At 66.2% G+C, this 115343-nt stretch carries 102 protein-coding genes (2 of these 102 cut by a window edge); 62 read left to right on the forward strand and 40 right to left on the reverse strand.

The window, feature by feature from the left end:
• The 7 genes from fdhD to R9J51_RS01720 form a co-directional block, all read right to left on the reverse strand.
• Positions 1–26, reverse strand: the start of a protein-coding gene (fdhD, locus tag R9J51_RS01690; protein ID WP_432787774.1) for a formate dehydrogenase accessory sulfurtransferase FdhD. 778 nt of this gene lie to the left of the window's left edge; only the first 26 of its 804 coding nucleotides appear in the window; it begins with the start codon at positions 24–26; its stop codon lies beyond the left edge, outside the window.
• A complete protein-coding gene (locus tag R9J51_RS01695; RefSeq protein WP_168556257.1) occupies positions 7–285 on the reverse strand; it encodes a formate dehydrogenase subunit delta in 279 nt (92 codons plus the stop codon). Before R9J51_RS01695 ends, fdhD begins: the two co-directional genes overlap by 20 nt.
• A complete protein-coding gene (gene fdhF / locus R9J51_RS01700) occupies positions 282–3134 on the reverse strand; it encodes a formate dehydrogenase subunit alpha (protein ID WP_179505695.1) in 2853 nt (950 codons plus the stop codon). Before fdhF ends, R9J51_RS01695 begins: the two co-directional genes overlap by 4 nt.
• Entirely contained in the window at positions 3124–3657 is a 534-nt protein-coding gene (mobA, locus tag R9J51_RS01705) for a molybdenum cofactor guanylyltransferase (RefSeq protein ID WP_179505696.1), read from the reverse strand. The genes fdhF and mobA overlap by 11 nt, the downstream gene beginning before the upstream one ends.
• A gap of 124 nt (positions 3658–3781) precedes the next feature.
• Positions 3782–5323 (reverse strand): NADH-ubiquinone oxidoreductase-F iron-sulfur binding region domain-containing protein, encoded by a 1542-nt coding sequence (locus R9J51_RS01710; protein ID WP_179506610.1) that lies wholly within the window; start codon positions 5321–5323, stop codon positions 3782–3784.
• A gap of 11 nt (positions 5324–5334) precedes the next feature.
• On the reverse strand, positions 5335–5757 hold the full coding sequence (locus R9J51_RS01715) for an NAD(P)H-dependent oxidoreductase subunit E (RefSeq protein WP_179505697.1): 423 nt from the start codon (positions 5755–5757) through the stop codon (positions 5335–5337).
• A 70-nt stretch (positions 5758–5827) separates the two neighbouring features.
• Positions 5828–6724, reverse strand: coding sequence for a LysR family transcriptional regulator (locus R9J51_RS01720; protein ID WP_179505698.1), 897 nt, complete (start codon positions 6722–6724; stop codon positions 5828–5830).
• Between the two features lie 236 nt (positions 6725–6960).
• Here R9J51_RS01720 and R9J51_RS01725 point away from each other — a divergent pair, with 236 nt between their 5' ends.
• From R9J51_RS01725 to R9J51_RS01810, 18 genes are all read left to right on the forward strand, one after another.
• Positions 6961–7695 (forward strand): KpsF/GutQ family sugar-phosphate isomerase, encoded by a 735-nt coding sequence (locus R9J51_RS01725; protein WP_432787775.1) that lies wholly within the window; start codon positions 6961–6963, stop codon positions 7693–7695.
• Positions 7671–7985 carry a CBS domain-containing protein gene (locus R9J51_RS01730; protein ID WP_432787776.1) on the forward strand — a complete coding sequence of 105 codons (315 nt, stop codon included), beginning with the start codon at positions 7671–7673 and terminating at the stop codon, positions 7983–7985. Before R9J51_RS01725 ends, R9J51_RS01730 begins: the two co-directional genes overlap by 25 nt.
• A gap of 73 nt (positions 7986–8058) precedes the next feature.
• Complete coding sequence (locus R9J51_RS01735; RefSeq protein ID WP_432787777.1) at positions 8059–8955, forward strand: 3-deoxy-8-phosphooctulonate synthase; 897 nt, start codon at positions 8059–8061, stop codon at positions 8953–8955.
• Positions 8956–8960: 5 nt separating this feature from the next.
• Positions 8961–9752, forward strand: a complete 792-nt coding sequence (locus R9J51_RS01740) for an ABC transporter permease (protein WP_168556250.1) — start codon at positions 8961–8963, stop codon at positions 9750–9752.
• On the forward strand, positions 9749–10414 hold the full coding sequence (locus tag R9J51_RS01745) for an ABC transporter ATP-binding protein (protein ID WP_168556249.1): 666 nt from the start codon (positions 9749–9751) through the stop codon (positions 10412–10414). The genes R9J51_RS01740 and R9J51_RS01745 overlap by 4 nt, the downstream gene beginning before the upstream one ends.
• The gene (locus tag R9J51_RS01750; RefSeq protein WP_179505699.1) at positions 10411–11733 is read left to right on the forward strand and encodes a chain-length determining protein; all 1323 of its coding nucleotides are present in this window, start codon (positions 10411–10413) and stop codon (positions 11731–11733) included. Before R9J51_RS01745 ends, R9J51_RS01750 begins: the two co-directional genes overlap by 4 nt.
• A gap of 24 nt (positions 11734–11757) precedes the next feature.
• Positions 11758–13584, forward strand: a complete 1827-nt coding sequence (locus R9J51_RS01755) for a polysaccharide biosynthesis/export family protein (RefSeq protein WP_218843525.1) — start codon at positions 11758–11760, stop codon at positions 13582–13584.
• Between the two features lie 273 nt (positions 13585–13857).
• Positions 13858–16152, forward strand: a complete 2295-nt coding sequence (locus R9J51_RS01760; protein ID WP_169476748.1) for a molybdopterin-dependent oxidoreductase — start codon at positions 13858–13860, stop codon at positions 16150–16152.
• 123 nt (positions 16153–16275) lie between these two features.
• On the forward strand, positions 16276–16503 hold the full coding sequence (locus R9J51_RS01765; RefSeq protein WP_432787778.1) for a hypothetical protein: 228 nt from the start codon (positions 16276–16278) through the stop codon (positions 16501–16503).
• Complete coding sequence (locus tag R9J51_RS01770; RefSeq protein ID WP_432787779.1) at positions 16500–17678, forward strand: DUF2252 family protein; 1179 nt, start codon at positions 16500–16502, stop codon at positions 17676–17678. Before R9J51_RS01765 ends, R9J51_RS01770 begins: the two co-directional genes overlap by 4 nt.
• A gap of 529 nt (positions 17679–18207) precedes the next feature.
• Complete coding sequence (gene wecC, locus R9J51_RS01775) at positions 18208–19491, forward strand: UDP-N-acetyl-D-mannosamine dehydrogenase (RefSeq protein WP_349237513.1); 1284 nt, start codon at positions 18208–18210, stop codon at positions 19489–19491.
• A 286-nt stretch (positions 19492–19777) separates the two neighbouring features.
• Entirely contained in the window at positions 19778–26488 is a 6711-nt protein-coding gene (locus tag R9J51_RS01780) for a glycosyltransferase (protein WP_179505700.1), read from the forward strand.
• A gap of 5 nt (positions 26489–26493) precedes the next feature.
• Complete coding sequence (locus tag R9J51_RS01785; protein WP_179505701.1) at positions 26494–27579, forward strand: hypothetical protein; 1086 nt, start codon at positions 26494–26496, stop codon at positions 27577–27579.
• Complete coding sequence (locus tag R9J51_RS01790) at positions 27579–28610, forward strand: GSCFA domain-containing protein (protein ID WP_179505702.1); 1032 nt, start codon at positions 27579–27581, stop codon at positions 28608–28610. Before R9J51_RS01785 ends, R9J51_RS01790 begins: the two co-directional genes overlap by 1 nt.
• A 20-nt stretch (positions 28611–28630) precedes the next feature.
• Positions 28631–29488, forward strand: a complete 858-nt coding sequence (locus tag R9J51_RS01795; protein ID WP_179505703.1) for a tetratricopeptide repeat protein — start codon at positions 28631–28633, stop codon at positions 29486–29488.
• Positions 29488–30474: a hypothetical protein gene (locus R9J51_RS01800; protein ID WP_179505704.1), complete on the forward strand. Its 987-nt coding sequence runs from the start codon at positions 29488–29490 to the stop codon at positions 30472–30474. Before R9J51_RS01795 ends, R9J51_RS01800 begins: the two co-directional genes overlap by 1 nt.
• A 14-nt stretch (positions 30475–30488) precedes the next feature.
• Positions 30489–31499, forward strand: coding sequence for a glycosyltransferase family protein (locus tag R9J51_RS01805; protein ID WP_179505705.1), 1011 nt, complete (start codon positions 30489–30491; stop codon positions 31497–31499).
• A gap of 253 nt (positions 31500–31752) precedes the next feature.
• Positions 31753–33081 (forward strand): capsular biosynthesis protein, encoded by a 1329-nt coding sequence (locus R9J51_RS01810; protein WP_179505706.1) that lies wholly within the window; start codon positions 31753–31755, stop codon positions 33079–33081.
• Here R9J51_RS01810 and R9J51_RS01815 read toward each other — a convergent pair.
• A complete protein-coding gene (locus R9J51_RS01815) occupies positions 33035–34330 on the reverse strand; it encodes a nucleotide sugar dehydrogenase (protein ID WP_248290596.1) in 1296 nt (431 codons plus the stop codon). The genes R9J51_RS01810 and R9J51_RS01815 overlap by 47 nt on opposite strands.
• 248 nt (positions 34331–34578) lie before the next feature.
• Here R9J51_RS01815 and bioB point away from each other — a divergent pair, with 248 nt between their 5' ends.
• Genes bioB through R9J51_RS01835 form a run of 4 tightly spaced genes read left to right on the forward strand, consistent with a single transcriptional unit; the run spans position 34579 to position 38656 of the window.
• Positions 34579–35640 carry a biotin synthase BioB gene (bioB, locus tag R9J51_RS01820; protein ID WP_168556237.1) on the forward strand — a complete coding sequence of 354 codons (1062 nt, stop codon included), beginning with the start codon at positions 34579–34581 and terminating at the stop codon, positions 35638–35640.
• Positions 35641–35644: 4 nt separating this feature from the next.
• Entirely contained in the window at positions 35645–36784 is a 1140-nt protein-coding gene (locus R9J51_RS01825; RefSeq protein WP_179505707.1) for an 8-amino-7-oxononanoate synthase, read from the forward strand.
• A 1-nt stretch (position 36785) separates the two neighbouring features.
• Positions 36786–37406: a dethiobiotin synthase gene (gene bioD / locus R9J51_RS01830; protein WP_179505708.1), complete on the forward strand. Its 621-nt coding sequence runs from the start codon at positions 36786–36788 to the stop codon at positions 37404–37406.
• Positions 37403–38656, forward strand: coding sequence for an adenosylmethionine--8-amino-7-oxononanoate transaminase (locus R9J51_RS01835; RefSeq protein ID WP_179505709.1), 1254 nt, complete (start codon positions 37403–37405; stop codon positions 38654–38656). Before bioD ends, R9J51_RS01835 begins: the two co-directional genes overlap by 4 nt.
• 10 nt (positions 38657–38666) lie before the next feature.
• On the opposite strand, the gene R9J51_RS01840 is transcribed toward R9J51_RS01835, so the two are convergent.
• Positions 38667–38912, reverse strand: coding sequence for a hypothetical protein (locus R9J51_RS01840; RefSeq protein ID WP_210425654.1), 246 nt, complete (start codon positions 38910–38912; stop codon positions 38667–38669).
• An 86-nt stretch (positions 38913–38998) separates the two neighbouring features.
• On the reverse strand, positions 38999–39151 hold the full coding sequence (locus R9J51_RS01845; RefSeq protein ID WP_218847438.1) for a hypothetical protein: 153 nt from the start codon (positions 39149–39151) through the stop codon (positions 38999–39001).
• A 694-nt stretch (positions 39152–39845) separates the two neighbouring features.
• Between R9J51_RS01845 and R9J51_RS01850 the strand changes: the two genes are divergently transcribed.
• The gene (locus tag R9J51_RS01850) at positions 39846–41627 is read left to right on the forward strand and encodes a hypothetical protein (protein WP_179505710.1); all 1782 of its coding nucleotides are present in this window, start codon (positions 39846–39848) and stop codon (positions 41625–41627) included.
• Here R9J51_RS01850 and R9J51_RS01855 read toward each other — a convergent pair whose 3' ends face one another.
• The gene (locus R9J51_RS01855; protein ID WP_179505711.1) at positions 41628–42395 is read right to left on the reverse strand and encodes a peptidylprolyl isomerase; all 768 of its coding nucleotides are present in this window, start codon (positions 42393–42395) and stop codon (positions 41628–41630) included.
• Between the two features lie 186 nt (positions 42396–42581).
• Between R9J51_RS01855 and R9J51_RS01860 the strand changes: the two genes are divergently transcribed.
• A complete protein-coding gene (locus R9J51_RS01860) occupies positions 42582–44321 on the forward strand; it encodes a methyl-accepting chemotaxis protein (protein ID WP_432787780.1) in 1740 nt (579 codons plus the stop codon).
• On the opposite strand, the gene R9J51_RS01865 is transcribed toward R9J51_RS01860, so the two are convergent.
• Positions 44315–44920, reverse strand: a complete 606-nt coding sequence (locus R9J51_RS01865; RefSeq protein WP_168556230.1) for a PAS domain-containing protein — start codon at positions 44918–44920, stop codon at positions 44315–44317. The genes R9J51_RS01860 and R9J51_RS01865 overlap by 7 nt on opposite strands.
• 153 nt (positions 44921–45073) lie before the next feature.
• Here R9J51_RS01865 and folE point away from each other — a divergent pair, with 153 nt between their 5' ends.
• A complete protein-coding gene (gene folE / locus R9J51_RS01870; RefSeq protein WP_179505712.1) occupies positions 45074–45772 on the forward strand; it encodes a GTP cyclohydrolase I FolE in 699 nt (232 codons plus the stop codon).
• Between the two features lie 20 nt (positions 45773–45792).
• Positions 45793–46767, forward strand: coding sequence for an FAD-dependent oxidoreductase (locus tag R9J51_RS01875; protein ID WP_179505713.1), 975 nt, complete (start codon positions 45793–45795; stop codon positions 46765–46767).
• A gap of 63 nt (positions 46768–46830) precedes the next feature.
• Here R9J51_RS01875 and R9J51_RS01880 read toward each other — a convergent pair whose 3' ends face one another.
• The 3 genes from R9J51_RS01880 to R9J51_RS01890 form a co-directional block, all read right to left on the reverse strand.
• A complete protein-coding gene (locus tag R9J51_RS01880; RefSeq protein WP_179505714.1) occupies positions 46831–50232 on the reverse strand; it encodes a S41 family peptidase in 3402 nt (1133 codons plus the stop codon).
• 388 nt (positions 50233–50620) lie between these two features.
• Positions 50621–50923: a cytochrome C gene (locus R9J51_RS01885; protein ID WP_432787781.1), complete on the reverse strand. Its 303-nt coding sequence runs from the start codon at positions 50921–50923 to the stop codon at positions 50621–50623.
• A complete protein-coding gene (locus R9J51_RS01890) occupies positions 50920–52077 on the reverse strand; it encodes a molybdopterin-dependent oxidoreductase (protein ID WP_432787975.1) in 1158 nt (385 codons plus the stop codon). The genes R9J51_RS01885 and R9J51_RS01890 overlap by 4 nt, the downstream gene beginning before the upstream one ends.
• A gap of 332 nt (positions 52078–52409) precedes the next feature.
• Between R9J51_RS01890 and R9J51_RS01895 the strand changes: the two genes are divergently transcribed.
• From R9J51_RS01895 to R9J51_RS01910, 4 genes are all read left to right on the forward strand, one after another.
• Complete coding sequence (locus R9J51_RS01895) at positions 52410–52667, forward strand: hypothetical protein (RefSeq protein ID WP_432787782.1); 258 nt, start codon at positions 52410–52412, stop codon at positions 52665–52667.
• A gap of 33 nt (positions 52668–52700) precedes the next feature.
• Positions 52701–53819, forward strand: coding sequence for an LLM class flavin-dependent oxidoreductase (locus tag R9J51_RS01900; protein WP_179505716.1), 1119 nt, complete (start codon positions 52701–52703; stop codon positions 53817–53819).
• Between the two features lie 154 nt (positions 53820–53973).
• On the forward strand, positions 53974–54660 hold the full coding sequence (locus tag R9J51_RS01905) for a DOPA 4,5-dioxygenase family protein (protein ID WP_179505717.1): 687 nt from the start codon (positions 53974–53976) through the stop codon (positions 54658–54660).
• 78 nt (positions 54661–54738) lie between these two features.
• The gene (locus R9J51_RS01910; protein WP_179505718.1) at positions 54739–55425 is read left to right on the forward strand and encodes a hypothetical protein; all 687 of its coding nucleotides are present in this window, start codon (positions 54739–54741) and stop codon (positions 55423–55425) included.
• Between the two features lie 15 nt (positions 55426–55440).
• Here the strand turns inward: R9J51_RS01910 and R9J51_RS01915 are convergent, their stop codons facing one another.
• The 9 genes from R9J51_RS01915 to R9J51_RS01955 all read right to left on the reverse strand — a co-directional run bounded on the left by R9J51_RS01915 (position 55441) and on the right by R9J51_RS01955 (position 66117).
• Positions 55441–56733: an MFS transporter gene (locus R9J51_RS01915; RefSeq protein WP_168556223.1), complete on the reverse strand. Its 1293-nt coding sequence runs from the start codon at positions 56731–56733 to the stop codon at positions 55441–55443.
• Positions 56730–57176 carry a MarR family winged helix-turn-helix transcriptional regulator gene (locus tag R9J51_RS01920; RefSeq protein ID WP_169476768.1) on the reverse strand — a complete coding sequence of 149 codons (447 nt, stop codon included), beginning with the start codon at positions 57174–57176 and terminating at the stop codon, positions 56730–56732. Before R9J51_RS01920 ends, R9J51_RS01915 begins: the two co-directional genes overlap by 4 nt.
• A 122-nt stretch (positions 57177–57298) precedes the next feature.
• Positions 57299–58918, reverse strand: coding sequence for an FAD-binding oxidoreductase (locus R9J51_RS01925; RefSeq protein ID WP_179505719.1), 1620 nt, complete (start codon positions 58916–58918; stop codon positions 57299–57301).
• On the reverse strand, positions 58915–59214 hold the full coding sequence (locus R9J51_RS01930) for a c-type cytochrome (protein ID WP_179505720.1): 300 nt from the start codon (positions 59212–59214) through the stop codon (positions 58915–58917). Before R9J51_RS01930 ends, R9J51_RS01925 begins: the two co-directional genes overlap by 4 nt.
• A 171-nt stretch (positions 59215–59385) precedes the next feature.
• Entirely contained in the window at positions 59386–60048 is a 663-nt protein-coding gene (locus R9J51_RS01935; RefSeq protein WP_179505721.1) for a TetR/AcrR family transcriptional regulator, read from the reverse strand.
• Between the two features lie 96 nt (positions 60049–60144).
• A complete protein-coding gene (locus R9J51_RS01940) occupies positions 60145–61506 on the reverse strand; it encodes an MATE family efflux transporter (RefSeq protein WP_432787783.1) in 1362 nt (453 codons plus the stop codon).
• Between the two features lie 185 nt (positions 61507–61691).
• A complete protein-coding gene (locus tag R9J51_RS01945; protein WP_169476773.1) occupies positions 61692–62999 on the reverse strand; it encodes an ABC transporter ATP-binding protein in 1308 nt (435 codons plus the stop codon).
• A gap of 25 nt (positions 63000–63024) precedes the next feature.
• The gene (locus R9J51_RS01950) at positions 63025–64755 is read right to left on the reverse strand and encodes an ABC transporter permease (protein WP_432787784.1); all 1731 of its coding nucleotides are present in this window, start codon (positions 64753–64755) and stop codon (positions 63025–63027) included.
• 15 nt (positions 64756–64770) lie between these two features.
• On the reverse strand, positions 64771–66117 hold the full coding sequence (locus R9J51_RS01955) for a carbohydrate porin (RefSeq protein WP_179506618.1): 1347 nt from the start codon (positions 66115–66117) through the stop codon (positions 64771–64773).
• 398 nt (positions 66118–66515) lie between these two features.
• Between R9J51_RS01955 and R9J51_RS01960 the strand changes: the two genes are divergently transcribed.
• From R9J51_RS01960 to R9J51_RS01975, 4 genes are all read left to right on the forward strand, one after another.
• Complete coding sequence (locus tag R9J51_RS01960; RefSeq protein ID WP_169476776.1) at positions 66516–66794, forward strand: metal-sensing transcriptional repressor; 279 nt, start codon at positions 66516–66518, stop codon at positions 66792–66794.
• A gap of 81 nt (positions 66795–66875) precedes the next feature.
• Positions 66876–67826 (forward strand): CDP-alcohol phosphatidyltransferase family protein, encoded by a 951-nt coding sequence (locus R9J51_RS01965; RefSeq protein WP_168556213.1) that lies wholly within the window; start codon positions 66876–66878, stop codon positions 67824–67826.
• Positions 67827–68123: 297 nt separating this feature from the next.
• Positions 68124–69224, forward strand: a complete 1101-nt coding sequence (locus R9J51_RS01970; RefSeq protein ID WP_168556212.1) for an inositol-3-phosphate synthase — start codon at positions 68124–68126, stop codon at positions 69222–69224.
• 2 nt (positions 69225–69226) lie between these two features.
• The gene (locus R9J51_RS01975) at positions 69227–70030 is read left to right on the forward strand and encodes an NTP transferase domain-containing protein (RefSeq protein WP_179505723.1); all 804 of its coding nucleotides are present in this window, start codon (positions 69227–69229) and stop codon (positions 70028–70030) included.
• A gap of 27 nt (positions 70031–70057) precedes the next feature.
• Here R9J51_RS01975 and R9J51_RS01980 read toward each other — a convergent pair whose 3' ends face one another.
• The 4 genes from R9J51_RS01980 to R9J51_RS01995 all read right to left on the reverse strand — a co-directional run bounded on the left by R9J51_RS01980 (position 70058) and on the right by R9J51_RS01995 (position 76234).
• Complete coding sequence (locus R9J51_RS01980) at positions 70058–71716, reverse strand: APC family permease (protein ID WP_432787785.1); 1659 nt, start codon at positions 71714–71716, stop codon at positions 70058–70060.
• Positions 71713–73383, reverse strand: coding sequence for a choline dehydrogenase (gene betA / locus R9J51_RS01985; protein ID WP_179505725.1), 1671 nt, complete (start codon positions 73381–73383; stop codon positions 71713–71715). Before betA ends, R9J51_RS01980 begins: the two co-directional genes overlap by 4 nt.
• Positions 73370–74785 carry a betaine-aldehyde dehydrogenase gene (gene betB, locus R9J51_RS01990; protein ID WP_169476781.1) on the reverse strand — a complete coding sequence of 472 codons (1416 nt, stop codon included), beginning with the start codon at positions 74783–74785 and terminating at the stop codon, positions 73370–73372. Before betB ends, betA begins: the two co-directional genes overlap by 14 nt.
• 174 nt (positions 74786–74959) lie before the next feature.
• Positions 74960–76234 carry an HD-GYP domain-containing protein gene (locus R9J51_RS01995; RefSeq protein ID WP_169476782.1) on the reverse strand — a complete coding sequence of 425 codons (1275 nt, stop codon included), beginning with the start codon at positions 76232–76234 and terminating at the stop codon, positions 74960–74962.
• 124 nt (positions 76235–76358) lie between these two features.
• Between R9J51_RS01995 and R9J51_RS02000 the strand changes: the two genes are divergently transcribed.
• Complete coding sequence (locus R9J51_RS02000) at positions 76359–76748, forward strand: nuclear transport factor 2 family protein (protein WP_179505726.1); 390 nt, start codon at positions 76359–76361, stop codon at positions 76746–76748.
• Here R9J51_RS02000 and R9J51_RS02005 read toward each other — a convergent pair.
• Positions 76735–76983, reverse strand: coding sequence for a hypothetical protein (locus R9J51_RS02005; protein ID WP_179505727.1), 249 nt, complete (start codon positions 76981–76983; stop codon positions 76735–76737). The genes R9J51_RS02000 and R9J51_RS02005 overlap by 14 nt on opposite strands.
• Positions 76984–77346: 363 nt before the next feature.
• Between R9J51_RS02005 and R9J51_RS02010 the strand changes: the two genes are divergently transcribed.
• The 22 genes from R9J51_RS02010 (at position 77347) to R9J51_RS02115 (ending at position 94643) form a co-directional block, all read left to right on the forward strand.
• Positions 77347–77766 (forward strand): hypothetical protein, encoded by a 420-nt coding sequence (locus R9J51_RS02010; protein WP_179505728.1) that lies wholly within the window; start codon positions 77347–77349, stop codon positions 77764–77766.
• The gene (locus R9J51_RS02015; protein ID WP_179505729.1) at positions 77766–78215 is read left to right on the forward strand and encodes a hypothetical protein; all 450 of its coding nucleotides are present in this window, start codon (positions 77766–77768) and stop codon (positions 78213–78215) included. Before R9J51_RS02010 ends, R9J51_RS02015 begins: the two co-directional genes overlap by 1 nt.
• Positions 78216–78227: 12 nt before the next feature.
• Positions 78228–79724 (forward strand): terminase, encoded by a 1497-nt coding sequence (locus R9J51_RS02020; protein ID WP_432787787.1) that lies wholly within the window; start codon positions 78228–78230, stop codon positions 79722–79724.
• A gap of 204 nt (positions 79725–79928) precedes the next feature.
• The gene (locus R9J51_RS02025) at positions 79929–80468 is read left to right on the forward strand and encodes a TIGR02594 family protein (RefSeq protein ID WP_179506619.1); all 540 of its coding nucleotides are present in this window, start codon (positions 79929–79931) and stop codon (positions 80466–80468) included.
• Between the two features lie 153 nt (positions 80469–80621).
• Positions 80622–80837: a hypothetical protein gene (locus tag R9J51_RS02030; protein WP_168556199.1), complete on the forward strand. Its 216-nt coding sequence runs from the start codon at positions 80622–80624 to the stop codon at positions 80835–80837.
• Positions 80830–82503 carry a portal protein gene (locus R9J51_RS02035; protein ID WP_432787788.1) on the forward strand — a complete coding sequence of 558 codons (1674 nt, stop codon included), beginning with the start codon at positions 80830–80832 and terminating at the stop codon, positions 82501–82503. Before R9J51_RS02030 ends, R9J51_RS02035 begins: the two co-directional genes overlap by 8 nt.
• 282 nt (positions 82504–82785) lie before the next feature.
• Positions 82786–83439, forward strand: coding sequence for a hypothetical protein (locus tag R9J51_RS02040; protein ID WP_168556198.1), 654 nt, complete (start codon positions 82786–82788; stop codon positions 83437–83439).
• 12 nt (positions 83440–83451) lie between these two features.
• Positions 83452–84468 (forward strand): major capsid protein, encoded by a 1017-nt coding sequence (locus R9J51_RS02045; protein WP_168556197.1) that lies wholly within the window; start codon positions 83452–83454, stop codon positions 84466–84468.
• Between the two features lie 79 nt (positions 84469–84547).
• Positions 84548–84991, forward strand: coding sequence for a Bbp16 family capsid cement protein (locus tag R9J51_RS02050; protein WP_169476790.1), 444 nt, complete (start codon positions 84548–84550; stop codon positions 84989–84991).
• 88 nt (positions 84992–85079) lie between these two features.
• Complete coding sequence (locus R9J51_RS02055) at positions 85080–85985, forward strand: hypothetical protein (RefSeq protein WP_179505731.1); 906 nt, start codon at positions 85080–85082, stop codon at positions 85983–85985.
• 13 nt (positions 85986–85998) lie between these two features.
• Positions 85999–86166 carry a hypothetical protein gene (locus R9J51_RS02060; RefSeq protein WP_168556194.1) on the forward strand — a complete coding sequence of 56 codons (168 nt, stop codon included), beginning with the start codon at positions 85999–86001 and terminating at the stop codon, positions 86164–86166.
• 64 nt (positions 86167–86230) lie between these two features.
• Positions 86231–86881, forward strand: coding sequence for a hypothetical protein (locus R9J51_RS02065; protein WP_179505732.1), 651 nt, complete (start codon positions 86231–86233; stop codon positions 86879–86881).
• On the forward strand, positions 86878–87528 hold the full coding sequence (locus R9J51_RS02070; RefSeq protein WP_179505733.1) for a hypothetical protein: 651 nt from the start codon (positions 86878–86880) through the stop codon (positions 87526–87528). Before R9J51_RS02065 ends, R9J51_RS02070 begins: the two co-directional genes overlap by 4 nt.
• Positions 87528–89336 carry a hypothetical protein gene (locus R9J51_RS02075; RefSeq protein WP_179505734.1) on the forward strand — a complete coding sequence of 603 codons (1809 nt, stop codon included), beginning with the start codon at positions 87528–87530 and terminating at the stop codon, positions 89334–89336. Before R9J51_RS02070 ends, R9J51_RS02075 begins: the two co-directional genes overlap by 1 nt.
• Positions 89333–89836, forward strand: coding sequence for a hypothetical protein (locus tag R9J51_RS02080; RefSeq protein ID WP_169476795.1), 504 nt, complete (start codon positions 89333–89335; stop codon positions 89834–89836). Before R9J51_RS02075 ends, R9J51_RS02080 begins: the two co-directional genes overlap by 4 nt.
• Complete coding sequence (locus R9J51_RS02085) at positions 89836–90333, forward strand: hypothetical protein (protein WP_179505735.1); 498 nt, start codon at positions 89836–89838, stop codon at positions 90331–90333. The genes R9J51_RS02080 and R9J51_RS02085 overlap by 1 nt, the downstream gene beginning before the upstream one ends.
• 93 nt (positions 90334–90426) lie before the next feature.
• Positions 90427–92550: a hypothetical protein gene (locus R9J51_RS02090; protein ID WP_179505736.1), complete on the forward strand. Its 2124-nt coding sequence runs from the start codon at positions 90427–90429 to the stop codon at positions 92548–92550.
• A gap of 16 nt (positions 92551–92566) precedes the next feature.
• On the forward strand, positions 92567–93010 hold the full coding sequence (locus tag R9J51_RS02095) for a transglutaminase-like cysteine peptidase (protein ID WP_169476797.1): 444 nt from the start codon (positions 92567–92569) through the stop codon (positions 93008–93010).
• Complete coding sequence (locus R9J51_RS02100; protein WP_168556186.1) at positions 93007–93240, forward strand: hypothetical protein; 234 nt, start codon at positions 93007–93009, stop codon at positions 93238–93240. Before R9J51_RS02095 ends, R9J51_RS02100 begins: the two co-directional genes overlap by 4 nt.
• A gap of 16 nt (positions 93241–93256) precedes the next feature.
• Positions 93257–93871: a glycoside hydrolase family 19 protein gene (locus R9J51_RS02105; RefSeq protein ID WP_218843527.1), complete on the forward strand. Its 615-nt coding sequence runs from the start codon at positions 93257–93259 to the stop codon at positions 93869–93871.
• Complete coding sequence (locus R9J51_RS02110) at positions 93868–94128, forward strand: Pam3-gp28 family putative phage holin (RefSeq protein ID WP_179505737.1); 261 nt, start codon at positions 93868–93870, stop codon at positions 94126–94128. Before R9J51_RS02105 ends, R9J51_RS02110 begins: the two co-directional genes overlap by 4 nt.
• The gene (locus tag R9J51_RS02115; protein ID WP_179505738.1) at positions 94125–94643 is read left to right on the forward strand and encodes a hypothetical protein; all 519 of its coding nucleotides are present in this window, start codon (positions 94125–94127) and stop codon (positions 94641–94643) included. Before R9J51_RS02110 ends, R9J51_RS02115 begins: the two co-directional genes overlap by 4 nt.
• Positions 94644–94645: 2 nt before the next feature.
• On the opposite strand, the gene R9J51_RS02120 is transcribed toward R9J51_RS02115, so the two are convergent.
• A complete protein-coding gene (locus R9J51_RS02120; RefSeq protein WP_179505739.1) occupies positions 94646–95074 on the reverse strand; it encodes a VOC family protein in 429 nt (142 codons plus the stop codon).
• A gap of 53 nt (positions 95075–95127) precedes the next feature.
• On the reverse strand, positions 95128–95883 hold the full coding sequence (locus R9J51_RS02125) for an SDR family oxidoreductase (protein ID WP_179505740.1): 756 nt from the start codon (positions 95881–95883) through the stop codon (positions 95128–95130).
• 146 nt (positions 95884–96029) lie between these two features.
• Between R9J51_RS02125 and mtgA the strand changes: the two genes are divergently transcribed.
• Positions 96030–96743, forward strand: a complete 714-nt coding sequence (mtgA, locus tag R9J51_RS02130; RefSeq protein ID WP_168556181.1) for a monofunctional biosynthetic peptidoglycan transglycosylase — start codon at positions 96030–96032, stop codon at positions 96741–96743.
• Between the two features lie 359 nt (positions 96744–97102).
• On the opposite strand, the gene R9J51_RS02135 is transcribed toward mtgA, so the two are convergent.
• Both R9J51_RS02135 and R9J51_RS02140 read right to left on the reverse strand, forming a co-directional pair.
• On the reverse strand, positions 97103–99715 hold the full coding sequence (locus tag R9J51_RS02135) for a TonB-dependent receptor (protein ID WP_168556180.1): 2613 nt from the start codon (positions 99713–99715) through the stop codon (positions 97103–97105).
• A 423-nt stretch (positions 99716–100138) separates the two neighbouring features.
• A complete protein-coding gene (locus tag R9J51_RS02140; protein ID WP_179505741.1) occupies positions 100139–100954 on the reverse strand; it encodes a metallophosphoesterase family protein in 816 nt (271 codons plus the stop codon).
• 252 nt (positions 100955–101206) lie between these two features.
• Between R9J51_RS02140 and R9J51_RS02145 the strand changes: the two genes are divergently transcribed.
• A complete protein-coding gene (locus R9J51_RS02145; protein WP_168556178.1) occupies positions 101207–102001 on the forward strand; it encodes a TorF family putative porin in 795 nt (264 codons plus the stop codon).
• A gap of 117 nt (positions 102002–102118) precedes the next feature.
• Here the strand turns inward: R9J51_RS02145 and R9J51_RS02150 are convergent, their stop codons facing one another.
• From R9J51_RS02150 to R9J51_RS02160, 3 genes are read right to left on the reverse strand one after another with little or no spacing between them, the layout of a single operon-like run.
• On the reverse strand, positions 102119–103690 hold the full coding sequence (locus R9J51_RS02150; protein ID WP_169476803.1) for an efflux transporter outer membrane subunit: 1572 nt from the start codon (positions 103688–103690) through the stop codon (positions 102119–102121).
• On the reverse strand, positions 103687–106866 hold the full coding sequence (locus R9J51_RS02155) for a CusA/CzcA family heavy metal efflux RND transporter (protein ID WP_179505742.1): 3180 nt from the start codon (positions 106864–106866) through the stop codon (positions 103687–103689). Before R9J51_RS02155 ends, R9J51_RS02150 begins: the two co-directional genes overlap by 4 nt.
• Positions 106866–108107 (reverse strand): efflux RND transporter periplasmic adaptor subunit, encoded by a 1242-nt coding sequence (locus R9J51_RS02160; protein WP_179505743.1) that lies wholly within the window; start codon positions 108105–108107, stop codon positions 106866–106868. The genes R9J51_RS02155 and R9J51_RS02160 overlap by 1 nt, the downstream gene beginning before the upstream one ends.
• 357 nt (positions 108108–108464) lie before the next feature.
• Between R9J51_RS02160 and R9J51_RS02165 the strand changes: the two genes are divergently transcribed.
• Entirely contained in the window at positions 108465–109775 is a 1311-nt protein-coding gene (locus tag R9J51_RS02165) for a dicarboxylate/amino acid:cation symporter (protein ID WP_169476805.1), read from the forward strand.
• Between the two features lie 3 nt (positions 109776–109778).
• Here the strand turns inward: R9J51_RS02165 and R9J51_RS02170 are convergent, their stop codons facing one another.
• The 3 genes from R9J51_RS02170 to dapB are packed head-to-tail and all read right to left on the reverse strand — an operon-like array spanning position 109779 to position 111675.
• Positions 109779–110204: a hypothetical protein gene (locus R9J51_RS02170; RefSeq protein WP_179505744.1), complete on the reverse strand. Its 426-nt coding sequence runs from the start codon at positions 110202–110204 to the stop codon at positions 109779–109781.
• A gap of 41 nt (positions 110205–110245) precedes the next feature.
• Positions 110246–110935, reverse strand: coding sequence for an endonuclease III (gene nth, locus R9J51_RS02175; protein ID WP_179505745.1), 690 nt, complete (start codon positions 110933–110935; stop codon positions 110246–110248).
• Between the two features lie 5 nt (positions 110936–110940).
• Entirely contained in the window at positions 110941–111675 is a 735-nt protein-coding gene (gene dapB, locus R9J51_RS02180) for a 4-hydroxy-tetrahydrodipicolinate reductase (protein ID WP_168556171.1), read from the reverse strand.
• A 231-nt stretch (positions 111676–111906) separates the two neighbouring features.
• On the opposite strand from dapB, the gene R9J51_RS02185 reads away from it, so the two are divergent.
• Positions 111907–113727 carry a HAMP domain-containing methyl-accepting chemotaxis protein gene (locus R9J51_RS02185; protein ID WP_179505746.1) on the forward strand — a complete coding sequence of 607 codons (1821 nt, stop codon included), beginning with the start codon at positions 111907–111909 and terminating at the stop codon, positions 113725–113727.
• Here the strand turns inward: R9J51_RS02185 and R9J51_RS02190 are convergent, their stop codons facing one another.
• On the reverse strand, positions 113728–114621 hold the full coding sequence (locus tag R9J51_RS02190) for a LysR family transcriptional regulator (RefSeq protein ID WP_179505747.1): 894 nt from the start codon (positions 114619–114621) through the stop codon (positions 113728–113730).
• Positions 114622–114727: 106 nt separating this feature from the next.
• Between R9J51_RS02190 and R9J51_RS02195 the strand changes: the two genes are divergently transcribed.
• On the forward strand, positions 114728–115343 hold the 5' portion of the coding sequence (locus R9J51_RS02195) for an NAD(P)-dependent alcohol dehydrogenase (protein WP_168556167.1). Its footprint extends 434 nt past the window's final position; only the first 616 of its 1050 coding nucleotides appear in the window; it begins with the start codon at positions 114728–114730; its stop codon lies off the right edge, out of view.

Here is a 115343-nt window from a genome sequence, read left to right on the forward strand (position 1 = left end):
GGCAGACTATCCGGCATCGGCGCCATGGTGCGCGGGATCGGTCGCCTTGGTCTGCGGCGGCGGGGCATGGCCGGCGGCCAGTTCGGCCAGGGCCGCGCGCGCCACGGGATCGATCCCATCTTCGCCCTGCATGGCAAGATGGGCAAAGACCTGCCGCAGCATCGCCGGGCTCCAGAACGCGCGGATATGATCGGCCACGGCGGCGACCGGGTGCGGCTCGTGCTTCAGATTCCGCGCGATCTGGTTGGCCATGTAGACCAGCTTGGCTTCGGTCTGCCCGCTCATTCGGCCGGCTCCATCGCGCTGCCGGCAATGCGGCGCGCCTGGCGGGTCTGCTCGGCATAGTCCTGCTGCCATTCGCTCGGCCCGTTCGACGGGGTGATCTGCACCGCCGTCACCTTGTATTCCGGGCAATTGGTGGCCCAGTCGGAATAGTCGGTGGTTACCACATTCGCCTGCGTCGCCGGGTGGTGGAACGTGGTGTAGACCACGCCCGGCGCCACGCGATCCGTCACCGTGGCGCGCAGCGTGGTCTCGCCCGAGCGGCTGGCCAGGCGCACCCAGTCCCCGCTCTTGATCCCGCGATTTTCCGCGTCGGTGGGATGGATTTCCAGCAGGTCTTCAGGGTGCCACACGCTGTTTTCGGTGCGCCGGGTCTGCGCACCCACATTGTATTGCGACAGGATGCGCCCGGTGGTCAGCAGCAGCGGGAAGCGCGGGCCGGTGCGCTCGTCGGTGGGGACATAGTCCGTCACCACGAACTTGCCCTTGCCGCGCACGAAGCCTTCGATGTGCATGATCGGCGAGCCATCGGGCGCGGCGTCATTGACCGGCCATTGCAACGATCCCTCGGCATCGAGCCGGGCATAGTTGACCCCGGCAAAGCTGGGGGTGAGGCGGGCGATTTCGTCCATGATCTGGCTGGGGTGTGTGTAGTTCCAATCCAGGCCCAGCGCCCGGGCCAGTTCCTGGGTCACTTCCCAATCCTGATAGCCATTCAAGGGCTCCATCACCTTGCGCACCGGCTGGATGCGGCGTTCGGCATTGGTGAACGTGCCGTCCTTTTCCAGGAACGAGGAGCCGGGCAGGAAGACGTGGGCATAGTTGGCGGTTTCGTTGAGGAACAAGTCATGCACGATGACGCAGTCCATCGCCGCGAGGCCCGCCGCGACATGCCTGGTATCCGGGTCTGACTGGAGGATGTCTTCGCCCTGGATGTAGAGGCCCTTGAACAGGCCGTCGGTGGCCGCATCGAGCATGTTGGGAATGCGCAGGCCCGGTTCGGGATCGATCCTGACGCCCCATTCCGCCTCGAACAGCGCGCGCGTGGCGGCGTCCGACACATGGCGATAACCCGAAAGCTCGTGCGGGAAGCTGCCCATGTCGCAGGCGCCCTGCACATTGTTCTGCCCACGCAGGGGGTTCACCCCCACCCCGCGCCGGCCAATGTTGCCCGTCGCCATGGCGAGATTGGCGATCGCCATCACGGTGGACGAGCCCTGGCTGTGCTCGGTCACGCCCAGGCCATAATAGATCGCACCATTGCCGCCCGTGGCGAATAGCCGAGCGGCACCGCGGATGAGATCGGCCGGCACGCCGGTGACGGGTTCGAGGAATTCGGGGCTGTTGCGTTCTTGCCCCACGAATTCGGCCCAGTGCTGGAACTCGTCCCAATCGCAGCGTTCGCGCACGAAAGCCTCGTCCACCAGCCCTTCGGTAACGATCACGTGGGCCAGCGCGGACAGCACCGCCACATTGGTGCCGGGGCGCAGCGGCAGGTGATAGTCTGCCTCGATATGCGGGCTGCGCACCAGATCGGTGCGGCGCGGATCGATCACGATCAGCTTGGCCCCCTGGCGCAGGCGGCGCTTCATCCGGCTGGCGAACACGGGATGGCCATCGGTGGGATTGGCGCCGATCACCAGGATCACGTCGCTGTCTTCCACCGAATCGAAATCCTGCGTGCCGGCAGAGGTGCCGAACGTGGTCTTGAGGCCATAGCCGGTGGGCGAGTGGCAAACGCGGGCGCACGTATCGACATTGTTGGTGCCGAAACCGGCGCGCACCAACTTCTGCACGAGGAAGCCTTCCTCGTTGGTGCAGCGGCTGGAAACGATGCCGCCCAAGGCGTTGTTGCCATGCTGGGCCGCGATCGCCTTGAACCGGCTGGCGGCAAAGCCGAGTGCTTCCTCCCAGCTCGTTTCGCGCCAGGGCTGGTCGATGGATTCGCGCACCATCGGCTTCAAGACGCGGTCCTGATGCTGGGCATAGCCCCAGGCAAAGCGGCCCTTGACGCAGGAATGGCCGCGATTGGCCTTGCCGTCTTTCCACGGCACCATGCGCACGACTTGTTCCCCGCGCATTTCCGCGCGGAACGTGCAGCCCACGCCGCAATAGGCGCAAGTGGTGACCACGGCCCGCTCGGGCTTGCCGATCTCGGTAACGGCCTTTTCCATCAAGGCAGAGGTGGGGCAGGCCTGGACGCAGGCGCCGCACGACACGCATTCGGAAGAGAGGAAATCGTCGGACTTCACGCCCGCCGAAATCTGCGAGCCGAAGCCGCGCCCTTCCACCGTCAGGGCCAGGGTGCCCTGCACTTCATCGCAGGCGCGCACGCAGCGCGAGCAGACGATGCACTTGGTGGCGTCGAAATCGAAATAGGGATTGCTGGCGTCGGTCGGCGCTTCCAGATGGTTGGCGCCTTCATAGCCGAAGCGCACATCGCGCAGGCCGACGGCGGCCGCCTGGTCCTGAAGCTCGCAATCGTTGTTGGCGCTGCAGGTAAGGCAATCGAGCGGGTGGTCGGAGATGTAGAGCTCCATCACGCCGCGCCGCAGCTTGGCGAGCTTTTCGGTCTGGGTGTGGACCTTCATGCCCTCCGTTACCGGCGTGGTGCACGAGGCAGGCGTGCCGCGCATGCCGTCGATTTCCACAAGGCACAGGCGGCACGAACCGAACTGCTTCAGATTGTCGGTGGCGCAGAGCTTGGGAATGGAGCCACCCGAAACCGCCGCCGCGCGCATCACGGTGGTGCCGGCCGGCACGGTGACGGCGCGGCCATCGATTTCCAGCGTCACCTGGGTATCGGAACGGACCTCCGGGGTGCCGAAATCGGCCTGGCGTTCATAGCCCATGGGCATGCTCCTGCGCGGCGGCAAGATCCGCCGGGGTGTTGATATTGTGAGGAATGCTGTCGAGCGCAACGGCGCGCGCGCCAAGCGTTTGGGCAAAGGCGCGCAAGCTGTGCTTGCCGGTGCCGGCGAGCAAGGCATCGAGCGCGGGGGCGGCGCTGGCCGGCCACAAGCCGATCACCGGCTGGCTGGCGCAATAGGCCGGCGCGGGGGAAAGCTGGATGGCGAGATCATCATCATAGCCGAAGCTGTCGACGGCCGTGGTCAGAACTTCATCAAAACCATGCCGTGCGGCGTAATGAAGCGCGGCAGCAATCCCGCCCAATGGTCCCATGCCGCCGCGGGGCCAATCGGCCAGGCATGGCGCGGGCGCTTCACTGCGCCCAACCACGACCACGGCATCGCACTGGCGCTTGAGCGTTTCCACCGCACGCAGCAGCAAGCTTTGCCCGGCCAGTTGGGCCAAGGCTTTGTCACTGCCAAAGCGGGTGGACTGGCCACCGGCAAGAACGGCGCCCAGGATCATGGTTGCACCGAGACGCTGGCGCCAATGCCCTTCGACAGGCTCAGGGCGAACGGACGTGGGGTTTGCGAACCCTTGAAACCCGTTCGGGCTGAGCTTGTCGAAGCCCATTGGCTCAAGAACGCACTCACTCGGCCGCCTCCACCGCATCAGGCACGGCGCCGAAATCCTCGGGAAAGCGGCGCAGGGCAGAGAGGACGGGATAAGGCGTGAAGCCGCCCAGCGCGCAGAGCGAGCCGAACTTCATTGTCTCGCACAAGTCTTCGAGCAGGGCGATCTCGTCAGACAGCGTGCGCGCACCCTTTCGCGCGTTGTGGATCTGCGGCAGCGCTTCCACCGCGTCCGCCGCGCGGCCCTGGCGGGCACGGATGCGGTCGATCACTTCCACCCCGCGCGTGGAGCCAAGGCGGCAGGGTGTACATTTGCCGCAGGATTCGGCGGCGCAGAACTGCATGGCAAAGCGGGCCTGCGCGCTCATGTCCACGCTGTCGTCGAACACGGTAAGGCCAGCGTGGCCGATCAGGCCATCGGCGGCGGCAAAGCTTTCATAGTCGAACGGCAGATGGAAATCGGCGGGCGGGTGATAGGCGCCCAATGGCCCGCCCACCTGCACCGCGCGCACCGGGCGGCCCGATGCGGTGCCGCCGCCGACAACCTCGACCAGTTCGCCCAGCGTGATGCCGAAGCCCACTTCGTAAAGCCCGCCATACTTCACGTTGCCCGCGATCTGGATCGGCATGGTGCCCTTGGACCGGCCGAAGCCGACATCGGCATAGGCGGCGCCGCCGTTTGCCAGGATCCACGGTACGGCGGCGAGCGTCAGCACATTGTTGACCACGGTGGGCTTGCCGAACAGGCCTTCCAATGCCGGCAGCGGCGGCTTGGCGCGCACTTCGCCACGCTTGCCCTCAAGGCTGTTGAGCAGCGAGGTTTCCTCGCCACAGACATAGGCGCCGGCACCCACGCGCACCTCGACTTCGAATGGGGCGATATAGGGCCGCGCGGCTTGCGCGGCGGCCTGCATCTTGGCGATGGCATGGGGATATTCGCTGCGGATATAGACATAGCCCTTGGCCGCGCCCACGGCATGGGCAGCAATCGCCATGCCTTCGATCAGCATGAAGGGATCGCCTTCCATCACCATGCGGTCGGCAAAGGTGCCGCTGTCGCCCTCGTCGGCGTTGCAGACGATATACTTGGGCGCGGCAGCAGCCTTGGCCACTGTGGTCCACTTGATCGCGGCGGGAAAACCCGCGCCACCCCGGCCGCGCAGCCCCGATGTCATGACTTCGGCGATGGTCGCTTCGGGCCCGATCTGGCGCGCTTTGGCCAGGCCGCTCCAGCCGCCGTGGGCTTCGTAATCCTCAAGGCTCAGGGGCCGGGTCTTGCCAGCGCGGGCAAAGGTGAAGCGCTGCTGGCTGGCGATGAACGGATGATCGGCAATCGGGCCGATGCCCTTGTCACTGCTGCCGGCCAGCACGGCCGCCGCGTCGGCGGGTTCCAGCGGGCCGAAGCCCTGCCCGTCGATCTCGGCCAGCGGTTCGAGCCAGTGCATGCCCCAGCTGGACACGCGTTCCACCGTGCACCCCGCCGCTTCGAAAGCGGCGGCCACGGCATCGGCACCGCAGGCCAGGGCCAGCGCGTCGTCAGAAATGCGCACGACCGTGATGCCCACATTCGTCATACCAGGCCTCCCACCAGAGCGCCCAGCTTTTCAGGCGTCAACCGCGCGTGGAGCGTATCGCCCACCATGGCGTTCGGCCCCACGCTGCACAGCCCCAGGCAATAGACCGTTTCCACCTTCACCGGACCATCGGCCGGCAGCCGTGCGGCGAGCGCTTCCACGCCGCGTGCCTGGCAGCTTTCGGCGCGGCACAGCTTGACCACCGGGCGCGGTTCGGGCCGGGTGCGGAAATCGTGGTAGAAGCTGACCACGCCATGCACTTCGGCGCGGCTGAGGTTGAGCGCATGGGCAATCGCCCGCTCTGTATCCTCGCTCACATGGCCAAAGACGGCCTGCACATCGTGCAGGATCGGCAGCAGGGCGCCTTCGCGCCCGGCGTGGGCGGCAAGGATCCGGTCCAGTTCGGCAGGTTCGGTCATGGCCCGAAATGTCGCGCAGGAGGCCGGCAGCGTCAAATCGAATTGCGCGAAGTGTGATAGAGAATGTCTATCAAACCGACAGCGCCCTTGCCACGTCGAGCGCGGCGAGAGCCAGCGGTCCCATCGGCTGGCGATCGAGCACCACCAAGCCCAGGCGGCGTGCCGTTTCGGCGCCGGCCATGGGGCAGAGCGTGGCCCAGTCCAGCCCGGTCAGCAACGCGGCATAGCCATCGGGAATAATCGTGGCAAAACGCCCGGACTGCACAAGCGAGAGCAGCGCGACATAGCTGTCTGCCACCGCGCGCGGGGTCACGCTCAAGCCGCGCGCGGCAAACTGCGCGTCCAGGATACGGCGGTATTGCATGCCCTGGTGCAAGAGGCACAGCGGCTGCGCCGCAGCCTGCGCCCAATCCATGCTCGCCGGTGTCCCTTCACCTATTTCCTCCCCCGCATCCCGCCGCGTGACGAACAGATAGCGTTCCTCTGCCAGCGGCACCGCCACGACATGGGCGGGCGGTTCGTGATCCAGGTATGTCAGCCCGGCATCGCACGAAAGCGCTTGAAGATCCTGCTCGATTGCGCGGCTGGTGGCCTGGTGCACGGCCAGTTGCAGCCCCGGATGACGGCGCAGCAGCGCATCGCCAAAGCGGCCCACCAGCGGCAGCGCGGCGGGAATTGCGGCAAGGCGAAACGGCCCGGCCAGCGGCGCCGCGGTGGCGGCCACGGCCTGCGCCATGCTGCCCATCGCGCCCAGGATCTGTTCGGCCCAGGGCAGCATCGCCTGGCCCTGCGCCGTCAGGCCGATGAAGCGGCGATCGCGCTCCACCAGCCGCTTGCCCACCTCCTGTTCCAGCGCCGCCAAGCCAGCCGAAAGCGTGGGTTGCGACACCCCGCATTCCGCCGCCGCGCGGGCGAAATGGCCATGGCGGGCCAGCATCACGAAATAGCGCAAGTGGCGCAGTTGCATCGCCCCGCCCAACCCCCTCGAAAATTGAGAGGCCGTTTCTATCACAAACGGCGCCGCAATGCATGGCCCGTGCCGTCACGAACGGCCAAGGCGGCGGGACTATCGCTTCATTTCCGTGGGAACAGCAGGCCTGAAGCGGCCGAGGTGGGACTACTAAGGGCCAACCCCGATGGGCGGCGGCACGGATCGCGCTGGCGGGGGCAATTGGGGCATGCGCAAGCGGCAAGGGATTTTCGATGAAGCCAACGGGCCAGATCGCAGCACACCAGATCACGGCGCAGGCAGCGCCGGGCATGATGCCGGCCATGGAACTGCTGGCGCGGGGGCGGCACGTGATCCAGGCAGAAGCCGACGCGCTCGATCGCCTGGCGCTGACGCTCGACGCGCGCTTTGCCGATGCGGTGAACCTGTTGCTGGCAACGCAATCGCGAGTGGTGGTCAGCGGCATGGGCAAATCAGGCCATGTCGGGCGCAAGCTGGCCGCGACCCTGGCCGCCACCGGCACGCCCGCGTTCTTCGTCCATCCGGCCGAAGCCGCCCATGGCGACCTGGGCATGATGACCGCGCACGACGCGCTGCTGGTGCTGTCCAATTCGGGCAACACGCCCGATCTGCGGCAGATCCTGGCCCATGCCGCGCAGTTGGGCTGCCCGGTGATCGGCATTTGCGGCCAGCCGGATTCGATCCTGATGCGCGCGGCGACGGTTGGCCTGGTCCTGCCCCCGGCGCGCGAGGCGTGCCCGGCCAACATCGCGCCGACCACATCCTCCACGCTGATGCTCGCCCTGGGTGATGCGCTGGCGATTGCCACCATGGCCGCGCGCGGCGTGACCCATGCCCAGTTGCGCCAGTTGCACCCCGGCGGCTCGATCGGGCTGGGCCTGGTGACCGTGGGCGAGATCATGCACCGGGCGAAGCGCTACCGCTGGTGCCACGGGCCATGCCGATGCGCGAGGTCCTGCTGGAAATGACCGAAAAGAGCCTGGGCATTGCCGGCGTGGTCGATCGCACCGGGCGCTTGCTGGGCGCGATCACCGACGGTGACCTGCGCCGCCATGTCCATGGCCTGCTCACTGCCCGCGCCGAAGACGTGATGACACCCGCGCCGCGCACCGTGCGCACATCGGCCCGCGCGGGTGAAGCGCTGGCCCTGATGTCGCAAGCCCAGGTTTCAGCGCTGTTCGTGGTGGAAGACCATGGATCGGACCTGCCGGTGGGCGTGCTGCATCTCCACGATCTGGGCCGGCTGGGGCTGAACTGATGGACCGACGCTGCACCACCCGGACCGGTTTTGCCGCCTGCCCTAATCGTACCCCGATGACGAAAGAACACGCGTGAACCTGCTGGGCCACTCCATCGACGTCGACGATACCGGCCGTCCGTTCCTGATCGCCGGGCCTGGCACAATCGCAAGCGAGCCGCGGTGCGTGGACGCGGCGCAGGCCTTGCGCCAGCTGGCCGATCGCACCGGCACGCTGGTGATCTTCCAGGCCGACCTGGGCCCAACTCACCTTGGCGCGCATTCGGGCCATCACGGGCTGGGGCAGGATGAAGCACTGCGCGTGCTGGAAAAGGTGCGCAGCGAAACCGGGCTGCCGGTGCTGGCCCGCGTGCACGATGGCGCGCAAGTGGCCGCCGCAGCCCAAGTGGCAGACATGCTGCAAACGCCTGGCGTCCTCGCCGGCCAGGCAGACCTGATCATGGCGGCCGCCGCCTCGGGCCGGCCGGTGAACCTGGAAAAGGGACCGTCCATGTCTCTAGCCGGCGTGGCCCGCATGGTGGGCATGGCACGCACCGCTGCCCAGGCCGCGGGCCATCGCCAAGATGCCTTCACGGTGTGCGAAGGTGGCACGCTGTTTGGCCCCGACAATCTCGTGGTGGACATGCGCAACCTGATCCAGTTGCGTGACATCGGTTGCCCGGTGGTGTTCGATGCCACGCATGCCCTGCACGATCCGGTCAGCCAGGGCGGGTCATCGGGCGCGCAGCGCGAATTCGTGGCGCCGCTGGCACGCGCGGCGGTGGCGGTGGGTGTCGCAGGGCTGATGTTGGAAATCGACGCACAACCCGATCACGCGCGATCACGCGGGCGCCATGGGGTGTCGCTTGCGCAGGTGCCCGATCTTGCCGAAGCCTTGCTGCGCCTGGCCGATTGCGCTGCATTGGCCGCTGCACCGGCACCAGCGCCGTTGTTTGCCTGGCACCGGCGCAGGCCGGTGGCAGTGGCCTGAGCGCCATGGCCGGTTCCCCTCCCCGTTCCTCGTTGGCGGTCACCTGGTCGGTCTGGCGCGCGTTGATCCTGCGCGAGGCGCTGACCCGGCTGTTCGCCACCCGCATTTCCTGGGCCTGGGTCTTGTTCGAGCCGGTGTTCCATGTTGCCTACCTGCTCGTGCTCTATTCCGCCGTGCAAGTGCGCAGCGTCGGCAACCTCGATACGCCGGTGTGGATCATGGTTGGGATCCAGGCCTTCTTCCTGTTTCGCAAGACGGCCGACCACGTAGCCGGCGCGCCGGCCGACAATTCCGCCCTGTTTGCCTATCGCCAGGTCAAGCCGGTGGACACGCTGGTTGCGCGCGGGCTGCTCGAAGGGGCGAGCTGGCTGGTGATCACGCTGTTGCTGATCGCGTTCCTGGCGATGTGGGGCCACCCGTTCATGCCGCAATTCCCCTTGGCCATGGCCGGCGCCAGCGCGGCAATGTGGCTGCTGGGCGTGGGGTTCGGCATGGTGGTTTCGGCCTGCACCACGATGATGCGCGAAACGCGCCAGGTGCTGCAGATCGTGCTGCGTCCGCTCTACATGATTTCGGGCGTGATGTTTCCCATCGGCTCGCTGCCGGCCGATTGGCGCGCGCTGCTCATGCTCAATCCCCTCGCCCACGGGGTGGAACTGGTGCGCATGGGGCTTTCCGACAATTACCAGGCAGTGCCCGAAACCGATGCCGGCTATCTCTTCGCCTGGGTGCTGGGGCTCTTGCTGCTTGGCCTGGCGCTGCAACTGCGGCTGGCACACAAGGTGGGTGCGCGATGATCGTGGGGCGCGGCCTGAGCAAGCGCTACATGACAGCGCACGGTGCCGGGCCGTGGGTGCTTGATGACGTGAACTTCGTCATTCCGCCGCGGGTCAGCGTGGGCATCCTGGGGGCCAACGGAGCGGGCAAATCCACCCTGCTGCGCATCCTGGCAGGGGTGGACAAACCCACGCGCGGCGCGGTGGAGCGGCATTGCCGTGTATCCTGGCCACTCGGCTTTGGCGGTGGGCTGCAAGGCACGCTCACCGGGCGGCAGAATGCCCGTTTCGTCTGCCGCATCCATGGGCACGAGGATGACATCCCCGAACGCCTGGCGCGCATTGCCGAATTTGCCGCGCTGGGCGACCGCTTTGACGAGCCGATCCGCACCTATTCCACCGGCATGGCTGCGCGCCTGCGCTTTGCCATCTCGCTGGCGTTCGATTTCGACGTGTACATTTCCGATGAAGCCACATCGGCCGGTGACGCCAGCTTTCGCGCCCGCGCTGCCGAGGAATTCCGCCGCCGCGCCAACCAGGCCAGCGTGATCATGGTCAGTCACGATCCCGGCACGCTCAAGCGGTTCTGCACCGCCGGGATGCTGTTGCACGAAGGCAAGCTGACCTGGTTCGACCGGCTGGGCGAGGCGATCACGGCCTACAAGGAAACCCTGCCCGCATGAGCACCGAGCTTGCCTTTCCGCCGCCCCCGGCGAAACCGGAAACCGATCCTGCCCCGCCGGTTGCCCGCACGCGGCCAGCGCCCGACAGCGAGCCCGAACAGGCATTCCAACCCGGCGTCCCCCCCCCATCGAGCGATGAAGCCGCGCCGGCCGTGCCGCTGGCCGGCCCACGCCGGCCCGCAAGCGGCACGCTGGCGCCCCCTTCGCTAGCCCGCCGGCGCTGGCGCGCGGCAAAGGTGCGCAACCTGGTGTTGGGCCTGGCGGGCGCGGCAAGCCTTGGCTCCACGGCCTATTGGTGCCTGATCGCGTCGGATCTCTATGTCTCGGAAACCGACGTGGTGGTGCAACGGGCCGACATGGGCGCCATCGATCCCGGTGGCTTGGGCGGGCTGCTTTCCGGCCTTTCCGGCGCTGGCAATCGCAATGACCAGATGCTGCTGCGCAACCACCTGCTGTCGCAGGACATGCTCGCCCGGCTGGATGCCAGCCTGCATTTGCGCGCCCACTATGCCGATCGCCGGCACGATTGGCTGTCGCGTCTTTCGGCGCCCGACGTGCCGCTCGCCCGCTTTCGCGACTATATGAAGGCGCGGGTGAAAGTGGATTACGACGACAACCAGGGCGTGCTGCATGTGGAAGCCAGCGCCTATGCCCCCGGCGTGGCGCAGGCGATCGTGGCGGCCATGCTGCGCGAAGGCGCTGCGTTCATGAACGCCAACGACCATCGCCTCGCCCAGACGCAGGTGGATTTCCTGGCCGGCGAGGCGGCGCAGATGGGCCGGCGCAACGAGGCCGCGCGCAAGGCCGTGCTCGATTTCCAGAGCAAGGCCGGGATGGTTTCGCCCGATGGCACGCTGGAGGCCGTGGCCGGCACGATCACACAGCTGGAATCGCGCAAGAGCGCGCTGCAGACCCAGCTCGGAACGCTGGAAGCCTATCTCGTGCCGGCCCATCCCGATGTGGTGGCCGTGCGCCAGCAGATTGCCGCGATCGACGCCGAACTCGCCCGCGAACGGGGCCGCGCCACATCGTCGGATTCGCAGGCGCTCAACCGCCGCGCCGATGCCTTTCGCCAATTGCAGCAAGAGGCGCAGTTCAGCCAGTCGCTGTACCAGACCACCTTGGCCGCGCTGGAAAAGGGGCGGATCACCGCGATGCAGGCGATGAAGCAGATTTCCGTGGTCCAGGCGCCCACCCTGCCCGAATACCCCGCCCGCCCACGCCGGCTCTACAATTCCCTCGCGTTCACCCTGGCCGCTTTCGTCGTGGCAGCGATCCTGCTGCTGCTGGTGTCGGTGGTGCGCGACCATGTCGACTGACTTGCAACCCTAAGGAGCGCCACCATGCGCCGTGATTGCCATTCCATGCCCAGCCGCGGCCGGCTGGCGCTGGGCCTTTCGCTTGCCTTGCCCCTGCTGGCTTCGCCCGTGCAGGGCTCAGCCCAGGGACTGCCGCCCGGCCTGGTCAGCCAGGTCTTGCAGAATGCCGACCCCACCACCCTGGCCACGATCGCCAATGCCATGGGCAATGCCGGCATCGGCAATGGCGGCAGTCTGCCCAGCGTGCCATTGGCCGTGCCCAGCGCCAGCCCGACGCCGCCGCCGGCGGCTCTGGTCGATGCTGGGGCACCGCCCGTTACCCCCGGCGCGGCACCGGCGGCCAGTTATGCCGCCAATTCGGCCAGCCCGGTGTTTGGCGCGCAGCTGTTCACCGGTGCCTTTGCCCGCACGGGCGCAGCCCATTTCAACCCCGATTACGTGGTCACGGCGGGAGACCGGGTGGTGCTGCGGCTGTGGGGAGCGTTCCAGTTTGCCCAGGTGCAGACGGTGGACCCGCAAGGCAACGTGTTCCTGCCCAATATCGGCCCGATCCACCTGGCCGGCGTGCGCAACCAGGATCTGCAACGGGTGGTCACGGGCGCGGCGGCCGCGACGTTTCGCAGCAACGTCTATGTCTATGCCTCGCTGGCCGAAGCGCAGCCGGTGCGCGTGTTCGTGGGCGGCTTCGTGCGGCGGCCGGGGCTTTATGACGGCACCAGCATGGATGGCCTGCTGCATTACCTGGACGCAGCCGGCGGCATCGATCCCGATCGCGGCACTTTCATCGATGTGGAGGTCAAGCGCGGCGAGCAGGTGCGCGCCCACGTGAATCTCTACCAGTTCCTGTTTCGCGGGGTCATGCCGCCGGTGCCGCTGGGCGATGGCGACGTGATCTTCGTCGGGCCGCGTCAGCAGACGGTGAGTGTGCTGGGCCTGGCCAACAATGCCAACGTCTTTGAATTTCCGCGCAATGCCCACCCCACCACCGCCGATGTCATGTTGCTCGCCGGGCCGCAGCCATCGGCCACGCACATGCGTATCACGCGCAACACCGGGCCGGTGAAGAACGTGGATTATCGCCCGCTGGCCGATGCCGGCGCCCTGCCAGTTGGCAATGGCGACACGATCGAATTCACCGCCGACAAGAAAGCGGGCACGATCACCGTGCGGATAGAGGGCGAGCATGAAAGCCCGCAGGAATATGTGCTGCCCTATGGCGCGCACCTGGGCGATCTCTTGCAGCAGATCCGCTTTTCGCAGCGATCGGATGCGGGCAGCATCCAACTGTTCCGGCAGAGCGTGAAGGACCGGCAGAAGACCATGCTGGACGCCAGCCTGCACAGCCTGGAACAGGCCGCACTGACGGCGCGATCGGGCACCAACGATGAAAGCCAGTTGCGCCGCAACGAGGCCGACCTGATCCTGCAATGGATCGACCGCGCGCGAAAGGTGCAGCCGCTGGGCCAGGTGGTGATCGGCCAGGGCCCGGCGCGCGACGACCTGCTGCTGGAAAACGGCGACCTGCTGCACGTGCCCACGCGCGATGGCCTCGTGCTGGTTAGCGGCGAAGTGCTGTTCCCCAATGCCGTCGCCTGGCAACAGGGCCTGGACGCCAATGGCTATGTCAGCCGTGCAGGTGGCTATACCCAGAAAAGCGCCGCCCGCCGTATCGTGGTGGCCCACGCCGACGGCAGTTTCGAGGAAGTTGCCGCACAAAGCCACGCCGTGCGCAGCGGCGATGACCTGCTCGTGCTGCCCCGCATCGACACAAAATCGCGCCAGATCCTCAAAGACATGACGCAGATCCTCTACCAGATCGCAGTGAGCGCCAAGGTTGTGCTGGGGCTTTGACCAACGGGGTTTGGCGCGTTCTGCCTACAGGCAGCAATCGCACCCCGTTGCAGCGCAACGGTCCTTGCCGGGAACTGTGAGCAGAACCATTCGACCTATTTGCAATCATCATGCGTCAGGCAGCATCCCGAACGCTAGGCATGCGTCTCTTTGAAGAGTGACCCTGCCCATGTCCCTGATTGCTGAGCGTCATGAGACGGCCGACCGGTATTGCCGCGCCGGGGTGGTTGACCGCACGCTGCACGTGCTTCCCCCCTTCGGCGCCAGCTTGTCATGACCCGCTATTCTGCTGCCCATTGGGGCGTCTATGAGATCAACGCCGGGGCGGGCGATGATGCGCCGCACCTTTCGCCGCTGCGCGCCGACCCCGATCCCAATCCCATCGGGCTCGACCAGTTGGACGACAGCATGACCCGGCTGCGCATCGCCCGCCCGGCCGTTCGAAAAGGTTGGCTGGAGGGACGAAAGCGCGCGGGACGCGGCGAAGAACCGTTTGTCGAGCTCTCCTGGGACGAAGCGCTGGACATGACCGCCGCCGAAATAGCGCGGGTGCGGCATAACCATGGCAACGAGGCGATCTTCGGCGGCTCCTACGGATGGGCCAGTGCCGGCCGCTTTCACCACGCGCAAAGCCAACTCCATCGCTTCTACAATGCGCTGGGCGGCTATGTGCGGAGCGTAGACAGCTATAGCCTGGGCGCGGGGCGGGTGCTGATGCCGCATATCGCCACCAGCATGGACGAAAGCAACGCCTCCCATACGAGCTGGGACGTGCTGGAGGCGCATTGCAGCCTGTTCGTCAGCTTCGGCGGTGTCCCGCTCAAGAACACGCGCGTCTCTTCCAGCGGTGCTGGCCGTCATCGTGCGCGCGCTGGCCTCAAGCGCCTGCGAGAAGCCGGCGCACGGATCATCAACATTGGTCCGGTGGGCGATAATCTGGGCGACGGTGATGCAGGGGAATGGATTGCCATCCGCCCCAACACCGACACGGCCATGATGCTGGCACTGGCGTGGGTGGTGCTGCACGATCCGCTGTTCGACCGCAGCTTCCTGGACAGTCACACGGTCGGCTTCGACATCTTCCGCGCCTATCTGCTGGGACAGGCGGACGCCACGCCCAAAACACCGCAATGGGCAGCGGCGATCACGGGCGTCCCCGCGGCTCGCATCGCTGCCCTCGGCCATGACCTGCTGCGCCATCGCACCATGCTCAATTGCGCCTGGGCGTTGCAGCGCGCCGCGCACGGCGAACAGCCATTCTGGGCATTGGTGGCGTTGGCCGCAATGGTCGGCCAGATCGGTCTGCCCGGGGGCGGCTATGGCCTTGGCTATGGCGCGATGAATGTCATGGGCAGCGCCCACCCGCGCCTGCCCGGCCCGGTCTTTCCGCAGGGGCGCAACAGCGTTGTAACGTTCATCCCTTGCGCCCGCATTGCCGACATGCTGCTGCATCCGGGGGAGCGCTTCACCTATAATGGCGGGTTGCACAGCTATCCCGATATCCGCTTGGTGCATTGGGCCGGTGGCAATCCCTTCCACCATCACCAGGATCTGAACCGGCTTCGGCAGGGATGGGCGCGTCCGGATACGATCATCGTGCAGGAACAGCATTGGACTCCGGTCGCGCGGCAGGCCGACATCGTCCTGCCTGCAACCATCTCGCTGGAACGCGACGATATCGGCTTTGCCACGCGCGAAGGGCTTTTCGTGGCCATGCGCCAGGCCACGCCGCCGCAGGGGGAAGCGCGCGATGATCACGAAATCTTCGCCGCTCTCAGCCGTCGTCTTGGCGTGGAACAAGCCTTTACCGAGGGGCTAGACACGACCGGCTGGCTTCGCCGCATCTATGGCGAATGCGCGGAAAAGATCGCAGCCAACGGGATCGACCTGCCCGACTTCGATCAATTCTGGGAAGACGGGCTGATCGATCTGTCAGTCCATGACGCCCCCCATGTGATGCACGCCGATTTCCGCGACGATCCGCGCGCGCATCCACTGCCGACGCCATCGGGCAAGATCGAAATCTTTTCGGAGCGGATCGCCGCTTTTGACCTTCCCGACTGCCCCGGCCACCCCGTGTGGCTCGAGCCGTTCGAGTGGCTTGGCCATGAAAAGGCCGAAACGTATCCGTTGCACCTGCTGTCCGATCAGCCCGAGCGGCGATTGCACAGCCAGCTTGACGCAAGTCCTTATAGCAGAGCGGGAAAGGTTGCCGGGCGCGAGCCGGTCTACCTCAACCGTGCCGACGCGGCCGCGCGCGGCATCATCGATGGCGATCTGGTCGAATTGTTCAATGATCGGGGCCGCTGCCTTGCCGGCGCGATCCTGAGCGACGCGATCATGCCGGGCGTCGCGCGGCTGGCGACCGGCGCCTGGTTCGATCCCGGCACGGACCTTGAACGGCATGGCAATCCCAACGTGCTGACGCTCGACCGGGGCGCCTCGGGCTTGTCCCAGGGGTGCGTTGCGCAAACCTGCCTGGTCCAGGCGCGGCTGTTCGCAGGAGAACCGCCGCCCGTGACGGTGTTCGATCCGCCGCCGATCGCGCAACGCGATGGCAACCTCTAGAACCGGGAACTTTCGGCGCCAGATCAGAAAGTTGTCCAAACAACCTTGTTGCGCGCCGCGCATGACAAATTCTTCATGGAACTCCACCGCCCTTCCCACGCTGTGTCGCGACGAAGGAGATAGATGATGCGCAAAGGTCTTGTTCTGATTGCCGCCTTGGCCACCGCCACCCTTTCCGTCCAGCCGGCCATGGCCAAGGGCTGCATCCGGGGTGCCGTGGCAGGTGGCGTGGCCGGACATTTCGTGGGCAAGGGCCATGCCCTGGCCGGTGCGGCGGCGGGCTGCGTGGTGGCGCACCATCACTATGCCAAGAAAGCGCGGGCCCAGGCACAGGCAGGCCATCCCGGTTGAAGATCACCCCCGATCGCCGTGACGCCGCGCTGGAGGCACGGCGCGCGTTGAAGATGGCGCGGTCGGTCCATGCCTATGTGCGGGGCAACACGGCGCAGTTCTACCAATGGCTGCAAGCCTCACCCGCCATGGCGCATGTCCCGGCTGGGCCGGACGTGTGGATTTGTGGCGACTGCCACTTGGGCAACCTAGGCCCGCTGGCTGATCGGCACCACGATTTTGCCATCCAGATTCGCGATCTGGACCAGACGGTGATCGGCAACCCGGCGCTCGATCTCATTCGCCTGGGACTGTCGCTCGAAACCGCCGCACGCAGTTCCGACCTGCCGGGCGTTGTCACCGCGCACATGCTGGCGGCGATGATCGATGGCTATGCCCGTGCGCTGTCCCCCGAAACCGAAGACGACCCGACCGAGCCCAAGGTGGTGCGCGCCGTGCGCCGCCGCGCTGCGGGCCGCCGGTGGCGGCATCTGGCCAACGAGCGGATCGATGGCCCCGCCCCCACGCTGCCGCTGGGCCAGCGGTTCTGGCGCCTGGCCGATCACGAGCGTGATGCGGTGGATGCGCTTTTTGCCGATCCGCACGTTCGAACGCGGGCCCTGGCGCTCGCCGGCTATGGCGAGGAAGGACACCTGCGCGTGCTGGATGCGGCCTATTGGCGCAAGGGGTGCAGTTCGCTGGGCCGCTTGCGCCATGCCGTGGTATTGGGCGTGCGCGCCGACAAGCATGGCCCCGAATACCTCGCCTTGGTCGATATCAAGGAAGCCATTCCTTCAGTGGCGCCAGCAGCGCCGGGGGCGACCATGCCATCCGATCCCGCGCAGCGCGTGGTCGCTGGCGCCCGCGCGCTGGCGCCCAACCTGGGCGAGCGGATGATCCCCGCCCACCTGCTGGGCAAGTCTGTGGTGCTGCGCGAACTGGCACCGCAAGACCTCAAGATCGAGGTGGCACAATTCTCGCGCCGGCAGGCGGTCGCAGCAGCATCTTACCTCGCCTACATCGTCGGCATGGGCCATGCCCGGCAGATGAGCGATGCCACGCGCCACGCCTGGCGCGACATGCTGCTGCCGGACCTAGCACAGGCCGATGCGCCATCCTGGCTGTGGCAAACCGTGGTCGACCTGGCGGCGCGGCACGAGGCCGGCTACCTTGAGCATTGCCGCAACCTGATGTGACCGGCCCGCCGGCTGCCTGCCTTCCGACCAGATAGTCCATCCTGCGCCGTGACGGCAGATTCGCCACACGTCGCGCTTTCTCGACCGGGCAAGGCGAGGATGCGCTTTTGGCGTGTTCCGGCAAGGATTGCGCGGCCCAAGGCCGCTTGAAATGCCGGCGCGCTCGCCGGTCTGCTCCGAAACGAAAGTAAATACTGAGTATTTGTGCGGATAGTGCATTTCGCGGCGGCGCGATTCATTGCTTCCGGAGGTTTCTCGGCTCGCACCGGGGGCGGAAGTGAGGAATTGTTGTTTCACCGGCAGCAAGACGCAGCCGAAAAAATGCAAACGGTCGCCCGCGCGGCGGTGGCTCCGGTCTGCCATCCACTGGCCGAACCACCGCCCGCCATGGCGCCCGATGCACACGGATTTCAGACCTGTCGCCACGCAAAGGCCCGCCAATATTAAGGCTTTTGCCACGGGATATCACGTATGAAAGGGGGCATGCGCCATGGCCACTGCGGCGCCTTTGAGGGATGAAACCGAAAAGATGATGACCCCTGCCCACCGCTTCAAGCGGGTTTCCGTGATCGGCCTTGGCTATATCGGCCTGCCCACTGCCGCCGTCTTTGCCTCACGCGGGATCGATGTGATCGGCGTGGACGTAAACGAAATCGCGGTGCAGACGATCAACAAGGGCCGCATCCACATCGTGGAGCCCGACCTGGACATGGTGGTGCATGCCGCCGCACGGGAAGGGCGCCTGCGCGCGACATTGAAGCCCGAGCCGGCCGACGCATTCCTGATCGCCGTGCCCACCCCGTTCCGCGATGGCCACGAACCCGATCTTTCCTACATCGAGGCAGCAGCGCGCGCGATTGCGCCGGTGCTGGCCAAGGGGAACCTCGTGGTGCTGGAAAGCACCTCGCCCGTGGGCACGACTGAACAAATCGCGGCCTGGCTGGCCGAAGCGCGCCCGGACCTGAGCTTTCCGCAGGAAGCGGGCGAAGCGGCGGACGTTGCCGTCGCCTATTGCCCCGAACGCGTGCTGCCCGGCCATGTGCTGCGCGAGCTGGTGGAGAACGATCGGGTGATCGGCGGCCTCACCCCGCGCTGCTCGGCCGAAGCCGTGGCGCTCTACAGCACGTTCGTGAAAGGCGAATGCGTGGTCACGTCCGCTCGAACGGCCGAGATGTGCAAGCTGACCGAAAACGCGTTTCGCGACGTGAACATCGCCTTTGCCAACGAGCTGTCGATGATCTGCGACAAGCTGGACATCAGCGTGTGGGAACTGATCCGGCTGGCCAATCGCCATCCGCGCGTCAATATCCTGCAGCCGGGGCCGGGCGTGGGCGGGCACTGCATCGCCGTTGACCCGTGGTTCATCGTCAACCGCAGCCCGGACGAATCGCGCCTGATCCACACCGCGCGCCAGGTGAACGACAGCAAGCCGCACTGGGTGGTGGAAAAGGTCTTGGCTGCGGCGCGCGCGGTGGCCGCACGCAAGGGCTGCGCCCCCGAACAGGTGCGCGTGGCCACGTTCGGCCTGGCGTTCAAGCCCGACATCGATGACCTGCGCGAAAGCCCTGCGGTGGAAATCGTCAAGGACCTGTCCACCCATTTCTCGCGGCCGCTGCTGGTCGTGGAACCCAATATTGCCGTGCTGCCGCCTGCACTGGCGGCCTGCGGCGTTGAACTGATCGATGGCTTTGCCGCTCTCGATCAAGCCGATGTCTGGACCCTGCTGGTCGATCACCGCCCATTCAAGACCGTTTCGCCCAAGCGGCGCGACGGGGTGGAGATCGTGGACGCACGCGGGATCTGGACGGACTGAGCGCCCGATCCGCAACCCCGCCTTGCGCGCGGCTGACGAACTGACCTTCGTCACGCGCCAGGCGGCGGGGGCCAGCCGCCAGGGGGCGGACGGCAGCGGATAACGCAGCGGCGGTGGCCAGGGGCTACCAGACCAAGCCGCCAGCGTTTCGGATCGGGCTCTCTTCCACAACTGTGCAAGCCCCGGTCGATCGGGGCGCCGTGGGGAGCCGATGATCGAAACGCCAACCCGAGACGCGTCTGTACCCGGCCCTGCGGCAAATGCCGTGCTGGCGCCCGCCGCTCCAATGGAAACGGCAGGCGCAGCACAGCATGCGCAAGTGGCCCAGAGTGGCCATGTCTCGGCAGACGGCCTCCAGGCTGGCGCGGCTGGGGCATTCCTGCTGACCGGCTGCGCCGCGCGGGGCGATGCCACCCTGCTGGCAGCCGATCTGGCCGCCATTAAGGCCGAAAGCGCAGCCTGGCGCGCGGCCGCCGAACATGCCCGCCTTGCCACCATGCGCCAGGCCGAACGCCACGAACGCACCGTGGCGGCCTATGAAACCCGCCTGTGCCAATTGCAGGGATCGCCGGCCTATCGCCTGGGCGAGACGCTGCTCCACGGCTTGCGCAAACCGGGCCGCTGGTTGGCGCTACCTGGTGGACTGCTGCCGCTGCGCCGGCCCGCAAGCAAGCGCGATGCAGACTTGCCGCTGGCCGGCGTTCCCCTGGCAGAAGCCGCCACCGATCCGCCGGTCGGCCCGCCTGATGTCGTGCCCGATCGGGACGAAGCACCAACCGCAGCGCCGCTCGCCCCCCTGCCGCCGATGACCCCTGCCACTCTGGCTCGGGCAGAAGAGCGCGCCCGCAAGAAAGCGCAGCAGCAGGAACAGCGCGCCCGCGCCGCACGGGCCGATGCCCATGCCGCCCGCGCTCGCGCGATGCGCCATAGCGATCCGGTGGCTGCGGCCCAGGCCGCGCAAGCCGCGCACGACGCCGATCCGCAGCCGTGGCGGGCGAAGTGGCTGGCGTTTCGCCTGCACGATGCGGGGGAACTGACGCGGCCGGCAGCGCTGCTCCAGGGCCTGCCACAGGATGTGGGGCTGAGCGCATCGGAAAGCAGCCGCGCGCAGCAGATCCTGGCGCTCGCCGCCATGGCGCAAGCCCTGCCCGAACTGCCGCCGGTGGCGGCGCCGGCCTATGACCCGCGCCCGCAAAGCCTGCTCTATTGCGCCGCGAGCGCCCTGCCCTGGCACACCAGCGGCTATACCACCCGCACCCAGGCGCTGTTGCAGGCGCTGGCCGCGCAAGGCGTGGACCTGGTCGCCCTTACCCGCGCCGGATATCCGTGGGACCGCGCCGATAGCGCCGGCACGCCCGAGGCGCTGGCCACCCGCCATGATGGCCTCGATTGGCAGCACTTGCGCCAGCCCAGCCAGTCGCTGCCGCTCGACATCTATATCGAGCGCGCCAGCATCGGCATCGCCCGCCTGGCCAAGGCCCGCCGTGTCGCCGCGATCCAGGCGGCCTCCAACCATGTCAATGCCCTGCCTGCCCTGCTTGCCGCACGCCGCCTGGGCATTCCCTTCCACTACGAGCTGCGCGGCCTGTGGGAAATGAGCCGCGCGGCCAATGTGCCCGGCTTTGCCGGCACCGAGCGCCATGCCCTGGGCCTGGAACTGGAAGCCTTCGTGGCCCGTGCGGCGACTCGCGTCTTTGCCATCTCGCAGCCCCTGGCCGATCATGTGATCGCGCAGTGGCGCCTCGATCCCGCGCGCGTGGCGCTGCTGCCCAACGGCATCGATAGCGCCGGCTTTGCAAGCATTTCGGCCGATCCACTGCCGCGCACCACGATCGGCTATGCCGGGGCGCTGGTCAGCTATGAAGGGCTCGACCTGCTGATCGAGGCCTTGGCCCTGCTCAAGGTACAAGGCCTGGATATCGACCTGTTGGTGATGGGCGATGGGCCCTTGCGGGCGAGCCTGAAGGAACAGGCCCAGCGGCTGGGCCTGGCCCAGGCCGTCACCTTTACCGGCCGCCTCGATCCGGCGCAGGCCCGCGCGCGCATGGCCGCCTGCCACATTGCCTGCCTGCCGCGCCGGCGCAGCGACGTGACCGAACTGGTGCCACCGATCAAGCTGGTCGAGGCCATGGCCCTGGGCCTGCCCGCCGTGGTGCCGGACCTGCCCGTGTTCCGCGCCGAGGCGCAGCACGGCGAGACCGCCCTGTTCTTCACCCCCGACCACGCCGCAGACCTCGCCCGCGCCATCGCCACGCTCGCCACCGATCCCGCCCTCGCCCAGCGACTGGGCCAGGCCGCGCGCGCCCACGCCGCCGCAAATCGCGATTGGAACACCATCGCCAACGCCGTCGTGCACACATTGCCACAAGCAGAGCCAGAGCCGGAGCCCGAACCCACGCCCGAACCGGCCGTCTTGGCCGCTGCCGAAGAAGCGCAGCGCCGGGCACAAGCGCTGCAACGCGCCGAGGCGCTGACCCGCCAGGCCCGCGCGCTCCATGCCAGCGACCTGCCCACCGCGATTGCCCTGGTGGAAGAGGCGCAGGCCCTCGACCCGCAACCCTGGCGGGCCAAATGGCTGGCATTCCGCTGGCATGAAGCGGGCGATACGGTGCGCGCGGCGCAACTGCTGCAAGCCCTTCCGGCCAATCTGGCGCTGAGCCGTTCGGAACGGAGCCGCATCGACCAGATCCTCGCCCCACGCACCATAGCGCCAGCGCCAACTCCCGAACCGGCTCCCGACCCGGCCGCCTTGGCTGCCGCCGAACAAGCGCAGCGCCGGGCGCAGGCACTGCAACGCGCCGAGGCGCTGACCCGCCAAGCCCGCGCGCTCTATGCCAGCGACCTGCCCGCCGCGATTGCGCTGGCGGAAGAGGCGCAGGCCCTCGACCCGCAACCCTGGCGGGCCAAATGGCTGGCATTCCGCTGGCATGAAGCGGGCGATACGGTGCGCGCGGCGCAACTGCTGCAAGCCCTCCCGGCCAATCTGGCGCTGAGCCGTTCGGAACGGAGCCGCATCGACCAGATACTCGCCTCACCTACCGTGGCGCCAGCGCCGACAGCCGAACCGGCTCCCGACCCGGCCGCCTTGGCTGCCGCCGAACAAGCGCAGCGCCGGGCACAAGCGCAGCGACGCGCCGAGGCACTGACCCGCGAGGCCCGCGCCGTCTATGCGAGTGACCTGCCCACCGCGATTGCGCTGGCGGAAGAAGCGCAGGCCCTCGACCCGCAACCTTGGCGGGCCAAATGGCTGGCGTTCCGCTGGCACGAAGCAGGTGATACGGCGCGGGCCACTCAGCTGTTGCAAGCCCTGCCCACCGATCTGGCGCTGAGCCGTTCGGAACGGAGCCGGATTCGCCAGATTCTCACCCCCCGTGCTTCCAAGCCGATGCCTGACCCGGCCGAGGCAGAAGAAGCGCGGCGCCGGGCGCAGGCACTGGACCGTGCCGACGCGCTGACCCGGCAGGCGCGCACGCTGTACACCAGCGACCTGCCCGCCGCGATTGCCCTGGCGGAAGAGGCGCAGACACTCGATCCACAACCTTGGCGCGCCAAGTGGCTGGCGTTCCGCTGGCATGAAGCAGGCGATCCGGCCCGCGCCGTGCACCTGTTGCAATCCCTGCCGGCCGATCTGGCGATGAGCCGATCGGAACGCGGCCGCATCGAACGGATTCTCAATCCACCCGCGCCCGAACCGGCACCCGATCCCGAAGCGCTGGCCGCCGCCGAAGAAGCGCACCGCCGCAGCGAGGCCCAAGCCCTGGCCCGCAGGCTTACCGAACAAGCGCGCACGGTGCAGGACACAGACCCTCATGAAGCCGCACGGCTTGGGCTGGCCGCGCACGACGCCGATCCGCAGCCGTGGCGGGCGAAGTGGCTGGCGTTTCGCCTGCACGATGCGGGGGAACTGACGCGGCCGGCAGCGCTGCTCCAGGGCCTGCCACAGGATGTGGGGCTGAGCGCATCGGAAAGCAGCCGCGCGCAGCAGATCCTGGCGCTCGCCGCCATGGCGCAAGCCCTGCCCGAACTGCCGCCGGTGGCGGCGCCGGCCTATGACCCGCGCCCGCAAAGCCTGCTCTATTGCGCCGCGAGCGCCCTGCCCTGGCACACCAGCGGCTATACCACCCGCACCCAGGCGCTGTTGCAGGCGCTGGCCGCGCAAGGCGTGGACCTGGTCGCCCTTACCCGCGCCGGATATCCGTGGGACCGCGCCGATAGCGCCGGCACGCCCGAGGCGCTGGCCACCCGCCATGATGGCCTCGATTGGCAGCACTTGCGCCAGCCCAGCCAGTCGCTGCCGCTCGACATCTATATCGAGCGCGCCAGCATCGGCATCGCCCGCCTGGCCAAGGCCCGCCGTGTCGCCGCGATCCAGGCGGCCTCCAACCATGTCAATGCCCTGCCTGCCCTGCTTGCCGCACGCCGCCTGGGCATTCCCTTCCACTACGAGCTGCGCGGCCTGTGGGAAATGAGCCGCGCGGCCAATGTGCCCGGCTTTGCCGGCACCGAGCGCCATGCCCTGGGCCTGGAACTGGAAGCCTTCGTGGCCCGTGCGGCGACTCGCGTCTTTGCCATCTCGCAGCCCCTGGCCGATCATGTGATCGCGCAGTGGCGCCTCGATCCCGCGCGCGTGGCGCTGCTGCCCAACGGCATCGATAGCGCCGGCTTTGCAAGCATTTCGGCCGATCCACTGCCGCGCACCACGATCGGCTATGCCGGGGCGCTGGTCAGCTATGAAGGGCTCGACCTGCTGATCGAGGCCTTGGCCCTGCTCAAGGTACAAGGCCTGGATATCGACCTGTTGGTGATGGGCGATGGGCCCTTGCGGGCGAGCCTGAAGGAACAGGCCCAGCGGCTGGGCCTGGCCCAGGCCGTCACCTTTACCGGCCGCCTCGATCCGGCGCAGGCCCGCGCGCGCATGGCCGCCTGCCACATCGCCTGCCTGCCGCGCCGGCGCAGCGACGTGACCGAACTGGTGCCACCGATCAAGCTGGTCGAGGCCATGGCCCTGGGCCTGCCCGCCGTGGTGCCGGACCTGCCCGTGTTCCGCGCCGAGGCGCAGCACGGCGAGACCGCCCTGTTCTTCACCCCCGACCACGCCGCAGACCTCGCCCGCGCCATCGCCACGCTCGCCACCGATCCCGCCCTCGCCCAGCAACTGGGCCAGGCCGCGCGCTCCCACGCCGCCGCAAATCGCGATTGGAACACTATCGCCAACGCCGTCGTGCAAACCTTGCCCAGCCGCGATATCGACGCGCAGGATGGAGGGGGCGACCTTGCCGAACCGAGCGGTGACGGGTGGATCGTGCCGGATGCGGAAAGCCTGATCGCCGCTTTGACACACGCAAATCCGGCACCGGCGCGTGCCGCCATGGCCACCGCGCCCTTTACCGATGCCGCTCAGGCCGCGCGCGAATGGCTACGGCTGGGCAAGGCCGCAGGCGAAGCGGGCGCCGGAACTGCTGAGTTGTGCGCCGCGGAGGAAGCCGTCGGGCTGGACCGCGGGCTTGCCACTTTGGCAGGCGCCTATGCCGCTGCCCAGCGTGCCGGGGCGTTTGACCATTGCGCGCAATGGATGCTGGAAATGCGCCATCATCCCGATGCGCGGGCCGACCGCGCAGCCCAGGCCCGTATCGAGCGGTTGGCCCAGGGCATGGCCGGACAGCTTGACCTGTTGCACCTGATCACCCCGCGCCGTACCCGCGCGCTGGCCCCGGTGCCGGGCCGGGTGTGCTATATGCTGCATAACAGCCTGCCCTATGCCACCGGAGGCTATGCCACGCGCACCCATGGCCTGGCCTGCGGCATGGCCGCCGCGGGGTGCGAGGTTCTGGCAATGACCCGGCCGGGCTTTCCCTACGATGCCGTGGCGGGCCTGGCCGATGGCGATGTGCCGGAGGCCGAGGTGATCGACGGGATCACTTATCTGCGCACGCCCAACCCCGCGCGCATCGACATGCGCTATGTCCATTACATTCCCGCTGCGGCGCGCGCGCTGGAGGAACGCTATCGCGCGCTGCGCCCGGCGCTGGTCATGGCCGCGTCGAACCACCTGGTGGCGCTGCCCGCGCTGATCGCGGCGCGGCGGCTGGGCATTCCGTTTGCCTATGAGGTGCGGGGCTTTTGGGAAGTGACCAAGATGTCTCGCGAGGAAAGCTATCGCGCGACGCCGGCCTACCAAGTGCAGGAAAGGCTTGAAGCGGCCATCGCCCAGGCGGCCGACCAAGTCTTTACCCTGACCGGCCCGATGGCGGAAGAACTGGTGGCGCGCGGGGTGGAGCCGGGCAAGATCGCGTTGCTGCCCAATTCCTGCGACCCGGCCCGCTTCACCCCCCGTCCGCGCGATATTGCCCGCGCGCATGCGCTGGGGATTCCCGCCGACGTGCAGGTGATTGGCTATGTCGGCACTTTCGTGGATTACGAAGGGCTGGACGACCTGGCCGCCGCCTGCGCGCTGCTCAAGGCGCAGGGCCATGCGTTCCGCCTGCTGCTGGTGGGCAGCGAAAACACCAGCGGCAGCGAGCGCGGACCGATTGCCGAGGCAATTGCCGATATTGCCGCGCGAGGTGGCTTTGCCGAGTGGCTGATCATGCCCGGGCGGGTGCCGCATGACGAGGTGGAAAGCTGGTATTCGCTGATCGACGTGTGCCCCTTTCCGCGCAAGCCCTGGCCGGTGTGCGAGATGGTTTCGCCGATGAAGCCGCTGGAAGCGCTGGCCATGGAAAAGGCGGTGGTGGTGTCCGATGTGCGCGCCCTTGCCGAAATGATCGCGCATGAGGACACCGGCCTTGCCTTTGCCAAGGGTGACGTGGCGAGCTTGGCCCAGGCGTTGGCGCGCTTGATCGGTGATCCGGCGTTGCGCGCGGCGCTGGGGCGGCGCGGCCGGCGCTGGGTGGAGGCAGAGCGAACCTGGCTGGGCGTGGGTGAGCAGGCCGTTGCCCTGATGCAGCACGATCTGGCGCAGGCCCCCGGCAACACTCTGGCAGAGGCAGCGGAATGACCAACATGACCGCATTCGTACGCAGCCTGCGGCGCAAGTTGGGCCAGGCGACGCCGGGCGACAATCGGTTCAATGTGCGCACTGGCGGCTTGCTGAGCACGGGCCGGCCGGACTGCCTGCCCCTGCATTTCCGCGTGCGTCATGTGCCAGGCGCCACGCGCATGCTGGTCACGCTGCATGGCGCCGCCGATGCCGCGCGGCGCGGAAGGCCGGTGTTCAACGGCTTCAATCCCGATCTGGCCGATTGCATCCAGGTGGCGGTCAGCGACCCTTCGCTGCAATTGCCCGGCGATTTCGGAATCGCCTGGTTTGCCGGGCACCAGGATTTCGACACCCCGGCCCTGCTGCGCCGCGCCTTTGCCGAAATGGCCAAGGCCTGGGGCGTGGAACGCACGATCTTTTTCGGCACGTCTGGCGGTGGGTTTGCCGCGCTGGCGCAATCGCATGCCATGCCCGGATCGATCGCCGTGGTCGGCAATCCGCAGACCCGCATCGCCCGCTATCATGCTCCCTCGGTCACGGCCTATCGTGAAGGGTGCTGGCCGGCATTGGCCGACAATGCCGCGCTGGAACGCGTAACCCTGGCCGATTGCACGGCACTTTATGGTGCGGGTTTTGCCAACACGGTGATCTATGCCCAATCGATGGGCGACCGCCATCACTGGCGCGCGCACATGCTACCGTTCGCAGCGGCTGTGGCTGGCCGGGGCAATGCCGATCGGGTGCTGTTCCACACCGATTTTCATGGGGTTCACGGCCACGCCCTGCCGCGCGAAGCCTATGCCACCTGGCTGCGCGCAGCGGTGATCAGCCCGACCACGATGCCGGCCGACCTGCTGGATACCTGGCACGCCTTGCGCCAGGCGGGTGTGCCCCGAAGCGCCCCCGCCCGCCGCCGCGGCAAGGCGAAGGCCCCCGGCGACACGGCGCTCCTCAACCCGCCCCAGACGCTCTCGGCAAGTGCCCGCCTGGAAGCCTGGCTGGCGCGCCACCCTGCCGCCGCAGCACCGGCAGCCCAGCCCCCACACGAACCCGAAGATGAGCCGCCCGCACCGGTCAACCCGGCCGATGCCAGCAAGGAAGCCGCCTGATGCACAATCCCTATCGCGGACGCGATGCCCGCGCCTTTTGGAAAAGCGCCGTGGCCGAGCACCACCTGGCCGATATGACCGATGTGTGGGACCCGATCGCCTTGAACCCGGAGGATTGCATCGCCACGGCGGGCAGTTGCTTTGCCCAGCATATCGGCCATGCCCTGGCCATGCGTGGCGCGCATTTCCTGGATTGTGAACCGCCGCCACCGGTCTTTGCCGATGCAGCCGAAGCGCGGCGGTTCGGCTATGGCGTGTTTTCGTGCCGTTATGGCAATGTCTATACCGCCCGGCAGATGCTGCAACTGGCCCAGGAAGCGCTGGGCCTGCGCCGCCCGGCCGAAGTGGTGTGGGAACGCGAGGGACGCTTTTACGATGCGCTGCGCCCGGCGGTGGATCCGGCCGGCCATGCCACACCGGAAACCGTGCATCTGGCCAGGCGGCTGCACCTGGGCGCGGTGCGCACCATGCTGGAAACCATGGACGTGCTGGTGTTTACCCTGGGGCTGACCGAATGCTGGGAAAGCCTGGTGGATGGCACGGCCTATCCCACGGCGCCGGGCACCATCGCGGGCAGTTTCGACCCCGCCGCCCACGCGTTTCGCAACATGCGGCATGGCGAGGTGGTGGCCGACATGACCGCGTTCTGGGCGCTGGTGAAAGAGATCAATCCCGGTGCGCGCATGCTGCTGACCGTTTCCCCGGTTCCGTTGATGGCCACGGCCAGCGGCGGCCATGTCCTGCCCGCCACGGTCTATTCCAAATCCGTGCTGCGCGCGGCGGCGGGAGACCTGGCCGCCGACCTGCCCGACACCACGTATTTCCCCAGCTACGAGATCATCGCGGGCCATCCCAGCCGGGGCCTGTTCTTCAACCCCGATCTGCGCACGGTGAACCCGATGGGGGTGGACCTGGTCATGCGCCATTTCTTTTCCGGGCCGCTGGCCAATGTCTTTGCCCCGCCCGGCCACACCGCCGAGCGAGCGCCCGAAGCAATCTGCGAAGAAGGCCGCATCACCGAAACGCTCTGAACCACAAGGACGATAGCCCTGTGCCCGTGCCCCAACGCCTGCCATTGGAAACGTTTGTCGTGCTGTGCGGGATGCCCCGCTGCGGGACGCGCCAGTTTGCCGATTTCCTCAATGCCCATCCGCGCCTGTGCCTGCAGGGGGAAATCCGCAGCGCCCTGGTGGGCACGATCCGCGCCACGCTGGAGGCGGGCGATCGTGCCTATGCCAGTGGCTATGCCGCCAGCTATTACCGGCAAAAGCGTGCGCAGGGGGCGATCGATCTGTTCGCGCTGCTGTCCAAGGCCAAGCGGCTGACCAAGCCGGGCGCCGACATCCACGGGTTCAAATGCCCACAGATGGAGCGCCAGAGCGCGGCGATCGCAGCCATCGCGCGCCCTGCCTTCCGTCGCCTGGCCTGGTTGCACTGCGTCCGCAATCCGGCCGATTGCTGGCTCTCGCTCAAGGCGATGCCGTGGTTTTCCGATGGCATGGACCAATTCGTGGAACGCTATTGCAACAGCCTGGACCAAGCGCGCGCCATTGCCGATGCGCGATCTCCTCATGACTTGGCGCCAGATGGCCTGGAAACGGCGATCAGCCCGCTCGATCTCGACGCGTTCATCGCGGCCGCCAACAAGCCGGCTTGGCTGGGCCGGCATCTGTTCGCGCCGCTGGGCGTGGTGGCAAGCGAAGAAGAACTGGCGCGGTTCGTGGCCACGGTCGACAATCGCAACGCCACCGAGCGTGCCACCGGCGGCGCGCGGGCCAAGCTGCTGTGCAGCGAGGATCACGCCGCCATGGCACGCCACGCCACGCGCCTGGATATGGCCATTGCGGGCTATAACGCCAGGTTTGGCACGACACTCGCGCTGCGCCTGCCACTGGCGGAGGCAGCCTGATGCGCCGGCTCTTGGCCGCCATGGCGCTGGTACTGCTGCCGATGGCGGCGCAAGCGGCCACGCTCTATCTGGCCCCGACCGGCAACGACCAGGCCGATGGCCGCACTGCCCAGACACCGCTGTCCACGCTGGCCGCCGCCGTGGCACGCGCGCAGCAAGCGCCAGCGGGAGAGGAAACACGTGTGATCGTGCTGCCCGGAGTCTATCGCGGGCAAAGCGTGGACATCGACGGGCGCCGGCTGCAAGGCCGCCTGACGATTGCCGGGACGGCCAGCGACCCGGCAGCCTTTCCCGCCTTCCTGGGCGATGGCACCAGCACCTGGCTGCACTATCGCGGGGCTGAAGGACGCGATAGCGGCCTCACCGTGCAGGCCTTGCGCGTGGCCCGCTATGCCACCGCGATCAGCCTCAACGGCAACCGCAACGATCCGGCCGCGTTCAACCGCGGCACGGTGCTGGAAAACCTGGTCCTGGCGCAGATCGGCAGCGATGCGGGCACAGCCAAGCCATCGACCGCCGCAATCCGCCTGGTCAACGCCAAGGATACCGTGGTGCGCGGGGTGTTTTTCCACACCATCCGCAACACGCCGCGCGACACTTGCGGCGGGCTCCACGCGATCTATCTGGCCAGCCATTCCACCGGTGCCCGGGTCGAGGGCAACACGTTCCAGGATTTCTGCGGCAGCGCGATCAAACTGCGCGATGATTCGGGGGGCGCCACGATCCGCGCCAACCATTTCCGCGATGCCGACGGCGCGCCGGGAATCGAGGAATGGTTCTGCGACATGGACCGCACCAGCGAATGCACCAAGGCTGGCGGCGAATGTCCATCGACCGGCATCACCGTGACCGGCAACGATTTTGGCAATCTGCCGGCAGACCGCCGCGTGCTGGTGCGCGGATCGCGCGTGCCCCGCCCGTGGTGCCCACCCGGCAGCGCCGGCGCGCCCCGTTTTCTGCTCGACCGTGGCCAGACCCTGCCTTGAAGGAGTGCCCCGCCATGCCGAACGCTTCGCTCAAGATCGCGCTGGTGGCCGACGAGTTGACCCGCGCCTGCCTGGTGCCCGAATGCCGCATCTTGGACGTGCCCGCGCTGGCCACCGCGCAGGGTTTCCATCGGTTGCTTGCTGCCAACCGGCCCGATCTGCTGCTGGTTGAAAGCGCCTGGGCGGGATGGGAGCAGACCTGGCGATACCGCGTGGCCAGCTATCCAGGCTCTTGGCTGCGTTCGATCCGGCGGCTGCGCGTGCTGGTGCACACCGCGCGCGACATGGGCATTCCCACGGTGTTCTGGAACAAGGAAGACGGCGTCCACTTTCAGCGTTTCATCGCCAGTGCCAGGCTGTTTGACCACGTGTTCACAGTCGACGCCAATTGCCTGGCCCGTTATCGCACATTGATGGGCGCGGATGCTTCGGTCCACGTCATGCCGTTTCCGGTGCAGCCGGCCTATCATCGCTTCACCGGGTTTGCCTTTGCCCGCAACCAGGCGAACTTCGTGGGCAGCTATTCCACCCACGTGCATCCCGCCCGCCGTGCATGGCAGGACATGGCCTTTTCCGCCGCGCTGGACACCGGGCTGGGCCTGACCGTGTATGATCGCAATTCGGAACGGCCATCGCGCATCTATCGCTATCCGGCACGGTGCGGGCTGGAAGTGCACCCGGCGGTGGCGCACATCGAAACGGCGCGAATCTACAAGGAAAACCTGGTCTCGCTCAACGTCAACACGGTGACGGATTCGGCCACGATGTTTTCCCGCCGCCTGGTGGAAATCCTCGCCTGCGGGGGCATTGCCGTCACTTCAGCGGCGCGATCGGTAGACACGCTGTTTGCCGAATTTTGCCACGTGGTGCGCGATGCCGCCCATGCGCGCGACCTGTTTGCCCGCCTGCGCCACGGGCCCAGCGCGCAAGACTTGGAGCGCGCGCGCGCCGGCGCCGCCCATGTGGCCGCGCATCACACTTGGGATAGCCGGCTGGCGCAACTGGCGGCAGTGGCCGGCGTCTGAAAGACCGACCCTTGCCCATCTCCACGGGATGCCGTTGGGTCCATATCGAAGCGGTCCTTGCGCTTCATCGGGCGCCAGCCTGATTGCGTGACGCTCTCGCCCAGGCCGCATGCACCATCACAGGACGCACCTGCGCCGAAAAACCAACCGCTTACTGCCTGCGAAACGGTTGTTTCCGCACTGGTTGGTGCCCGTGATGGCCGCCATCCTGCCTGGCCTGAACCACAAGGCATGATGGATCGGGAGTGCAAAGGTGAACGACCATGACCGCGACGGCTGGGCGCAGTTTGCCGGCAAGCGGATCTTGCTGTTGCAAGGGCCAGTGGGACCGTTCTTTGCCCACCTAGCGCGGGACCTGCGCGCCGCCGGGGCCCAGGTGTGGAAAGTCAATTTCCACGCCGGGGACCAGGTGTTCTTTCCCGGGGGAATCGCCTGGCGCGGGCAAATGGCCGATTGGCCGGCCTGGCTGGAGCAGCAACTGGACCAATGGCAGATCGATTGCGTGCTGCTGTTCGGCGATTGCCGCCCGGTGCACCAAGGCGCGCGTGCGGCCTGCGCCCGGCTGGGGGTGGCGGTGGGGGTGTTCGAGGAAGGCTATCTGCGTCCGCACCATGTGACATTCGAATGGGGTGGGGTGAACGCCGACAGCGCCTTGCCACGCGATGCGACGGGTATTCTGGCCGCACCGGCATCGCCAGCGTCCCCGTCCCTGGTTCCGGTGCCGGCCACGTTCTGGCGCATGGCTTGGTGGGCGGTGCTCTATTTCGCGGTGGGTGCGCTGCTCGCCTGGCGGTTTCCGCACTATGTCCACCATCGGCCACTGGCCCTGGTACAGGCCCTGCCCTGGTTGCGTTCGGCCTGGCGCAAGCCGCTTTGCGCCTTGGCCCAGCGCGGCATGCTGGCGCGCCTGACCGGCCCGGCGAGCGGCCGCTGGTTCATGGTGCCGTTGCAGGTGCACAACGATTCGCAAGTGCTGCATCATGCCGCCACCGGCGGCGTGGCCGGGTTCATCGCCAGCACGATCGCCTCGTTTGCCCGCCATGCCCCGCCCGATTGCCTGCTGGTGATCAAGCATCACCCGATGGACCGGGGATACCGTGATTATCGCGCCATGGTGGCCGATGAAGCCGCACGCCATGGCTGCGCCGGGCGGGTGCTGTGCCTGCACGATCAGCCCACGCTGTTACTGTTGCAGCATTGCCGTGGCGTGATCACGATCAACAGCACCGTGGGGTTGAGCGCGCTGGCCCAGGGCCGCGCCACCAAGGCCGTGGGCACGGCATTCTACGACATACCGGGATTGACCTATCAAGGGCCGCTGCACCGCTTTTGGCACGAAGCGCCGCTGGCCGTGCCCGATCCGGCGTTGTGGCGCCGTTTCCACGCGCTGATCCTGGCGCGCGCCCAGATCAACGGCAGCTTTTACCGCCGCGTGGTGCAGGGCACGGCCACGGGCCTTGCACAAGCTCTGCCGCCGCCGCCCGGATGGGCGGCGGCGGCGGGATGGCGGCCCATGGCAAGACCGCCGGTGCCGCTCACAGGCTCCAGTATTGCACCCCCTCGGGAAGCGCTTGTGGCTTGAGCGCCGATTTCACATCGACCAGCACACCACCCGGGCGCAGCATGGCGGCAATGGCATCCCCGCCCAGTGCGGCATATTCACGATGCGAGACGGCATAGATGACCGCATCAAGCCCGGTGAAATCGTCCAGCGAAGACAACGTGATGCCGAATTCATGCGCTGCGGCGGCCGGTTCGGCCAGGGGATCGTGAACCAGGGGCGCGATGCCGAAGTCCTTCAATTCACGCCAGATGTCTTCCACCTTGGAATTGCGGATATCGGGGACGTTTTCCTTGAACGTCAGCCCCAGGATGCCCACCCGCGCGGTCTTGAGGGCGCAACCGGCACCGGCCAGCATCTTGACCGTGCGCTGGGCAATATACGCCCCCATGCCGTCGTTGATGCGCCGCCCGGCGAGGATCACCTGCGGGTGATAGCCCAGCTGCTCGGCCTTGGCGGTGAGGTAATAGGGATCGACGCCGATGCAGTGGCCACCGACCAGGCCAGGATAGAAGCGCAGGAAATTCCACTTGGTGCCCGCGGCCGCCAGCACTTCGCTGGTGCGAATGCCAACGAGGTCGCAGATCTTGGAAATCTCGTTCATCAAGGCGATGTTGATGTCGCGCTGGGTGTTCTCGATCACCTTGGCGGCTTCGGCTACCTTGATCGAGCTGGCCTTGTGGATGCCGGCCTCCACCACCGCGCCATAGAGATCGGCCAGGAGGTCCAGCGTTTCCTGATCTTCACCGGCCACGACCTTGACGATCTTTTCGAACGGGTGATCCTTGTCGCCTGGATTGATGCGTTCGGGGCTGTAGCCCAGCTTGAAATCCTGCCCGGCTTTCAGGCCCGAAACCGCCTCGATCGTGGGCGCGCAGACTTCCTCGGTGGCGCCGGGATAGACGGTCGATTCGAACACGATCACCGTGCCTTTGCGGATCACCTTGCCCAGCGTTTCGCAGGCCATGCGCACGGGCGTGAAATCAGGGCGGCGGCTTTCGTCCACGGGCGTGGGCACCGTGACGATGATTACCGGGCAATCGGCCAGCGCGGCGGCATCGTCGGTCACGACCAGCGAAGACGCGGCCAGATCCTGCGCCGAAACCTCCCCTGTATAATCGTGATGCGCGCGCAGCGTGGCAATGCGGTGCGCGCTGACGTCAAAGCCGACCACGGCAAACTTGCGGGCAAAGGCAATGGCCAGCGGCAAGCCAACATAACCAAGCCCGACCACACCGATCTTTTGCGAAAACACCCCGTTGCCCTGCACGCCTGTTCCATTCCTGCTTACGCCAACAATCTTTGGCCATAATCCCATGGCGTTACCAATCCGCAAATGGATTGGATTTTGGCGCTGTCGAGGCCAAGCGGAATGCGCCGTTGCCGCACCTGTCCAAGCCGACAGGTTTGGTGCAGCCTTTCAAGGCGTGCAACGGTGGGCCTTCCCCTGTCTGCGCAGTTTGACTAAGGGCACGATTAAACCGTTTCCCTCCCGCTCATTCCGAACGGAGTCGCCCGATGTCCGACCTTGCCACGCTCGAAGCCCCCGCCACCAACCCGGCGGTGCGCACCGACTGGAGCCGCGAGGAAATCGCCGCGCTGTTCGACCTGCCGTTTACCGAACTGGTGTTCCGCGCCGCGGCCGTGCACCGCGATCACCATCGCGCGGGCGAAGTGCAACTGTGCACGCTGCTGTCGATCAAGACCGGCGGCTGCCCCGAAGATTGCGGCTATTGCTCGCAAAGCGTGAAGGCCGACAGCGGCGTTGCCGCCAGCAAGCTGATGGATGTGCAGGCCGTGCTGCAATCGGCGGCCCAGGCGCGCGATGCCGGGTCCAAGCGGTTCTGCATGGGCGCGGCCTGGCGCAACCCCAAGGACCGCGACATGGGCGCCATCGTGCAGATGGTGAAAGGCGTGCGCGAAATGGGCATGGAAACCTGCATGACGCTGGGCATGCTCACCCCCGATCAGGCTGCTCAACTGGCCGAAGCCGGCCTGGATTACTACAATCACAACATTGATACCTCGCCCGAACGCTATAACGAGGTGATCACCACCCGCACGTTCCAGGACCGGCTCGATACCTTGAGCGTGGTGCGCGAAGCAGGGATCAACGTCTGTTCGGGCGGCATCGTGGGCATGGGTGAAACCCGCGCCGATCGCGTCGGCTTCGTCCACGCGCTGGCCACGCTGGAACAGCACCCGGAAAGCGTGCCGGTCAACGCGCTGGTGCCGGTGAAGGGCACCGTGCTGGGCGACATGCTGGCCGATACGCCGCTGGCCAAGATCGATGACATCGAATTCGTGCGCACCGTGGCCGTGGCGCGGATCACCATGCCGCTCTCGATGGTGCGCCTTTCGGCCGGTCGCGAAAGCATGAGCGAGGCGACCCAGGCACTATGCTTCCTGGCGGGCGCCAACTCGATCTTCACCGGCGACAAGCTGCTGACCGCGCCCAACGCGGGCGATGACAGCGACGCAGCAATGTTCGCGCGCCTGGGCCTCAAGCCCATGGAAGGCGAAGAGCCGCTACGCGCGATGAAGGCGGTGGGTGGTTGCTCGGGCGGCTGCGCGGCCTGATCCCATGGACAGCGTGATCGCCACGGATCTGTGGCAGGCCCAGTCCGCCGATCTGGCGGCACTGGAAAGCCGCGCCCGCCTGCGCCGCCTTGCCCCGCGCCAGGGCGTGGATTTTGCCAGCAACGATTACCTGGGCCTGGCGCAATCACCGCGCCTGCGCGCCGCCGTGGCCGATGCCCTGGCGCGCGGAGTGGCGGTGGGTTCGGGCGGATCGCGCCTGCTGCGCGGCAACGATCCCGAGCACGAGGCGCTGGAGGCCCAAGCCGCCGCGTTCTTTGGCTGCGAAAGCACGCTGTGGTTCAGCGCGGGCTATGCCGGCAACGTGGCGCTGATCGCCACCCTGCCGCAGCGCGATGACCTGGTGATCTGTGACGAATTGATCCACGCCTCGGTCCATGAAGGGCTGCGGCTGACGCGCGCGCAAACCGCCATGGCCGCGCACAACCAAGCCCATGCCTTTGAAACCCTGGCACGGGAATGGCGCGCGGACGGCCACAAGGGGCGCCTGTGGCTGTGCGTCGAAAGCCTCTATTCGATGGATGGCGATCGCGCGCCGCTGGATGACCTGGCCGCCGTGGCAGAACGGTACGGCGCGATCCTGATCATCGACGAAGCCCATGCCACCGGCGTATTTGGCCCGGATGGCCGGGGCCTGGCCGCGCATCTCGATGGCCGGGAAGACGTGATCGTGCTGCGCACCTGTGGCAAGGCGCTGGGCTGCGAAGGCGCGCTGGTATGCGGGCCGCGCGTGGTGCGCGATTTCCTGGTCAACCGGGGCCGCCCGTTCATCTTTTCCACCGCGCCCAGCCCACTGATGGCAAGCGCTGTGCGCGAGGCCTTGCGCATCTGCGCCGAGGAACCGGAGCGGCGCGCGGCGCTGGCCACGTTGATCGGCCATGCCGCACGGGTGCTTGGTCCCTTGGGCGCCAGCGTGAGCGGCAGCCAGGTCATGCCGCTGATCTTAAAGGACGATGTGCGCACCATGGCCGTGGCGACACGGTTGCAACAGGCGGGGTTCGACATTCGCGGCATCCGCCCGCCCACCGTGCCGGACGGCACCAGCCGGTTGCGCATTTCATTGACGCTCAACGCCAGCCCCGCCGATGTGGACGCGCTGGCTGCCACGCTTGAGGAGGTGCTTTGACATGCCCCGCTATGTCGTGACCGGAACCGATACCGGCATCGGCAAGACCGTGTTCAGCGCCGCGCTGGCCAGTGCGCTGGGCGCCCATTACTGGAAGCCGGTGCAATCGGGCCTGGATGACGGCGCCGACCGCGATACCGTGGCCACCCTGGCGCAATTGCCGCCGAAGCGCGTGCTGCCCGAAGCCTATCGCCTGACTCAGCCACTTTCCCCCCATCGCGCGGCAGAGCTGGACGGCTTGCAGATCGATCCGGCCCGGCTGGCCCCGCCCGAGCTGGACAACCTGGTGGTCGAGGGCGCCGGCGGCGCGCTGGTGCCGATCACGCGCGGCACGCTCTATGCCGATCTGTTCGCCTGGTGGAACCTGCCGGTCATCATCGTTGCGCGCACGGGCCTGGGCACAATCAACCACAGCCTGCTGACCGTGGAAGCATTGCGTGCGCGCGGGGTCCCGATCCATGGCATCGCCTTTGTCGGCGCGGCCAACGAAGACAACGAGCAGACGATTGCCGCCATGGGCAAAGTCCGCCGGCTGGGCCGGCTGGACCGGCTTGATCCGCTGACACCGCAAACCCTGGCCACAGCCTTTGCCACAGGCTTTGCGCTGGAGGATTTCGCGTGAGCCAATCGCCCGTCTGGCATCCGTTCTGGCAGCATGGCCTGGGCCTGCCGATCCCCACGGTGGCGCGCGGCGAAGGCGCGACGCTGATCCTGGAAGATGGCAGCCGCGTGATCGATGCGATCTCGTCTTGGTGGGTGACCACGCACGGGCACAACAACCCGCGCATCATGGCCGCGATCCGCGCGCAGACCGAAAAGCTCGACCAGGTGATCTTTGCCGGGTGGACGCACCAACCCGCCGAAGACGCCGCGCGCGGCCTGGTGGCCATGTTGCCCGAGCCGCTGACCCGCGTGTTCTTTTCCGACAGCGGCAGCACTTGCGTGGAAGTCGCACTGAAAATGGCGCTGGGTTTCTGGGCCAACACGGGCGAGGCGCGCGACCGCATCCTGGTGATGGAGCATTCCTATCACGGCGATACCATCGGCACGATGTCGGTGGGAGAGCGCGGGGTCTATAACGCGGCCTATGCCCCGCTGCTGTTCGACGTGGGCACGGTGCCGTTTCCGCATGCCGATGGCGCCAACACCATTGCCGCGCTGGAAGCCGCCTGCCGCGAAAAGCCCGCCGCCCTGATCGTGGAGCCGCTGGTGCTGGGCGCCGGGGGCATGCTGTTCTACCCGCCCGCGGTGCTGGCGGCGATGGCCGAGGTCTGCCGCCGCCATGGCGTGCTGTTCATCGCCGACGAAGTGATGACCGGGTTTGGCCGCACCGGCACGCTGCTGGCCTGTGACCAGGCCGGCGTGGTGCCCGATATCCTGTGCCTGGCCAAAGGCCTGACCGGCGGATCGATGCCGCTGGCGGTGACGGTGGCGCAGGAGCCGATCTTTGCCGCGCACTGGTCTACCGACCGAGCCAGGTTGTTCTACCACTCGTCGAGCTACACGGCGAATCCGATCGCCTGCGCGGCGGCGGTGGAAAACCTGGCGATCTGGCGCGAGGAGCCGGTACAGGCGCGGATCGACACGCTGGCGCAGAACCAGCAGGCCTTGCTGGACCGGCTGGCCAGCCTGCCGGGCGCCAATAACCCGCGCCGCTGCGGCACGATCATCGCGGTGGACTTTGCCACGCCCGATGGCGGCTATCTCTCTGCCCTGGCGCCGCACCTGATGAGCTTTGCCCGCGACAACGGCGTACTGCTGCGCCCGCTGGGCAACACCGTCTATGTGCTGCCGCCCTATTGCATCACGCCAGAGGATCTGGCGCGCGTGGGCGATGTGGTGGAAGCAGGGCTGGCAGCCCTGCCCCGCTGACCACACAAGCTCAGTAAGCGCTGCGCGTCGAAGCCCCCATGAAGGGGAAGCGAACCACGCGGCCGGTCAGCATCGCGGACTTGAACAGGATGCGCGCCTTGTCGGCCTCTTCGATCGTCAAGAAAACCACGTGGGTGCCGCCCGACTTGAGCGGTTCGATCGAACTGATGCGCAGCGACTTGGCTTCGCATTGCTTGATCGCAGCCGTCTCTTCGACCGAAATGTTGAGCGCGCGGGTGGTGACAATTGCCGTCATGGGGAAATCTCCTGGCCGGAAGACCCGGTTCGCAAGGCCTGCGAAACGGGCAACGTGGGCAAATGCGCCCGATTGCGTTTGGGCGATCAGGCCGCCGCGGGCGCGTCCGGCTGGGCAAACCATTCGGGATAGGCCGCAACGCCCAGCTTCTGGCGCAGCCGGGCAATGCGCGTTTCGTAATGGCGTACGAGATCGTAACGGCTGCCCGCACGGCGATCACGCGGCGCTTGGGCATCCATCACCGCAACCTGATGCTGAAAAAGAAGATGATTGAGGTCCACGGTCGTTCTCCTGCCAGATGCGGGAGCGCGATGGTCTCTCAGGCGCCTGATGCATCCAGGATATTTGCATCCATGACAGGGGGCGATGCGCAGCTTATGGCAAATCACGCCAATAATTGCAAGTGAAATTTAAAAATCGAATTTCAAGTACATTTCGATTTTCAATTGGCTTATATTTATGATCTATTCTAATTATGCCGAATTTAATTTTACAATATTAAAATAGACAGGATAAATTCTAGATTTCAGTGCAACATCACCTTTAAGCTTATTTTCTTGGCAAGCAGACTCGCGCCGCAAGGTTCCAAACTGCATTCCGCCGTCATGCCCCCCCGCAGAACCGGCACGGTCTGCCACCGCCTGTCTTGCGCGCGAGACTGCCCCTGGACACCGCCGCCCGTTCAGCATCGTGGGAAAGCAAGTTGGACTCTCAACAGAAATCGAGAACGGGCCGATTAGATGGCACCGTTTCAGTGCGATCCCACCATATCCCACGTATTTTCCCTTACTGGTCAATACGGTTACAGCAACGAAGACTGCCACGGCGTCAACCGCGTCTGGAGCGGGCATGTTAAAGGAAAACGGCAAGATTGTGCAGACCGGGCGGCGAATCCCTGCCGCCCTTTGCTGGCAACTTGCAGGACGGCCGCACATGGCGCTTTTTAAGAACACCCGTTTTCGCCAGTCACTGCTGGTCACGGCTGCCATCGTGGCCGCGCCGGCACTGGCGACAACGGTCATCCTCACTGCGGGGAAAGCACCAGCGTCCCAATCCAGCCAGCCGGTTGCGGCGGTCACGCTTGCCGCCAGCACGGGCACCGCAACCACGGCGGTGGTGGCCGCTTCGGCAGCCGCCACCGCCGCCTCGACCGGCGGCAGCCCGCTGTTATTGGGCGCGCAGACGCATTTCAGCCAGGGTTGGGCCACTGGAGTGGGCGATCTGGCCGCGCAGGCGCAAGCGCCGCTCTTGCGCGATTCACTGCCCTGGACGGCGGGCGAGGTGACCAAGGGGCAATATGCGCTGGGCAGCGCAGCGGCGCAGAACCTGATGGCTGCGTGCCAGGCGGGGCGGCGGCTGATCCTGACGGAAATTCCGGTCAACCCGCTTTACGACAATGGCTTGTGGGTTTCGTCCGAACAGGGGCGCACGGCCTATGCCGCCTATCTTGGCGCTCTGAAGGACAAGTTCGGATCGTGCCTTGCTGCGATCGAGCTGGGCAATGAGATCAACGGCAGCCGGGCGATGGTCTTCGCCAGCGGGATCGACAGTGTGGCGGCCTATGTGCGCATTGCCGCCACCGCGCGCGCGCGGCTGGGCGGCAATCCCGCGCTGCTGGGCGGATCGACCAACATGATCGGCACCGGCTTCCTGCGCCCGCTCTTTGCCGCCGGGCTGCTCTCACAGGTCGACGGCCTGGCCGTGCACCCCTATCGCAACCGGGGCGAAGGGTTGGACGTGGAAATGGCGCAGCTCTGGGCGGCCATGGATGCCTCGGGCCGGCGCGTGCCGGTCTGGGCCACGGAATTCGGACTCGCCACAGCAGACCAGGTGCTGGCGGCCGGCGAACTGGTCAAGCAGGCCACGCTGCTGGCGGCAAACGGCGTGGGCCAGGCCAGCTGGTATGCGCTGATCGACCAGACCGGCTTTCCCACCATGGGGCTTTTTGCCGGCACCGCGATCAAGGACCAGGGTCGCGCGTTCCGCTTCCTGCAAGCAAGCGTGCTGCCCAAGGGGCGCCCGGTGCGGCTCGACCTGGGCGATCCGCTGCTGTTTGCCTATCGCTTTGGCAGCGATACCACGGTGGTGTGGGGAAGCCCGCGCGGGCTGGTACTGGGCAATGGCACGCGTGCCTATGGCCCCACCGGCGCCGCGCTCGCCGCGCCCTTGATCGGGGACCAGCCGATCGTGCTGGTGGGCAAGGGCTATACCATCGGATCTTCGGCCGTGGTGGCCGATACGCTGCTTGGCTGGGGCACGCCGGCCTGGCGCTATTTCGTGCGGGGCAAGACCGGCGCCGATACCGCGCTCGATTGGCAGGACGATACCTGGACCGGCTATTTCGGCAACAAGTTCAGCAAGCCCTTGCGCATCAACGCGACAAGCGCAGCGCCTGCGGGCGATGCCAGCGCACCGCTGCGCGCGGTGTGGCGCTATACGGCACCGGCGGCCCAGGCGGTGGATGTGCGCGGCTGCTTTGCCAAGGCGGCCAACGGCGACGGGGTGGACCTGTCCGTGCTGCGCAATGGCAAGGTCTTGTGGCAAGGCACGGTCACCACCGCGCTCCAACCCGGCCCGGTGGCGGTGGACCTCGCCGCAGGTGACAAGCTCGACCTGGTGGCCGGGCCGAACCAGACCTTTGGCGGCGACGCGTTCTTCTATCGCGTGGTGCTGTTCCGCCGGGGCCAGAGCACGGCGGTACCCTGCCCCAACTGATCAAGGCGTGGCTGGGACGGGGGCAGACGCGGGAACGGTAGCGGGTTGCGGTGCCTGGTTGGGCACCCGGCGCGCGGTGATCACTTTCACCGGCTGGGCCAGCATCTGCCCGCGCATGGCCCCTTCGCCCAGCGTGGGGGAAATCGGCATGTCCCAGATCTTGCGCACCACATCCATGCCCGAAACCACGTGCCCGAACGCGGCATAGCCCAATTGGGTATCAGTAACGGCTTTGGCGGGATCGGCACTGGCCGGATCGGCATCAAGACTGGGAATATCCGACAACAGGATCGAAAAATCCGACGTCGCCGTGCCCGGTGCCAGCCGCGCCAGGGAAAGCGTGCCGGCCTTGTGCAGAATGCCGGTCTGGCTGGTGGGTTCGTGCGCCACCGGCTTGAACAGCTTGGCGCCGTCGCGGATGCCGCCCTGCAAGAGCCCGTTGGGCTGCTGCCCCCATTCAAGGTGCATGGCGCGGTAGAACATCATCCCATCATAGCGCTTGCTGTCCACGTAGTGCAGGAAATTGCCCACGCTGACCGGCGCATGCTTCCCGTCCAGTTCCACCACGATGGTGCCCTGGTCGGTCACCAGCGCAACGGTCGCGACATCGGGCACCGGAGCCGGCGCCGCTTCGACCGGCGCCTTGGCAGGTGCGGCACGCAACGCGGGCTTGCGCACAGGGGCCGCACCGGCGGCGGCGAACATCAGGTGGGAAGCGGCCAGGGCCAAGGCCAGGCGAGGGATATGGAAAGCGAATCGCGTGATCATCGGGCAATCCTGCCCGAAGTTGACACGGCCGGACATCCCAAAGGCGCATCCCACGGTCAGGCTGCACACCATGGATCATGGTTAACGCCGGCCTAGCAATCAACCACGGGGGTATGGTTACCAATGCCTGAACGTGCGCAGCCTAGGTTTCCCGGCATATCCGCCCCATCGCCGGAGGCTGCCGCCATGCTTCGTTTGCGTATTTCCGCCAAGTTGATCTCTGCCTTTGCCGTGATGCTGATAACGATCGCGGCCGTCACCGTGGTGGGGGTCGATCGCATCGGCGCTGTCAACGGTGTCACCACCGAACTGCGCCAACGCTGGCTGCCGGCCACGCAATCGCTGGGCGAGTTGCACAGCCAGCTTGCGCAATACCGCGTCCTGCAGGCCGAACTGGTCGACACGCCGGACCCAAGCACGGCCAAGCGGGCGCGCGATATGCAAGCGGCGGTGGACAAGACCCTGGCTGATTATCGCGCGGCCACCACCGCGCCCGAGCAGCAGGCACTGCTTGCCACGTTCGAGGCCGGGTGGCGCGACATGACGGCAGACACCGATCGCCTGATCGCCGCGTCCGAAAGCGATCCCGCCGCGGCGCGGGCTGCCTTGGGCGGGCCATCGCGCGAACACTACGCCATGCTTGAAGACCTGATGCAGCGCCTCAGCGATGGCCAGGCCAAAGGCATGGCAACGATTTCCGAACAGGGTGCGGCCATCCATACCACTGCCCAAAGCTGGATGGTGGGCACGGCGGTGGCGGCACTGGCCGCGTCGGCAATCCTGTTGACGGTGCTGATCGCCGCCAGGGCAAGCCCGGCCCGGCGCATCCGCCCAGCAGCGGACCGCCCCACCCCCGGCCAGATCGCCCGCGACAGACAGCGCGCGCAGGCGGATCAGGCGCATGGCGAGGCCGAAAACGGCGCCCGCGCGGTGGAAAAACTCGCCAGTGACGGCAATCCAGCACCAGGCGACGCCGGCGATGTGGTGGGCCGCATCGTGGCAGGATGCCGCACGATCCAGCAGGGCATCGACGACGTTGCGGCCGCCTCGTCCGATCTGTCCCTGCAGTCCGACCAGCAGCGAAATGCCCTGGCAGACACCGCGCGGACGCTCACCGAATTCACCGGCACCGTCAGGATCACCGCCGAAAATGCCCGCCAGACCAGCGGCCGGCTGCGCGTGGCGCGCGACACTGCCGGCAAGGTGGAAACCATCGCCCACGATGCCGTGGCGGCGATGCGCTCGATCGAGAGCAGCTCGCGCCAGATGGCCGAGATCATTGCCGTGATCGACGGCATCGCATTCCAGACCAACCTGCTGGCACTGAACGCCGGGGTAGAAGCCGCCCGTGCCGGGGAGGCCGGCAAGGGCTTTGCCGTGGTGGCTGGCGAGGTGCGCGGCCTGGCGCAGCGCAGCGCGAACGCGGCCAAGGACATCAAGAGCTTGATCAATGCCAGTTCTCAACAGATCACCGATGGGGTGGCGCTGGTGGAAAGCAGCGGCGACGCGCTGCGCCAGATCGTGGGCGAAGTGAACGCGGTGTCGGGCCTGGTCGAAGAGATTGCCGACGCGGCCCAGCGCCAGGCCGACGGCATCGGCGCCATTTCACGCATGGTATCGGGCATGGATGCGGGCCCACGGCGCAAACCGGCCATGGCGGCTCACGATACCGCCGGCGCCCGCGTTCTACCGAGCGAAGCCGACAGCCTGATGGAGCAATTGGCTCGGTTCCGGCTGCACGGCGGCAATGCCTCTCCGGTGCAGGCACCGCGCGTGGCGCCGGCTGCCGAATCCGGCGATTTTGCCTGGACGCCGGTTGCAGGGCCGGCCAGGCCCGCCCTGGGCCTGGCTCCAGAAGCCCGGCGCGCGGCGCCGGCGCAAGGGTTTGCCCTTAAAGGCACCCCCCTGTTTGCGCGCGATCAGTAGCCTGCTTCCACCGCCATGCGGATGGCGTCGGCGCTGGTGCGCACGCCCAGGGTGCGGATCACCGAGGAGCGGTGCATCTTTACCGTGCGTTCCGACAGGCCCAGCTCATAGGCGATCTGTTTGTTGAGCTTGCCTGCGGCCATGTGCACCAGGATTTCGCGCTGCCGGGGCGAAAGCAGCGCCACCGCATCGCGCGCCGCCTGCGATCGCGCAGTGGCCACGTTGTGCCCTGCTTCCAGATCCGCCGCCTTGCTAACATCCACTTGGGAACCAAGGAAATATTCAAGCTCGCCTTGCGCATCGAAGATGGGGGCGACCATCACCGCGTTGCGGAATGGGGTGCCATCTTTCTTGTAGTTGATGATCTCCACCAGCACCGGGCGCCCTTCGCGGATGCCCGCGCGCAGTTCCTCGGTCAGGTCCGCTTCGGTACCGGGCCCGCGCAGGAATCGGCAGTTGCGGCCGATGATCTCGTCCCGCTCATAGCCGGTCAGCGCTTCGAACGCGGCATTGCATTCCACGATCGGGTTGTCGGGCAAGCGGGGGTTGCTGATGACCGCAGCGACCGGGCTTGCCGTTATCATCTCGGATATCAGCATGTTTCCTCATGTGGCACGGTGCGCGCTTCGCTCCAGTGTCCTTTCGGCCATGTTGTAGCTGCGCGCCGCCAACTGCAAGTCCCAAGTACATGCCCGGTCTTGCCCTGATGCGCATCTTCTGCGTGCAGCCTCCCCGGGCCGGAGACTTCCGCCATGAACCTTATCACCCTCGATTTCGCTGCCGACCAAGGCACTCACGATGGTTGCGACCACGCCGCCCATGATCATGTCGCGCGTGACGTCGCGCATGACAACGCCGTGCGCCACCATGCACCTGCGGCCAAGCCCCCGGTGCCCGAGCAGGTGCAGGAAGCAATCCGCACGCTGCTGCGCTTTGCCGGCGAGGATCCCAGCCGCGAGGGGCTGATCGACACGCCTGCCCGCGTGGGCCGGGCCTGGCTGGAATATTGCCAGGGCTATCGCGAAGATCCCAGCGTGCACCTGACCCGCACGTTCGAGGAAGTGGGCGGCTATGATGAAATCGTGTTGCTGCGCGACATTCCGTTCCAATCGCACTGCGAGCACCACATGGCGCCGATCACCGGCAAGGCCTCGATCGCCTATCTGCCGCACAACCGCGTGGTGGGCATTTCCAAGCTGGCCCGCGTGCTGCACGGCTATGCCCGCCGCCTGCAGGTGCAAGAGCGCCTGACCGCGCAAGTGGCGCAGTGCATCTGGGACCATCTTCAGCCCCAGGGCGTGGCCGTGGTGATCGAAGCGCAGCACGGCTGCATGACGGCACGCGGCGTATGCACGCCGGGCGTGGGCATGGTCACCAGCCGCATGCTCGGCTGCTTCCTCAACGATGCCAGCTCGCGCCGCGAAGTCATGTCCCTGATGGGCCGCAGCTGACGCGGCAGGGAGGGGAAGCGGTGCATTTCGGGATCATCGGGGCCGGGCTTGCCGGGTTGACCTGCGCGGCCAGGCTGGTGGGGGCCGGCCACGCGGTCAGCGCTTTTGACAAGGGGCGCGGACCGGGCGGGCGCATGTCCACGCGGCGGGTCGAAACGCCGCTGGGCCAGGCCCGGTTCGACCATGGCGCGCAGTTCTGTGCGGCCACCACCCCTGGCTTTGCCCGGCAACTGGCCGACTGGGCGGCACGCGGCGTCGCCGCCCCCTGGCCGGCAGCGGGGCCCGATGCCCATGTCGGCGTGCCGGGCATGAATGCCCTGGTGGCCGATCTGGCACAGCAGCACGACGTGACTTTTGGGTGCCTGGTCAAGGGCCTGGTCCACGATGGCCGGCAGTGGTGGCTGGTGCTGGACGGTGAGCGGCGCGGGCCATTTGATGCCGTGATCGTGGCAACGCCGGCCGAACAGGCGGCGCCACTGCTTTCGCTGCATGCCTTTCCGATGGCGCGCGCGGCGGCAGGCACTGCCTCGCAGGCCTGCTGGACCGCGATGTTGGCCTGGGCCGATCCGCTGCCGCTGGACTGGTCGGTGTGGCAGGCCAAGGACGCAAAGGGCAATGGCGCGCTGGCTTGGGCTGCACGCAATTCGGCCAAACCGGGGCGCGGCGGCCCCGCGCTGGGTGATCCCGAATGCTGGGTGGTTCACGCCGGGCCGGATTGGTCGCGTCGCCACCTGGAAATGGAGCCCGACGCCGTGATCGGGCTGATGGTCGAGGAATTCGCCGCGCTGGCCGGGATGGCCCTGCCCGAGCCGCTGGTGGCGCGCGCGCACCGCTGGCGCTTTGCCCGCCCCGCCGGCACCGGCAACACCGCGTTGTGGGACCATACGCTGCGCCTGGGCGCTTGCGGCGATTGGTTGACCGAACCGACGATCGAAGGCGCATGGCTTTCGGGCACGGCACTGGCCGACCGCATCCTGGCGCCCGTCGTCGCCTGAAAACAGCGCAAAACTAGGCAGAACCGGGCCGGGACGACAACCCCGGCCCGGTTCTTGCGCTGGTTATTGCGGCAGCACGGGGTGCTTCACAATCGGTGGCGGCTTGGGGAACTGCTGCGGCGGATTGGCCTGGAGCAAGGTAAGCGCCTCGGCGACAGCCCGCTCCAGTTGCGGATCATGGCCCTGGCGGATCAGCGCGGGGTCCTGTTCCACCTCGATATCGGGCGGGATGCCGATCCCTTCCACTTCCCACTGCCCACTAGTGCCATAGATCGCCCAGCGCGGCGCCGTGACACTGCCACCATCGATCAGCGGCGGGTAATTGCCGATGCCGACCAGGCCGCCCCAGGTGCGCTTGCCCACCAGCGGGCCCACCTTTTCCTTGTGGAACAACCAGGGTAGCGCATCCCCGCCAGACCCCGACATTTCATTGATGATCATCACCTTGGGGCCAAAGATGGCCGCCGCCGGCTCAATCTGGTCGGCCCCTTCCCTGGTCACGTTGATCATCTGCGGCGTGCGCTTCAACTGATCGACGATATAGTCTGCGATCTGCCCGCCATGGTTGAAGCGCTCGTCGATCACCGCGCCCTGCTTGCCCACTTGCGCAAAATAATAGCGGTTGAAATTGGCAAAGCCGCCCGCCGCCGTATCGGGCACATAGACATAGGCAAGCTTGCCGCCCGAGAGGCGGTCGACCGTGCGGCGGTTGCCCTCCATCCAGCTGCGCAGGCGCAACTGCCCCTCGCTGGCGATCGGGACCACGGTGACCTTGCGCGCGCCAGCCCCGCTGGCCGTTGTGGCCACGGTCAAGACCGTCTGCTTGCCCGCCGTGCCATCGAGCGCGCGGTCGATTTCAGTATCGGTGGTCACACTCTGGCCGTTTACCGCCAGGATGAACTCGCCGGCATGGACATTGACGCCAGGCTGGCTGAGCGGGGCAACCAGCTTGGGATTCCAGTTCTCGCCCAGCAGCACGCGGGCAATGCGCCAGCGCCCGTCCACCGCTTCATAATCGGCGCCGAGCAACCCGCCCTTGGCCGTCTGCTGCTCGGGCACGTCGCCGCCGTTGATGAACGTGTGGCCGATCGAGATATGGCCGGTCATCTCTTCCAGCAGCACATTGAGATCCTGCCGCGCGGCCAGGCCCGGCAGGAAGCGGGCATAGAGCGCTTCGGCCCGCGCCAAGTCCAGGCCATGGTGGTTGGGATCGTAGAGGAAGTCACGCTCGATGCGCCAGACCTCGTGGTAGATCTGCTTCCATTCCGCCTGGGGATCGACCCACACGCGCACGTCTTCGAACTTGACCGGCTTGGCGCTGTCGCCGTCCTTCACTTCCTTGTCGGCGTCGGCGACCAGCCAGGTGCCGCTACGTAGCAACAGGATCTTGGTGCCGTCGGCGGAAACCGAGAAGCTGTCGGGCAGCACGCCTTGCGCCAGTTCCTTGTTCTTGCGTTCCTTCAACTCGAACCGGAACAGCGTGCGCGGCGGGCCGGCCTCGTCGCCTTCCAGGTAATCGGCATCGGTCGCGGCGGGCGGAATGGTCAGGGTGTAGACCACGCCCTCCTTGCCGGTTTCCAGTTGCACGATATTGGCGCGCGGGATCGGCAGGGCGAGGATGCGCTGGTCCAGCCCGTCGAAATCGATGCGCACCGGCGGTGGCGGGGCATCCTTTTCGGTCTTCTCGTCCTTATCGTTCTTGCTGTCCGCCTTTTCATCGGGCTTTTCGGCGGCAGAATTGGCACCGTCGTCCTTGGCGCGGGCCTTGCGCTTGGCCGGTTTGTCGCGGCCGGGCATCGTATCGGCCGCGCTTTCCTCGTCGCTTTCGGGCGCGATCGGCGAGGCGGTGTCCTTGCGCAAGACCATGACATAGGCTGCCCCGTCGATAGCGCGCCCCATGCTCGACATATCGAGCCAGCCCGTCGCCGGCCCGGTGGCGGTGGTGGCCGCGAAATAGAGGTACTTGCCGTTGCGATCGAACCGGGGGGAGATCACGTCGCTCAGCCCGTCGGTGACCTGGGTGTTCTTGCCCGTGGCCAGCGAATGCACCCAGGCGGCGTGCAAGTGGCTGGGCAACTGCCGGGTGTAGACGATCCACTGGCTGTCGGCCGACCAGGCCGCGTCGAAATTTGAACCGGGCGCGTCATACAGATTGGTGTCGATCTTTGCCGGCGCCGCGCCACTGGCAAGGTCGATCAACCACAGGTTGAGGCGCTTGTCCTCGAACACGATCTTCTTGCTGTCGGGCGACCAGCGCGGGTTGTAGAAGAACGACGGCGGCGTTCCCAAGGCGATCTTGCGCACTGGGCCCAGGCCGTCTGCCGCGCCGACATGCAGCGCATATTCGCCCGATTCATCGGAAAACCAGGCGATCTTGCTGCCATCGGGCGATGGCGCCGGATCGCGGTCGGCAACGCCGGGCGAGTGGGTGATGTTGCGCACGTCACCCTTTTCGGCCGGCGCCGAAAGCACGTCGCCGCGCGCCTCGAGGATTACGCGCTTGCCCGTGCCGCTCAGCCGCGCATGCGTGACGCCATCCGGCTTGATCTCCACGAAATGGGCCCGCCGCTGCGGCAGATCAGCATCGATCGTCACCGGCACCGGGCTGACCTTGCCACTGGCAATGTCATAGATCTCAAGCCTGCCGAAATGGTCGATCACCACTCCCCCAGGCCCCGCGCCGATCGCCGCCATGTCGAAACCCTGGGCGTTGTCCACCAGCCGCGTTACCGCGCCATTGGCCGGATCATAGCTGTAGAGCGTGACCGGGCCATCGCGATCGGACAGGAAATAGACCTTGTCGCCGATCCATAGCGGGTGCGTGTCATTGCTGTTGGGGCGCGGGATCGGCGTGACCGCGGAATCGGAAAGGCGGGCAATCCAGATGCGAGCGGTCTGCCCACCACGATATTGCTTCCACGCGGGCTGCCACCGCTCGATCGGGGAATAGGCGATGCGGCTGCCATCGGGGGAAAAGGCGCCTTCCTCGCCGCTGGGCAGCGGCACGGGCGTGGGCGCGCCGCCGCTGGCGGGCACCAGGAACATCTGGTGCGCATCGCGCACCGCCACGCGTGGGGAGCGGAACAGCACGCGGCTGCCATCGGCCGACCAGCCCAGTGCCACGTCGGCACCGGGATGCCAGGTCAGGCGGCGCGGTTCCCCGCCAAGCGCGGGCACGACATAGACATCGGTATTGCCGTCATAGCGGCCGGTAAACGCGATCTGGCTGCCGTCGGGCGAAAACACCGGGCCCGACAGGGCGCCCTGGCCGCTCACCAATCGCACCGCGCGCCCGCCGCTGCGCGGCACAACCCAGATTTCACCGCCATAGACGAATGCGATCTGCGTGGCCGAAAGCGTGGGTTGTTGTAGCAACAGGGGATCGGTGGCGGCCCGCGCCGCCGGCAGGGCGAAAGTGGTGGTTGCCAGCAAGGCCGAGGCCAGCACAATGAGGTTGCGTCGCATGTTCCCCCCGGGGGCCGAAATGGCCGGCGCGCACGCTAGCGCAGGCAACAGCGGGCCACAATTGCCGAAAACCGGGGCAGCGCATGGCAAAGGATGCGACAAGGCCTAGGCGCCGCGCCTAAATCTTGGGCGCCCGCTGTAGCGCCACAATCGTACGCGTTATTTCAACGGGCGTCCCCACGGTGGGGCGCACCCAGTCATCGAGCGGCGGCAAGGCCCGCGCAACCTGGTTGCCGGCCTCGGCCAGTCTAGCCCGCAAGCCCGTGGCGGGAACCGGACTGGCAAAGAACATGAAATCCGCCTCGCTGGCACCATACCTAAACCCAGCCTGTCGAGCGCGGCACCAGAGCATAAGGCGCGGTCCTGCCGGTGTTCCGACGCACCGGCCTTACGCGCCCTTGCGTTCTGCCAGATAGGTCGCGATCCGCTTTGCCGTCTCGTCATCGATAGCCGCGCCATAGACGGTGCGCATCTTGGCGACTTCGGCAGTCCAGAATGCGGCGCCCATGCGCGGCGGCTGGTTGACGATATAATCGAGCGAATGGCACGCGGCGCAATGCGCCTCGACCAGCTCGGCCTCGCTGCCGGTGCCCAGCCGCACCGTGGGTTCTGGCGGCAGGCGATAGGTGGCCGCGCAGAGCGTGACCAGCGTCGCCACGGCCAGGGCTGTGATGCCCAGCCGCCGCATCATGCCCGTGCCTCGATATGCACGGTTTCGACCACGTTGCGGCGATAGCCTGCGGGGTTCCATTGCGGCTCCAGCGGCTGGACCTCGCCGTTTTGGCTGGTGGCACGCGCGCCGATGGCATGAACGCCGGGCGGCAAGGCCACTTCTGCCTGCCAGCCGCGAAACGAATAGCGCCCAAGATCTTCACCAAGCTGCGCAGGTTGCCACGTGCTGCCGCCATCGCGGGTGATCGCCACGCTGGCAATGCCGCTGCCCCCGTCGAACGCGATCCCGCGCAGTCGCACCGGCGCGTTGGCGCGCACCACCGCGCCATCGGCGTGGCTGGTCACGAACGAGCGAACGTTGAGCCTGCCGATCGGGCGGGTGCGATCAGGCTTGGCGCCAGGCGCCACGCAGCCGCACGCGGTGTCGGGAATGCGATAGGCCTTGCTCATCCAATAGCCGTCGAACACGCTGTCGGTCACCGTGATGCGGGACAGGTGCTTGATCCAATAGGTGCCGTAATAGCCCGGCACGACCAGCCGCAGCGGATAGCCATTGAGAAAGGGCAGCGCCTGGCCGTTCATGCCCCAGGCGAGCAGCACTTCGCCCTGCAGCACATGATCGAGATCGAGTGCCTTGACAAAGTCGGGCACGGAGGCGGCGGCCGGCTGGTCCAGCCCGTCGAACACCACCTGCCGCGCGCCAGCCTTCACGCCCGCGCGTTCGAGCACGGCGCGCAGCGGCACACCATGCCAGCGGGCATTGCCCATGGCCCCGTTGCCAAGCTGCCCACCCGCCACGCGCGGGGCAACAAGACCCCGCCCGTTGCCCGAGCACTGGTTCACCGCCACCAGTTCGACCGCCGGAAAATCGCGCTGCAGATCTGCCAGCGACAGCGACAGCGCGCGATCGACCAGGCCGCCCACGTCCACGCGATGGCTGCGCGCATCGAGATCGGTGGACAGGTCGCTCAGGTGATAGCGCACGAAGAACGCATCGTTGGGCGTCAGCAACCCTTCGTCGAACACCGCGAACGGCGTTTCCAGTTGTGGCGGGCGGCTGGTCTGCAGGATCAGCGGGCGTTTTTGCGGAAAGCGGGCGAGCGGCCGTTCACCATTGCCAAACGGTAGGTGAGCAGTGCCGTGGGGCACGGCCGCGTGCCCATCCACAGCCATGGCGGCGCCGGCAGCGGTTGCCAGCAGGCCAGTCGTCACCGCCCGGCGCGCGAGTGGAATGGCACCGCCCGCCTCTTCGCCATCTGCTTCGGATCGCACCATCGCCTGCTCTTCCCCCGACTATGCCGCAAGAGACTAGCGCGGTTGCCATGCGATGGAAATCGGCATGGCAATGTCCAATATACCATGCAGCAAAACTGGACGATCGCCGCTGCGCTTGGTCGGCCAGCTGCATGACGTATCATGAACGCTGAAGCACCCACGTGCCGAACTCGTTTGTCCCGCCACGCCGGCAGCCATAGCCTTGGCCCCCATGGCAAGGAGTGGTTTCCATGGGTCTATTCGAACCGGGTCGGCTTGGCTGGCTGACCGCGCCCAAACGTATCGTCATGGCGCCGCTCGGCCGTGTCCGCAACGATGCGGACACCCGCGAACCGGGTAGCCTGTGGGTTGAATACTATGCCCAGCGCGCCAGCGGGGTGCTCAATCCGCAGGATGAAGCCACTTGGTATAGCGGCGGCGCCCACGGCTGCACCGACTATCCCACCCTGCGCGCAACGCACGGGCCCACGCTGCCCGAACCCGCCTGATCGCGGCACCAAACGCAAACCTGGAGCGAAAACATGCCCGTGCAGTTCATCGGCGCCATCGGCACCAGCGGCGGATCGGAAAGCCGCGCGCCACATGGCCCGGTCGTCGACAAAGTCTATCTGGGCGCGATCGCGCGGGCGCACGAATTGGCCGGTTTCGACCGCGTCCTGATCGGCTATTTCAGCAGCGCCCCGGACGGGTTCCAGATCGCAGCCTATGCCGCGCAGCAAACCGAGCGGCTCCAGTTCCTGCTCGCCCATCGCCCGGGCTTTGTTGCACCGACATTGGCCGCACGCCAACTGGCCACGCTGGACCAGTTCATCGATGGGCGGCTGGCGGTGCATATCATCACCGGCGGCTCTGATGCCGAGCAGCAGCGCGACGGCGATTTCCTGGGCAAGGCTGAACGCTATGCCCGCACCGACGATTATCTGGACGTGGTGAAGCGCACTTGGACCGCGACCGAGGCATTCGATCACGACGGTCCGTTTTACCAGGTCCGCCAAAGCTTTGCTGCAGTAAAGCCGGTGCAGCAACCGCATCTGCCGGTCTATTTCGGCGGCTCGTCGGACGAGGCCATCGCCGTGGCGGGCAAACATGCCGACGTTCTTGCACTGTGGGGCGAAACGCTGGAGCAGACCGCGCAAACCATCGCCCGCGTCCGCGCGGCAGCCGCGCGGCACGGGCGGTCAGACCAGATCGGCTTCAGCCTGTCGCTGCGCCCCGTGCTCGCCCGCACGGAAGACGAAGCCTGGGCGCGGGCCGATCGCATCCTGGCCGCAGCCAAGGCGCAGCGCGCCAAGGCCCAAGGCGCATATCCGGTGCAACTGTTCCGCAATGACGATGGCACAGTGCCCAATGTCGGGTCCCAGCGCCTGCTGGACGCCGCCGCCGGCGGCCGTGTGCGCGACAAGCGGCTGTGGACCGAAATTGCCGCGCTGACCGGAGGCAGCGGGAATTCCACCGCGCTAGTTGGTACTGCCGAACAAGTCGCGGAAAGCCTGCTCGACTATTACGATCTGGGCATCGACACTTTCCTCATCCGCGGGTTCGACCCGCTGGAAGATGCCATCGAATATGGCCGCGATCTGCTGCCACTGGTCCGCGCCGCGGTGGCGGAGCGGGACATGGCCCGCGTCGCCGCAGAATGATGGCGGCGATTGGTCGATAACTGCCGATCGCGCCGGCCAGCACGCCCGAGTGCCTGGCACGGCAGGTCGTCCATGAGGCATGCCGCGATCCGGTCCAAGCACCGCATGCCGCCGTGAAAACCTGGACATTCAACCACACCGCAGGGCAGATCGCATGAGCGAACAGATTGATCAGGAATGGGCCGACCAGTTGGCCCCAACGCGCCGCGCGGTGCTGGGCGCCGGAATTGCCGGGCTTGGCGCTGCGGCCGCCGGCACCCTGCCACAGCAGGCGCAGGCTGCTTCGCCCGGTGGCCAGGCAATCACCGCAGGCAAGCTGCAACCGACCACGACGACAGGCGACAGCGAGTGGGGGTATGAGACCTTTGCCGAGCCTACCGGTCGCCCCGGATCGACCCGGCCGGGAGAGGCGCAGTTGCCCGCAACGCCCCGGCCCTACACCGCGATCAAAAGCTATCACGCGCATGTCTATTTCGACGAGGATACCTATCACAAGGCCGCCTTGCTGCGGAAATGGGCGGCAGAGCGCTTTGCCGTGGAACTGGGCAACTGGAACAAGGAACCTCGCGGGCCGCATGTCACCCCGTCGTTCTATTTCGGTTTTACCGTGGAACAGTTGCCGGTGATCATTCCATGGCTTCAGCTCAACAGCCTGGGCCTGAGGATCCTGATCCATCCGAACACCGACAACCCGCGCGCCGATCATCTCGACTATGCGCTGTGGGTCAACCGGTCGCAGCCGGTCAATGCCTATGGCATGGAAACGTCATTGACGCCGGGCAAGCGCAACGATCTGCCGGTCTATCCCAACACGCGGCCTTCGGTCATCCTCGAGGTCTGATCGCGCGGCACGCTGGAACCGGCCGGCACGATCGGCTTTATCGGTTGACGATCCGTGTCGCTGGTTTCAGGTATCCCGATGAAAAACTTTCTCTTTTCCGCCGCGACTTTGGCTTCTGCGTTTCTTGCCACGGCAAGCGCGCATGCGGGCCCGCAGAGCGCTGGGCAACAGGAAGACCAGGATCCTGCCCTGACGCCCCAGGCGCTGGGCGAGGCGCTGTCGTGCCGATCGCGCGAGGCGCTCGAAGCCTTTGCCGGCGCGCTGTTTCTCGGTGATACCTCGCCGGCCTGGATGCACGAGATCAAGGACGACGACAAACAGACGCAAGGTATGCTGGGCCTCTACGGCTATACGCTGTCGCGGCCGGTCCTGTTGTTGGAGGAGCCGGTCGACCGCGTCTATTTCCTCCAGAACTGGGTGGTCACGCTCTGGCCGCGCAAGAAGGCCGAAGCGTTCATCGCTGCCCAGAAAATGGCGCGGGCGCCGATCAAGGGCACCGAGCAGTATTATCGGTTCATCGATCCGGACAGCGGCCCGATGCTGGGCGCGTTCGAACCGACCGGCAATGCCACGGCCGCCATGCTTGCCAAGGCTTTCGGTGGCGAACTGCCGGACGCCGGGCCAAGCGACAGCCTGTTTGTGGGATGCAATTATACACCCGCATCGCAAGTGGACTTCCTGGAAGCGGCGCGCCAGTCGGATGCCACAGTCCGCGACACGGCCCAAAGCCTGGGCGAGGCGCTGCAGGAGAGAAAGCGGCCATAGCCGCAGCAGCCCGGATCACGCGGCCAACGGCGATCCCGGTGCTGCCTGGCGGCGTTGCAAAGTGACCAGCAGAACCACCGCCGCTGCCACGCCCATGATCCCGGCGGCCACGAAGGCAGGCGCATAGCTGCCGCTCTGTTCGCGGATGACACCGGCAGCAAAGGCCGCGCAGGCCGCGCCGAGTTGATGGCCGGTCTGGATCCAGCCGAACACGATCGGCGCTTCCTGTTCGCCGAAGGCCTGGTTGGCGAGCTTTACGGTGGGCGGCACCGTGGCGATCCAGTCCAGGCCATAGAACACTGCGAAGACGCCCAGGCTGGTGGCATCGAAGCTGAGGAAGGGCAGCGCCAGAAGCGAAAGGCCGCGCAGGCCATAATAGACGATCAGCAACACGCGCGGATTGTAGCGATCGGTCAGCCAACCCGAAGCGGTGGTTCCGAACAAGTCGAAGAGGCCCATGGTCGAAAGCAGGCCGGCCGCCGCCACCGGCGCGATGCCGTGGTCACCGCAAAAGGCGATCATGTGCGTGCCGACCAGTCCATTGGTGGTCAAGCCGCAGACGAAGAATGTGCCGAACAGCAGCCAGAACATCGGCCGTCGGCCGGCACGCAACAACACGCTGATCGCCAGGCCGGCCGTGCGCGCCTGCCTGGGTGCAGGTGCCGGCGCACTGTCGGGGCCTTCGCCAAAGCGGCGCGTGCCGATATCGCCGGGATGCTCGGGCAAGACCAGCGCCACGATCGGCACCAAGGCGAGGCAGGCCAGGCTCACGGCCAAGACCACCGGCCGCCAGGCTCCCTCGCGCGATAGCCAGGCCAGCAGGGGCAGGAAGATCAAGGCGCCGGTCGCGGTGCTGGCGCTCAGCAGCCCCATGACCAGCCCCTGCCGCGTGGCGAACCAGCGATTGACCACTGCGGCGCCCAGCACCGAGGCGACCGCACCGCTGCCGATGCCCGACAGCACGCCCCAAGTTAGCAGATAGTGCCAGGGCTCCCGCATCCACAGGCTCGCGAAAGTGGATGCCGCCATGAGCACGAGGCCAGCCAGCATGGTTCGGCGAATGCCGAACGACACCATCAGCGCTGCAGCGAACGGACCGACCAGGCCATAGAGGAAAATGCCGATCGCCGCCGACAGGGAAATGGTGGCCCGATCCCAGCCGAAGTGGGCCTGGAGCGGCACCATCAGCACGCCCGGAGTGGCGCGCAACCCTGCAGACACGAGCAACGCAAGGAACGTGGCCGCAACGACGAGGATGATATGCGCGCGGGCAGGCACCAGCCCGGTCTTGTGGAGCAGACGGCTCATGCCCGGCCTCCTTGCGAGATCGCCACGAGATCCTGCAGGGCGGCCTCGACATCGGCCCAGCGCTGCAGGCCGAACTGGCCGATCAGCCGCTGCTGTGCCTGGTCCCAGGCATCCTTGGCAGCAGCGATCGCCTCATGGCCCGACGCTGTCAGCCTGGCCTGCTTGGCACGCCCCTTGCCCTCGTCGATGGCAACCCACCCTTCCCGCTCCAACGGTTTGAGCGTGCGATAAAGCGTCGTGCGATCCATCACCAGGATATGCGCGAGGTCCATCAGCGGGACGGGCTCGTGTCGGGCGATGTTTCGCAGGACGGCAAATTGCGCGAGGGAAAGCGCGGTGTCTTCCATCACCTCGTCATAGAAGCGGGTGACCGCGCGCGACGCCTTGCGCAGCGCATTGCACGCGCAGGCAAGGCCATCGATGGGGATCGAATCTTGATGCATATGCATCATATGCCGCCGGCCATCAGGACCTGTCAACGCCGCACGCCACGGCGTGCGGCGCGGCGCATCAGATAATAGAACGTGGTGGCCGGCCGGCGCGCACGCCTATCGGGCTTGGCCTGTCATGCGATGCCCTGCTTGCCGGGCGAGAGAATGTGGTTGGGATCGAGCGCCTGCTTGAGCCGGGCATTGAGCGCGCGGTTCGCCTCGCCATACTGGCTGGCCACCAAGTCCATCGTCGCCACGCCGGTGCGATAGGCCGCCCAACCGCGCTCGCCGAACGTCGTCACCATCTCGCGGATGCAGGCATCGGCCTTGCGCTCTTCCTCGGGCACCGATTTGTCATAGAGAATGAAGATCAGGTGGTGCAGTTCGCGCCCGCCGATTGCATAGGCCACGGAATAGTCGAGATCGTATTTGCCCAGAATCTGCTTGGCCAGTTCGGTCTGCGCGCTGGTTTCCTCTCCCTTGGCCGGGGCCACCGGGGCAAAGCAGGTCATCCCGCCGCCGCGCCAGCGCATGATGCCCTTTTCCTCCAGCGAGAGCTGGCCGCTCATCAGGTTCTTGTGGTGGTTGAACCACTTGTTGCCACCCATCTCCTGCTCGGTCAGCACTTCGCCACCCGAACTCTCGAACGCGTGGCGCACGATCGGTTCGACCGCAGCGATGATCTCTTCGGTGCCGTAGAGGGCAAAGTAGGTATTCCACATGCCCAGGCCTTGGCGGCGGGCGAAGTCATGGATCACCGCATCGGGCACCGGGCCGGGTTTGTCCCAGATTTCCTCGCGCCGGTGGAACATCGCCAGTTGATAGGCCGCGCCCATCATCAGCACGACATTGGGGATGAGATTGTTCATGCGGAACGGGCGCATGGCATCCACGATCCGGGCCACATCGCCCATTGCATCGTGGCGCACCATGAACGGCTTGAACGCCGGCGGCTTGGGCATCAGCCAGAAGCCCAGCTTCGTCACCACGCCAAAGTTCGACTGGGTGAAAATGCCATCGACATAAGGCCCATAGCCCCACTTGAACGCCTGCCAGGTGGTGGAGTTCTTGACCGAACCCATCCCGGTGCGCACCAGCGTGCCATCCGCCAGCACGACTTCCATCCCGCACTGCATGAAGAAGTGATCGCCATAGGGGGTATAGCCGACCCCGCGCTCCAGCGTATTGCCGAGCGGCGAAACGATCGGCCCAACCGTCGGCACGTCGATCCAGAACGGCAGGTCGTGCGCCACCAGGTAATCGTGCAGGTCCTGGTAGGTCACGCCCGGTTCGACCAGGGCGGTGCCAAGGTCTGCATCGATCGCGATGATCCGGTTCATCCGCTTGAGATCGAGGATCATCTGGCCGCTGCTGGCCGGCGTGGCACAGCCATAGCCCATGTTCTTGCCGGTGCTGACCGTCCACAGCGGCAGCTTGTGGCGATTGGCCACTTTCAGGATCGCCTGGACCTGCTCGACCGATGCAGGCGCCACTGCCCCGCTCGGGATATGCTCGCCACGCGGATCGGGGGTAAAGCTCTTGGCATAGGGCAACGTGCTTTCGGGATCGGCAAAGACCCATTCCGCCCCCACGATCGCCCGCAATTCGGCCACGACCGAAGCAAAAGCCGCACGATCGAGATGGACTGGCAGCACCCGCGGCCCATCGAGCGGGGAGGCTATCGCCGGCGTTGCCAGCGCGGCGGCGCCGGCCACGCCGACACGCATCATGTCACGTCGGGACAGGCTGCTCATTGCGCCAACTCCTTGGGATCGGCTTTGGCCCGGCTCACCCAGACGGACAGCGCCTGCAATTCCGCGTCGGTGATTTCGGTGGGACGAAACGCGGGCATGGCACGCGGCCCGGAACGGACCATTTGCGCGATGTAGGACGCAGGCAGCTTGCGGCCCCGGATAATCGGGGCCACATGGGCGCCGTGGCAATAGCCGCAGGTCGTGGCATAGATACGCTCGGGCGGACGCGGCGTTTCCTGCGCCGAGGCACTGGCGCCCGCTCCGCACAGGCCGGCCGCCACCATAGTCCTGACCATGAGCAAGGCTGCCCTGCGTGCAGCCCGCAAGCAGGAACCCTCGCCGCTCCATTTCGGCATCATCCCGTCTCCCAATCGTCAGATTTTGTTCTGATCGCTGCCGCGCCAACTCAAATCAGACGCTTCGCAAGATTGGTGATGGCTAGGCACAATCTTTCATTGTGTCAAGTTTCAGTCTGCAGGACTCGGCGTCACGCAAAGGCGCGGCAGGGGGCGGCCGGCGATCTGTGCTGCCAGCACCTGATCAACCCCAAGAGATACAAGGATGATTTCAACGATCTGCTCGGGATAGTCAGGCAGCACGAGGCCGCGCAGCATCGATCCCATCGCCGCCAGTGAGGTTCCCAGGATGCAATCGCGCGCGATGGCACTGCTGACCGGACGCAGCAGCCCCGCCTTGATTCCATCGATCGCGGTCAGTTCGGCCTGCTTGTAGGTTTCCGCCCCGAAAATGATGCCGTTGGCGCTGAGATTGACCATCGACCAACCCCAGCGCGGATCCTCGCGCGTCTTGTGCAGATAGAAGCGAATGGCGGCGGCTGCCCGCTCGCGCGGATCTTCCAGCATGGAAACCGCGCTATTCACCGCCGTCAGGAAATCGTGCGTCACTTCATAAGTGACCGCCTCGCGCAGTTCCGCCATGCCGGTGAAATGATCATAGAACGTGGCCCGGGTAATGCCGGCACGCTGCGAAACTTCCTCGACGCGAACCTGAAGGCCATCCTGGCTGCCGAACAGTTCGAAGGCGGCCGCGATGATGCGGGCGCGGGTCTTTGCCCGGCGCAGCTGCCCGATTTCGATCCGCCGTTCGCTCGAATGCTTGGGGTCGGCCACGCTTGCTTCCTGTTGCTGATGCCCTTTTGCGTCTATCGCCGGCGCCGCCGGGGCGACAGGCGTAAAATGTGCCGCCACCCTTGGGCGAATAGGCTTCTATGCCGCCCTCGCCACCCGCTTCAGCAACGCTGGCATTGCCAATCCGAGTGCGATCGCGCGATAGGCATAGCTTGCCAGGAGCGCGAGCCAAATGCCCATGTCGCCAAGCGGTTTCAGCGCAAAATCGGTCAGCAGGTAAAGCACCAGTGCCACCAACGCAGCGTTGCGCAAGATGCTGCCCGCGACGGCGCCGATGAAGATGCCGTCAAGCAGCCAGCTGGCCACGCCGACCGTGGGGATCGCCGCGCACAACGGCAACATCGCCTCGGCCAATGCGCGGATGGCCGCGTCGGGGGTGAGGAATGCGATCGCATCGTTTCCGAAGATCAGGATCAACACCGAAAACAGCACGCCGCCAGCCAGCGAAAACTCGCCGGTCAACCGGATCGCGCGCAACAGGGCCGGCCGGGAGCCCTCGCCGATTGCAGCACCGACCCGCGCCTCGGCCGTGAAGGCGAATCCGTCAAGCACGAAGGCACTGATGCTGACGAACTGCATGAGCACGTGGTTGGCCGCCAGCGGAACCGGCCCCAACATGGCGGCCGACCGCGTGAACCATGTGAAGATGCCCAGCATGGCCAGCGTTCGTACCATGATGTCGGCATTGACCACGACCAGACGCCGGATTGCCGCTGCCTCGAGCAGTCGTGCCTGGCCAATGGCGCCCATCTGCCCCCGCCACGCCGGGCCAAGCACGAGGCGCATCGCAACGATGCCACCGGCCAGTGCGCTCCATTCGGCCAGCGTCGTACCGAGGCCAACGCCGCGCGCCCCCAGGCCCAGCCCGCCAACGAACAGCAGGTCGAGCCCGATGTTCACCCCGTTCATCACCGCCTGCACACCCAGCGCCAAGCGCGTGCGCCCAAGGCCCAGCAGCCAGCCGTTGATGGCGTAGAATCCCAGCGCTGCAGGCGCACCGAACAGGCGCATGGTGAGAAACGCCCGCGCCGCAGCGCCCACGCCGCCTGGCGGCGCCATGATTGACAGGCTCATCGGCACGATCACCGGCGAGAGCGCCAGCACCGCCGTGCCCAGCGCGAGGCCGAGGCCGAGCCCGCGCAGGATGGTGGCGAGGATTTCCGTTTCGTCACGCGCTCCGTGCGCCTGCGCGGTGATGCCCGTGCCCCCCATCCGCAAGAATCCGAAGGTCCAGAACACGAGGTTGAGGATGGTCGCCCCGAGCGCGACGCCGCCGAGGTTGCGCGCATCACTGAGCCGGCCGATCACCGCCACATCAACGATGCCGACCAAGGGCACCAGCGCCTGTCCAACAATGATCGGCCAAGCCTGGGCGAAAATGGCGCGCCTGCTAATCGTGGTCATGGCGTCGATCGGATCATGCTGCCGTCGGTTCCCCATATGGCGTTTACGGCCGCGCCCTTGGCAGCGCCGGGCCGGCCATGCTCATGAACCGACGCGAGCTCTTGAGCAATCTCCACCGCCTGCGCGGCGAGCGTCCGCCTTCAAACTTTACGACTGCGCAAAGACTTCCGCAGCATTTTCCAGGACGTCCTCTTCCCTGCTGCACCGCCAATCGTGCCCGGCTATTGCGGGTCTTCGAGGCTGAACTGGTCGTCGTCCTCGTGGTAGGTAAAGACTTCGGCATAGCGGCCCCAGTTGGTGACGGTCTTGAGCGTTTCGCTGGCGAAGTCGGGGCTCATGTGGTCTTCAAGCTCGTCGCGGAAGCGGCGGGCGGGTGCCTTGTGGCTGGCGCGTTCATCCAGGATGCGGCGGATGTGGCCGGCCAGCGGAACGTGGGCGAGCAGGGCTTCGCCGAACATCGCCTTGCGGTGATCGACATCGGCCTGAGCATAGCGGCGCGCGGCAGGGGTGAGCAGCAGTTGCGCGCCGCGCAGTTCGGCAAAGCGCAGCAGTTGCAGGGTTTCGGCCATGGGAAACAGATCGTCGATCTCGAAATTGAGCGAGTCGGCCAGTTCGGCCATGCTGGCCTGGCCATTGAACGGGGTGCCGTCCACTTCCTCGATCAACCCGGCGAGCGTGTTGGTGGAAACGTGCGGCAGCACCATGGCGATGCCGGTGCCGGGGAACACCCCTTCCCGCAAAGGCGCGGCATCAGACGGGCGCGCGGTCATGCGGGCATAGATATCGTCGACCAAGGCGCGGAACGGGGGATCGAGGCGGTCGCGCGGGCGCGGGATATCCACCTTGATTTCCGCCACGACCCGGCCGGGATTGGACGAGAACACCAGGATGCGGTCGCACATCTGGACCGCCTCCTCGATATTGTGGGTGACGATCAGGATCGACTGGATCGGCATGCGCCCTTCCGACCACAGATCGAGCAGATCGGTGCGCAGGGTTTCGGCGGTGAGCACGTCGAGCGCGGAAAACGGTTCGTCCATCAACAGCAGCGCGGGATTGACGACCAGCGCACGCGCAAGTCCGACGCGCTGCCGCATGCCGCCCGACAGTTCCTTGGGATAGGCATTTTCAAAGCCGTCGAGGCCGATCAGGTCGATCGCGGCGAGCGCGCGGGTGCGGCGTTCGGGTGCGGGCACCTTTTGTGCTTCCAGCCCGAGTTCCACGTTTTGCAGCACGGTGAGCCAGGGGAACAGGGCGAAGGTCTGAAACACCATGGCCACGCTGGGATCGGGGCAATCCGGGCTGGCGATGCGCGTGACGGTGCCCTGGCGCGGCTGGATCAGGCCAGCGATGGAGCGCAAGAGCGTGGACTTGCCCGAGCCCGAGCGGCCGAGCAGGCCGACAACCTCGTTCTGATAAAGCGTGAGATCCACGTTTTCGAGCACGAGATGGCCGCCCGGTGGCGGACCGTAGAAATGGTTGAGGCCCTTGACCTCGATCAGCGGCTGAGCCGGCACGATGGTTGCCATGGCGGATACTCCGGAGAAAGTGGGGTCAGGAAAGGCGCAGGCGACGTTCGCCGAAGGCATAGAGCGGACGCCAGACCAGGCGGTTGAAGCCCAGCACGAACAGGCTCATCACGGCGATGCCCAAGGCCACCTGGCGATAGTTTCCGGCCGTGGTGGCATCGGCAATATAGGCACCCAGGCCATGGGCGCGAAGATGATGATCGCCCCAGGTGACCACTTCGGCGACGATCGAGGCGTTCCACGAACCGCCCGAGGCGGTGAGCGCACCGGTCACGTAATAGGGGAATACGCCCGGCAGCGCGACCTGGCGCCACCATTGCCAGCCTTTTACGCCGAACATGCCAGCCGCCTCGCGCAGGTCATTGGGGATGGCGCTGGCCCCGGCGATCACGTTGAACAGGATATACCACTGGGTACCCAGGATCATCAGCGGCGAAAGCCAGACATCGGGCGCGAGATCGAAGCGGACGATGGCGATGACCGCAAAGGGGAACAGGACGTTGGCCGGAAAGGCGGCCAAGAACTGCGCGACGGGCTGGACTCGCTCCGCCAGCCGCGGGCGCAGGCCGATCATGACGCCGAGCGGCACCCACACCAGGCTGGCCAGCGCGATCAGCACGATTACGCGCAGCATCGTGATCAGCGCATCGCCCAGGGCCTGCGTGAGATCGGCCATGGTCAACCAGCTGAGCAGGTAATGGCCGGTCCAGCCCAGCGCCACCGCCACGCCGAGCCACACCCCGAGTTGCCAGGCCCGCTCTGCCCAAGGGCCTGGCTGACGCACCCGCGCTGCCCCTGAGCGACGCGGCCGCGGTTCGAGCGTGAGGACCAGGCGGCCAAGCGCACCAAGCGGCGCCAGCACCACCGGCAGCAACCGGGTGCGGCGCAGCAGGCCATGGAACCAGCTGCGCGGGGCATCGGCACCGGCGGTCTGTTCGAACCGGAAGCGATCGGCCCAGGCCACGATGGGGCGGAAGAACAATTGGTCATAGGCCAGGATCACCACCGCCATCGCCCCCACCGCCCAGCCGACTGCGCGGAAATCCTGCTGCTGGATCGCCAGGGCAAGGTAGGACCCGATCCCTGGCAGCGTGGCGGTGGTGTTGCCCACCGTGATGGCTTCGGATGCGACGACGAAGAACCAGCCGCCCGACATCGACATCATCGCATTCCACACCAATGCCGGCGTGGCATAGGGCAGATCGAGGCGCAGGAAGCGGCGCAGCGGTGACAGCCCAAAGCCGTGGCACACCTCTTCCAGGTCATCAGGCACGCTGCGCAGCGACTGATAGAAGCTGAACGCCATGTTCCATGCCTGCGAGGTAAAGATGGCAAACACGCTGGCCAGTTCCACCCCCAGAACGCTGCCGGGAAACAGGTTCATGAAGAACGTGACCGTGAACGTGAGGAAGCCCAGGATCGGTACCGATTGCAGGATGTCGAGCGCGGGGACGATCAAGCGGCCGGCATGCCGGCTGCGCGCGGCCAGCGTGGCCACCACCAGGGTGAACACGGTGGAGGCGAACAGCGCGGCGAACATGCGCAACACCGTGCGCAAGGCGTAATAGGGCAGATGCGCCGGATCGAGCGTGACCGGTTCGAGGTCCAGGCTGGAGAGCGGCGCCACCACGCCCTCGGCCGTGCGAAACACCAGCACGGCGAGCCCCGAAAGAATGGCGAAGGCAATCGCATCCTCCCGGTTGGGCCGGGAGAGACGCAACATGCGCGAAAAGCTGGGCAGGCGGGTGGACGTCATGATCCTGAGGCCCTTTTAGAAGCCGGCGTGGACGCGCAGGGCAAAGACATTGGCCGGGCCGCGATCGCGGTTGTAGCCCGGATTGGCGATGTGCTGGTAATCGAACGTCAATGAACCCCACCCGACCGGGCGGAACGCGTAATAGGCCTCCACGATCTGCTCGTTGCCGGGATCGGGCAGCGCGCCATCACCGACCAGCACACCCAGCCCGCCGGCGGCGAGCCAGCGCTGGTGCGCGGACGAGATGCCGTTGACCACGCCGGCCAGGGCCACGGTGTCCTGCGGGCGGCCCCAGGCCTTGCCCTGCAGCGCTGCACCCAACGCGACGGTGCGATCGATATCGGTGAAATCATACGTTTCGATGGTGCCGTCGCTGTATCCCGCGCGCAGGAACAGGCCGAGGTTGGCAGTAATTTCCTGTTCGGCATTCATGGCGATGCCGAGGCGATCGCGCATGGTGCGCACCGGTGCCAGATCGGGCGCCTGGCCGGTGGCGCGGGCCAGGGCCAGGGCATCGTCGAAGCGGGCAAAGCGGCCCCGATTGCGAAACGCGGTGACGCGAACCGCACCGGGATGGCCACCCAGGGAAAAACGCCGCTCCCCTTCCACGATGATGGCGTTCTGCCGAAAATCGCTTTCCAGCGCGATGCCGTTGGGGACCTTGGACAAGTTGTAGAGCCCGGCCCGCAGGGTCCAGGGGCCCTGGTACCATTCCGCGGCGACGCCGTAGGTATAGCCCCAAGCGTTGGCGGCGTAATCGAAGCTGCCGGTATCGACGAGGGACCAATTGAGGAAATCGCCGCGCGGATCGTGGGCATAGCGGTTGGTGTCGAATACATCGCCAACGCCCATCTTGCCGGCCGTGATCACCACACGGTTGGCCGTGGTGACGCCGCGCAGCTGGTTGATCCCGGCATCGAGCGCAAGGGCACTGCCGCCGAGCGCAATCGTCTGCCGCAGGAACGCCCGCTGCAGCTTGAAATAGGGGCTGAACTGGCCAACCTTGTAGGCCTCTGCACTGGGAAACCCGCCGGCGCCCAGCGTGTTCGACAGGCCAAAGCCCTGGTCGATTTCGGGATTCACCCAGATTTCCGCGCCCTGCCAGGGCCGCGCGCCAAGATAGAGCGTGACATCGTTGGTGGCCTTGACCTGGCGCGGCGCCAGGCTGTTATCCCCCATGTAGGGCGAGGCAAAGCTGCCGACGCCCTGGGCCACCAGGGTATACTGGCCATGGATGGCGGCAGCCTGATCCGAGGCTTGATCTGGCGTGTCGGCAAATGCCGGCGCGTGGGCCAGGCCACAAGCGGCAGCGCCGGCAAGAGCCAGCCGGCCAGCCCTGCAGCCATCAATCCATGCAGCCATCACGCGCGTCACCGCCGCGTGCCTAGCGGCGGAATGTGACAGGCCAATGTTGCGAAGAGCGGACGCGCGCAGGGCGCGCGCCACGAGCGGGAAAACGATTCCGGTCATTCATTCGGTCCTTGGTCGGGAAGCAGTCACCCGACCGGACCGAAGACACATCACACGACGTGCCGCGCAATCCGGTTGGGCAAGCTGCCGGCCGCAACGCAAGCGCCAGTGAGGCTTTCGAGCCTACTGTCGCCCTCGTCGGCGGCGTGTTTGCAACTTCGCGGCATCATGAGATTCCTTGGAGATCATCGGGCCAGCCCCACCCCGCTGATGCGGGATCGCAGCGACTCGACTTGGGCGCCCCTATACCCTAGGGGAGTATGGTATCAAGTTAAAAAAGGGACAGGATCGTGAGCCACGTGGCCGCCGAGAAACAGAAACTGCTCAACCGTCTCAAGCGCATCAAGGGACAACTCGACGCGCTGGAGCGGGCGGTAAGCGCCGAGGTGGAATGCGCCCGCGTGCTGCAGCAGGCGACGGCGTGCCGCGGCGCATTGGAAGGGTTCATTGCCGAAGTGATCGAGGACCATATTCGCGAGCACATGGTCGATCCCAGCCTGCCTGGAAGCGACCCCAAGACCCAGGCCGCCGAAGAACTGGTGGCGATCATCAAGGCCTATCTGCGCTGAGCCCTGGGCTGCCGGCCCGGCAGAATGACCCCGTGTTGTTTGCAATTGGCTACGCCGATGCTGCGGTATAGGGTGCCGCCGATGAACCCGTCGCGTCCTCTGGCCACAGCCGAAACCGTTACCACGCCACCTGCCACGCCCGCCCCGAGAGACGGCCGCTCCCGCGTGCGCCCGGACCGGCCGCTGCGCCCGCGCGAACTGCAGGACTGGCTCAACAGCCGGATCTATCACCCCCTGTCATGGCGCATGGCCTGGGCGCTGGCGCCCACGCCGATCACGCCCAACATGGTCTCGGTCTTTGGCGCAGCGATGGTGGTGGCAGCGGGCATCGCCTATTGCCAGCCGGGCTGGCCCTGGACCGCGCTGCTCGGCCTGGTGCTGCACATGAGCTGGCACGTGGTGGACGGCGCCGACGGCGACCTTGCGCGGCTGACCAAGCGCAGCGGACCCAACGGTGAGATGGTCGACGGGCTGTGCGATTATGGCAGCCATACCGTGGTCTATCTGATGCTCGGCTGGTGGCTGCAGCAGCATGTCAGCGCCTGGTGCTGGATCGCCGTGGTGGCTGCCGGGCTAAGCCGGATCGTGCAGGCCAATCATTACGAAGTGCAACGCCGGCAGTATCAGTGGTGGGCCTATGGCAACGCCTGGCTGCGGCAGGATGACGTGCCGATCACCGGGCCCGGCACTGCGCTGGCACGGCTTTACCTGCTATTGGGCCGTGCCCTGGCGCCGGGCGGCGCCGAGGTGGATGCCGCGTTCGACCGGCTTGCGAGCGACCCGACGCGTGCCGGCAGGGCGCACGACATCGCCCGCGCGCATGCGGCAGACCTTTTGCCGTCGTGGCGCATCCTGGGCGCGAACAGCCGCACGATCCTGCTGGGCCTGGCCGTTCTGGCCGGATCGCCGCTTTATTACTTCCTGTTCGAGGCGGTGCTGCTCAATCTGGTGCTGATCGCCTCGATCCATCATGCGGGCAGCGCGGCAAAGCGGCTTGAAAAAGATTTTGTCGCCTCGCTGGGTGACGCCTGAAAAAGCCGGTGAGAGCGGTGAAGCGTTGCAAGAGAGCGGCAAAGCGAGCGCTTGATTGCAACATAGATGCAGCACGGCAGTCATAATGTAACAAGTGCTCCACCCTCCATTGCCATGTTCCCAGTATTGCTCTATTTTGGCCATTCCGGTCCGGACCGTCCGGGTTCCACCCATTCCACCCTGTGCAGGGGCACGATGGGCAGCACCGCGAAAAGGCAGTTTCGTTTGAGTGTCAGGCAGGCATCTCGCTGAAAATCAGCTGGGGGCGCCGGTCTGGCCGCAGGAGAATTACCTAAAATGCCATCGATCAAAGTCGCGGTTATTGGCGTCGGGAACTGCGCCAGTTCACTGGTTCAGGGTGTTTTCTATTACAAGAACAACAACTCTTCCCAAGGCCTGATCCACGATGTCATCGGCGATTACGTGCCCGGTGACGTGGAATTCGTTCTGGGGATCGATGTCGATGCCCGCAAGGTGGGCAAGGACCTGGGCGAGGCGATCTTTGCCGCACCCAACAACACCACCGTGTTCTACAAGGACGTGCCGACCATCGGCGCCAAGGTGATGCGCGGGCGCGTGCTGGACGGCGTGGCCGACCACATGACCGTGGCCGGCGAACGCGGGTTCATCGTGGCCGAGGGCGAAGACCCCAGCCAGGCGGACATCGTGGCTGCGCTCAAGGCGTCGGGCGCTGAAATCCTGCTCAACTTCCTGCCCGTGGGTTCGCAGAAGGCCAGCGAATTCTACATGGAATGCGCGCTGGAAGCCGGCGTTGCCGTGGTCAACTGCATCCCCGTGTTCATCGCCAGCAACCCGGAATGGGAAGCGCGCTTCCGCGCCGCCGGCCTGCCGATCGTGGGCGACGACATCAAGGCCCAGGTGGGCGCCACCATCGTGCACCGCACGCTGTCCACGCTGTTTTCGGCGCGCGGCGTGACCACCGAGCGCACCTACCAGCTCAACACCGGCGGCAACACCGACTTCCTCAACATGCTCGACCGCCATCGCCTGTCGAGCAAGAAGGAATCGAAGACCGAAGCCGTGCAGGCCATGCTGGCCCAGCGCCTGGCCGAGGAAAACATCCTGATCGGCCCGTCGGAATACGTTCCGTGGCAGAAGGACAACAAGATTTGCTTCCTGCGCATGGAAGGCGTTCAGTGGGGCAACGTTCCGGTGAACCTGGAACTGCGTCTCTCGGTGGAAGACAGCCCCAACGCCGCAGCTTGCGTGATGGATGCGATCCGTTGCTGCAAGGTGGCGCTGGAACGCGGTGAAGGCGGCGCGCTGATCGGCCCGTCGGCCTATTTCTGCAAGCATCCTCCCCAGCAGTTCATCGACGATGTCGCCCTGCGCATGGTGGATGAATATATCGCGGCGGTGCCGCAGGCTGCCGAATAAGCATGGATACCGCTGCCGGGCTGCGGCCCGCTGATGGCATTGCCCATGGCGCAGTTGCGCCCCGGCATGCGGTTATCCTGGCTGCTGGACTGGGATCGCGCCTGCGCGATCTCAGCCAGTCGAAACCGCTGACCCCGGTTTGCGGTTTCCCCTTGCTGGAACTGGGCGTGCGCCAGGCCGCCGCTGCCGGCATTGCCCATATCGTGGTGGTGACCGGGCACGAGGCGGCCCGCGTGGAAGCCGCCCTGCCCGATCTGGCCGCCCGCTGCGGCGTGACGATCACGGCCGCCCGCGTGGCGGACTGGACCCTGCCCAACGGCCATTCGGTGATCGCCGGCGCTGCACTGGTGGATGGTCCGTTCCTGCTGATGATGGCAGACCACATCTTTTCCGCTGAAATCTTGAAACGCCTGACGGGCGAAGGCGCAGACACGCGTGATGTGACGCTGGCGATCGATCGGCGGCTGGACAATCCGTTGGTCGATCCTGATGATGCCACCTGGGTACGCACGCGCCCAGACGGCACGATTGCCGCGATCGGCAAGACCATCTTTCCCTATGACGCCGTCGATTGCGGCGCATTCCTGGCCACAGCAGCCTTGCCGGCCGCAATTGCCCAGGCCGTTGCCCAGGGCAAGCCGGGATCGCTGTCTGACGGGATGCAGGTCTTGGCCGATGCCGGCCGCGCCGCGACTATGGAAATCGACGGCGCCTGGTGGATCGACGTGGATGACCCCCGCGCCCATGCCCAGGCCGAAGCCGACCTGCCCCAGGCAATTCCCGCGCTGTTCAGCCCGGCGATCTGATCGCCAGACGCGCAGGCACGCGCCGGTTCACCCGGCGGTTTGGTGCAACGCGAAGGCGTGAGTGACGGCAATCAACCCCGCGCAACCAGCAAGAGCGACCCAGGGCAGCCAACCGGCACGGCGCGTCATGCTGCCGTCCGCATTGCGGGCATAGTCTTCGACCAAGGCGTGCGGGAACACGCCCTTGTCCTGGACATAATGACGCCAGGCGAAGACCGGCACGATCAGCAGCAGGGCGATAAGACCGTTACGCAGGGTACCCGCGCCCCAGACGTCGGCGCCCGCCCCCATGAAAGCCATGTTGACGAAGCCGAAAGTGCAACCCAGCGCCAGGAGCCAGGTGGGGCAGCGAAACGGGCGTTCCCGCTCCCCCCGGTCGATGCGATGAATCCAGCCGGCCTGGAGATTGAGGAAATTGAACGCGAGGTAGCAGACGTTGCTGATCATCAGCACGGCGAAATAGTCTGATGCCAGAAGCAGGATGAGGTTGAAGCCCAGGTCCGTCCACATCGCGGCGGTGGGGGCACCGTGGCTGTTCACGCGCGAGAGATAGCGCGGCAGCCAGCCATCGACCGAAGCCTGGTACAGCGTGCGCGACGAGCCCATCATCGACGTCATCACGATGAGCAGCAACGACAGGATCAGCATGGCGATGAACAGGTTGGCGATCAGCACGCCCGCATGGCTGGAGGCGACCAGCCCCAGCCCCTTGACCACGATGGCCGCCAGTGCCTGCGCCACGCCAGAGCCATCGTAGATCGACGGCGATAGCATCGCATCGAGGCCGAGCGAGGCCTGGAAAGCCAGCGGCACCAGCGCGAAGACGAGGATGCACAGCACGCCCGAGGCGATGATCGCGCGCGGCGTATCGCGCGCGGGGTTGCGGAATTCACGGGTGTAGCACACCGCCGTTTCAAAGCCGTAGGTGGACCAGCCGGCTCCGAACATGGCGCCCATGAGCAGGACGAGGCCATAGCCGTTCCACGAACCGAACCCAGCATGGCCCGCGGCATCACGCAGCATCGGCAGGAGCGGGAAGAGATGCTCGCGCGGCAGGTTGCCGGTGAAAACCGGAATGAGGCCAACCAGGATCAGCGGGGCAAGACACACCAGTCCCAGGATCTTTTGCGCGTGCGCCGCGCGCGCGGCGCCGCCATGCTGCAGGGCGAATGTCAGCAGCAGGAACGCGGTGGCGATGAGCGAGACCGCGTTGATGCGCAAGCTGAGGCCGGGGCGCACGAAGCCAAGATCGACCAGCTTGATCTGCCAGGTCATGATCGCGGCTTCGGGCGCGAACAGGCTGGCCATGATGTACCCAGCGGCCAGGCTGGTGGCGAGGGTAAGCACCGGGGACCAGGCGAGCCAGTTGGCCCAGATGGAAATGGGCGCGACAAAGCGGCTGTAAGGCAGCCAGGCGGCCGCGCCATAGACCGAGGCACCGCCCGACTTGTGCGGATAGAGCCCGGCGATTTCGGCGTAGACGAAGCTTTGGATGAAACCCATCAGGATCGAGGCGATCCACACCACCCAACTGGGCTGGCCGATCGTGGCGGCGATGCCCCCCATGGTGAGCAGCACGCCGGCCGGCACGCCCGAGGAGGCCCAGAACGCCCCCTTCCAATCGAGCGAACGATGCAGCTCACCGGCGGGGGCGGCCAGGGCCGCGGCGTGGTCTTGACCTCTCATCGCTGCTGCGTCTCCCATTGGGGGTGGACGTAATAGGGTTCGTTGGAAGCCGGGAGCAGCGGCTTGCCCAGGATATGGTCAGCCGCCTTTTCCCCGATCATGATCGTGGGCGCGTTGAGATTGCCGGTGGTGATCGAGGGCATCACCGAGCTATCGACTACGCGCAGGCCGGAGACGCCGATCACGCGCAGTTCGGGATCAACCACCGCCAGGGGATCATCAGGGCGGCCCATGCGGGCGGTGCAGGAGGGGTGCAGCGCGCTTTCCACTTTGTCGGCGATGAAAGCATCGATCTGTTCGTCGGTGACGCAATCGGCGCCGGGCTGGATTTCCCGGCCACGGAATGCGGCAAAGGCGGGCTGCTGGAAGATTTCGCGCGTCAGGCGCACGCAGGCGCGCATTTCGGCCCAATCATCCGGGTGGCTCATGTAGTTGAAGCGGATCGCCGGCTTTTCGCGCGGGTCGGCGCTGCGCAGCGTGACCGTGCCGCGGCTTTTCGAGCGCATCGGGCCAACGTGGGCCTGGAAGCCATGCTCCGTGGCGAGCGAGGAGCCGTCGTAATTGATGGCCATCGGGAAGAAGTGATACTGGATATCGGGATAACGGATGCCCGCACGGCTGCGGATGAAACCGCAGGATTCAAAGTGGTTGGACGCGCCAAGACCGGTGCGGCGGAGCAGCCATTCAAGGCCCACCTTGGCTTTCCCGACCAGGTTGGCATGGCCGAACAGGGTGATCGGCTGGGTGCAGGCCATCTGGAAATAGAATTCCAGGTGATCCTGCAGATTGGCGCCGACCCCGGCGCGGTCGGCCAGGACGGGAATGCCATGGCTGGCGAGTTCATCGGCCGGGCCGATGCCCGACAGCTTGAGCAACTGGACCGAGTTGATCGGGCCGCCCGACAGAATGACTTCAACGCTGGCGCGCACGGCATGGAGAGTGCCGCCACGCTCGTATTCCACGCCCACGGCGCGCGTGCCTTCGAACAGGATGCGGGTGGCCAGCGCGTGTTGTTCGACTTTCAGGTTCGGCCGCTTGACCGCGTCATAGAGGTGCGCCTTGGCCGACGAACAACGTTCGCCGTTGCGCACGGTCATGTCCATGCGGCCAAAGCCTTCCTGCTGGAACCCGTTGTAATCTTCGGTCAATTGGTAGCCAGCCTGGCGCGCGGCCTCCATCCAGGCGTGGTGGAGCGGATTGTTGAGCGTGCCATAGGTGGTGGAAAGCGGGCCATCCCCTCCACGATAGGCGTTGCCGCCTTCGGCGCGGGTTTCCGCGCGCTTGAAATAGGGCAGCACGTTGGCATAGCCCCAACCATGCGCGCCCTGTTCCTGCCACTCTTCGAAATCGAGCGGATTGCCGCGCACATAGACGAGCCCATTGATCGAGGAGGAGCCGCCCAGCCCCTTGCCGCGCGGGCAATGCAGGCGGCGGTTGTTGAGGTGGGGTTCGGGTTCGGATTCGTAGCGCCAGTTCCACCGCGTGGTGTTCATGGGATAGGCCAGCGCGGCCGGCATCTGGATGAAGATCGAGCGATCCGAGCCGCCGAATTCGAGCAGCAGCACGCGGTGGCGGCCGTCGGCGGTGAGCCGGTTGGCCAGGACGCAGCCGGCCGACCCTGCCCCCACGATCACATAGTCGAAGGTTTCGGGATCAGTAGGGAGCATCGATCGGCTCCATGGCGACATAGACGCTCTTGAGGCGCGTATAATGCTCGATCGCGGCGCGGCTGTTTTCGCGGCCGAGGCCTGATTGCTTGACCCCGCCGAACGGCAGTTCGATCGGCGTGATGTTGTAGGTATTGATCCAGCAGGTACCGGCATCGAGCGCCGCCACCACGCGGTGAGCGCGCGTGATGTCTTGCGTGAACACAGCGCCGGCGAGGCCGAACTCGGTGGCGTTGGCACGCTCGACCACCTCGGCTTCTTCGGTGAAAGGCAGCACGGCCATGACCGGGCCGAAGATTTCCTCCTGCACGATGGTCATGCCATCGTGGCAGGCGGCAAAGACCGTGGGCGCGACGAACGCGCCCTTGTCGCAGCCGTTGGCCGTAACGCGGTGGCCGCCTGTGACAAGCGTAGCGCCTTCGGCCTTGCCCTTTTCGATATAGCCCAGGACCTTGTCCATGTGGGCCTGGCTGATCAGCGCGCCGACGTGGGTGGCCGGATCGGCGGGATCGCCCACCACCATCGCTTCGGTGCGCGCCTTCAACCGGGCAAGGAAATCATCGATGACCGAGGCGTGGACGAACACGCGGGTACCGTTGGAGCAGACTTCGCCGGCGGAATAGAAATTGGCCAGGAGTGCGCCAGACACCGCATTGTCGAGATCGGCATCGGGAAACACGATGAGTGGGCTCTTGCCACCCAGTTCCAGCGTGACCTGCTTGAGCGTGGCGGCGGCATCAGCCATGACCTTGCGGCCGGTGCCGACTTCGCCCGTCAGAGAAATCTTGGCGATGCCGGGATGACGCGAGAGCAACTGGCCAGTGGCGGCAAAGCCCTGAACCACCTGGAACACGCCTTCGGGGACGCCGGCCTCGATATAGATCTTTTCCAGCTCGATCGCGGTGAGCGGGGTGAGTTCGGCAGGCTTGAAGATCATGGCATTGCCGCAGGCCAGCGCAGGCGCCGATTTCCAGCAGGCGATCTGCAGGGGATAGTTCCACGCGCCGATACCGGCGGTGACTCCCAGCGGTTCGCGCCGGGTATAGCCGAACGCGCCAGGGCCAAGATCGACATGCTCTCCGGCAATGGTGGCCGCGACATTGGCATAGTATTCGATGCAGTCGGCGCCCGAGAGCACGTCGACGGCAATGGTTTCCTGGATCGGCTTGCCGGTATCACGGGTTTCCAGCAGGGCGAGTTCATCGTTGCGCGCGCGCAGGATTTCCACGGCTCGGCGCAGGATGCGGCCGCGCTCGGTTCCGGTAAGACGGGCCCATTGCTTCTGCGCGACTTTGGCGCGAGCCACGGCGGCATCGATTTCCACCGCCCCCGCAATGGGGATCGTGGCGAGCACTTCACCCGTGGCGGGATTGATCGTTTCGAAGGTTGCCGGTGCCATCATGCCCTCTGTCTGGCGTCACAAGCCCACAGAATACGTGATGGCACGGCGGAATCAATTTTTCCGAACTGTTCGCGATTTCCAGCCTTCTAGAAATTGTTATAAAAAACAATTGTTTATTTTGCCGCACCTATCACCAGCCCCGATGTGACGCATTAAGTTTACTTATGCGACGGGTCAGGCAGGCAACGCATCTACCGCACCGCGCCACAACCGCAGGCGCAGTTGTTGCCACTGCGGCACACCCCATTCGTGGGGGCAGGCATGGCCAACGATGCTGTCGAGGGGATTGGTGTCGTCGAGAAGCATGTCCTGCGGGGGGAGCGCTTCGCGTTCGCGTGTGCAGAAGAAGGCCGTAACGTGGGGACCGGTATCCTGTCGGCGGCCGGGCTGGACCAGTGCGAGCCGATTGGAACGCAAGCGCACGACCATGCCAGGCGGAAAGACGCCGATGCTTTGCATGAACGTGAACAGCAGGTCGCGATCGAAGTGGCCCTCCCAACTCCACATCGCGGCCAGGGCCTGGGGCGGTGACCACGCCTGCTTGTAGATGCGATCCGACGTCAGCGCATCATAGCAATCGCAGATCGCGCCAAGCGCGGCGGCGCGGCTGATCTGGTGGGCAGCCAGGCCCAGAGGATAGCCGTTGCCATCCTGCCGTTCATGATGATGACGGCAGACATCGAGCGCCGTGGCACATACGTCCCCCGAAGCCTGGAGCAGGCGAAATCCGTGTTCGGGATGATCGCGAACCACGGCGAACTCTTCCCGCGTGAGCATGTCGGGCTTGTTGAGCACGTCTTGCGGGATGCCGATCTTGCCCAGATCGTGCAGCAACCCGGCTTGGCCATAGTCGCGCGTTTCCGCCTCGCTCAATCCCAGGAACGTGGCAACGTTGATCATCAGCGTGCACACCGCCACCGAATGGGCGAAGGTATATTCATCCTTGCTCTTGAGCCGGACGATATCGAGCACGGTGCGCGGACTGTTGGCCACCGCCTGGGCGATATCGTCAACCAGCTGGTGGGTATCGGCCACGCGCACTGCACGGCCCATCCGCGCATCGTCAAACAGGCCACGCATGGTTTGCCGCGCCTGGCCGACCATCTGCTGGACCTGGCGACGGCGCTGGCGAGCGATGCTTTGTGCCAACGCGCCGGAACGATCGGGTGGGGGAACGGGCACGCGGCGGCAATGCCTGGGAGCAGGTGCCGGGATTGCCGGCGGGCGGGCGGCAGCTGGCGCGGCATCTGACGCTGCGCCTTCGTGCTTGGCGCCGCGCGACTCATCGATGATGACGTAGGGCACGTCGGCGGCGTGCACCTTTTCGAGATCGTCATGACTCGCGATGACGAAGCGCGTCCGCCAGAACGGATGATCGAACCACGATCCGCCGAATCCGCATATGAACATGCCAAGCTTGACGTGTTCGGGAGGAATCTGGCGGATCATGCCGGACAGAATGCGCGGGCCGGCTTCCCGCGTGGCTAAGCGGGCGACAGGGAAAACCCGCAAGAACAAGGTTAAACGCGACGAACGGTTGCCCGGCCCACCGTGACGTGGTGAGAGACGCACGATGAATCACCCAGCCGACCTTGCCATCCGCCTGCGCCGCGCCGCATTCAACCGGGCCTTGGCCGACGCCGATCTGGCCGCGATCGGGCCGTTGCTGGCACCCGACGTGGTATTGGTGACGGGAAGCGACAGTGCGATTCTTGCCGGTCGCAAGGCGCAACTGCTGGCCTGGAAGCGCGAATTCTCGGCGCGGACGCGCAGCATCTATGTGCGAACGCCCACCACGATCGTGCCATCACCAGTGGCGCCCATCGCCCTGGAACACGGGGCGTGGCAAGGCCGCGACGCCCACAGCGGCACGATCCAGGCGGCAGGCCAATATAGCGCGAAGTGGCGCGAGATCGGTGGTGTCTGGGTGATCGTGGCCGAAATCTTCGTCACAATGGAATGAAGCGATCAACCTGTTCCATGGCTGCCTGCACCAAAAGGCCAGGCGCCAGGAAACGACCATCGCGGCCCGCGCGCGCCGGCGACCAGATTGCCCAGGCCCGCGCCAGCAATGCGGCGTGATCGTCTGAAACGGCGTGGGCAAAGCGATGCTCGCGACCATCGGGCAACCGGGCATCATACCAGATCCAGCCGGGCGGAAGGCTAGGCGGGCGGCTGGGCACGGACGAATCGGCCATGGTTCACCTTGGCAAAAATGCCGCACGAGCGGACGGAATTTACCGCTTCGGTTAAAGGAAATTTCCTTTTATTGAATCGCCATTTAGCGATTTCGACGCGGATTTGGCAGCATCTCGACTGGATATTTAGGATTTTTCCTATATCCAGTTCCTATGCCCGCTGAGCCCGGCGCCCGTTCCGCCTAGCCCTCTCCCGCCAAGGGGCAACGGCGGCAAGCTGGCCAAGCACACGCCGGGCAAGAGCACAAATCCTTGATTTAAAGCCTGCATCCACACTGCAGAAAACAGAACGGCGCGGGGCGTCGGCCTGCTTGGAGTGTTGCGGATGCTGCAGCGAAATCAACCGTCAAAGGAAAAGTCCTGATGACCGATGCCATCGCCACCGTTGCTGCCGATGCCCCCGCCAAGGTTTCGCTGGCCGGCCTGACCTGGACCGAACGAACCACCTATCGCGCACTGGCCGAAGCAGCACAGGCCGGGCTGCCCTGCCCTACCAACATCGATATCGAAATGCTGTGCGGGTACAATTCGTGCTCGATGGGGCCGGTCATGGTCAAGCGCCTGGAACGCAAGGGACTGATCCGGGTGGAGCGATACCAGCGGTTTCGCATCGTGGAGATCGTGGCCACGGGTGAGCGCACGGCGCGGGCCGCCAACATGCGCGACGACACCCCGCATGTGCCCAAGGGCACCCACACGCCGCCGCCCGCGCGCCTGCCGACCAGTGCAACGCCGCGTCCGACCGACCGCAAGCCCTACAAGACCGGAAAGGGCCTGCGCTGATGACGCGCGCGCGCAAGGCGGGGCGCGATCCGGCGCTGGAAGACCTGCTGCTCGCCGGGCTGGCCGAAGGCATCACGCTGCGCAAGCTGTGCCGGCGGCACCAGGTGGCACCGGGATTGGTGCAGCGCTGGCGGCTGGAAGACAAGGACTTCGCCCGCCGCTTTTCCCTGGCGCGCGAAGCGGGGTTCGAGGCGATCGCGGAGGAAACCCTGGAAATTGCCGACGACGATGCCGGCGACGTGATCTGCAAGGAAAAGGCCGACGGTACGGTGTCCGCCGCCAAGAACCCGGATAACGTGGCCCGTGCCCGGCTGCGGGTGGAGACGCGATTGAAACTGCTCTCGAAATGGGCACCGGGGAAATACGGCGAAAGCGCGGGGCCAGGCGAAAGCCAGGACTGGAGCGAGCGGTTGGCCGCGGCGCGAGCGCGGGTATTGAAGGGGCGGTAAATGGCGGGGAAATTGTCGAGAACGGCGGATCTGGCCGAGGCGATCGGCGCGTTTACCCACGACCCGCTGGGACACGCATTGTTTGCCTATCCCTGGGGCCAGGGGCCGTTGGCGGGCATGGCCGGGCCGCGCCGCTGGCAACGCGACGTGCTGGAGGAGATCGGCGCGCATCTGGCCGATCCGGTCACGCGGCATACCCCGCTGCGCCTGGCGCGGGCATCGGGGCATGGCATCGGCAAATCGGCACTGGTGGCAATGATCGTCAAGTGGGCGCTGGACACCTGCCCCGATGCGCGCGTGCTGGTGACCGCCAATACCGAAAGCCAACTCGATACCAAGACAGCACCGGAAATCGCCAAGTGGGCGGGCCTCGCGCTGACGGCCAACTGGTTTGCCCAGACCCGGCGGGCACTGGCCTCGACCGCGCAGGGCCGGGGCCCATCATGGCGGGCCGACTTGGTGACGTGGAGTGAGCACAACACCGAGGCCTTTGCCGGCCTGCATAACATGGGCCGGCGCATCGTGCTGATCTTCGACGAGGCGTCGGGCATTGCCGACAAAGTGTGGGAAGTGGCGCTGGGCGCCCTGACCGATGCCGATACCGAATTGATCTGGCTGGCATTCGGCAATCCGACGCAGAACACCGGCGCGTTCCGCGAATGCTTTGGCAAGCATCGCAACCTGTGGCGCACCGCGCAGATCGACGCGCGCGAAGTGGAAGGCGTGAACGCCGATTACCTCAACGAGCTGGTGGCCGCCTACGGCGCAGACAGTGACGTGGTGCGCGTGCGCGTGCGGGGCCAGTTCCCATCGAGCAGCACGATGCAGTTCATCCCGCAGGACCTGGCCGAAGCCGCGCGACGGCGCGTGGTGCCCGCCGGATTGCCGACCGACCCGGTGATCTTTGGCGTGGACTGTGCGCGGTTTGGCGACGATGAAAGCGTGCTGGCGATCCGCTGTGGCCGCGATGCGCGCAGCCGGCCGTGGAAGAACTGGCGCGGGGTGGATGCCATGCAACTGGCCGGCGACATCGCCCTGGAGGCGGCGCGACACCGGCCCGATGCGATCTTTGTGGACGCGGGCAACGTGGGCGCGGCGGTGGTCGATCGCTTGCGCCAGTTGCTGGGCGATACGCCAGTGATCGAGGTGTGGTTTGGCGGCAAGGGGCGCGAGGCCGAACTGGAACCCGGCGTTTCCGTGCCGACAGCCAACAAACGTGCCGAGATCTGGACGCGGATGCGCGCGTGGCTGGGCCGGGGCGCGGTGCCCGACAGCGACCGCCTGCGCGACGACCTAATCGGACCGACCTATTCCTTTGCTGCCGACGACACCCGCGTGCAGTTGGAAAAGAAGCCCGAGATGAAGCGGCGCGGATTGCCCAGTCCGGACTGGGCCGATGCACTGGCCTGCACATTTGCCGAAGCCGTGGGCCCGCGCGCGCTGCCGGCCTGGCTGGAACCCGCAGCCCAGGCCGATGACGGAGCGGGACGCTATGGCGAGCTGGGTTGAGCGGCTGCGATTTAACTTGCCATCAGACAGTATATTCAGAACTATGCAAATATAAATTGGCGTGATTCGCTTCGGGGCAGCACAACACGCGCCAAAATCATCAAGTTATCACACAATTTACCGTGAGGCACTTGCTTTCACGGCCACATCCTTGCGCCGGCCATATTGGTAAATGCCAATGCAAGCATGATGAGGGAGGGATCGATGGTGGAACTACCTGCAGCCTATGCCTATTTGCGCAACATTGCCAATCCGCCCAAGATGATTACCGAAGCACTCGTGCTGTTCGGTACCGAGGAACAGCCGGGGCCGGGTAACAATCCGGTCATCATAAAATGGGCTGGAGAAGTCAGCGCGCAAGTGGCGCACGACTATTATGCAGACTCTGTACCATGGTGCGGCCTGTTCATGGCCGTGGTGGCCAAGCGAGCGGGCAAGCCGCTGCCGCCCAATCCGCTGTGGGCGCTGAACTGGGCCAAATTCGGTGAGCAGGCCGGTCAACCGATGCTGGGCGATACGCTGGTATTCATCCGCCCCGGCGGCGGGCACGTTGGGCTTTACGTGGGCGAGGACAACGCCAATTTTCACGTGCTGGGCGGCAACCAGAGCGACCAGGTCTGCATTCGCAGCGTGCCGCGCGAGCGTCTCTATGCCGCGCGACGACCGATCTACACCAATGCACCACCTTCGATGAAAGTCATCCGCCTGGCCAGGAACGGTGACGTTTCGATCAAGGAAGCATAACCCACTATCAACAGGACGCTTTTAAAGGCCCTGTCCCAGTTCGGGCGGGGCCTTTTTCATGCGCGTTTCATTGCGATCATGGAGCTCTGCACCAGCGATTCAAGCTGGTGCGTCCCCGGCTTACAAGCGCCTTCAATCCATGGAGGTGCCTAGATGTGCAGCACGCCCACCGTTCCCACCGCGCCCGAGCGGCAAAGCCTGAAACTGCCTGACCAGGGAGCGCCAGCCGGCGCCATGGACAACAGCCGCTGGCGCCGCGCGATCCTGGCCGGGATGGTCACTTCGCCGCTGGGCCTGACCGGCGCAGCGCGGATTTCTTCCACCACGCTTGGTTCGGCCACTCTCGGTTCGGGAGGCACTCTTGGCTGATCACAAATCGATCCGCGCCCATTGCGAGGCACGTCTGGCCGGGATGAAATCCGTTCGCCAGGATTATGAAGCCGAAGCCGAGCAGATCGCCCGCTTTGCCCAGCCAGCCCGTTCGCGGTTCCTGGCCGGGAGCAAGGATCGTTCGGGCGCGCGGCGCCGACAGTGGAACCGCACGCTGTTCGACCCCCACGGGATCGAGGCATTCCGCACGCTGACCAACGGGATGACATCGGGCCTTTCCAGTGCATCGCGCCCTTGGTTTACCCTCAAGACCGCCGACGACGACCTGATGGACGCGCAAGGCGTGCGCGCCTGGCTTTCGGCGGTGGAGCGCCGGCTCTATGCCTTTCTGGCATCGACCAACTTCTATGGGGCGGCCAAGGCCGGCTATGGCGAGATGGGCCTGTTCGGCACCGAAGCCTGCGTGATGGTGGAGCATCCGCTGGCAGGCGCGGTGTGCCACGCACTGACCTTTGGCGAATACTGGATCGCGTTGTCTGACGCGCTGGTGCCCGATACGCTTTTTCGCACCTGCCCGATGAGCGTGCGCCAGGCGGTGGAAACCTTTGGGCCCGCCGTCTCTCCGGCCGTGCGCGCGCTCTATGATCGCAGCCAGTACGAGACGGTGGTGGAAGTGTTCCACGCCATCGAGCCGGACCCGGACCACGATCCGCATCGCTTCGGCTCCAAGGCCTGGCGCAGCGTCTATTGGGAAGCGGGCGCACGCGGTGACAGCCTGCTCAAGCTTGCGGGCTATAACGAGCAGCCGTTCTGGGCCCCGCGCTGGGACGTGGTGGGTGGGGACACTTACGGCCATTCCCCCGGCATGGAAGCCCTGCCGGCGCTGCGCGAATTGCAGATGCAGGCCAAGCGCCGCAACGAGGCCATCGACCAGATGGTCAAGCCCGAGAAGATCGTGCCGCCGGGCGTGCGCCTGACCGGCGAACCGGGGCGCACGGTAACGGCATCTGGGCTGGACCGCGACGGCGTGGTGATCCCCTACCAGATGCCCTACCAGGCCGTAGCGGCGATCGGCGAGGAAATGGACAAATGCCGCCGCCAGATCGACGGCTTGAGCTTTGCCGACCTGTTCAACGCCATCACCAACATGCGCGGCGTGCAGCCCCGCAATGTTGAGGAAATCGTCAGCCGCAACGAGGAAAAGCTGACACAGCTTGGCCCCGTGATCGAACGCGTGGCCAACGAAAAGCTGCAAGTGGCGATCGACCGCGCCTTTGCGATCCTGAGCCGCGGGGCCATGTTGCCGCCGGCTCCGCCAGCCCTCCACGGGCGCGGAGTGCGCGTGGAATTCGTGAGCATCCTGCAGCAGATGCAGCGCATGGTCGGCATCGGCCAGATCGAGCGGGTGGTGGGCTTTGTCGGCAATCTGGCGGCCGCCCATCCCGAAGTTCTGGACAAGATCGACTTCGACGAGGCGGTGGACGAATACGCCTGGCGCGCCGGTACCCCGGCGCGGATCATGCGACCGGCCGCCCAAGTGGCGCACTTGCGCACCCAGCGGGGAGAGGCGGCCCATGCTGCCCAGGCGGCCGCGCAGATCAGCCAGATGGTGCCCGCGATGAAAGACGCGGCCGCCGCAGCAGAACTGCTCTCGCGCGCCGACGTGGGCGGCGAAAACCTGCTCAAGCGACTGATCCAACCGTGAGCGTTACCAGTGAAGATGCCGCCGCCCTGCTGGGCCGTCTCGAATTCCGCCGCTTCCTGCACGCAGCGATTCAAGCGGCGGGGCTGCTGGGGCAACAGACAATGGCCAGCGGGGCCGATGGTGCCCTGCTCGCCTTCCTCGAAGGGCGGCGCAGCTTGGGGTTCGACCTGATCGCGCTGGCCCATCGCGGCCAGGACGAGGCGACCCGCGCCCAGGATCCGCTGGGCCTGACGACCATGCAGGCCGTGCTCGATGCTGCCCTCAGTGCAAAGGAAAACCGCCTTGAGCGACCCCATCCCCGCACCCGATACGACGAGCTTCCCGACGATGAACCCGGCGCCGACGGGCCAGCCGGCAACGGCCCCGGCCAGCGCCGGTTCGACCGCCCAGCCGGGCGCCGCTGAACCGGCCCACTCCCCTTCTGTCGCAACCGAACCGACGCAGGCGGGCGTTCCCGAACGCTATGACCTGGCACTCGACGGCATGGCGCTGGACTCCCAACTGGTGGAAAGCGCCGAGCCGGTGCTGCGCGAGTTGGGCCTTTCCAACGAGCAGGCCGGCAAGCTGCTGCCTTTGGCGCAAGGCGTGATGCAGCGCACGCAGGAAAGCCTGCTGGCCCATTTCGCCGATGCCGCCGCCGCGCAGAAGCGCGCCTGGGCCGAGGAGTTTGCCGCCGATCCCGAAATCGGCGGTGCCCGGCGCGCGCAGAGTGAGCACCTGGCCGCACGCGGCCTGGATGCCCTGGGTTTCAACGAGGGGCACCCGTTCCGCCAGGCGTTGGCCGACAGCGGCTTTGGCAACCACCCCGACATGATCCGCGCGTTCCGCCGCCTGGGCGAATTGCTCAGCGAGGACAGCGGCTTTGCCCGTGCCCATGCCGGCAGCGCCAACCAGCGCCCCGTCTGGGAACGTCTCTACCCCCAAGAAGCGAAGTAAGGAGATAGCTTCATGGCCATTCTCGGCTCGAGTTACTGGAACCTGATCGATGTGCTCAAGGCCGGCGGCGACGGCCTGGGCGACGTGGTGGAGGCGCTGACCCAGCTGACGCCCTTCATGAAGGACGCCAACGTGGTGAGCTGCAACAGCGGCACCGAGCATCGCTCGACGATCCGCACCGGCCTGCCCAGCGTTTCATGGGGCGCGCTCTACCAGGGCATCGCCCAGTCCAAGGGCAACTACACCGAAGTGAAGGACACGACCGGGTTCGTCGAAGGTCTTTCGTCGGTGGACGAACGCCTGCTCAACCTCAAGCCCGCCGAAGCGGCCAAGCTGCGGCTGGTGGAAGGCCAGGGCTTCCTGGAATCGATCGCCCAGACGGTGGAAAGCGCGATCTGGTATTCCGACGTCAAGGTGAACGGCAAGCAGTTCCACGGCTTGGCGCCGCGCTACAACTCGCTGTCGAACGCCAACGTGGTGAATGCCGGCGGCGCACAGGCCGACAACGCATCGATCTGGTTCGTCACCCATGGTGACATGCAGACCAGCGTGATCGTGCCGGATTCGGTGCCGGCCGGGGTGCAGCGCGAGGACATGGGGCGCCAGCGCGTGCTCGATGGCAATGGCAACCCCTATTACGTCAAGGAAGAGAAGTTCACCCAGCACATGGGGCTGTGCGTGAAGGACTGGCGCTTCAACGGGCGCATCGCCAACATCGACGTGTCGGACGTGGTGGCCGGCACGGTGGCGCTCAACCCGCTGCTGCGCAAGCTGTACTACAAGCTGCAGGGCCGCCGCGCCTATCACATGGAGCGCGAAGGCCAGGTCAGCCCGGGCCGCACCGTGATCTACATGAACCGCGTGCTGCTTGAAGCGCTGGACGCCGAAACCAGCAACGGCCGCAGCGGCGTGGACAACTTCGTGCGCCTGACGCCCATGGAAATCCAGGGCGAGGAAGTGATGACCTGGCGCGGCATCCCCATCCGCGAAACCGACGCCCTCGTCACCAACGAAGCGCTCGTCGCTTGATACGCAGGTTCCGGTTCCGGCGCCGCAAAGGGCGCTGGAACCGGAGCGACGCTCCTCTCCCAATCCGGAGTATTCCCGCATGATTTTCGACAATTCGCTGTTGCTGAGCGATGCCCAGGCGGTGACCGCCTCGGCCGCTTCGGCCAATGTCATCGACTTGGGCACCACCGGCACCCCGTATGGTGCCAGTGCCGCCCTGGTGCGCGATCTGGGCCGTGGCCAAGAAGTGGATCTGGCCGTGACCGTTTCGCAGACCTTTGCCGGGCTGACCAATCTGCAGGTGAGCGTGCAGGTTTCGCCCGACAATGCCACGTGGACGACCGTTTCCAGCGGCGCGGTGGTTCCGCTGGCCAGCCTGGCAGCCGGATACCAGTTCAAGGTGCCCGGCAGCATCGAGGAAGGTGTCAACGCCCGCTACCTGCGGCTTTACTACACCGTGGGCGGCAGCAATGCCACCGCCGGCAAGATCACCGCCGCGGTGGTGGCCAGCCGCCAGACCAACCTGGGCGTGGGCGGCCAGTAAAGGCCCTGCCGGGCGCGCCCCGCCGCGGGCGAACCGAGGCGCGCCCGGCACCTTGCCCCTTCCCCTTCCGCTTTCCAAGGAGACGCAGATGGCAGCCGCCACCCAGAGCAGCTTTGCCGCGAACGGCACCTGGCAGGATATTGCCGCCACCCTTACCGCTGCGGCGAATGCCGACGTGCTGTTGCAGAACATCGGCCAGCAGCCGGTGAAAGTATGCTTTGGCGGCGCGACCGCGCCCGTCAGCGACCTGGCCGGAGTGACTGTCTATCGCCAGGGCACGATCGTCGGCAATGCCGCCAACGTGTGGGTTCGCTCTCCCGGAGGCACGGCCCTGGCCGTGACGGTGGGCTATTCGGGCGGTGTTTCGGGCAATGTGGCCAGCCTGGGCAACGTGCCTGCCGGCGCCAGCGACAGTGGCAATCCGGTGAAGATCGGCGGCGTCTACAATGCCACCCAGCCAACCCTGACCGACGGCCAGCGTGGGAACCTGCAGCTTTCCTCGCGCGGCGAAGTGATCACTTCGATCGGGTCATCTGGCAACGTCGCCAGCGTGGTGACGGGCGTGGGCACTGATGCCGGCGGCAGCGTGAACGGCGTGAACGTCTATGCGCGGCCAGGCGTGTTCAACGGGGCCACGTGGGACCGCGCCAAGAAGCCGTCGAGCACGACGCGCCTGCTTTCTGCCGCGGCCACCACGAACGCCACCAGCGTGAAGACCAGCATGGCCGACCTGTTTCGCGTGCGCGGGCACAATGCGAGTGCATCGGCCCGCTACCTCAAGCTCTACAACAAGGCCAGCGCACCGACCGTGGGCACCGACACCCCGGTGGCGACCTATTGCCTGCCGCCATCCAGCCCGTTCGAGATCGCGTTCGACACGCCGCTCTATTTCAGCACCGGCCTGGGCTTTGCCCTGACTGGTGCGGCGGTGGACAGCGACACCACTGCCATCGCGGCGGGCGATATCCTGTGCCTTAACATCCACTACGCCTGAAGGAGCAGATTCCATGGCGATCTGGCGCCGCGACGACGACACCTTGGGCGAGCTGTTCGACGACGGGCTGGACTTGAAGCCGGGCGAGGACGGCTTCACCCGCGCGCTGGCACAGGCGCACTTTGGCACCAAGGCCTTCAGCTATGTCGGCACGCCCGACTGGCAGGTGGTGAGCGAATAGCCACCCCTTCCCCTTCCTCCCGCCAGGAAGGGGCACCCTTTCGCCTGGCAGCAAGGACAAGCCCATGGCCCAACTGATCGACATCTGTAACCGCGCCTTGGCGCAGATTGCCGCTGGGCAGATCGCCGATTTTGCCGAAGGCAGCATCGAGGCCCGCGAAGCGACGCGCTTTGCCAAGCCTCTGCTGGCCGAACTGGCGGAATGGGCGCCCTGGCCCTGGGCGCGCACGCGCGTGGTGCTGGCCGAGGTGGGCAACGACCGCCCAGCCGAATGGCTGCACGCCTATGCCGCCCCCACGAACCTGGCACAGCCGATCGCCGTGCGCGCGGTGGAGGACGACGCCACCACGCTGCCGAGCGGCGGCCCGTTTCCCTTTCCGCTCCAGGACGCGGCGCCGCTGGCGTTCCTCTACGAGGGTGGGCGCATCTACGCCAACGTGGCCAACGCCACGCTGGTGTTCGTGCGCAACAACGTGACCGCCCCGGATCTGCCGCCGCTGGTGGCGCGCGCATTCGAGCTGGAACTGGCCGCGCGCCTGGCCCTGCCGGTGAAGAAGGACGCAACCGCCGCGCAGACGCTGGCACGCGCCGCTGAAATCGCGCGGATGCGCGCGATCGCCGACGAGGCGAACAAGAGTGGCGAGCGCCCGGCGCGGTATGTCAGCGAAGCGGAACTGGCCCGCGCCGGCCTTGCCTTTCCAGGAGACGCGGCATGATCGGCGGGCGCACGGCGCAAGCCAATTTCTGCCGTGGCGAGCTGGGTCCGCAGCTGTACGGCCGGTTCGACGTCGACGCTTGGGGCACCGCCCTGCGCAAGGCGCGCAACGTCATCGTGCTCAAGTACGGCGGCGTGACCAAGCGACCGGGCACCGAGATGGTGGCCGAAGTGCTTGATCCCACGCAGCCCGTGCGACTGGTGCCGTTCCAGTTCTCGCTCAGCCAGACATATGCGCTGGAAATGGGCCAAGGCTATATGAGCCCCTGCGCCGGCGGCGGGCGCATCCTGGAAGAGGAACTGGCGATCACCGCGATCAGCAATGCCGCGCAGGCCGTGGTGGAAGTGGCCTATCATGGCTTTGCCGTGGGCGACCGGTTCTACATTGCCGGATGCGCAGGCGAGATGGGCAGCCTGCTCAACGGCCGCGCCTGGACCGTGGCGGCCGTGATCGACGACAGCCATTTTCGCATCGATGCCGATACCAGCGGGGTGGCCACCTTTGCAGGCTGCAGTGGCGGGACGACCCGCAGCGCACCGCCTGTGGCCCCCGCCGCGCCGGTGGTGCCCCCCGTAACCCCCGCCCCCACGCGCCCGGCGATCTATTTCGGCGGTTCGGGGCAATTTGGCGGAAAGGCCTGGTTCTGATGGGCGGAGCACGCATCTACAAGGTGGGTTCGCCCTACAACGGGGTGGAACTGGCCGAGCTCGATTTTGAGCAGACCGCCGATACCATGTATCTGGCGCATATCGACCACGCGCCCGCCAAGCTGGTGCGTGCGGGCCATACCGACTGGTCGTTTCGCACTGTCGCCTTTGCGCCCACGGTGGATGCGCCCGCAGGCTGCTATGCCTGGCCAACAGTGGCGAACACCGACAGCAGCAATGGCAACGCGGCCTATTTCCCGCAGCCGGCAAGCTATTGCGTGACGGCGGTGAACGACGACACCGGCATGGAAAGTCGCGCCAGCACGGCATCGACCGCCACCAACGACCTGACGCTCAAACGCAATTTCAACACGATAACCTGGACAGCGGCGCCCGGGGCCACGCGGTACAACGTCTACAAGGCGGATAACTCGCAGTTCTTCGGCCATATCGGCACGACCGAGACCACGAACTTTCGCGACGACAATATCGCGCCGGCGCTGGATCGCGCCCCGCCCCAGGCGGCCAACCCGTTTTCCGGGCCGAATGACTATCCCTCCACCGTCACGCTGTTCGAACAGCGCGCGGTGTGGGCCCGCACGCGCAACGTGCCGCACGGCATCTGGACCACGCGCAGTGGCCAACTGGAGAACATGGATCGTTCGCGGCCATTGCGCGCCGATGACTCCATGGCGTTCACCATCGTGGCCGGCCGCGTCAATTCGGTGAACCAGCTGGTCACCACCACCAGCCTGCTGGCGCTGACATCGGACAGCGTGTTTCACATCGATGGCGATGGATCGGGTGGCGTGCTCGATGCCACGCGCGCACCGGCCACGCGGCGCCAGATCGGGCGTGGATCGTCGCGGATCTCGCCGCTGGTGATCGACAATGTGGTGTTCTACCAGCCAAGCGTTGGCCGCACGGTGCGCACGATCGGCTATGATTTCACCATCGACGGGCTGAAATCCAACGACGTCTCGATCTTCTCGCCGCATTTCTTCGACGGAATGAGCATCGTTTCCTGGTGCTATGCCCAGGAGCCGCGCAGCGTGATCTGGGCCGTGCGCGAGGATGGCATGCTCGTCTGCTTCACTTGGGAGCAGGAACAGAACGTGTGGGGCTGGACCCTGTGCGAAACCGACGGGAAGGTCCTGTCGGTGTGCTGCATCTCCGAAGAGGGCGAGGATCGCGTCTATCTGGTGGTGGAGCGCGACATCGCCGGAACGACCCGCCGCTTCGTGGAGCGCATGGCGCGCCATGCATGGTCGGACATCGCGGATGCCTGCTATCTCGATTGCGCAGTCAAAGGCCGGTTCGATGAACCACGCACCAGCTTTACCGGATTGTGGCACCTTGAAGGGCGCATCGATATTGCCGGGCTGGTCGATGGCGTGGCCATTTCGGGGCTGACCGTCACGAACGGCACGATCACCCTGCCAGCCGGCATGGGCGGCGCCACGCAAGTCACCTTCGGTATCCCGTATCAGGTGGATGTGGAAACATTGCCGCTGCGCCTGTCCACCACGACGGGTAGCAGTGTGGGCCGGATCTGCCAGGCAAGCCAGGCCGTGCTGACCCTGGCCGACACACGCCAGATCGAAGCCGGGATCGACGCCGATCACCTGTTCCCGGTCAAATCGCGCAAGGACGAGGCATGGAACGCGCCCGATGCGCTGATGAATGGCGAATACCTGGTCAACCTGGACAACCGGGCGCGCGACGATTGCGCCATCTGGATGCGACAGACCGCGCCCTTGCCGTTCACCCTGCTGGGCGTGGCGATCGATCCGGTGCTGGGCGGATGATCCTGCCCAACCAGACCCACGTGGAAATCGTGCCGGCCCATGCCCGCCATGTGGGTTTCCTGGCGCGACACATGCGCGCCATCGACAAGGCCGAATGCCGCGCCATGGGCCGAGAACCCAAGGCCGCCCTGCGCCATGGCCTGATCGCATCGACCCATTGCTGGACCGCGATGGTGGCTGGCCAGCCGCACGCGATGTTCGGCGTGGTGGTCGAATCGGCGCTCGCCGGCCGCGGCGTGCCCTGGTTCCTGGGCACGGACGAGGTCTGGCGACACGGCCGCACCTTGCTGCGCCTGGGCCCCCCGATCCTGGCAGCAATGCACGATTCAAGCGCGGTGCTGGCCAACCTAGTGTCTGCCGGCAACACCCGGGCGATCCGCCTGCTCGAACGATGGGGTTTTACCGTGGACGAAGACACCATGCTGGTGGGCGACCTGGCCTTTCGCCGATTTGCCCGCCGCCGCCCCGCCCTTTCCACCCTGCAACAGGAGAATGCCTGATGTGTGGCCCCGCTCTTCCGATCATTGCCGCTGGCCTTGCCGTGGCCGGCCAAGGCATCAGCACCGTCAGCGCCATGCACCAGGCGCAGTATCAGCGCCAGGCCGCGCTGCGCCAGGCCGAACTGGAACGCAGCGCAGCCCGCGATGCCCAGGATGAAACCACCCGCGCGATCCAGGATCAGTATCGCCAGATGGCAGCCGAGGAAGGGCGCCAGCGCGTGGCTGCCGCAGCCGGCGGCGTGGGCGTGGATTTCGGTACCGCAGCCGATGCGGTGGACAGCACCCGCCTGGTTGGCGACGCGCGGGTGACCGACCTGGCCGCGCAGGGCACGCGCGCCGTGCGCCAGGCCGATGCCGGGGCGGCCTTTGCCATGGGCCGCGCCAGCGCCGCTTCAGCCCAACGCCAGACCGCATTGCTGAGCGGCCTGGTTGACATGAGCCAGTCGGTGCTTTCGGGCGCGCGCCAATATGGCGCGATGCGCGCCCGTATCGGCTGACCAGGGCAGCCCTTCCACCTTTCCTTTTCGTTTGCGCGTTGCCCCGCCCGCTTGGGCGGCCCGCCCCCGCGCGCCTTGCAGGGACACCTTTCCATGGCCGTTTCCACCACCAACGCCTATGATGGGCCGTTCAGCGCCAATGGCGTAACGCTTTCATTTCCCTTCACGTTTACAGCGCAGAGCACCGCCGACGTGGCCGTGCTGCTGGATGACCAGCCGATCACCGCCGGCTACACCGTGGAGCTGTACGAAGGCGGCGGCGGCACCGTGACCTTCGCCGCAGCCCCTGGCCCGGGCAAACTGGTGGTGTGGCTCGATCCCGATTTCACCCAGACCACGGCCTTCGAGAACGGATCGGCGTGGCTGGCAGCGCCAGTGAACCTGGCCAACGACCGCGCTGCGCTGCGCGACCAGGCGCTGTCGCGCGACCTCAAGCGCTGCATGCGCATTCCCTTGGGCGAAAACGCCGGCACGCTGCCTTCCGCGGCTAAGCGCAAGGGCAAGTTCTTTGCCTTTTCGCCGATCGACGGCACCGCCGTGCTGGCCGACGCGGTCAACGGCGATGCGTTGCTGCGCTCCGACATGGCCAGCACCGATGCCAACAAAGGCGCCACGCTCGTGGGCATTCCCGGCGGTGGCACGCTGAACGACGTGATCGTGCCATGCGCCACGCGCAGCGCGCTGGCCACGCGCACCAATCGCGCGGTCATGGCCTATCTGCTGGAAACCGGGCGGCAGGGGTATTTCTATTTCTCCACGGATAACCTGGCGAGCGCGGTTACGGCCGATACGGCGCAGGCGTTCTATATCCCGCCCAGCACCGACCGGACCGGCGCCAGCGGCGCATGGGTGCGTGCGGCAACCCGCACGGGTACCGCCGATCTCATGTGGTTCGGCGCCAAGGGCGACGGGGTGGACGATACAGCCGCGCTGCAGGCCGCCATTTCGTGGCTCAACGCCGTGCGCGGGCGCACGCTGCAAGTGCCGGTGGGCACGTTCACGTTCACGTCTGACCTGCTGATCACGATGAGTTCCTCGCGCATCGAGGCATTGGGTGGCGGCCAGTGCCGCCTGCGCGGCAGCAATGGCGCGCGCATCGTCCTTGGCCAGGCCATTCCCACCGTGGACGCCGCTGGCAAGGTGACCAAGACCGGAACCAAGGTCAGCGATTGTTCGCTCGCGGGCCTCTCCATCCAACCGGCAGACAACCACGCGGGCGAATGCGTGCTGGTCGACTATGCGGACAGCACGCTGATCGAAAAGTGCAATATCGGCCCGTTCAACAACAATGGGTCCGCCGTCACGATCGGCATCAAGACCAACTGGGTCCAGTGGTTGTATATCGATCGCAACCAGATCAACGTGAATGGCGTCTGCCTGTGGTTGCGCCAGCCGGCCACGCGCACGCAGAACGAGGATCATTACCACATCACGCGCAACTTGCTGTACAACGGCAAGGTTCCGCCCACCAACGGCTTCACCCCCGCGAACATCGTGGTGGATTCCGAAGCCGGCTCGACCTATTCGATCTTTGAATTCGAACTGCGCGGCAACCACATCGGCAAGTTCATGAGCGGCAGCACCGCTGCCACCACGATGACCGGTGGCCTTCGCTTGCTGGGCGCGGATACCACCGGGGATTCACGCGCGTTCCATGCCTGCTCGATCCGCGACAATTTCTTCGAATACGTCAATTATCCGATCGACATGCAGCGCGGCCTCTCGGGCGCGACCGATACCAGCGCGATCGACTTTTCCGGCAACGCCGTGCTTTCGGCCACCGTCGTGCTGCATGGCTCGGGCACGACCAAGGCCGTGGCCACGCTCGACGCGAACTATTTCCTGCAGTGCGACACGCTGGTGGACGGCATCAAGTGCCTGTTCAACGGATACAACCGCTATTCGGCGATCGGCACTCTGGCGGCGCAGTCCATCAGCCAGCACCGCATCACCCACAAGCAGACCGGCGGCGGTTCGCTGCCCGGCGTGCGGCTTGAGGCGCGCGGCACTGCCGCGGTTGCGGCCGGGCAGACCTATCTGGATATTTCGCATGGCCTCTCGCTGACGCCCACCGATTTCAACGTCATTCCCACGTCATCGGGATGGGCGCCGAATTTCTGGATCAGCGCAGCCGGCGCCACCACGTTCCGCATCAATTTTACCGATCCGGGCGCGTCCAAGTACCTGCGCTGGACCGCCAGCGTTGCCGACGCCTGATCCAAGGGAGCCTGCCATGCTGATCGAAACGCCGGCCCTTCTTGCCGACCTTGCCGCCATCAATGCAGCCGTCAACGCCGACCCTGCGTTCACCAACGATACCACCCACTTCTACCTGGGTCGCAGCCTGATGGCTGACGATCGGACCGTGGCCTATGCCGAATTGCTGCCGCCCAGCCGGATCGATTGGACCGGCCAGGCCGTGGCGGAAAAGCGCCGTCGCCTGATCGCGGCCGGGCATGGGCCGGCCGGGTTGCTGATCGCGCTTGCGACGCTGCCCGACGGCACCACACACCCCGTTCTGACAGCGGACATCTCGGCCCCGCAGGCGCCTTATACGCTGCTGCTCGACAGCACGAGCGCCGCGCCCAAGGCGTGGTCGTCCGTCGCCAACCTGCAGTTCCGGGAATGCCCCGAGGACGACAGCTGGGGGCTGCTGTGCACGGCATCGGCCGCATGACCACGAGCCACGAGGACCTGCACCGCGATATGGGACGCATGGAGGGAAGGCTCGACGCCATGGAGGACAGCCTTGATCGGATGGCCACCGCGCTGGAAAGAATCGATGCTCGCCTGGCCAAGATCGAAGCGCGCGAAAGTGCCAGGCGCGGCGCCTTTGCCGCGCTGACCGCGCTGGCCGGCGGGCTGTCTGCCTTCATCGCCTGGGCGGTGAGCACCTTTTCGCGCTGAATCGAAAGCCACAACCATGATCGACATCACCAGGCTGCAAAAGCGGCTGCTGGCGGCTGGCCACGACATTGGCACGGCGGACGGCCAGATGGGTACCCGCACCATGGCCGCGCTGATGGCTGCGGTGGCAGGGCGCCCCATGGCCGCGCTGCGCCCACTGGCGGCGGCAGCCGCGATTCACATGCCAGCAGCCGGCCTGTTGGAGACGCCTGCCCGCCTCGCCCATTTCCTGGGCCAGGCCGCGCACGAAAGTGGCGGCTTTCGCAACCTGGTCGAAATCTGGGGCCCCACCCCGGCCCAGGCCGGATATGACGGTCGCACCGATCTGGGCAACGTGAAGCCGGGTGATGGCTTTGCCTATCGCGGGCGCGGCTTGTTCCAGATCACCGGGCGCGCCGTCTATCGCGCGATGGGCCAGGCGCTGCTGCTGCCCTTGGAAACCGAGCCCGGCCTTGCCGCCACGGCGGAAGGCGCCGTGCGGACCGCCATCGCCTTTTGGGCGGCGCGCCATCTCTCCGCCCTGGCCGATGCCGGCCAGGACGATGCCATCACCCACCGCATCAACGGCGGCACCAACGGCCTCGACAGCCGCCGCCGGCTGGTCGCCCGTGCAAAAGGATTGCTGCTGTGACCGAATCCGCCCCGCTCCAGATCGATGCCTCGCCGGTGCCCTATCAGCTGGTCAGCCTGGTGCGCCAGGCGCTGCCGCCGCTTGTTGCCTTCGCCGTCGGGCGCGGCTGGCTGGCCGATGACAGCGCCACGTTGCTGCTGGCCCTGGTGGCGATTGCCCTGCCCATCATCCAGGGGCAGCGCCACAGCCTGCAGCGCAGCCGGGCCCTGGCGCGGCTGGCGGCCATCGTGCCCAATGCCGTGGCGGTGGTGCGGTGATCCCCGCCCCTTGGCTGGCGCGCCTGGCGCGTCATGCCCTGCCCTGGATCGCGGCGCTGATCCTGGCGCTGGCGTGCCGGCACTACGCAGTGCTGGCTCACGCAAGGGCCGAGGCCCTGTTGCAACAGCAAGCCAGCTTCCGTGCCGCCCAGGCCCGGGCCGAAACCACCGCCCGCGCCGCCCTTGCCCAACAACAACGTCGCTTGCGGCAGTTGGCGCAGAACGAGGAAACCCGCCATGATCACGAACTGGAAACGGCCCGCGCTGCTGCTTTGCGCTATGGCGCCACTCATCGCGTGCAGCCCGCAAACAGTGCGCGTGCTGCCGGCCCGTCCCCTGCCCCCGCCACGGATCACGCTGCCAGCATTCGCACGCCAGTGCCCGCCGCTGGTGTCGTGGTATCCGACCAGGACGTGCAGGCCTGTAGCGAAGTGACGGCCTATGCCCTGGCCTTGCGCACTTGGGCCCTTGGCCTGGACACCGCCGTCACACCATCGGAAGAGGCCGAGCGCTGAGGTTACCAGTTGCCAGTGTTGGGCATGCTGGCCCAGGGTTCGGCTGGATCGAGACGGCCATTCTGCAGCAGTTCGATCGAGATGCCGTCGGGCGTCTTCACGAAGGCCATGTGGCCATCGCGCGGCGGCCGATTGATCGTGACGCCCGCATCAAGCAGCGTCTGGCACGTGGCGTAGATATCGTCCACGCGGAACGCCAGGTGGCCGAAATTGCGCCCACCGGTATAGGTTTCGGCGCTGCCGTCTTCGGCCGGCCAGTTATAGGTCAGTTCCACTTCATAGTCCTGCCCGGGCGCGGCCAGGTAGATCAGGGTGAAGCGGCCTTGTTCGCTGGAAAAGCGGCGCGTTTCCTCAACGCCCAGCAGCTTGAAAAAGGCAACCGTCGCGTCCGGATCGGTTACGCGGATCATGGTGTGCAGAAACTCGGTCATTGTCTGGCAGCTCCGTTCAAAACGATATGTCGGTTGCAGTCAGGCCAGGGCCGTCACGGCCGGTCGGCCTGGCCATTGAGCTGGGCGAAAAGATGGTCGAAATGCCCGTCCCGCTCGGCATTGCGGAAAGCCAGCGTATTCGGCACGCAGATTTCTGCCGGGGTCGGCACTTGGTCGAACAGCGCCATCACCTGGGCGATATAAGTATCGAGCGGCAAGTAGCCTTCGCGGGTTTCCTGCCCCGGCGTCAATCCGGTCTGCACCGCGGGCGGGGCCAATTCGATGACTTCCACCCGGCCCCCCAACTGCGCGCGCAGCGATTGGCTGTAGGAATGCATCGCCGCCTTGCTGGCGCTGTAAGTGGGCGCCGCGGCCAACGGCACGAAGGCGAGGCCCGAAGTGACATTGACGATCGCCGCATCGGCCTGTGCGGCCAGATGGTCGACCAGTGCATCGACCATGCGGATCGGGCCAAGCAGGTTGGTCACCACCGTCGCTTGCGCGTCGGCCAGGTCACGCGACCCGCTCAGGTCTTCAAAGCGCATGATGCCGGCATTGTTGACCAGCACGTTGAGCGCGGGAAAGCGGGTAACGACGTCGGCTGCAAAGCCCGCGATGGCTTCGGCATCGGTCACGTCCAGCGCCATGGCATAAAGACCTTCGCGCCCGGCCACGGTTTCTTCCAGGCTGGCCAGGGTGCGACCGGTGACGATCACGGTGTTGCCCGCCGGGTGCCAGGCTTGCGCCAGCGCGCGCCCGATGCCGCTGCCACCGCCGGTGACGAGAATGGTGTTGCCGCTGGTTTTCATGGGCCATGGTTCCTTTGACTGGTGGCCGCAACGTGGGGGTTGCAACGCGGCTGCGCAACGCCATGCGAAAAAGATCATGCGCGCAGATCTGTGGATCGGCTGCGTGCGGATTGATTGCCATCCCGCAGCGCGGCATAAAGCATCCCATGTTCAAGCAACTGATGCCGTCCCGCCCCACCCAGGAACGCTCGCTGGCCTGGCGGCTGGGCTGGTGGCTGGGCCGGGCCATCATCGTGTTCCTGGTTGGCAGTGTGCTGTGGGTGCTGGTCTACAAATGGGTGCCCGTGCCGATCACCGCCACGATGGTGATGGACGGAAATGGCATCACCAAGGACTGGACGCCGCTGACGCGGATCGACCGCAGCATGGTGGATGCGGCGATAGCAGGCGAGGATTCGCGCTTTTGCAGCCACCATGGCTTCGATCAGGCCGCAATGCTCCAGGCGTTCGAGCGAAACCAGCAGGGGGGCCGTATCCGAGGCGGCTCCACCATCAGCCAGCAGACCGCCAAGAACGTGTTCCTGTGGCAGGGCGGCGGCTATTTCCGCAAGGGCCTGGAAGCCTGGTTTACCGTGCTGATCGAGCAGATCTGGGGCAAGCGGCGGATCATGGAAGTCTATCTCAACGTCGCCGAAACCGGAATCGGCACGTACGGGGTCGAGGCCGGCGCGCAGCGTTATTACAACAAGGGCGCGCTGCATCTGTCACGGATCGAGGCGGCCCGCATTGCCGCCGCCTTTCCCCAACCCAAAGTGCGCGAGGTCACCGGCGCCAGTGGCTTCGTGCGCCGCCATGGCAATGCGATTGCCGCGCGTTCGGCCGTGGTGCGCGGGCAGTACGATACCTGCGTCTACCAATAACGTCCCACGCGAAAGGGCCGCTTCCCGTTTTGCGGGAAGCAGCCCCCTCCAGCGTGTAAGCCGAGCCGCCGGATAACGCATCGTGGCAGGCAGGGCTTGCCCCCTTCTTGCCGCATGATCACGCAATAAACCGCATCTACTATGCTGCAGCGCACAATGAACGATTTCCCGTATCGTTCCCGCATATGCGCAGCTTGCAGCAACATGGCGCAACAACACGCCCGATGGATAGTGCAGCGCAGCACGGCTGGTCGCACGATCGGCGCGTCCCGGCGCACAGCGCACTGCCCCCATGAAAAAACCCGCCGCCACCCTTGAAGGTGGCGGCGGGCCGTTCGGTTGCGATCTTGCCGCTGGGATCAGAAGCCGAAGCTGATCGAACCCATGATCGTGCGCGGCGGGCTGATCTGCGCATAGCTGATCGGCGAGGTCGAGGTGGACTGGCTGTTCAGCGTGCCACTGAAGCCACCCACATAGGTTTCGTCGAACACGTTGATCACGTTCAGCTGCAGGAACGTGCGGTTGTTGAAGATCGGGCTGACCTTGTCGAGGCTCAGCTTCGCATCCAGGTCAACCTGGGTATAGGCCGGGGCCTTGGCGGGGAAGATTTCCTGGCGCGGCGTGGTGCCACCCACGTTGACATAGAACGGCAGGTTCTGGTCGTTCACGTAACGCGGACCGGTGCGCTTGGCCTGCACGCCCAGCGACACCGGACCAACCGATCCATCGACGCGGCCACCGAAGGTATAGACCGGCGCGCCCGATTCACGCTTGCCGGCGGTCTGGTAGTAAGCGGTACCGGTCGCCGCGGTGCAGCCGTACATGTTGAGGAGCACGTTCTGCGACGAGCAGTCGCCCGCTTCCACGTTGTCGCGGATCTTGGAGTGCAGGTACGAACCATAGAGGTAGATCGCCAGGTCGCGCACCGGCGAATACGAGATCGAGCCGTCGATGCCGTACTTGTCCACGCGGCCAAGGTTCCGATAGATCGTGGTGTTCAGGTCACGATCGAACGAGGAAGCCAGGCGGTTCTGGTAGATCGTGTACCAGGCCGAAACCTGGGCCATGACCTTGCCCGAACGATAGCGCACACCCAGATCGAAGTTGTCGGTCGTTTCCGGGTTGGGCTTGGCGGCGTCATTGCCCATCGGGAAGTAGAACGAGTTGTAGAGGTTGTCGGTGCCCGGCACCTGCAGCCCCTTCGAATAGTTGGCAAAGATGCCGACATTCGAATTCACCGCAAAGGTCGCGCCCACGCTCGGCAGGGCCTTGCTGTAGGTGAAGATGCGCTGCTGCGGCGCGGCATAGCCGCTGGTGGGCAGCCCGGTCGTGGTGCTGACCACATAGGGGTTGGCCGCCGCAAAGGCTGCATTGGCCGCATCGCTGCCGAAGCAGGCATAGCCACCGGTACGGCTGGTAAAGCAATACTGGTTGAGGTTGCGCTTGAAGAACGGCACGCGCACGCCGGCATTGACGGTGAGGCCACCGAACTTGCCGCGGTATTCACCCGAAACCTGGTGCAGGATGGCGTAGGACAGGCGGTTGCGGCGCTGCATCACGTTTCCGTTCACATCGGTGATCGGATCGCTGACAGGGAAGTAGGTCCCGGCCGTGCCGTTGCTGTTGTACGTGCCGAATTCCGCGGTCTGGCGATGACGGCCGCGGTCGTACGAATAGGCCAGGCGGATCGTGTTGTCGGGGTTGATGTCATAGCGCAGCGAGGCGATCAGGCCGAGGCGGATGGTCTTGGTCTGGCTCGGCGCAATCAGGCGAACGGTGTCCAGCTTGTCGCCGTCGCCGTTGAGATCCTTGCCGAAGTAGTAGTTGGTGCCGTCATAGCCGGTCAGACCGCTCACACCGTTGATGGTGGTGGTCTTTTCGCTGGCCACATAACCCAGCGTACCGCCATTGGCGCTGGTCCACTGGATCGACGGATCGACCGTCAGCACCAGGCCATCGGCCAGAGTGAAGCGCGAGGAAATGCGGATGTTCGCGGTGTCGGACGGGTTGATGCGATAGTCGTAGTCCGAACCGCAGGCGCTGGCCGCGTCAGCCGCACCGGCCACCGGCGCCGCAATCGTGCAGCGGGCGGTCTGGTAAAAGCGATCGTCGCCCGAAACCGGATAACGGTTGCCCGAACCGGTGCCGACCACGCGGGTGCCGGTGTTTTCGATCCACATCGGCACCGAGCCGAATGCGTTGTTGCGGTTGCGGTTGTAGTGGCCGGCGATCGAGATGAAGTCGCCATTGCTGCCCAGCGGCTGGTACAGCTTGGCGTTGTACTGCTGCTTCTGGATCTTGCCGATGCCGCCATAGATCGTGTCGTTGCGCGAATTCGACGCGGTAGCATAGGCGCGCAGACCGCCTGCGGTGAGGTTGCCGGTGTCGATTTCGCCGAAAATGCGCATGTAGCCGTATTCACCGGCCGAACCGATCATGCGCGCGTGGAAATCCTCGGTGGGATTGCGCGAACGATAGTTGACCGTCGAACCCGAAGCGGCCGCCGTGGGCGAGTCGACGTCGGTGGTGCCCAGGTTGACGTTGACCTGGTCGATGACTTCGGGATCGAGCTGCTGGTTCGAATAGATCGAATAGCCGCCGGTGTCGTTCAGCGGGATACCGTCGAACGTCTGCGAGATGCGGGTGTTGTCAAAGCCACGGATATACAGCACGCCGCCCGACGAACCGAACGGGTCGTTGTTCTGGAAGCTCACACCCGGGACCAGGTTGATGATGTCGTTGATCGACTGGCCCGGCGCCTGGTGCGCAATGATGGTCTGGTCAAGAACCTGCTTGGCCTTGGGCGTGTCGGGCAATTGAACGCCGTTCACCGACTTGGTGGTGCGGCCGCTGACCACGATGGTCTGCTGTTCGAAATCGACCGAGCCGGTGGATTGGGCCAGGGCGGGCGTGCTGGCCAGAGCCATGCCCAGCGCCAGCAGCGAGCCGGCGGTAAGGTGCGAGCGATGCATTGGTGTCCCCGTTGCGTGTCAGGTCGCCGCACTGCGGCGACACGAGATGATCCGTCCCCCGCTGCCGCCAGGCGACCCGACGCTGGCAGGGGGCCGGCACAAGGCTTCCGCGCACCGGCAGCCTTCCCTGACCGGTTTCGTGTGACACGAAAATGACAAAATTTCTGCATTTCTTACTTGATGTTGAACGCCACGACCAAATGCTTCTGACAAGCGATGAATCGCTTACCGATCATTTCAGATGAAAGCATCCCTGCGTAACGATCGTGCGGCCTGTGGCGCCTTCGCAACAACAGCAAAGATTTTGCGCGCTTGCGAAACGTGCGCCCGGATTTGCGGTTGTTTGCAATGTTTTGCAACACAACAGGCGCAATCATTGCGGTTGGCTGCGAAGGGCGGTCCGTCAAGGCGCCGCGCGCCGGCTCAGCCCGCTGGCGGAGCTGCCGATTCGTCCTGCGTCACCAGCAGCCAGCGCTCGGCAGCTTCAAGGCCGATGGCGGTCAATCGCCCGGAAGCATAAGCGCCGGTATCGATGCCCACCCGCCAGGGCGATAGTTCCGGCTCGTCCACGATGGTGTGGCCGTGGACGACGGCAAAATCGCGTGCCGTTCGATCCGCGATGAATTCGCCACGAATCCACCGCATGTCGCTGGGCACCTGCTCATCGAGCGGCACGCCGGGGCGGATGCCGGCATGCACGAAGACATAGTCGCCGATGCGAATCTGGTCTTCCAGGCCGCGCAGGAATGCCAGATCTGCCGCCGGCACGAATTGCGGCATCGCAGCGCGCAATTCGTCCAGCGTCATCCGGGCATAATCGTCCGGGTCGATGGGATAGCTCAACAGCGTCTCGCGGCCGCCGTGGCGCAGGAAATGGCGTAGGGTTTCTTCGCGCTCGAATGCGCCCAGGAACATTTCTTCGTGATTGCCCGCCAGAATGCGCACGTTCCGGCGCTCCGCCCAGGCGCGCGCCGTGGCGATCACACCAGCACTGTCGGGACCGCGATCGATAAGATCGCCCAGCAGGATCACAGTGGTTGCAATCGGGGTTTGCAGCGCGGCTCGGGCATTGCGGGTGGCGTCGTCCGCCTCGATCAGCGCAATCATCTGCTCGAACAGATCAAGCCGGCCGTGGATATCGCCCACCGCATAGATGCGCTGACCCGGCGGAACCAGGGTTGGTGGGGCCGGCGGTTCTGCCCGCGGACCCGAAATTAGCGACTTGAGCAACTTGAGCATGCACCGGCCGTGACGAACTTCGCGGGACATATATGGCCCTCGCGCGGGCAGAGACAAGCGTCAGAAACACTATGATGCACAAAAGACACATTCCAGAACGAGAATGCCACGGCCCACGGATTGGTCTTGTGCAACGCAGCAGGCCCCGGCATCCAGACAAGCGCAAGTCGTCAACCAGCCCGCGCAAGAAAGAGGCCGGGGCGATTTGTGCAGGCGGGGCGACGCGTCAAAGACAAAACAAAGAGGTATTTCATGCGTACGTCCATCAAGTCGCGCGTGGCCAAGGCTGCCACGGCGCTCAGCCTTGTCGTCGCTGCTGGCTATGCTGTGCCCGCGATGGCCGACGAGACCGCGCCCCCAAGCGATTTCAAGGTGACCGGTTCGGCAGGCGTAATCAGCCAGTACCGGTTCCGCGGCATTTCTCAGTCGAACAACCTGCCCGCCGTCCAGGGCGCGCTCACTCTTTCGCACAGCTCGGGCTTCTATGTCTCGACCTGGGGTTCGAGCGCCTCGGCCAGCCCGGCCGTGAACATTGGCGGCACCGAAATCGACGTCTACGGCGGTTTTACCCACGCCATCGCCACCACCGGCGTGACATTCGACGTGGGTCTCTACGGCTACCTCTATCCGGGCGCGCCGGGCCTCAACTATTATGAAGTCTATGGCTCGCTGTCCAAGGCGGTCGGTCCGGTCAACGCCAAGGCCGGCATCAACTTCGCGCCCAAGCAGAAGAACCTGGACGTCTACACCACCCACACCAACGCCTATATTTATGGCGAACTGTCGGGTGCCATTCCCAACACGCCGTTCACGATCCACACCCACCTGGGCCACACCGGCGGCGCGTTCGACTATACCAAGCAGTATCTCGACTACACCGCCGGCGTCAGCACCACGTGGAAGAACCTGACGCTGGATTTCTCGGTGGTCGGCACCAACGTCAGCCGCAACGATTCGGCCGCCAATCCCTTTGCTGGCGTCGAACCGTTCCAGATGTACCGCGCCGCCAAGACGGTGGGCGTGGTCTCGCTGATGGCGACGTTCTGATCGCCTAACGACGTTCGCCCAAGGGCAACAGGGGAAAGCCCGCACCGGTTCGCCGGTGCGGGCTTTTGCCATTCAGGGCAGCGCCGTTTTGCGGGGCGGCGCTGCCCGGTGGGCCGATCAGTGACCGGATGCCACGGGTGCCGGGCCGGCCGGGCCGGTGGGCAACTGGCGCACGCCGCCACCCAGCGCGGTGAACAGGCCCACCGTGTCGGCCAGGCGCGCCGCCCGCGCCGCCACGAACTGCGCACGCGCGGTTTGCGCCGTGGCGCTGGCGTTGAGCACCTGCAAAGTGCCCACCGCGCCCAGTTCCAGCTGGCGCTTGACCATGATCAGGCTGCTGGCGGCGGCATCGTCCCCGCGCTGCGCCACATCGAGGGCGGCGGTATCGTTGGCCAGGGCCGACAAAGCATTGCTGACATCGGCAAAGGCCTGAAGGGCCGTGCCCTTGTATCCCGCCTTGGCCGCATCGAGCGCGTCGCGTGCCGCCTGTTCCTGCCGCTTGAGCGTGCCGCCGTGGAAGATCGGCGCCGTGATCCCGCCCAGCAATTGCCAGAACGGATTGCCATCCACGAACATCCGGCCGAAATCCTCGGCCGTGCCGCCGGCCGTGGCCGACAGGTTGATCTGCGGCAGCCGCGCGGCCATGGCCACTTTCACATCGGCCGCGGCGCCTTCCAGCGCGGCCGCGGACGCCGCCACATCAGGACGCACCACCAGCAGGTCGGCAGGCAGCACCAGCGGCACGTCGGCGGGAACGGCCAGTTCGTCCAGCGTCGGCAATGGCGCGGATTTGACGCCCGGTGCGGTTTCCAGTGGCGCGCCCGGCGCCTCGCCCAGCAAAACAGACAGCGCCGCCAGGTTCGCCGCGTGCTGTTGCTTGAGCGGGGGCAACGCGCCTTCGACCGCGGCCACGGCTGCGGCCTGCGCGGTCACGTCTGCCCGGCCGGCGGCGCCCACTTTCTCGCGTTGCCGCAACAGCCCAAGCACTTGCTGGTTGCTGTCGATCGCCTCGCGCGTGGCCTCGATCTCGGCCGTCAGCGCGGCGTGGCGAATCACTTCCAGCACCACGTTGGCCGCCACCATGTTGCGCACGCCATCGGCCTGCGCCTGGGCCTGCGCGGCGGCCGCACGGGCAGAGCGCAGCCGTGCCGCCCCGCCGCCGAACAGATCGGGGGCATAGCTCACGCTCACCTGGGCGGTATGCAGCGAAAAGACCTGCGGGTTGGGATCAGCCAGCGGGGTGGATAGCGTTGCCGAAAGGCGCTGCCGTTCGCTGGTCAGCCCGGCGTCGACCTGCGGCAGCAAGCCACCGCGCGCCGCCCCAGCCAGGGCCTGCGCCTGGGCCATGCGGGCGCGGGCCGCAGCAAGATCGGTATTGGCGGCCAGCGCCCGCGCCACGAGTGCGTTGAGCGCCGGGCTGCCAAAGGCTTCCCACCACTGGGCCGAAACGGCCATGCCGGCATGCACTTGCTGGGCGCCGGCATTGCCCTGTTGCATCGGCTGGTCCAGCACTTTGGCCGGGGCGTAGCCGGTTGGCGTTGGCGGCAGCGGCACGTCCACGCTGGCCGTCGCAGGCGGTGCCTTGGCACTGGCAAGCGGCACCGCCACGATCTGGGCGGCAGCCAGGGTAGCCAGGGCCGTCCCCAGCACCGGGCCCAAGCGCGAGCCACGCAGGGTTTGGGCGATCATGCCGGTTCTCCATCTTGAGTCGTTTCGGGCAGGGCTTGATCGGCGCCGGCGCGCTTGCGCGGCCCGGCCACGCGGCTCGAAAAGCGGTTGATCAGCAGCGGCAGCACCAAGAGGATCAGCACCGGGGCCAGCGTCATGCCGCCCACCACCACCAGGGCCAGCGGCTTTTGCACCTGGCTGCCGATGCCGGTGGCAACGGCGGCCGGGGCAAGCCCGATGGCCGCCACCAGGCAGGTCATCAGCACGGGGCGCAGCGAGTTGGTGGTGGCGTGGCGCAGTGCGGCCAGCCGCTCCATGCCTTCATCCATCGCCTGGTTGAAGCTGGTCACCAGCAGGATGCCGTCCATCACCGCAATCCCGAACAGCGCGACAAAGCCGATCGCCGCCGAGATCGAAAAGGCCGTGCCCGTCAGCATCAGGCCCAACACCCCGCCGACCACCGCCATCGGGATCACCGAGAAGGCCAGCAGCGTATCGCGCAGCGAGCGGAAGTTGGCGTAGAGCAGGCCCAGCATCAGCAAGAGGCTGATCGGCACCACGATTTCCAGTCGCGCCACGGCGTTCTTGAGGTTGCTCATCTCGCCCGCCCATTCCAGGCTATAGCCTGGCGGCAGCGGCACGTTCTTGGCAATCCGCGCCTGCGCCTCTTCCACCGCGCTGCCCAGGTCGCGATCGCGCACCGAGAACTTGATGGGAATGTAGCGCTCCTGGTGCTCGCGATAGATGAAGCTTGCCCCGGTGGTCAGGCGGATGTCCGCCAGTTCCGACAGCGGCACCGAAATCGCCGTGCCGTCGGGCGCCGTCGCCCCCACGGTGATCCGCTTGACCGCTTCAAGGCTGTCGCGCTGGTCGGCCTGGAGGCGCACCATGATCGGGAAGTGGCGGTCGGTGTGCGGTTCATAAAGATCGCCCGGCGAGGTACCGCCGATCGCGGCCTGCACCGTCTGGTTCACGTCGTCCACGCTCAGGCCATAGCGCGCGGCCTTTTCGCGATCGACGTCGATCCGCACGGTCGGCTGGCCCAGCGACTGGAAGATGCCCAGGTCGGTGATGCCGCGCACTTGCGCCATCTGGTCGCGAATCTGGCCGGCAATGCGCTCCAGCGTGGCGAGGTCAGGCCCGAACAGCTTGACCGAGTTGGCGCCCTTCACGCCCGATGCGGCTTCCTCCACGTTGTCCTCGATGATCTGCGAGAACGAGAAGTCCACCCCCGGATAGCGCGCCTTGAGCTTGGCCGAGAGATCGGCCACCAGCTTTTCCTTGTTCATCCCGCTCGGCCATTGGTCGAAGGGCTTCAAGGGCACGAAGTATTCCACGTTGAAGAAGCCGGTGGCATCGGTGCCATCGTCCGGGCGGCCATGGGCGGAAAGCACCGCGGTCACTTCGGGATACTGCATGATGTCGCGCCGGATCGCGCGCGCCACCGGCTCGCCCGCATCGAGCGAGATCGCCGCGGGCAGCGAGGCGCGGATATACATGTTGCCTTCTTCAAGCTGGGGCAGGAATTCCACCCCCAGCGAACGCACGCCCACGAACGCGCCGATCACCATCAGTGCGCCCGCGCCGATTGCCAGCACCTGGTTGCGGAAACAAAAGGCTGCGGCCGGCTCGTAGACCCGACGGATGCGCGAAACCAGCCAGGTTTCGGCCTCGTCCAGCTTGTCGGGCAGCATCATCGCCGAAAGCACCGGCGCCACGGTGAACGTGGCGACAAGGCCGCCGATGATGGCATAGGCATAAGTCTTGGCCATCGGGCCAAAGATGTGCCCTTCCACGCCCGTCAGCGTGAACAGCGGCAGGAAGCTGGTGATGATGATCGCGGCGGCAAAGAAGATGCCCCGGCTCACTTCGCTGCTGGCGGCCAGCACCGCGCCGATGCGGCTGGCAAAGCTGTAGCGCCCGCCTTCATGGGTTTCCACATGGTGCGATCGCTCGGCCATGTGCCTGAATATGTTTTCCACCATGATCACGGTGGCATCCACCACAAGCCCGAAATCGAGCGCGCCCACGGATAGCAGGTTGGCGCTTTCCCCCTGCACCGTCAGAATCAGCACGGCAAAGGCCAAGGCAAAGGGAATGGTCGCCGCCACGATCAGGGCGCTGCGCAAGTTGCCCAGGAACGCCCATTGCAAGAGGAAGATCAGCAGCACGCCCGCCACCAGATTTTCCATCACGGTGTGCGTGGTCACGCCGATCAGGTCGGAGCGGTCGTAGATACGTTCCAGGCGCACGCCCGGGGGCAGCACGCCAGTGGTGTTGATCTTCTCGATCTCTGCCTTGACCGCCTCGATCGTGGGCATCGACTGCGCCCCACGGCGCATCAGCACGATGCCCTGGACGATGTCATCGTCCTTGTTGAGCCCGGCGATGCCGTTGCGCGGCATGTTGCCGATCTTCACCGTGGCCACGTCGCGCACCAGCACCGGGGCATTGCCGTCGCGGCCGACCGGGGTGTCTTCCAGCGCATCGACCGACTGGATCAGGCCGATCCCGCGCACGATCGCGCTCTGCGCGCCAAAGTTGATGGTCTGCCCGCCGACGTTGGCATTGGCCTTGCCCAGCGCGGCGATCACTTGCGCCACCGTCAGGTGGTGGGCCTGAAGCCGGTCGTTATCGACAACCACGTCATAGGTGCGCAGCTTGCCGCCCCAGCCGGTCACGTCCACCACGCCCGGAATCGCGCGGAAGCGGCGTTGCAGAACCCAGTCCTGCAAGGTCTTGAGGTCTTCGACCGAATAGCCCTTGGGCGCAGCGATGCGATAGCGATAGATTTCGCCCACCGGGCTCGTCGGCGAAATCGTCGGCACAGCGCCGCCCGGCAATTGCGGCAGCTGGGCCAGGCGGTTGATCACCTGCTGCTGGGCCTGGTCATAATTGAAATCGTAGGTGAACTGGATCTTCACGTCCGAAAGGCCGAACAGCGAGATCGCGCGGATTGCCGTCATGTGCGGCAGGCCCGACATCTGCACCTCGATCGGGATCGTGATGTTGCGCTCCATCTCCTCGGCCGAAAGGCCCGAAGACTGCGTCACGATCTCCACCATCGGCGGCACCGGATCGGGATAGGCCTCGATGTTGAGGTTGTAGAAGGCGATACCGCCCGCCACCAACATCAACACGAAGAAAGCCACGATGGTCAGGCGCTGCCCCAGCGCATAGCGTACCAGCTTGACCATCAGTCGAGCCCCGCTTCGTTCACGAAGATGGCGCCCTGCGTCACCACCTTTTCACCCGGATTGAGGCCCGAAACGATGGTCACGCGGCCATCGTGGCTTTCGCCGGTCACCACGTCGCGCGCCACGACACGGCCGCGGCCCAGCCACACCCACACGCGGGCGCTGTCCCCTTCGTGGATCACCGCTTCGGTCGGCAGGCTCAGCAGGTGCGGCGTCGCCGGTGCCGGGTTCACGTCCTTTTCGGGCGTCTCGATGGTGAAGTTGGCAAACATCTGCGGCTTCAAGGCGCCATCGGGATTGGAGATCGTGGCGCGCACGGCCAGGCGGTGCGACACCGGATCGATCTGCGCACCGATGTTGTTGATCGTGGCGTCAAACGTGCGGCCGGGGAAAGCCGTGGCCGTTACCACCACCTTGTCGCCCAGGTGCACCCGCGCGGCATCGCTTTCGGCCACTTGCGCCACCAGCCACACGCGCGAAAGATCGGCGATCAGGAAGGCCGGCTGGCTGCTGCCGGCGGCACTGGCGCCGCCCGCCACATACTGCCCCTGGCTGATCGAGCGCGTCACCACCACGCCGCCGATCGGCGCGCGCAGCACGGCATCACTGCCCCCGCCATTCCCGGCGCCGAACACGCCCAGCTTGGCGCGCGCGGCGGTGACGGCGGCATCGGCAATGCCCTGCTGCGATTGCGCCGCCACCAGGTCGCTGCGCGCCTGTTGCAGGTCCTTCAGCGCGCCACCGGCGGTGCGATAGATTTCCTCGGCCCGCTGCGCGTTTTCGGTGGCCACGCGCACTTGGGCGGCGGCGGCGGTGCGCTGCGCCAAGGCCGCGGCCAGGGCATTGCGCGCATCGGCAATGTCGGTGGTGTGCACCGAAAGCAGCGCGCTGCCGGCCTGGACGCGATCGCCGTTCTGCACGAAGACCTGCTGCACTTGGCCCGAATAGGGCAGGAACACCGGGGTGGAGCGGGTTTCATCCACCGTGATCTGGCCGCTGGCGCCGGTGCGGGCAAAGCCATCGTCGGCCCCCACGGTTTCGATCTTGAGGCTGGCCACCTGGCTGTCGGTCAATTGCACTTGCCCCGCAGGCAGGGCAGCGGCAACCGGCTCGGGCTGGTGCAACCAGGCGCGAACGGCAGTCGCCCCGGTCGCCACCAAAGCCACCGCGGCAACGGACAAGGCAAGCACCCGGATCTGCCGGGCACGGGACATTTGCGGCACAGCGTGTTCAAAATTCATGGCGCGCAGTCTTCTCTTCGGTCCAAAAGATGGCAGCCCGTCTGTGAACCGTTGCAGGTGCACGCCAGGCCGATGCTGCCCCTCTGGCCCACCGCGCCTGTCCGCGCCCCTAGCGGCCGCGTTAAATTACCGTAATGCAGCGCAGAGCCGACCGGTGCGATGGGCCTGGCCAATGTACTGCCGCGACCATGGCAAACATCGCCTCACCACACCCTTGCGCAAAGTTGCGTGCCGCCCTTGGCCCGCCTGCATGGCTCCGGCATGGCTTAGGCCAATCCAAGGGGTGCATTTGCCCCGTTTCCCGCCTAGGGTTCGCGGCTGACCGTCACACCTGAAACAAAACGAGCGGAGCATCCCTTGGCCCGGCGCCTTACGCTTTACATTCTCATCGCCATGATCCTGGGCATCGCCACGGGCTATGCGCTCAACCAGACGCTACCCGCCGACAGCGCCACGCTGGCCACCACGGCAGAAACGCTCAAGTTGCTGCCCGATGTGTTCCTGCGCCTGATCAAGATGATCATCGCGCCGTTGATCCTGGCCACGCTGGTTTCGGGCATTGCCGGGATGGGTGATAGCACTGCGCTTGGCCGCATCGGCGGGCGCGCGCTCGGCTGGTTCATCACCGCCAGCCTGATTTCGATCAGCCTTGGCCTCCTGCTGGTCAACCTGTTCGAACCGGGCAAGGGCCTGCAATTTGCGGCCAATGCCAAAGTGGGCGATCTCGCCACGGCCGATTTCACCGTGCACCACTTCGTGCTGCAGATCGTGCCGACCAGCCTGCTCGATGCCATGGCGCAGAACAACGTGCTGCAGATCCTGGTCTTTTCGCTGTTTGCCGGCCTCGCGCTATCGGCCATCGGCGAAAAGGGTGCGCCGCTCCTCCGCGCGAGCGAGGCCTTGGCCAGTCTCATGCTGACGATGACCGACTATGTGATGAAGGCCGCCCCGCTTGCCGTGTTCGGCGCGCTTGCGGCGGTGGTTGCCACCAAGGGCCTGGGCATCATCGTCACTTATGGCGTGTTCGTGTCGGAATTCTATTTCGCGCTGCTGGTGCTGTGGGGCCTGCTGCTGGGGCTGGGCGGAATTTTCCTGGGGCGGCGTATCCTTCTGCTGGCGCGCTATATCCGCGAACCCGTGCTGCTGGCCTTTTCCACCGCCAGTTCGGAAAGCGCGCTGCCGCGCCTGTTCGAACAGCTCGACCGCTTCGGCGTGCCGCGCCGTATTTCGGGCTTCGTCCTGCCGCTGGGCTATTCGTTCAATCTCGATGGCTCGATGATGTACACCAGCTTTGCCACGATGTTCATCGCGCAGGCGTACAACATCCCGCTGTCCTGGCAGCAGCAGATCGCCATGCTGCTCACGCTGATGGTCACGTCCAAGGGAATCGCCGGCGTGCCGCGCGCCAGCCTGGTGGTGATTGCCGCCACGCTCACCCAGTTCGGCCTGCCGGTGGAAGGGATCGCCCTGCTGCTCGGCGTCGACACGTTCCTCGACATGGGCCGCACCGCCACCAACGTGGTCGGCAATGCTGTGGCCACGGCGGTCATCACCCGCTGGGAAGGCATGCTGCAAGTGCCGCTCGATCCCGATGCCCCCGCTCCGGTGCCGCCGCACGACACGGCCGAGCACGGGCGGCGCGGGCTGCACCTCGACGAGGGGCAATAACGGCTATTTCGCCGGCGTCACCGGCTGGAGCGTCACCGGCTGGAATTGGCCCAGCCCGCACGATCCGCGCGGGCCGCCGCCGGCGCCGGTCTGCAACACGGTGATGATGTCCACGCTGCACAGCTGCGCCTGGCTGGTGGCATAGCCGAAGGTCTGCTGGAACCCCAGCCCGCTGCAGCGCTGGGGCAGGACGTTGCGATACCACCGCGTGCCCACGCGAAAATCGATGGTCCAATCGTCACGCACGCGGCTTTCGCTGATCTGGCCCAGCGGGATGCAGCTCTGCGCCGGGCCGATTGGCGTGGCGGCCGGAGTCTTGGGTGAATGGCCATCGGCATAGGCCGATCGGGGCCCGCCACCCGGCCCCGCAGCGGGCGTGCAGGCGGCAACGGCAACAAGGCAGGCGGCAGCAGCGATCGAACGAACCATGGCATCCTCTCCATCGGGGCCGTGTTCAGAGCAGCGCCGGATCAGGCCTTCTTCTTGCGCGCAGCACCCTTCTTGGCAACCGGCGGCTTGGCGCCCTGTTCCAGAACTTTGCCCTTGAACGCGCAGAGGTCAACCACCGCGCAACGCCAGCATTCCGGGGTACGTGCCTTGCACACATAGCGTCCGTGCAGGATCAGCCAGTGATGCGCGCCCAGCCGAAAGGGCCCGGGCACTTTCTTGTCGAGCTGGGCCTCCACCGCCTCGGGCGTCTTGCCCTTGGCCAGGCCGGTGCGATTGCCCACGCGAAAGATGTGCGTGTCCACCGCAAAGGTTTCCATGCCGAACGCGGTGTTGAGCACGACATTGGCGGTCTTGCGGCCCACGCCGGGCAGCGCGGTCAGCGCGTCGCGGTCGGCCGGCACTTCGCCGCCATGATCGCGCACCAGCATTTCCGACAGGGCGATCACGTTCTTGGCCTTGGTGTTGAACAGGCCGATCGACTTGATGTGCTCTTTCAGGCCTTCCTCGCCCAGCGTCACCATCTGTGCCGGGGTCTTGACCTCTTCGAACAGGCGCCGTGTCGCCTTGTTCACGCCCACGTCGGTCGCCTGCGCCGAAATCGTCACCGCCACCAGCAACTGATAGGTGTTGCCATAGGCCAGCTCGGTCTCGGGCGAAGGGTTGGCTTCGGCCAGGCGGCGAAAAAACTCGAAGATCTGGTCCTTCTTCAAGGCCGTCAGCCTCCCAGCCCCAGCACTTGCGGCATGGTATAGCGCCCCGGCCCCTGCGCCAGCAGCCATTCGCCGGCGCGAATCGCCCCCTTGGCAAAGATGCCCCGGTTTTCCGCCAGGTGCGACAGGCTGAGCCGCTCGCTATCGGCCAGGAAATGCACGCTGTGGTCGCCCGCCACGCTGCCGCCGCGCAGCGCGGCAAAGCCGATCGTGCCCGCCTCGCGCTTGCCGGTAATGCCATCGCGCCCGCGCACGGCCACGTCCTTGAGGCCCACCTGCCGCCCGCGCGCCGCGGCTTCACCCAGCAGCAGCGCCGTGCCCGACGGGGCATCAACCTTCATGCGGTGGTGCGTCTCGACGATCTCGATGTCCCAATCCTCTCCCAGCCGCGCGGCCGCTTCCTGCACCAGGTGCGCCAACAGCGTGACGCCCAGCGAGGTATTGCCGGTCTGCAGCACGGGAATCGAAACCGCCGCCGCATCGATCAACCAGTGGTGCCGTTCTTCCAGGCCGGTGGTGCCCACCACGATCGGCTTGCCCGCGCCGATCGCGGCATCGAGGTTGAATTCCAGTGCGGCGGGTGCGGAAAAATCCACCAGCACGTCGCTCGCCTGGGCCAGCGCGACAGGATCACCCTCGCGGTCGATGCCCCCGGCCAGTTCGTGACCGGCGGCCACCACCGCTGCCTGCAGCGCCTGCCCCATGCGCCCTGCGCTGCCGATGATGCCGATGCGTGCCATGTCTTCTGCCCTTGCGCTGTTTGCCCGCTTCCATAAGACCGCGCCTTTGCCCGGTCGAGCCGGAAAGCGGCTATGCCAGCGCCCGCCCCATCGGGCCATGGTGCAGGCCAGGCCCGAGGCTGCGATGAATCCCGTAAATTGCCAACCACGCTAATTTCATAAGCGACATCTAAATCAGGCAGCATTGACGCATTGTGCCAATGTACAGCACGAATTCAGATGGAGTCCGCAATGGTGATTCTGGGCCGTTTGAAGATCACGACCATTTCGCTTAGCTGCAATACGGTGCTGGCGGCCATGGCCGTCGCTTGCGCCGTGGTCCCCATGCAATCGGCCATTCAGGCCAATGTCCAGACCGAAGAACTCGAACGCCGGATCATTCCAGGCATTGCCGAATGGAGCGGCCTGAAAAGCCTGATGATCGCCGTGCGCATCAGCTCGGTAAAGACGCTGGTGCCGCTGAGCGACGAAAACCGCGTCGCCAACTACAACAAGATGGGCCGCCAGATCGCCGAGATCGACCAGCGCATCGCCGCCTTGCGCGGCCGTTCCCGCGACGAGGAACGCCGCGCGGTGGACGAAATCGCCCGCCAGTGGACCGAGTGGAAAGCCGCATCGGCCGCCGTCCGCGCGCAAGTGCAAGCCAACCGCGAAAACGCCATCGTGCTCTATGAAGAACACCTCAGTCCGCTGGGCCCCAAGCTGGAAAAGACCATTTCCGCCCACGTCGATGCGCTGCAGGCGCGCGGCCAGGAATTGAGCCAGAACGGCGCGTCCTCGATCGCGGCATCGATTCGAAGTTCCACCACGCTGTGCGTCCTGGCGACCCTGGCCGCGCTGGGCGTGGTCATGCTGCTGCGCCACCGTGTTACCGGCCCGCTGCGCCGCCTGGCCCACGCCATGCGCGAAATGGCCGGCGGCTATCTCGATCGGCCGGTACCCTGCACCGAGCTGACCGACGAAGTGGGCGCGATCAGCCATGCCCTGCTCGACATCAAGGACGGCGTGGAGCGCCGCACGCGCGAGATGGCGGACCGCGATCTGGCGGTCCAGCGCCAAGTGGTGTCGGAATTGAGCATCGGCCTGCAACGCCTGGCCGCGCAAGACCTGGAATATCGCATCCACACCCCGTTCCCCGATCAGTACGAGGAACTGCGCAGCAACTACAACCAGGCCAGCACGGCCCTGGCCAAGGCCATCGGCGCGGCCCGCATCGGCGCGCGGCGCCTGCTCACCACGATTCGCGAAATCAACGCTGCGGCCGACGATCTTTCCCAGCGCAACACCCGCCAGGCCGCCACCGTGGAGGAAACCACCGCTGCGCTGCGCCAGGTAAATGGCGCGATCCAGGGCACGGCAACCCGCGCCGGGATCATGCGCGATTGCGTCACGCAAACACACGATCAGGCTACGCGCGGCGAAATGGTGGTCGGCAACGCGGTCAGCGCGATGGAAGCGATCGAGCGATCGGCGCAAGAGATCAACCAGATCATCGGCGTGATCGACGGCATCGCATTCCAGACCAACTTGCTCGCGCTCAACGCCGGGGTGGAAGCCGCGCGCGCCGGCGACGCGGGCAAGGGCTTTGCCGTGGTCGCCACCGAAGTGCGCGCGCTGGCCCAGCGCAGCGCCGACGCGGCCAAAAACATCAAGGAATTGATCGCCACATCCACCGCCCACGTGGGCGACGGGGTCGATCTGGTGCAGCAGACCGGCGACGTTCTGGGCCATATCCTGGTCCAGGTGGCCGAATTGACCGGCATGGTCGACGAGATCGCCGCCGGCACCGCCGATCAGGCCACGGCCATCGGCGAAGTCAGCAATTCGGTGGTGGAGATCGACCGCGTTACCCAGCAGAATGCCGCGATGGTGGAACAGACCAGCGCCGCCACTGCCGATCTCACCGCCGAAGCCGCCGCACTCGACTCGCTCGTCGCCCAGTTCCGCACGCGTGACCCGGACCGCCGCCCGCAAGTGGGCGGGGCACATCTGCGCAAGGCCTCGCTCGCTGGCGCAGGAGCACCGCTTGCCGCAGGATCACTGGTCGCCTGATCACCCGCGCCAGCGCAAACCGTCGATTACCACGCGCAAGGCCGGGGAAACGTGGGCGCGGCTGGGGTAATAGAGGTGATAGCCGGGATAGGGCTCACACCAGTCTTCCAGCACCTGCACCAGGCGGCCGGCAGCAATGTCGGCCACCACGATGCTTTCCGGCAGGATGGCAAAGCCCAAGCCATCGCGCATCGCCTGCTCGGCCATGGCCAGGGTGTTGACGGTCACCGGTCCTTCCACCCGCATGCGTAGCGCTTCCCTGCCGCGGGAAAACTCCCAGGCATAGATCGCCCCGCGCGTGGGCAGGCGAAAGTTGATGCAGGGGTGTGCGGCAAGATCGCGCGGATGGCGGGGCAGATCGCGCCCGGCACAGAATGCCGGCGTTGCCACCACCACCATGCGCAAGGCCGGGCCGATCGGCACGGCCACCATGTCGCGCGCCAGGATATCGCCCGACCGCACCCCGGCGTCGAGCCCGGCCGCCACGATATCGACCAGGCCGTTGTCCACCAGCACTTCCACCTGGATATCGGGCCAGGCCCGCAGGATGCTTCGCAGCCCCGGCCACACCACGGTGTTGGCCGAACCTTCGTCCACGGTCAGCCGCACCAGGCCGGCGGGCCGCGCCAGGCTCTCCCCCAAGGCGTCCACTGCCGCGTCGATCGCGGCAAAGTGGCGTGCCACGCCTTGCGCCAGCCGCTCCCCTTCGGGCGTGGGCGCCACGGCGCGGGTCGTGCGGTTGAGCAGGCGCACGCCGATCTGCGCTTCGAGCCCGGCAATCGTGCGGCTCAACGCCGATTGCGACGTGCCCAGCTGCGCCGCCGCGCGGGTAAAGCTGCGTTCGCGCACCACGGCCAGCAAGGCGCGCAGGTCGTCATGATCGGGCCGGGCCATTTATGCATTCCTGATATCAGTTCATGCAGGATTTAGCCCATTATCAGATTAATGGCGATGGCCTAGAACGCGGCCACGTCCCTCCCCTGTTGAAAGGATCTGCTGCATGACCGTCATGGCCTATGCCGCGCCCGCGGCCGACCAGCCGCTTGCCCCTCTTGCCATTTCCCGCCGCGAACCCGGCCCCAATGATGTGGCCATCACCATCGCCTGGTGCGGGGTCTGCCATTCCGACCTGCACACCGCCCGCAATGAATGGAACAACGCGGTCTATCCGGTAGTCCCCGGCCACGAGATCGTCGGCCACGTCACCGCCGTGGGCGCCGACGTGACGAAGTTCAAGGTGGGTGACACCGTGGGCGTGGGCTGCATGGTCGATTCGTGCGGCCATTGCGGCTCGTGCCACGATGGGCTGGAACAGTTCTGCGAAGAAGGCATGGTCCAGACCTACAATTCGCCCACGGCCGATGCTCCCGGCCACACCCTGGGCGGCTACAGCCAGTCGATCGTCGTGAACCAGGGCTTCGTCCTCCATGTGCGCCACGCGCCCGAACAGCTTGCCGCAGTGGCACCGCTGCTTTGCGCCGGCATCACCACGTGGTCGCCCCTGCGCCACTGGAACGTGGGGCCGGGCAAGAAAGTCGGCATCGTCGGCATCGGCGGCCTGGGCCACATGGGCGTGAAGCTCGCCCGTGCGCTCGGCGCCCATGTCGTGGCGTTCA

Source organism: Novosphingobium rhizosphaerae (genome assembly GCF_050920675.1).
Lineage (GTDB): Bacteria > Pseudomonadota > Alphaproteobacteria > Sphingomonadales > Sphingomonadaceae > Novosphingobium > Novosphingobium rhizosphaerae.

Excerpts from the sequence above, each read along its gene's own strand:
- R9J51_RS02145 (WP_168556178.1), top strand. The coding sequence starts at position 101,207 with ATGCGTACGTCCATCAAGTCGCGCGTGGCCAAGGCTGCCACGGCGCTC.
- R9J51_RS02075 (WP_179505734.1), top strand. The coding sequence starts at position 87,528 with ATGGGCGGAGCACGCATCTACAAGGTGGGTTCGCCCTACAACGGGGTG.
- R9J51_RS02065 (WP_179505732.1), top strand. The coding sequence starts at position 86,231 with ATGGCCCAACTGATCGACATCTGTAACCGCGCCTTGGCGCAGATTGCC.
- betB (WP_169476781.1), bottom strand. The coding sequence starts at position 74,785 with ATGATGGCACCGGCAACCTTCGAAACGATCAATCCCGCCACGGGTGAA.
- R9J51_RS01845 (WP_218847438.1), bottom strand. The coding sequence starts at position 39,151 with ATGGATGCCCAAGCGCCGCGTGATCGCCGTGCGGGCAGCCGTTACGAT.
- R9J51_RS01915 (WP_168556223.1), bottom strand. The coding sequence starts at position 56,733 with ATGAGCCGTCTGCTCCACAAGACCGGGCTGGTGCCTGCCCGCGCGCAT.
- betA (WP_179505725.1), bottom strand. The coding sequence starts at position 73,383 with ATGCTCCCTACTGATCCCGAAACCTTCGACTATGTGATCGTGGGGGCA.
- R9J51_RS01750 (WP_179505699.1), top strand. The coding sequence starts at position 10,411 with ATGAGCACCGAGCTTGCCTTTCCGCCGCCCCCGGCGAAACCGGAAACC.
- R9J51_RS02015 (WP_179505729.1), top strand. The coding sequence starts at position 77,766 with ATGACGCGCGCGCGCAAGGCGGGGCGCGATCCGGCGCTGGAAGACCTG.
- R9J51_RS01720 (WP_179505698.1), bottom strand. The coding sequence starts at position 6,724 with ATGCAACTGCGCCACTTGCGCTATTTCGTGATGCTGGCCCGCCATGGC.
- R9J51_RS01745 (WP_168556249.1), top strand. The coding sequence starts at position 9,749 with ATGATCGTGGGGCGCGGCCTGAGCAAGCGCTACATGACAGCGCACGGT.
- R9J51_RS02170 (WP_179505744.1), bottom strand. The coding sequence starts at position 110,204 with ATGGTTCGTTCGATCGCTGCTGCCGCCTGCCTTGTTGCCGTTGCCGCC.
- R9J51_RS01740 (WP_168556250.1), top strand. The coding sequence starts at position 8,961 with ATGGCCGGTTCCCCTCCCCGTTCCTCGTTGGCGGTCACCTGGTCGGTC.
- R9J51_RS01850 (WP_179505710.1), top strand. The coding sequence starts at position 39,846 with ATGGCGCTTTTTAAGAACACCCGTTTTCGCCAGTCACTGCTGGTCACG.
- R9J51_RS02100 (WP_168556186.1), top strand. The coding sequence starts at position 93,007 with ATGACCACGAGCCACGAGGACCTGCACCGCGATATGGGACGCATGGAG.
- R9J51_RS01755 (WP_218843525.1), top strand. The coding sequence starts at position 11,758 with ATGCGCCGTGATTGCCATTCCATGCCCAGCCGCGGCCGGCTGGCGCTG.
- R9J51_RS01890 (WP_432787975.1), bottom strand. The coding sequence starts at position 52,077 with ATGGCTGTGGATGGGCACGCGGCCGTGCCCCACGGCACTGCTCACCTA.
- R9J51_RS02155 (WP_179505742.1), bottom strand. The coding sequence starts at position 106,866 with ATGGTCAAGCTGGTACGCTATGCGCTGGGGCAGCGCCTGACCATCGTG.
- R9J51_RS02190 (WP_179505747.1), bottom strand. The coding sequence starts at position 114,621 with ATGGCCCGGCCCGATCATGACGACCTGCGCGCCTTGCTGGCCGTGGTG.
- R9J51_RS01940 (WP_432787783.1), bottom strand. The coding sequence starts at position 61,506 with ATGGGGAACCGACGGCAGCATGATCCGATCGACGCCATGACCACGATT.
- R9J51_RS01900 (WP_179505716.1), top strand. The coding sequence starts at position 52,701 with ATGCCCGTGCAGTTCATCGGCGCCATCGGCACCAGCGGCGGATCGGAA.
- R9J51_RS01980 (WP_432787785.1), bottom strand. The coding sequence starts at position 71,716 with ATGAGAGGTCAAGACCACGCCGCGGCCCTGGCCGCCCCCGCCGGTGAG.
- R9J51_RS01725 (WP_432787775.1), top strand. The coding sequence starts at position 6,961 with ATGAAGCCAACGGGCCAGATCGCAGCACACCAGATCACGGCGCAGGCA.
- R9J51_RS01825 (WP_179505707.1), top strand. The coding sequence starts at position 35,645 with ATGGACAGCGTGATCGCCACGGATCTGTGGCAGGCCCAGTCCGCCGAT.
- R9J51_RS02030 (WP_168556199.1), top strand. The coding sequence starts at position 80,622 with ATGTGCAGCACGCCCACCGTTCCCACCGCGCCCGAGCGGCAAAGCCTG.
- R9J51_RS02000 (WP_179505726.1), top strand. The coding sequence starts at position 76,359 with ATGAATCACCCAGCCGACCTTGCCATCCGCCTGCGCCGCGCCGCATTC.
- R9J51_RS01860 (WP_432787780.1), top strand. The coding sequence starts at position 42,582 with ATGCTTCGTTTGCGTATTTCCGCCAAGTTGATCTCTGCCTTTGCCGTG.
- R9J51_RS02090 (WP_179505736.1), top strand. The coding sequence starts at position 90,427 with ATGGCCGTTTCCACCACCAACGCCTATGATGGGCCGTTCAGCGCCAAT.
- R9J51_RS02070 (WP_179505733.1), top strand. The coding sequence starts at position 86,878 with ATGATCGGCGGGCGCACGGCGCAAGCCAATTTCTGCCGTGGCGAGCTG.
- wecC (WP_349237513.1), top strand. The coding sequence starts at position 18,208 with ATGATGACCCCTGCCCACCGCTTCAAGCGGGTTTCCGTGATCGGCCTT.
- R9J51_RS01855 (WP_179505711.1), bottom strand. The coding sequence starts at position 42,395 with ATGATCACGCGATTCGCTTTCCATATCCCTCGCCTGGCCTTGGCCCTG.
- R9J51_RS02150 (WP_169476803.1), bottom strand. The coding sequence starts at position 103,690 with ATGATCGCCCAAACCCTGCGTGGCTCGCGCTTGGGCCCGGTGCTGGGG.
- R9J51_RS01800 (WP_179505704.1), top strand. The coding sequence starts at position 29,488 with ATGCGCCGGCTCTTGGCCGCCATGGCGCTGGTACTGCTGCCGATGGCG.
- R9J51_RS01970 (WP_168556212.1), top strand. The coding sequence starts at position 68,124 with ATGCCATCGATCAAAGTCGCGGTTATTGGCGTCGGGAACTGCGCCAGT.
- R9J51_RS02055 (WP_179505731.1), top strand. The coding sequence starts at position 85,080 with ATGGCAGCCGCCACCCAGAGCAGCTTTGCCGCGAACGGCACCTGGCAG.
- dapB (WP_168556171.1), bottom strand. The coding sequence starts at position 111,675 with ATGGCACGCATCGGCATCATCGGCAGCGCAGGGCGCATGGGGCAGGCG.
- R9J51_RS01765 (WP_432787778.1), top strand. The coding sequence starts at position 16,276 with ATGATGCGCAAAGGTCTTGTTCTGATTGCCGCCTTGGCCACCGCCACC.
- R9J51_RS01965 (WP_168556213.1), top strand. The coding sequence starts at position 66,876 with ATGAACCCGTCGCGTCCTCTGGCCACAGCCGAAACCGTTACCACGCCA.
- R9J51_RS02125 (WP_179505740.1), bottom strand. The coding sequence starts at position 95,883 with ATGAAAACCAGCGGCAACACCATTCTCGTCACCGGCGGTGGCAGCGGC.
- R9J51_RS02160 (WP_179505743.1), bottom strand. The coding sequence starts at position 108,107 with ATGAATTTTGAACACGCTGTGCCGCAAATGTCCCGTGCCCGGCAGATC.
- R9J51_RS02085 (WP_179505735.1), top strand. The coding sequence starts at position 89,836 with ATGTGTGGCCCCGCTCTTCCGATCATTGCCGCTGGCCTTGCCGTGGCC.
- R9J51_RS02135 (WP_168556180.1), bottom strand. The coding sequence starts at position 99,715 with ATGCATCGCTCGCACCTTACCGCCGGCTCGCTGCTGGCGCTGGGCATG.
- R9J51_RS01760 (WP_169476748.1), top strand. The coding sequence starts at position 13,858 with ATGACCCGCTATTCTGCTGCCCATTGGGGCGTCTATGAGATCAACGCC.
- R9J51_RS01730 (WP_432787776.1), top strand. The coding sequence starts at position 7,671 with ATGCGCGAGGTCCTGCTGGAAATGACCGAAAAGAGCCTGGGCATTGCC.
- R9J51_RS02005 (WP_179505727.1), bottom strand. The coding sequence starts at position 76,983 with ATGGCCGATTCGTCCGTGCCCAGCCGCCCGCCTAGCCTTCCGCCCGGC.
- R9J51_RS02140 (WP_179505741.1), bottom strand. The coding sequence starts at position 100,954 with ATGCTCAAGTTGCTCAAGTCGCTAATTTCGGGTCCGCGGGCAGAACCG.
- R9J51_RS02095 (WP_169476797.1), top strand. The coding sequence starts at position 92,567 with ATGCTGATCGAAACGCCGGCCCTTCTTGCCGACCTTGCCGCCATCAAT.
- R9J51_RS01925 (WP_179505719.1), bottom strand. The coding sequence starts at position 58,918 with ATGAGCAGCCTGTCCCGACGTGACATGATGCGTGTCGGCGTGGCCGGC.
- R9J51_RS02185 (WP_179505746.1), top strand. The coding sequence starts at position 111,907 with ATGGTGATTCTGGGCCGTTTGAAGATCACGACCATTTCGCTTAGCTGC.
- R9J51_RS01930 (WP_179505720.1), bottom strand. The coding sequence starts at position 59,214 with ATGGTCAGGACTATGGTGGCGGCCGGCCTGTGCGGAGCGGGCGCCAGT.
- R9J51_RS01905 (WP_179505717.1), top strand. The coding sequence starts at position 53,974 with ATGAGCGAACAGATTGATCAGGAATGGGCCGACCAGTTGGCCCCAACG.
- bioD (WP_179505708.1), top strand. The coding sequence starts at position 36,786 with ATGCCCCGCTATGTCGTGACCGGAACCGATACCGGCATCGGCAAGACC.
- R9J51_RS02025 (WP_179506619.1), top strand. The coding sequence starts at position 79,929 with ATGGTGGAACTACCTGCAGCCTATGCCTATTTGCGCAACATTGCCAAT.
- R9J51_RS01950 (WP_432787784.1), bottom strand. The coding sequence starts at position 64,755 with ATGACGTCCACCCGCCTGCCCAGCTTTTCGCGCATGTTGCGTCTCTCC.
- R9J51_RS01865 (WP_168556230.1), bottom strand. The coding sequence starts at position 44,920 with ATGCTGATATCCGAGATGATAACGGCAAGCCCGGTCGCTGCGGTCATC.
- R9J51_RS01945 (WP_169476773.1), bottom strand. The coding sequence starts at position 62,999 with ATGGCAACCATCGTGCCGGCTCAGCCGCTGATCGAGGTCAAGGGCCTC.
- R9J51_RS01885 (WP_432787781.1), bottom strand. The coding sequence starts at position 50,923 with ATGATGCGGCGGCTGGGCATCACAGCCCTGGCCGTGGCGACGCTGGTC.
- R9J51_RS02045 (WP_168556197.1), top strand. The coding sequence starts at position 83,452 with ATGGCCATTCTCGGCTCGAGTTACTGGAACCTGATCGATGTGCTCAAG.
- fdhF (WP_179505695.1), bottom strand. The coding sequence starts at position 3,134 with ATGGGCTATGAACGCCAGGCCGATTTCGGCACCCCGGAGGTCCGTTCC.
- R9J51_RS02080 (WP_169476795.1), top strand. The coding sequence starts at position 89,333 with ATGATCCTGCCCAACCAGACCCACGTGGAAATCGTGCCGGCCCATGCC.
- R9J51_RS01975 (WP_179505723.1), top strand. The coding sequence starts at position 69,227 with ATGGATACCGCTGCCGGGCTGCGGCCCGCTGATGGCATTGCCCATGGC.
- mobA (WP_179505696.1), bottom strand. The coding sequence starts at position 3,657 with ATGATCCTGGGCGCCGTTCTTGCCGGTGGCCAGTCCACCCGCTTTGGC.
- R9J51_RS01955 (WP_179506618.1), bottom strand. The coding sequence starts at position 66,117 with ATGGCTGCATGGATTGATGGCTGCAGGGCTGGCCGGCTGGCTCTTGCC.
- R9J51_RS01910 (WP_179505718.1), top strand. The coding sequence starts at position 54,739 with ATGAAAAACTTTCTCTTTTCCGCCGCGACTTTGGCTTCTGCGTTTCTT.
- folE (WP_179505712.1), top strand. The coding sequence starts at position 45,074 with ATGAACCTTATCACCCTCGATTTCGCTGCCGACCAAGGCACTCACGAT.
- R9J51_RS01840 (WP_210425654.1), bottom strand. The coding sequence starts at position 38,912 with ATGACGGCAATTGTCACCACCCGCGCGCTCAACATTTCGGTCGAAGAG.
- R9J51_RS02105 (WP_218843527.1), top strand. The coding sequence starts at position 93,257 with ATGATCGACATCACCAGGCTGCAAAAGCGGCTGCTGGCGGCTGGCCAC.
- R9J51_RS01895 (WP_432787782.1), top strand. The coding sequence starts at position 52,410 with ATGGGTCTATTCGAACCGGGTCGGCTTGGCTGGCTGACCGCGCCCAAA.
- R9J51_RS02010 (WP_179505728.1), top strand. The coding sequence starts at position 77,347 with ATGACCGATGCCATCGCCACCGTTGCTGCCGATGCCCCCGCCAAGGTT.
- R9J51_RS01695 (WP_168556257.1), bottom strand. The coding sequence starts at position 285 with ATGAGCGGGCAGACCGAAGCCAAGCTGGTCTACATGGCCAACCAGATC.
- R9J51_RS01880 (WP_179505714.1), bottom strand. The coding sequence starts at position 50,232 with ATGCGACGCAACCTCATTGTGCTGGCCTCGGCCTTGCTGGCAACCACC.
- R9J51_RS01785 (WP_179505701.1), top strand. The coding sequence starts at position 26,494 with ATGACCGCATTCGTACGCAGCCTGCGGCGCAAGTTGGGCCAGGCGACG.
- R9J51_RS01790 (WP_179505702.1), top strand. The coding sequence starts at position 27,579 with ATGCACAATCCCTATCGCGGACGCGATGCCCGCGCCTTTTGGAAAAGC.
- R9J51_RS01715 (WP_179505697.1), bottom strand. The coding sequence starts at position 5,757 with ATGACCGAACCTGCCGAACTGGACCGGATCCTTGCCGCCCACGCCGGG.
- R9J51_RS01920 (WP_169476768.1), bottom strand. The coding sequence starts at position 57,176 with ATGCATCAAGATTCGATCCCCATCGATGGCCTTGCCTGCGCGTGCAAT.
- R9J51_RS01995 (WP_169476782.1), bottom strand. The coding sequence starts at position 76,234 with ATGATCCGCCAGATTCCTCCCGAACACGTCAAGCTTGGCATGTTCATA.
- R9J51_RS02120 (WP_179505739.1), bottom strand. The coding sequence starts at position 95,074 with ATGACCGAGTTTCTGCACACCATGATCCGCGTAACCGATCCGGACGCG.
- R9J51_RS01780 (WP_179505700.1), top strand. The coding sequence starts at position 19,778 with ATGGAAACGGCAGGCGCAGCACAGCATGCGCAAGTGGCCCAGAGTGGC.
- R9J51_RS02060 (WP_168556194.1), top strand. The coding sequence starts at position 85,999 with ATGGCGATCTGGCGCCGCGACGACGACACCTTGGGCGAGCTGTTCGAC.
- bioB (WP_168556237.1), top strand. The coding sequence starts at position 34,579 with ATGTCCGACCTTGCCACGCTCGAAGCCCCCGCCACCAACCCGGCGGTG.
- R9J51_RS01805 (WP_179505705.1), top strand. The coding sequence starts at position 30,489 with ATGCCGAACGCTTCGCTCAAGATCGCGCTGGTGGCCGACGAGTTGACC.
- R9J51_RS02050 (WP_169476790.1), top strand. The coding sequence starts at position 84,548 with ATGATTTTCGACAATTCGCTGTTGCTGAGCGATGCCCAGGCGGTGACC.
- mtgA (WP_168556181.1), top strand. The coding sequence starts at position 96,030 with ATGTTCAAGCAACTGATGCCGTCCCGCCCCACCCAGGAACGCTCGCTG.